Consider the following 113,782-nt stretch of genomic DNA (forward strand, 5'->3'; position numbering starts at 1 on the left):
CGTTAACCTTGTCTGATAAACAGTTTGCCAACGGTCAGTACATCTAGCTGCTGAATGGCGATAACGTATGCCATGGTCGATAGTGAACCGTTAATTAAGTGAGCCCGCCATGAGTACAGATGAACACGAACATGTCGCGGAGGAGCTGGAAACGCTGATTCGCGATACTGGACAACGCGATCAAACAGCAGCGGGAGCAGACACGCTTGATGCTGCTGGAATAAAACAGTTGTAGTCTTCTCCTCGCACACAGGCCTTTTGTATGGATAAGCACAGGGCGAGTAACTTGGTATATGATTTTTTCTGATGTATGCCTGCTGGTCGCGCAGTTCAGACGGCTCACAAGGCAGTGCTCACATACTAACCAGAAGAGAAACGGCGGTGGATTCCACAGAATTGATACTCATGATCGCCATTTTGTCGATCTGGTTCAGCCTTACCTGTGGCTTGGTGGTGTTATATTTGCTGTTGAACGGGAAATCACTGGAAGTAAATTTCCGTTCGGCTAAGTGCTCTGAATCCTTGCCTGTGACCCCATCTAGTTCAACAGCGCCAGATAATACCCCAGTGCTGGTGGATGAAAGCGCCAGTGCCTGGGGGCTGTTTGTGATGTTTGATGAGCCGACGATGGCTAGCAACGAACGCTTAAGCGTCGTGCTTTTATCTTCTGGCGCGGTGTATGAAAGCAGCACTAAGTCTTTCACCCTGGCGGGAGACTCACCCCGCAACCCGATTCATATTGCTAACGCCTACCCACCCGCCTCACTGCCTTCCTTCAACCAGGATAACGGTCAATTCCCTGTGAAGGGCGTGGCGTTGAAAATGATCAAGAAATCGCGTAGTGCCACGCCCAACAAACTTCAGCTGGTGCGCTTGGTAAAGTTAGCCAAAGAACTCGCACGGATTGGCGGAAAGGTCGTGGATGCCGACAAGCAACCAGTGACCCCCAGCGGTTTTCAAGCAGTGATCGACGGGAAGGCGAAAGTGTAGGTGTTTCTCAGAAGTGGAGCAGTTGCTTAGAGTAGAGAGACAGCGCCTTATTTACCTGATTTTGTATGCGCTGTATGCCCCAAAAGCTCAATGGAAAAAGAGGGCAGGGCTCACGCCAAAGCGTTTGGCGAGCGCCTCGATATGGCGGCGGGTAAGGTCGCGTCCCTTGCGGTTGAGTATTCTGGAAACCAGCGACTTGCTGCCTATTTCGGGTAGGTCTGCGACACCAAGCCCGTGCTGGTCCATCAGGGACCTGAGCATATCCACCGCATCCTGAGACTGAACACCGGCATTGAACTCGGTAAATTCTTTGGAGGCATTTTCCCACTCCTCAATGGCATCGGTAAGGCGCTCAATAAGGGCGATATTGTTATCGACGTCGTCAATCAGCTCGCCGACCATGGTCAGCGCCTCTTGATACTCCGCCTCAGAGTGGATATGAGACAAGAACGGTACGGCGTGGAAAACAGCCTTGGCCTCTTCGAGGTAGGGGGTGGCATTCATTTATCGGCCTCCTTGGCATACCGACGACAAAGCTTGGCGTATTCGGAATGCGTAGTAATGTGCTTCACGTACAGAATCTGTTGCTCGAACGAGATAAACGCAATTAGTCTCAGGCCTGAGAAGATTGCCAAGCCACTAGCTTTCACGCGACCACTGAGCGAGCCGCCAGCTTTTATTGTATGCAATATTACTCGCCCCTGTGCCTCAAGCCCTTCCCCCCGCAGCCGATACTATAAAAGATAGGATGCATCTTAATCCCGCCAGGGTCGGCTTCACCATTATAAGTATTACAATCAGCAGGTGATGCAATGCTGGAGAAACTCCACAAGATCAATGTGAAATACACCCTGGCGTTTATCCTGGTGGCCTTGTCGCTGCTGGGCGTTGTGGTGGTCGATAGCCTGCTAGTCCAATCCATACGTGAACGCATGACGGCATTCAGCGGCTCGTTTAATCCGGCGGTGTCAGCGGTGCTCAATGCGGACCGTGATTTGTATCAGTCGCGGGTAGCAGAGCTTGAAGTGCTGCGCGAAGAACCGGGTAGTCAGGCGGCTAGCGCCCAGTACGATGATTACCTTGAAAATGCCGAGCAGGCGTATGACCGGATGCATGACTTCCTCACGCTGCTGGACGCGTATCCGCAGGTGAGCGAGGGGCTTGAGCCGTTCGAGGATCGCTTTACGGCCTGGGAGGCGGCGTCCCTGCGTGTCTTTGAGCTTCATGCGGACGGCGAAGTTGATGCCGCTGAGGAGCAACTGGAAGGCGACTCTTTAGCGGCCTTTAACTCTTTACGTGAGCTATACAACATCGCCGGTGAAAGCGCTGATGCGCGTGGCTTGGCCCTTGAGGAAGAAACGTTGGCCCAAGTCGCCGTGCAGCAGCGCTGGGTGATGGGCTTCACCGCCTTGGTGCTCCTTGCCACATTGGTCATTGCCTTGATGGGGCCGAACCTGATGTCTCGGGCGCTTCGTCAAGTCAGCGGGCGCATTCGCGATATTACCCAGGGCGAGGGCGACCTGACGGCGCGCATTAATAGCCAGCGTCGCGACGAGATCGGCGAGCTGGCCCGCGAGTTTGATGGCTTCATTGCCCGTATGGATGTCAGCTTCCAGGCGGTGCGAGATGGCGCCCGCAATGTCAATGTGGCATCGAATGAGATTGCCTCAGGCAGTGAGGATCTCGCGTCGCGAACGGAAGAACAGGCTTCGGCGCTGCAAGAGACGGCGTCCAGCATGGAGGAAATGTCCTCTATCGTCCGCCAGAACAGCGAGTCGGCCAGCAATGCCGATACGCTTTCCAGTCAAGCCTCCGAAAAAGCCGAGAAGGGTGTTAAAGAGGTCCAGCACTCGGTGGCCTTGATGCGCGAGCTTGAAACCAGTTCGCGCCAAGTGGGTGAAATTGTCGAAGTCATTGACTCGATTGCCTTCCAGACTAATATCTTGGCGCTTAACGCCTCGGTCGAGGCGGCGCGTGCGGGCGAGCATGGCCGTGGCTTTGCGGTGGTGGCCAGCGAAGTGCGCAACCTCGCCAGCCGCAGCGCGGACTCATCCAAAAAGATTCGTGAGATGATTACGGATATCAGTCAGCGCATCGCCAGCGGGGCCGAGCAAGCGGTACGTAGCGGCGAGGGCATTCAGGATACGGTAGAAGCCATCCGCCAAGTCTCGGGACTAATGAACGAGATTTCGCTGGCCGTACGCGAGCAGGAATCCGGTATCCAGCAGGTGGGCACGGCGCTAACACAGATGGATTCCGCCACGCAGCAGAACGTCACGCTGGTATCGCAAACCAGCGGCTCGGCGGCGTCACTCCAGCAGGAGGCCAACCGTCTCACGCGCTTAGTGGATGCGTTCAAGCTCAGTGGCGATGGCTCAGAGACTACTTCTTCAGCGTTACCCAAGCCGGCTTCCCAGCAGGCAGCTCAACGTAACCCGATGAAAAACGAACCTGAGTGGGAAGCTTTTTAGATGAGTTGTCAGTGCTCGACCCGTCACGGTCTGGGCTAAAATTGATTTTCCTGGTTTTTGTTCGATAATGAGAGGCTTTACATGGCGCCCCTGGGGGATGGGGCGCTCAGTTCCTCTTTCAGCAGGGAATCAACGCATGGACCCGCATAAACTGGCGGTAGCCTTGGCCATTGCAGCAGGTTGGCTAAGTTTTAACAGTCTTATTCTCTCAATGTATTTCATACTAAGTAAAAGAGGGATATTGGAAGTCGACGGTTGGAAAATGGGCGAGTGGCTGAAGCTTGGGCGACGATTATCACCTGTTGCCGAGCGGGGCGTATTGCCATCCCGGTCGCCTGTCGCGGATATAAAGGTGAACACCTCCTCTACGCTACCTAGCCATGAAGATAGTGTAGAGGAGGTGGCTCCTGAAAAGGACAAGGCTGGCGAATACAACGCTGTGCATGTCCTTTTTGTCATGTATAGCCAGCCCAATATCGCAATCAATAAAAAACTCCAGCTGTGCTTGCAAAACTGGGAGGCCCACTACGATGCCGATCTTAAGGTTTACATCGTGCCTGGGGTTACCCCACAGAACCCGTTACGCATTGCCAACGCTTACCCGCCTGGGGAAATGCCTTCCCTGGAGGCTTTTCAGCAGACGGAGAACCTGATTAGCGGCGTGAGCGTGATTCTCGAAAAGCCGAAGCGTAAGCGTGGTTTTGATAAGGTCCAGTTGGAAAAGCTTATTATCTTTACGCAACAATTAGCCGCCTTAGGCGGCGAGATACTCGATGCCCAGCGCCAAGTCGCTACGCTTAAAACGTTCAACGCTATACGGTACAAATAGTCCACCAACGAGGCTGGCTGTATATTCAATAAAAGAATAAAAAGTGGTTTTAATATTCTTTTGTTCGCTTTTGTGATGCGTTTAAAATAGCCATCATTAACGCCACATGGCTTTCTGTGCGGCTATTTGAATCGTCGGAATATCGACCTAACGAGGTAACAGATTCATGCGACTAACACGCACGCTGAATATGACCCTGGGCGCGTTTGCATTAAGCATCGCCAGCGGGTTATTTGCCGCCACTGCCCAAGCCGATACGCTGAAGGTTGGCATGTCGGGCGGTTATTTCCCCTTTACCTTTGTGGAGCAGGACGAACTCAAAGGGTTTGAAGTCGATGTCATGAACGCCGTAGGTGAGATAACCGGCGATGACATCGAGTTCGTGACGGCAAGCTTTTCTGGCTTGGCCGGTATGCTGGAATCTGGACGGATCGATACGATTGCCAACCAGATTACGATAACCGAAGAGCGCCAAGCGAAGTATGCATTCACCTCACCGTATGTTTACGATGGTGCGCAGATAGTGGTTCGGGCAGGTAACGACACCATTCAAGGCGTAGAGGACTTATCCGGTAAAAGCGTCGCCGTGAACCTCGGGTCTAATTTCGAGCAACTGCTACGTGAACTGCCCAATGCTGATGAAATCGATATCCGTACCTACGAGTCTAACGTCGAGCAGGACGTGGCGGTTGGCCGGGTGGATGCCTTTGTGATGGACCGAGTGAGTGCCAGCCAGGTCATTAGCGAGCGCAATTTGCCGCTTGAGTTGTCGGGGCAGCCATTCAATACCATCGAAAATGCGCTACCGTTCCGTGATGATGAAGAAGGCCGTGCCCAGCGCGACCGTGTCGACGCAGCGCTCGAAGAACTACGCGATAACGGAACGCTAGCGGATATATCGCAGAAATGGTTCGATACTGACATCACCCAACCATAATCGAGGCTCTCGCCTGTTGATGGCGGCCGTGGCAATGCCACGGCCGTTTTGCTTATAAGCGACGTAACTATGCTGAATGTGGAGTATATGTGGGGCCTGCTACCGGTCCTGTTGAGTTATTTACCGTTAACGCTGCAGATGGCAACTATCGCCATGCTGTTTGCGCTGATCATCGCCTGTCTGTTAGCGGTAGTTCGGGTCTCGCGGATACCGGTGCTGAATGGTGGGGCACTGCTGTTTATTTCGTTCTTCCGTGGAACGCCGCTGCTGGTGCAGCTATTTCTATTTTACTACGGCCTACCGCAACTGATTGATGCGCTCATTTCCATTAATGGCGTGACCGCCGCCGTGCTGGGCCTAACGCTGCATTTCGCGGCGTATATGGCGGAATCCATTCGTGCGGCCATTGTGGGAATCGACCGGAGCCAGACCGAGGCGGCGCTTTCCATCGGCATGACCCAGTCGCAATTGATGCGCCGTATTATCCTGCCCCAGGCGACCCGTGTGGCAACGCCGACGCTGATGAATTATTTCATCGATATGATTAAGGCCACCTCGCTGGCGTTTACCCTGGGTGTCACCGAGCTAATGGGCGCTACCCAAAAAGAGGCCTCAGGAAGCTTTCTCTATTTGGAGGCGTTCCTGCTAGTGGCGATTATTTACTGGGTGGTGGTGGAGGTGCTCTCATGGGGCCAGCGCCGTCTGGAAACGTATCTGAATAAGGCGTATCAGCGATGATCACTCTGGAATCTGTCAGCAAGCGATTTGGTCAGCAGCCAGTGTTTACAGACATCAATTTGCATTTAGACCAGGGTGAAATCATTGTCATTATTGGCCCGTCGGGGACCGGTAAATCGACCCTGCTGCGCTGTATTAACTTTCTTGAACGCCCGGAAGCGGGGCATATCACGGTAGGCAACTTACGCGTCGATGCACGCCAAGTAAGCCGCGCCGATATTCTGGCACTGCGGCGAAGAACCGCCTTTGTGTTTCAGAACTATGGTCTGTTTGCGAACAAAACGGCGCTGGAAAACATTAGCGAAGGCATGATTGTGGTAGACAAGCTGCCCAAGGCTCAAGCCGACGCGCGGGCGAGGGATATTTTGGCGCGGATTGGCTTGGCGGATAAAGCGGATGCCTACCCGGCATCGCTTTCCGGTGGCCAGCAGCAACGGGTTGGTATTGGTCGGGCAATGGCGGCCAATGCCGATGTGATTCTGTTTGATGAGCCTACGTCGTCGCTTGACCCTCAGTGGGTCGAGGAGGTGCTGAGCCTGATGAAGCAGCTGGCGGTTGAGCGCCAGACGATGATCGTGGTCACCCATGAAATGCAGTTCGCCCGGGAAGTAGCGGACCGGGTTGTCTTCATGGACGAAGGCGGCATCGTCGAGCAGGGCCCGCCGGAGGAACTGTTTACGGCACCCAAGGATGAGCGCACGCGCCACTTTTTGCGCAAGATTTTGGCGCCCATGGGGCAGACAGTGCCGTGATTGTCGATAGCATTATGGTTTGCGAAAATTTCGAATAATGCTACTCTGAAGGGTAAGTCCCTTGTGTTTTTAGGAGGAGAGGCAATGGTCTCGCTTACCGCCATGCTGCCCAGCCAAGAAGAGGCAGCGCTTGCTAAGCTATCAAGCCGGGAATTAGCTGCGTTTGTGGAAACAAAAGCCTCCACGCAGCAGGTAATGCTTTCCGGCAAGGATGGTCATGCGCATCACGTTGAAGTGCCCGTAAGCGCACTTCGTTTGTTGGTAGATATTCTGACGGAGCTAGGTGAAGGTAATACCGTAAAGCTGATCCCTGTTCATGCAGAGATGACCACCCAGGAAGCGGCCGATTTGATGAATATGTCGCGTCCGACGTTTATTAAGTTATTGGACGAAGGAAATATTCCTTACCATCGAGTCGGGAATCGTCGCAAAGTTAAGTACACGGATGTGATGGCTTATAAGCAAGAGGTTGATCAGCAGCGGCTTGAAGCCCTTGATGAGCTGTCATCGCTGGATCAGTCACTTGGTCTGGGCTATTGATGAGTTCGTATTACACAGTGGTTTACGATGCCTGTGTCCTTTATCCGGCACCGTTAAGAAGCTTTCTCATTCATTTGACAATAACCGATTTGTATCGTGCTCGTTGGTCGCGTCAAATACATGAGGAATGGATGCGAAACCTGCTGGCTCAGCGTGATGACCTGTCATGGGAAAAGCTTGAGCGCGTTCGTGAGCTAATGGATAGGCACACACGCGATGCAGTCGTGGAAGGTTTTGAGTCATTGATTGATGGGTTGACGTTGCCAGACCCAAATGACCGCCATGTGCTTGCTTGCGCTATTCATAGCGGGGCTGAGGCGATCATTACCTTTAATCTCAAAGACTTTCCAGACGCTGTCCTGGCTCAGTACGATATTAGATCGATACATCCTGATGAGTTTTTATCGGACATGTTGGCGTTAAGTCCAGGTGATGTTATCCAGGCAGCTCAGCGCCATAGACAAAGCTTGAAGAGTCCACCCTTTAATGCCGAAGAATATCTTGATTTGCTATTAAATCAGCGGCTTCCTGAAACGGTCAGTGAGCTTAGGCGCTATCGTCTAATGCTTTGATGCTTAGCGTGGTGTGTTGGTGGCGGACTTTTTACGCTGTTGAAACACGCTAGCAAGCCCGCATTCTGCGTGATAGACTATGCCATCCTCTCAGACAAGACCCGTGAGCGGGCAGCTGAAATGAACTGCTCGCTACACTAATTTGGCCGGGCTATTGCACAAAAATAGCCGCCAAATCAATTGGTTGTTACGGAAGCGTCGTATTGTCCGAGTCGGCGTGCGACGAACACATAGTTAATCCGTTGCCCTTTAAGCGGCAACCTTATTCTCCAAGGAGATACCCAGTGGCGAACAGCAAGCAAGCTCGCAAGCGCGCCCGTCAGGCCGAGAACCGTCGCGTCCTGAAAGCTAGCCAACGCAGCATGGTCCGCACCTACATCAAGCGTGTGATCAAAGCGATCAACACCGGTGACCATGGCAAGGCGATGGAAGAGTTCAAGGCAGCGCAGCCGGTCATCGACCGCATTGCGGATAAAGACGTGCTTTCCAAGAAGAAAGCCGCGCGTCTGAAAAGCCGCATGAACAAGCGCATTAAAGCACTGGCGGCGTAAGCCGGCAGGCGCCTTAAAAAACCGGCTGCGGCCGGTTTTTTTGTGTCTGTGGATTGCCAATGGAAGGGTGACGAGGGCGATGACCACGAATTCGCAGCCGGAAGTCCACGAGCAGCCCCCCCGGCGTGGGTTGATGCGCTCGGGGTTGATTGTCAGCGCCATGACCATGCTCTCGCGGGTTATGGGTTTGGTGCGCGATGTGGTAGTGGCCGCATTGCTGGGCGCGGGTGACGGGGCCGATGCGTTTTTTGTGGCCTTCAAAATCCCCAATTTTCTGCGTCGCTTGTTCGCCGAGGGTGCGTTCAACCAGGCGTTTGTGCCGGTGCTTTCCGAGTACTCGACCCAGCGCAATAAGCAGGAGATCCGTGAACTGCTCAACGCCGTGGCGGGCAGTTTAACGGCCATTCTGGCACTGATTACGGCGCTTGCCATGCTGGGAGCACCCTGGCTGATTTGGCTGTTTGCGCCCGGGTTTGGCCGCGATCCCGAAAAACTCGCCATGACGGCGGACATGCTGCGGTTAACCTTTCCCTATTTATTGCTGATCTCGCTCACCGCCTTTGCCGGTAGCGTGCTGAACACCTGGAACCGCTTTGCGGTGCCAGCGTTCACCCCGGTATTGCTCAATATATCGCTGATTGGCGCGGCCGTGCTGCTAACGCCGTTGATGCAAGAGCCCGCCATGGCGCTGGCCTGGGGGGTATTAATCGCCGGTGTCGCCCAGTTAGTGTTCCAGGTGCCGTTTTTGCTGCGCCTGGGGTTGATGCCGACCCCATGGCCCAACTTGGCCCACGAGGGCGTGCGGCGGATTTTGAAGCTGATGGGCCCGGCGCTGTTTGGCGTGTCGGTGTCGCAGATCAATCTGCTGCTGGACACCGTATTGGCTTCCTTGCTGGCCGCAGGCAGTGTCTCGTGGCTGTACTACTCGGATCGTCTGGTTGAACTGCCGCTGGGGGTATTCGGCGTGGCGATTGGCACGGTGATCTTGCCAGCGCTTTCCAAACGGCATGCTGACCAGTCAAACGTGCACTTTGCTGCCATGCTCGACTGGGCGATCCGCATGGTGCTGTTGCTGGGGTTGCCCGCCGCCCTGGCGCTGGTGGTGCTGGCCGAGCCGCTGTTGATCACGCTGTTTCACTATGGCGCGATGACCGACACCGATATCCAGATGGCGGCGATGAGCCTGCGTGCCTACGCCGTGGGACTGGTGGCCTTTATGCTGATCAAGGTGCTTGCGCCGGGCTTTTTTGCCCGCCAAAACACTAAAACGCCAGTCAAGGTGGCCATTTTTGCCATGGTCGCCAATATGCTGTTCAACCTGATACTGGTTTGGCCGCTGGCCCATGCAGGGTTGGCATTAGCCACGGCGCTGTCGGCGTTTTTGAATGCTGGGCTGCTGGGTTACCTGCTTTATAAAGAGGGCGTGCTGGTGTTTCAGCCGGGCTGGGGGCGCTTTGCGGTGCAACTGGTGGGCGGCTGTGCCCTGATGAGCCTCGCGCTGTATTTTGTCGCGCCCGAATGGACGGCATGGCTTGCCATGAGCCTATGGCAGCGGGTCGCCTGGGTGTCAGGGCTGGTGGCGCTGGGCGCGGGGCTGTACTTTACCTGGCTGGGGGCGTTGGGTTTACGAATACGGCATTTGAAAATGCGTGCCTAACGCTGCACGGCAGCGGCTAGGTTCGTTATAATCAAGGGCTTTGCTGCCTGCTTCTTGGGCGGGTAAGCGGGCTAGCAACGGCTGAGGTGCCATGCGGGTCATTCGAGGTTTGCACAATTTAACGGCGTCTTCGCGGGGCTGCGTGGCGACCATCGGCAATTTTGATGGTGTGCACCGTGGTCATCAGGCGATTTTGCAGCAGTGCCGCGAGCACGCTGCCCGCCTGGGGGCGCCGTTAACCGTGGTGGTGTTTGAACCCCAACCGCGTGAGTTTTTTGCCGGCGACCAGGCGCCGCCAAGGCTTACGCGGCTGCGCGAAAAGGTCCGCCTGTTGGGCCAGCACGGCGCCGAGCAGGTGCTGTGCCTGCCGTTTAACGATGCGCTGCGTAGCCTCACCGGCCGTGAGTTTATCGATCAGGTGCTGATCGACGGGCTCAACGTAAAGCATCTGGTGGTCGGCGACGACTTCCGCTTTGGCTGCGACCGGCGTGGCGATTTTACCCTGCTGGAAGCCGTGGGCCGGGAGTACGGTTTTGGCGTTGAGCATACCCGTACCTTTACCGTCGACGACGAGCGCGTGTCCAGCTCGCGGGTGCGCACGCTGTTGGCCAGCGGCAATTTTACCGCCGCCGAGCGCCAGTTGGGGCGGCCCTATTCAGTCGATGGCCGGGTGGTGCGCGACCAGCAACTGGGGCGTACCATCGGCGTGCCCACTGCTAATTTGCCGATGCTGCCCCAGCCGCTCACGCTACGCGGCGTGTACGCAGTGGTTAGTGAGCTGGAAAACGGCGAGCGCTACTTCGGCGTGGCCAACGTTGGGTTTCGCCCCACGGTAGGCGCCAAGCGGCCGACCCTGGAGGTGCACCTGTTCGATTTTTCAGGCGACCTTTACGGCCAACGCATGACGGTAGTGCCTTGCGCACGGCTGCGGGGCGAGGTGAAGTTTGACGATATTGAGGCACTGAAAGCGCAGATTGAGCGCGATCAGCGTCAGGCGCGGCGCTATTTTGCGGCCGCCGCCGCTGGCAAAAGCGCAGCATTACCGCTGGCCTCGGCCCCCCTCGGGCGAGAGACCGCTTCTTCTGATTCCTCCTTGGCGGGCGATTCCGCCGATGATAACGACGGCTGACCGGACTATGGATTATAAGCACACGCTAAACTTGCCAGAAACCGACTTTCCCATGCGCGGTATGCTGCCTAAGCAGGAGCCAGGGCGCGTGTCTGCATGGCAGGATATGAACCTTTACCAGCGCCTACGCGAAGCGCGCGCGGGGGCACCGCTGTTCGTGCTGCACGATGGCCCTCCGTACGCCAACGGCAGCATTCATATCGGTCACGCCGTTAACAAAATTCTTAAAGATATTATCGTCAAATCGAAGAACCTGGCGGGTTTTGATGCGCCCTACGTGCCCGGTTGGGACTGCCACGGCCTGCCGATTGAGCACAAGGTGGAAACTACCCACGGCAAGCACCTGGCGCCAGATACTGCCCGCGAGCTATGCCGCGAGTACGCCGCCGCACAGATTGAAACCCAACTGGCTGACTTTGTGCGACTGGGTGTAATTGGCGATTGGGACCACCCCTACCGCTCGATGGATTTCGCCAACGAAGCGGGCGAGATCCGCGCGCTGGCGGAGATGGTCGATGCGGGCTACGTATTCAAGGGCTTGAAGCCGGTCAACTGGTGTTTCGACTGCGGCTCGGCGCTGGCCGAGGCCGAGGTCGAGTACGCTGATAAAAAATCCGACGCTATCGACGTGGCCTTCCCGGTGGAAGACGCCGACAAACTAGCCGCGGCGTTTGGCTTGAGCGCGCTGCCCAAGCCCGCCGCCGTGGTGATCTGGACCACCACGCCCTGGACCATCCCGGCCAACCAGGCGTTAAACGTTCATCCTGAGTTCACCTATGCGCTGGTCGATACTGGTGAGCGTCTGTTGCTGCTGGTGGAAGACCTGGTCGAAAGCTGTCTGGAGCGCTACGAGCTGACCGGTGAGGTGATCGCCACCGCGAAGGGCGAGGCGCTGGATTTAATCAACTTCCGCCACCCGTTCTACGACCGTCTGTCGCCGGTATACCTGGCCGATTACGTCGAGTCCGAAGTGGGCAGCACCGGTATCGTGCACTCTGCGCCGTCCTACGGTATGGACGACTTCATTACCTGCCGCGAGCATGGCATGGAGTTCGATGACATGCTCAACCCGGTGCAGGGCAACGGCGTGTATGCGGACGACCTGCCGTTCTTCGGCGGCCAGATGATCTGGAAGGCCAACCCGCATATCGTCGAGAAGCTGCGTGAAGTGAACGCCTTGATGGCCCACACGCCGATCAAACACAGCTACATGCACTGCTGGCGGCATAAAACGCCGGTGATTTACCGTGCCACCGCCCAGTGGTTTGTGGGCATGGATATCCAAGGTAAGGACGGCAAAACCCTGCGCGAACGTGCGCTGGAAGGCATCGAGGCGACGCAATTTACCCCTGCCTGGGGCCAGGCGCGCCTGCACAGTATGATCGCCAATCGCCCGGACTGGTGTATTTCCCGCCAGCGCAACTGGGGCGTGCCAATCCCGTTCTTCCTGCACAAGCAGACCGGCGAGCTGCACCTGCGCACCGTGGAATTGATGGGGGAGGCTGCCAAACGCGTCGAGCAGCAAGGCATCGACGCCTGGTTTAAACTCGACCCGGCGGAGCTGCTAGGCGCGGAAGCCGACGAGTACGACAAAGTCACCGATACGCTGGATGTGTGGTTCGACTCCGGCACCACTCACCGCCACGTGCTGCGCGGCTCGCACCCGCATGGCCACGAGAGCGGCCCGAGGGCGGACCTGTACCTGGAAGGCTCCGACCAGCACCGCGGCTGGTTCCATTCGTCACTGTTGACCGGCTCGGCCATCGACGGCCACGCGCCGTATCGCCAGCTGTTGACCCATGGCTTCACCGTGGACGCCCAGGGTCGCAAGATGTCCAAGTCGATCGGCAACGTGGTTGTGCCGCAAACGGTGATGGATAAGCTGGGCGCCGACATTTTGCGCCTGTGGGTGGCGTCCACCGATTACTCTGGTGAAATGGCGGTCTCCGATGAGATTTTGAAGCGCACTGCGGATGTTTACCGGCGTATCCGTAACACCGCGCGCTTCCTGCTCTCTAACCTTAACGGCTTTGATCCCGCGAAGGACCAGGTGGCGTTTGGCGACATGCTGGCGCTGGATCAATGGGTGGTCGACCGCGCCGCGCAGTTGCAGGGGCGTATCGACACCGCTTATGACGAATACCGCTTCCTGGATGTTTACCAGCAGGTGCACGGCTTCTGCGCCCGTGAACTGGGCGGCTTCTACCTGGATGTGATCAAGGACCGCCAATACACTACACAAGCCGATTCGCTTGCCCGGCGCAGCGCGCAAACGGCGCTGTACCATGTGGTGGAAGCGCTGAGCCGCTGGGTGGCGCCGATTCTGTCGTTCACCGCCGAGGAGATTTATGAGCATATCCCCGGTGAGCGCGGCGACAGTGTCCTGCTGGAAACCTATTACACCGGCCTTAATACCCTGGATGATAACGCCAAGATGGGTCGTGATTTCTGGGAGCAGGTGCTTGAGGTCAAGCACGCGGTTAACAAGTGTCTGGAAGATGCCCGCAACGCCAAGGTGATCAAGGGCAGCCTGGCGGCCGAGGTGACGCTTTTCGTGAGTGACGAGCTCAACATGACGCTGACCAAACTGGGCGATGAGCTGCGCTTTGTGATGCTGACCAGCGAGGTGCACTTGAAACCGCTGGCCGAGGCCGAAGATGCCGAAGCCACCGAGCTTGAAAGCCTGAAGGTCGTGGTCTCTCAAAGTGAGCACACCAAGTGCGAGCGCTGCTGGCACCATCGTCCGGATGTGGGCACCCATGCGGCGCATCCCGATTTATGCGGCCGCTGTATCAGCAACTTGCCCGAAGGCAGCGGAGAGATTCGTTACTATGCCTAATGATACAAGCCCAGCAAACGCCCACCCCTTACAGCGGCCGCCGATGCACCGGCCGCTGCGCTGGTTGTGGTTGGCGGCGGCGGTGATCGTGCTCGACCTGGCCACCAAGTACCTGGCGACGAGCATGTTGAACTACGCCCAGCCGGTCGAGGTGCTGCCGTTTTTCAATCTCACGCTTTTACACAACACGGGAGCGGCGTTCAGCTTTTTATCAGAGCACCCGGGCTGGCAGCGTTGGTTCTTTGCGATTGTTGCGATTGGGGCGAGTATTGGTCTGAGCATTTGGCTGTCGCGTATCAGGGCCGATGAAAAGCTGCTGGCTGTCGCGCTACCACTGATTATCGGCGGCGCGCTGGGCAATCTTTATGATCGGCTTGTTCACGGCTACGTGGTCGATTTTCTGTCTTTTCATGCGGCGGGCTGGTACTACCCTGCATTTAATGTGGCAGATATAGGCATTACCCTAGGGGCGGTCGGGCTAATTTGGGAATCGGTAATGGGCGAGCGGCGGCGCAAAAAAGCCCAGCGGACTTCGTCTACCTCCAACAGCGAGTAACGCAATGAGCGACTATTTAATTGATGACGGCATGGAAGTGACTCTGCACTTCACGCTCAAGCTGGAAGACGGCACCGTGGTGGACTCGACCAAAGAGAAAGTGCCCGCTACCTTCCAGTATGGAGATGGCAACTTGCCACCCGGTTTTGAGCATCCGATTAAAGGCATGGCGGCGGGTCAAGAGGGCAGCTTCGAGATTACCCCCGAACATGCCTTTGGTCAGCATAATCCGCAGAACATTCAAACGCTGAAGCGTGATGACTTCGGCGATGAAGTGCCGGAGATTGGTATGGTCATGTCATTTGCCGATAAAGCGGGAACGGAATTGCCAGGTGTGGTCAAAACCATTGAAGGTGATCGGATTGAGGTCGACTTTAATCATCCCTTGGCGGGGCGTACCCTTACGTTTGAGGTTGAAGTGCTCGACGTGAAGCCGGTCACGACGCACTGAGAGATCACTTACTGACAGGCGGCTGAATTCATCCAACGGTGCTCTGTACCAAGGCGCGAGACTCATGTTGTCAAAACCGCAATCACAGCAGCAAACACACCCCATCGAAATCAAGCTGGCCAACCCGCGTGGCTTTTGCGCAGGGGTCGACCGGGCAATCGATATTGTTAACCGGGCGCTGGATGTGTTTGGGCCGCCGATCTATGTCCGTCATGAAGTGGTGCATAATCGCTTCGTGGTTGAAACCCTGCGTGAGCGCGGCGCGGTATTCGTCGAGGAACTGCACGAAGTGCCCGACGATGTGATTGTGATTTTCTCGGCCCATGGGGTTTCCCGTGCAGTCCAGCAAGAAGCCGAGCAGCGCGGCCTGAAAGTGTTTGACGCTACCTGCCCGTTGGTCACCAAGGTGCACATTGAAGTGCTGCGATATGCCAAGCGCGGCCAGGAGTGCATCTTGATCGGCCATCAGGGCCATCCGGAAGTTGAAGGCACCATGGGGCGTTACGATACTTCCCACGGTGGCCGTATTTACTTGGTGGAAGACGAGCACGATGCCGCCAACCTGGACGTCAAGGACCCTTCGCAACTGGCCTTTGTGACGCAAACCACGCTGTCGATGGACGACACCGCCAAGGTGATCGACGCGCTGCGCGATAAATTCCCCGCGATTCAAGGCCCGCGCAAAGACGACATCTGCTACGCCACGCAAAACCGTCAGGATGCAGTGCGTGAACTCGCCGCCGACAGCGATCTGCTGTTGGTGGTGGGTAGTCCTAATAGCTCCAACTCGAATCGTCTACGCGAGCTTTCCGAGCGCATGGGCACGCCCGCTTATCTGATCGATAACGCCGAGCAGATCGTTCCCGAGTGGCTGGACGGCGTCAGCTGCGTAGGCGTTACCGCCGGTGCCAGTGCCCCGGAAGTACTGGTCAAAGGTGTGATCGAGCGCCTTCAATCCATGGGCGCGACCGTGCCACAAGAGCTTCAAGGGCGTGAAGAAACGATTACCTTTTCGATGCCCCGTGAACTGCGTGAACGGGTGATTGCCAGCGGCTAAACAAAGACTTCGTGATGCAAAGCGTATGGGTTTACGACATACTGAAATAGTATGAGTTAACCAATACAGGAGCAGAGCCGCGTGTCTTATGTTTCTCATCCTTCCTCCGGCCGCATTTCATCAGGCGGCCAACGCGGCTTTACCCTAATTGAACTGATGATTGTGTTGGCCATCATCGGCATCGTGGCGGCCATTGCCTACCCCAGCTATACCCGCTACGCACAAAAATCGCTGCGAACGGATGCCCATGCGGGGCTCATGCAAGCGGCATCTGCGCTTGAGCGCTGTAACACTCAGTCCTATACCTACGACAATTGCGATGACGTACCGGCCACCTCGCCAGAAGGGCACTACACCATTGAAGTGTCGACCGGCAGTCAGAATGGCGGCTATACGCTAACGGCCGAGACCGACCGAGACGATGGCTGCGGCGAGCCGTTGATCCTGGATGCCAGGGGCAGACAATCACCCGATGGATGCTGGTAGCCTATGCGTCAACGCGGTTTTACCCTTATTGAATTGATGCTGGTACTGGTTATCGCGGCGTTGTTAATGCTAATCGCCGTGCCCTCCTTTTCTACGTTTATGGCCCGCCAGCAACTGGCCGGTGATGTTAACCAACTTCAATCGGTGATGACCTTTGCGCGCAGCGAAGCCATCAAGCAACGCCAGCCGATCACCGTGAAATTTTCTCCGCCCAACGAACTCAACGCTACTCGCCGCCCCGAAGCGTGCAGCGATGCCTCTTGGTGCTTTTGGGCCGAAAGTTCTCAAGATGACGGTGAGGCGAGCGTTATGCGCGCAGGGCAAACTGCCAAAATTACCCAGCCCAAAGACAACTTCTCTATAGTGTTTGAAAGCCTGGGTGATGCACATTTCAGCGACTGTGATGACGGTAATGGTCAGTGCGTGATTGCACTCGCGCCAACCGATTCAGGAGACGATAGCGACCCGGTGACGATCACCGTTCGCGAAACCGGCAGCCTGCATAAGGATACCGCTCAATGACGCAGCGCGGCTTCAGTCTGGTCGAGGCGCTTATTGCGCTGCTGATTCTATCGCTTGGCCTGGTGGGTGTCGCGGCCATGCAGTTGAAAGCACTGCAAAGTGCGACGCAGGGTTACCAGCGCTCGGTCGCCAGCATCGCCTCCGTCGACGCCCAGGAGCGAATGTGGGGGCAGTTGGCAAGAGACGATGTAGATGGCTGCGCAGATATTGATATTGAGGCCGAGTGGAAGGCCCAGTGGTTTGCCGATAGCGATTCCAATCCTTTGCGCAATGCAAACGCGCAGGAAAGCAACGTTATACCAAATGGTTGTGAATTTACAATTGAGATAGACCTGGGTAGTCGAGCGGGTGATGCCGGATCAGACATATTTACCTATACCCTTCGTCTTCCTGATATAGAGGGAGAGAAGTGATGGCAAGTGAGCAAAAAGGTTTTACGCTCGTTGAACTGATGGTCGCGATGGTTATCGGCACGGTGATTATCTTAGGTGCTGGCCAGCTATTTCTGACTACTTTTCAAACGTTTAGAAAAGTGGATGAGGTAAGTCGGAAACAAGAAAGTCTTATCTTCATTGCCCAGCGAGTGACCAGCGAGATTCGCAAGATGGACCCAGACCCGGGGCAACCTATTAAGCATCGTTATTCCCTTGAGTGCGAAGTGGATGATAAGAACCAGTGTGGCTGTACCGTATATGATACTGAATACGGCGATAATGGAAACAAGCAGCCCTTGGCCAGCTTTTTCAAGGATCTCTCTCCTGATGACGTGGCCAATGGCTGCACAGAAGGTGCGGATCAATTTATTCAAGACGTCGAAGTGGATGGTGAGACCGGGCATCTCTACCAGGTGTCGTTGCCGCTTGAGAGAAATGGGGGAAATATTGAATTTCATGTAGCGGTGAGGTCATCAATCTTCGATACCATTTCTGGCAACGACAACGACAACGACAACGACAACGACAACGACAACGACAACGACAACGACAACGACAACGACAACGACAACGACAACGACAACGACAACGACAACGACAACGACGATTGTCCCGGTAATAGCGGAAATGCACCTCCAGCAGGAGATGGTTGTCCGGGTAATAGTGGAAGCTCAAATGCGGGTGGACGTGGCAACGCTAATAATTAGGTAAATGCATATGAAACAACAAGGCGCGGCGTTAGTAATCGTGATGGCGTTACTCTCAGGCGCTATGATACTGGGCCTTTCCAGCATGCAAACAGCGCTGGTAGATGAGCGCCTAGCGGGTAATTTCCGCGCTTCAATACAAGCGAAGATGAACTCTGACAGTATGGTTGCGGAGTTTAGAAAATATTCATCACCAAATCAATTGGATGAAATTTATAATAAAGAATGTGATGGAATAGAGAGTTGTTATCAAGAGTATGAAAATGATTTTTTAAATCATTTGGACAGCCTTGAAAGTTTTGATTCTGTTGAGAAAATAGTTGATATACTTGTAAATAAGGAAGATGAAAGTATTACTATTATAACTAGAGATCAAGGTACAAACCATAACGCTGAACGGGAAACGGTTGCAACCTATCAAAGGGGACGTGAACGCAGTGGTACTGGTGATGATGGAAATGATGGCGATAGTGGTGATAGCGGCGGTAATGAAGGTATCGGATCGCCTCCATTTGAATCTCCGGTAGTCGGTTGTGAAGGTGTTCAAGTTAGTCGAGGTTCTACCATTAGTAGTTATCGTTCTAGCGAGGGCGACTGGAGTGGGGAGCCAGGCAGTTTTTCTGAGAATAATATTCCACTTATACGTACCACTACTGATAACGCCAACGTATTTCTTGATCGCAGTGAGACGATTCATGGTGGTATAGAAGCTCTTGGCACCGTTACACTCAATGGTTCTTCACAGGTTTTTGGAAGTATTTTAGCTAATCGTAAGATATCTCTGAATGGAGGAGGTGTACGGGTACGTGTTAATGCTGAGAGCGTTTCAGATGTAATATTCGATAGTAGTGCAAGGGTTGATGGCATCGTAAGAGCCATGGGCGAGGTGCGTTTGAATAATTGGTCAGCCAGTGTTGGGGAAGGTATTTATTCTGGTGGTGATATCATTTCTAATCGAAATCCTCCTTCTAGCCATATAGACCAAAATAATAGAGCTAATTTTTTTCCAAGTAGCGATGTTTCACTCAATGAAGTTGAGAGCCAGCCCTGCGATACTGTCGATTTTGCGGGGAACTCGCTGATTGAGGAAATTACCCGCTATCAAGAAGAGCTAATTACAGTTGGTAATATTGCAGTAGGCTCTTACCCTAACGTTGAATGGCGCGTTACTCCGGAGCGGTTGGAACGTTTTGACCAAACATGGGACGTTAACCGCTGGGTTACGCATGCATCATCTGAGCTAAATACTCTATTTGGTGAGCAAACATCTGTTTATCGAGTAAATGATCTTAAGCTGACAAACTCTCCATCTTTTAAGGTCAGTGGTGGTGATGTAGTTATTGTGGTGGACGGAGACTTTACGATGGGGGGAGGTGGCGACGGTCTAGTGATTGATAACGACTCGAGTTTAACTGTCTTTGTATCAGGTGAAGTCGATTTTGGTAGCGTTCTAAAGATGCCGGAGTCTCACTCAATCAACCTTAACGGGGACCCAACATTTTCTCTCTATTCAGGTTACAGCAGTTCAGGTACGGGAGTTAACTTCAGTTCAAGCAATCGTGTAGTAGCTAACGTTTACGCGCCGTTCACAAACGTTTCAGTGAATTCGGGCGCTAGCTTTTTTGGCAGTGTGAAAGGGCGCAGTGTCAGCGTGAGTGGCGGCAGCAGTGTCGTTTACGATGAGTTGCTGGTCGACGCTTTTGGAAATTCTCAAAATGGCACGCCAGAAGATGAAAACAGTGGTGGTTGGCGCTTAGTTGGTTGGCAATAACGCCATTAGCCTCTGACACAAGGCCGCGTTATCATAGCGCTATTTGCCCAAGAGCTTGAATATCCTATGAGTCAGTCACCCAAAACCCGTGTCCTCACCGGCATCACCACGTCCGGCACACCCCACCTGGGCAACTACGTGGGGGCGATCAAACCCGCCATTGAGGCGAGCCAGGATCCCAGCGTTCAGTCGTTCTACTTTCTGGCCGATTACCACGCGCTGATCAAGTGCCAGGATCCCGAGCGCGTTCAGCAGTCGCGCCTGGAAATCGCCGCGACCTGGCTGGCCCTTGGGCTGGATACCGATAACGCCATTTTTTACCGTCAGTCGGATATTCCAGAAATCCCCGAGCTAACCTGGATGCTTTCCTGCGTATGCGCCAAGGGGCTGATGAACCGCGCCCACGCCTATAAAGCCGCTGTGGCTGAGAACGAGGAAGCAGGTAATCAGGATCCGGATAAAGGCATCACCATGGGGTTATTCGGCTACCCCGTGCTGATGGCGGCGGATATTCTGATGTTTAACGCCAACAAGGTGCCTGTGGGCCGCGACCAGATTCAGCATATCGAGATGGCGCGGGATATCGCCGGGCGCTTCAATCACCTATATAAAGGCGAGTATTTCATCCTGCCTAACGCGGTGGTGGATGAAAAGAGCCAGGTGCTTGGCGGGCTGGACGGGCGCAAAATGTCCAAGAGCTACAACAACACGATTCCGTTATTCGCGGCTGAGAAAAAGCTGCAAAAGCTGGTGCGTAAAATCAAAACCAACTCGCTGGAGCCCGGCGAGCCAAAAGACCCTGATACCTGCACGCTGTTTCAGATTTATGCGGCCTTTGCCTCGGCCGAGGAAACCGCGACCATGCGCCAGCAGTACGCCGAGGGCATTGGCTGGGGTGATGCGAAAAATCAGGTGTTTGAGTATCTCAACGCCCATCTTGAAAAACCCCGCGAGCGTTACAACGCGCTAATGGAAGACCCTGGGCATATTGAAACGGTACTCCAGCGCGGGGCAGAGCGCGCACGCGAGGAAGCCGCGGTGACGATGGATAAGTTGCGTACCGCTGTGGGTCTGGGGCGCTTTATTTAAGCTCTCATCTTCGCCCCTTTCGTGGTATTGCTACTAAAACGCCCCGCTTTATTTAAAAGCAGGGCGTTTGTTTTTTAACGCTATCCGTTATGGCCTGAGTGGTTAAGCACCCGGATTTTGCTCGATGCCTTGCAGGTACCAGGGGGCATCGTCGCGCATCGCCCGGGTTAAGTGCCAGGTCTCGTTGAACTCGGTTTGTTCTCCGTTTTCTTCCAGTAGGCCGTGGAAAATGACCGTCGCTTCGGCCTGGTCGCCCACTTCGGCAACATTACCCAACTCGGCGAATAAGCGCACAATCTCGGTACGGTTATTGGCGGGCTGCTGGGCGCGTTCTTCGCGCAGCACGTTGTAATATGCGGGCGTTACGTACTCCTGAATGCGGCTGAAGTCGTTATTGTCCCAGGCGCGCTGCAGGGTCATGAAATGCTCTTTGGCGCCACTCAAGAAGCGTTCTTTATCAAACCACTCAGGCGTTGTTGCGCCTGAGTGGCTGTCGGTTGCAGCGCTGCTGCCTTCTTGCGCGTCGAAACGTGGTGCAGAGGTGGGGCCGCTCGACCGTGCATGACCCGAAGACGAGGGTGCGGGCGCTCGCTGCTGGCGCATTGCCCGGAAGGCCATGACTGCCAGCAGAGCGACGCCTGCCATGACCAGCAGATCCATCAAGCGCAACTCATCAAAGGCGCCGCCAAAGAACAGCGCGGCCAAAAGTCCGCCGGCCAATAAGCCTCCGAACATGCCGCCCATTCCGCCGCGACGGGCCGCTGCTGAACCTGCTTGGCCCTGGTCGTTGCGCTGTGCCTGCTGTTGCTGGGTAGCCGCCGGACGATCTGCCGAGCGCGACATGCTGCCGCTGCTGGCGCCGCCACCGAAGCGTCGTGCGTCGGCGGACTCGACCGCCAGGCCAAAGCCCATTGCGCCTACCAATAAGATGACGAAAAACTGTCGCAACATTGTGTGTCTCCGGATTAACAAGCGCCGCTGGGGCGCGAAGGTGATGCAATGAACCAAGTTTAACGCCTATACGCATCGTGCGTCGTCTGTTTCAATCTGTCTTTGTATAAAGACAATAATGAGGTGGCATCGTGCGCTTGCAACGCGATAAAAGTTTACTGCTGATGGTCGATTTCCAAGCGGGCTTACTGCCAGCGATTGACGGCGGTGAGGCCGCTATAAGCGAGGCTCATTGGCTGTTTGGCGTAGCCGATGCGCTGGCAGTGCCCGTATGGCTAACTGAACAAATGCCCGAGAAACTTGGGGGCACGGCACTAGCGTTACTGGAAGCCCGACAAGCGCCCACGATATGGCAAAAGCAGCACTTCGGGATTATGGAGGAAGCCGTGTTTCGTGAGGCGCTGCATGCGTCGGGCAGGCATCAGGTGGTGTTGTGCGGCACCGAGGCGCATATTTGCGTACTGCAAACGGCACTCGGGCTATTAGCCGAAGGCTATGCGGTCTATTGGCTCAGCGAGGCGACGGCAAGCCGCCGGGCCGAGGAAGCGATGCTGGCGCGCGAGAGGGCCTGTGCCTTGGGGGCGCAGGCGGTCTCGGCGGATATGGTGGCCTACGAGTGGCTTCACCGCTGTGATACAGCGTCTTTCAGCGCGGTCCACCAGCAGTTTTTGAAGCCTCGTGCGGCGAAAGCAGTGCGTTTTTTCTAGGCGTGTGTTTAACGCTCGGCTTCGCGCCGGGTGAAGACAAAGGTATCGCCTTGTGACGCGGCGGCATCGAAGCGGTAACCGGCAACATCAAATGCTTTTAGCGCCTCGGGGTCGTTAATGTTCTGACGAATTATCCAGGCGCTCATCAGGCCGCGCGCCTTTTTGGCGTAGAAGCTGATGATCTTGAAGGTGCCATTTTTTTCATCTTTAAATACCGGCGTGATGATCCGGGCATCCAGTTTCTTGGCATCAACGGCTTTGAAATACTCGTTGGAAGCCAGGTTAACCAGCACCTTTGAACCGCTTTCGGCAATAGCTGCGTCCAGCGCTTTGGTTAGCGTGGGCTTCCAGTAGGCATAGAGATCCTTGCCTGCCGAGTTAGCTAGTTTGGTGCCCATCTCAAGCCGGTAGGGCTGGATCAGATCCAGCGGGCGCAACAGGCCATAAAGCCCTGAGAGAATACGCAGGTGTTGTTGAGCAAAGCGATTCTCACTGTCGCTGAACGTGTCGGCTTCAAGCCCAGTGTACACATCACCCTGAAAGGCCTGGGCGGCGGGCTTGGCGTTTTCCAGCGAAAACGGCGGCTGCCATTCGGCAAAGCGGGCCGCGTTCAAGCCTGCCAATTTGTCGCTAATGCCCATTAAGTCGCTGATCTGCTGCGGTGAATAGTCGCGCAGGATATCGATAAGTGCTTGGCTATCAGCCAGAAAATTCGGTTGACTGACGTCTTGGGTGGTCGACGGGGTTTCAAAGTCCAGCGTTTTGGCTGGTGAGATGACGCTCAACATGGCAGCTTCCTCGAGACATCGTAAATGTAATGGGGCGTATTATACCAAGCCTCGGCGATTGCCGAGGCTATGAGGTCGATAGCATCCACAAGGACCGATGAGCGGTTAAGGGCAGGGGTTGGGCATGCGGCGATGGATATCGTCGATGGCTTCCAGCAGGTCGTCATCCAGTTTAAGGCTTTCACTGGCCAGGTTGCTTTCCAACTGATCCATGGTCGTGGCGCCGATGATATTGCTGGTCAGGAAGCTGCGCGAATTGACAAACGCCAGCGCCATTTGGGCTGGGTCGAGGCCATAGTCGCGCGCCAGGGCCACATAGGCATGGGTGGCGGCTTCGGCTTCCGGCGAGGTGTAACGCTTGAAACGCTCATAAAGCGTCAGGCGGGCGTTGGGCGGCTGCGCGCCTTTCAGGTATTTACCCGAGAGAACCCCAAAACCGAGCGGTGAGTATGCCAAAAGCCCGACGTCTTCGCGGTGAGCGATTTCCGCCAGACCCACTTCGAACGAGCGGTTAAGCAGGTTGTAGGGGTTTTGAATCGAGGCGACCCGTGGCACATCGAGCTGATCGGCGAGCTGTAGCGCACGCATGGTGCCCCAGGGGGTATCGTTTGACAGGCCGATGGCGCGGATTTTGCCGGCGTCGACCAGTTCTTTCAACGCGCTTAAGGTTTCTTCCAGCGGCGTGGCGTCTTCTTCTTCGTTATGCGTGTAGCCGAGCTTGCCGAAAAAGTTGGTGCTGCGGTCGGGCCAGTGTAGCTGGTAAAGATCCACGTAGTCGGTTTGCAGGCGCTCAAGGCTTGCGTCGATCGCCTTGAAGAGGTGTTCGCGGGTTAGGCGCGGCCCACCGCGTATATGGTCAAGTCCGGGGCCGGCAGCCTTGGTGGCGATAATGACGTCGTCGCGTTCGCCGCGCTGCTTGAGCCAGCTACCGATATAGTGTTCGGTTAACCCCTGGGTATCGGCCTTGGGCGGCACTGGGTACATTTCGGCAGTATCAATAAAGTTGATGCCAAAGGCGACGGCGCGATCAAGCTGTTCGTGGGCCTCGGCTTCGCTGTTTTGTTCGCCAAACGTCATGGTGCCCAGGCAAAGACGGCTGACGTCCATCCCGGTTCTGCCCAATGGTCGCGTTTGCATGATGGTCTCCTTGTATGAATACGATTACCAGCGGGATGCACACCGATTTCAGTGCATCGCGACGGGGGTTGTGTGGCATGTTAGCGAGGCGTTCGCCAAGCAGCAAATCAGAGGGGTTGAGTCGTTGCCACGGCAGGCGTATGCTTGCCAGCCCATTGACCGGCCAAGGGCCGGTTTATCGCGTGGTTGGTTGTCTCATAGGGAATGACGGCTAGCCCAATGTTTCAACAAACAGGCAGAGTCGTTTGCCATGACACAGGCATCATCTTTGTTTACTCGGCTGGAGTTTCGGCTAGCTGAGCGGCTGTTTCAAAATCGTTGGTTATTGCCACGCTCGCCGCGTACCCAGCGGCTAACGCTGCGCTTGTTTAAGCGCTGCGCCGAGGCGGGCCATCCCGATGCACTTTCCGTTTACGGCCACATGCTGTTTCAGCGGAGCTTATCGCCACACGATAAAGCGCGTGGTGCACGCTATGTGCTGGAAGCTGCCCATGCAGGCGATGTAAAGTCTCAGTATCAGGCAGCGAAAATTTACGAGCACGGCTGCGTGCAGTATCCGCGCCGTGATGACTATGCGGTCACCTGGTATGCCCGTGCGGCGCAATCCGGCCACTCGTTAGCGGCTGAGCGTCTTGCGCATGCTTACCGGGTCGGTGAGCTGGGCTTAACGGCCGATGCCGACCAGGCCGCTTACTGGCAAAGTCTGGTGCATCAGCCGTCTGACCCAGTCGCGGCATGATGTGCCGTTGCCTTTTTCGCAAGTGAGGCCGTCCGTGTCCGAGACGCTACCTACCGTGTTGGATATTGAAGCGTCCGGTTTCGGGCGCGGTAGCTACCCGATTGAGGTGGGGATTGCCCGTGCCGACGGCACCAGCTGCGCGTTTCTGATTCAGCCGCTTGAAGAGTGGACGCACTGGGACCCCAAAGCTGAGTTGCTACACGGCATTGCGCGCGAGCGCTTAATGCGTGAAGGCTATCCGGTGCGCCAAGTAGCGCGCTGGCTTAACGACGAGCTAAGTGGCGAGGGTAAGGCGTATAGCGATAGCTGGGGTTACGATAACACCTGGCTTTCGCTGCTGTTTCATCACGCGGGGATGCTGCCGGGTTTTCGTCTGGAAGCGTTGAGAATCTTGCTTAGCGAAGACCAGCAGGCGCTGTGGAGCGATACCAAGGAAGCCGTCATTGCCGAGCGTGGCATTCACCGCCACCGCGCCGGTGAGGATGCGCGGCTACTGCAGTTGACCTACCAGCGAACCCGCCAGCTTTGCCAGTAGATGGCTCGCCGCGTCCCTCTAACCTTGTGCTTCTAGCGCCTCAAGCAGCGCGTCGGGCGTCTCGGCATCAAGTAGCATGTCACGGGTTGCTTGTGCCATGAACCCTTGCTCGACGGTACTATTCAAAAATGTCAGTAGCGGCGTATAGAAACCCTCAATATTGAGCAGCCCCAGCGGTTTTTCATGTAAGCCCAGATAGCCCCAGGTCCACGTCTCGAATAGTTCTTCAAAGGTGCCAATGCCGCCGGGCAAGGCGATGAAACCATCGGCGTTAGCGGCCATGGTGGCCTTGCGTTCGTGCATATTGGGTACGCGGATTAACTCGCTGAGGCCAAAGTGGGCCTGCTCGCGCTCTACCAGATGGTCCGGCATCACGCCGATAACCTCGCCGCCTGCCTCCAGTGCCGCATTGGCTAGCACGCCCATCAAACCAACCCGTGCGCCCCCGTAGACCAGCGTGTGTCCGCGAGCCGCCAGGGTTTGTCCAAGTGTTTGGGCGGCATGACGGAAGGCGGGGCTATTGCCTTCCCGCGAGCCAAGGTAAACGCAAATTCGAGACATCTCACTTCCTTTTAAGCTAGGCAGGTGTTGACGTGATGGTGGGTATCCAGCCATTGACCAATGACATTATTGCCGCACAGGTGGTGCGCGTACTGGGTGTGTAAACAACGTACCTGATGCCAGTTGCTAATGCCGCCGATGCCGCGTTTGGTGAGCACGTCCGTGTAACCGCGCTCAGCGACCTCGGCGCGCTGTGCCTCACTCATCAACGCCCAGCGCGTCTCAACATAGTCACGGTGGCTTTGCTGGTAGGCGGCCAGGAAGTCAGGCTCGTCCTGTAACTGCTGTTCCAGTGACTTGATGACGCCCACGGCTTCGATGCGCGAAATCTCGACTTTAAGTACATCGGAGCATAGCCAGTAAAGCGTCGGGAAAGGTTTGCCTTCGACAATCGGTGCCATACGCAGCACCAGCGGCGTGTTGTTGCTATCCACGGCGGCCACGGCTTCAATGCCTTTTGGTGGGCGGCCAAGCTGTTGGGTAATAATCGCCAGTTGGCGCTCGTCTGGGGCATGATCGGTGCGAATCACCATGGGCGGGTCTCTTACTGGCAGTATTGTTGTGCAGGATTATTCCCGAACAAACTTGGTGGAGCGGCCAACGGCGCGAAAAAAGCAGCGGTTGAGCTGTTCTGGAGACGCGACATAATGCCAGGTACGTTCACAGTATTCAGCCGCTCGCGCCATTAGCACATCGTAAAGTCGGTTGAACGGCGCATCATAATCGTAGGGGTCGGCACCGAACAAGCGGATATGCGGATAGTCTGCAAAGCGCTCCATAAAATAGCGCTCAAGGTCCGCCTCAACGGCGCGGTGTTGGGCAGTGTTGTCCGGGTCTAGCCATAGATTGTAGCGGATCGCCATGGGGCACTCCTGGCCGCCCCATTATCGGGGCGTAGCGGTTCAGGCGGGGGCGGGCGCTTCTTGCAAATGGGCTTCGAGCGCTTCCCGCAAATCGCCTTCAATGGGCACGGTGCATTTGGCCTGATGATCGTATTGCACCAGGATCGTATGCCCAACATTGGTTAACTTTCCGTGCTGGCGCGCCTCCTGGGTGACGGTAAATGAGCTGTTGCCCAGGCGCGTCAGGTACGTACGTAATTCGATATCGTGACCGTAAAACAGTTCAGCACGGTAGTCGACTTCCATCCGCGCCATGATCAGCCGCCACGCTTTAGGGTTCAGATCGGGGGTGAATAACCTGAACAGGTCGTTGCGGGCTAGCTCAAACCAGGCGGGAAGACGGGTGTTATTGATATGGCCAAGGGCATCGGTGTCATAAAACGCCGGTTCGATAATACGGGTAAACATGGGCGCCATCCTTTAATCTTATTCGCAGCGTAGGGGATAAACCAGAAGGTTGGTTAAGCGCTCAAGGATTACCCCAAGCAAGCGCTTGGTCAAGTCTAGGCGGTGCGCATTACACTAAACGAAGCCCTTGCTGGTCACGCCAGGCAGCTGCCAGCGCGCTTTTTAGGGGTGCCTGCAAGTGCGCGGGCAGCGCCCGTTGGGCATCTTCCAAGTGGTCAAAATGGCGGTTGCGCAGCCAGCAGTAGGCCCAGGCGCAGGCTTCAGAGTCGCTGTCTGGTAGCGGCTTGGCCGGCATCTGGTTTAGCAAGAACACCGCCGTGCGCGGTGCCCAGAGAGGGATATCGACGTTCTTGGCCTGGCTCCAGGCATCCAGTGTGGCCCCGGTGGGCGTCTCGCTGGGTTCGCCGATTTTAGCGACCCGCGCCGTCTCGGCAAGAATCAGCGCGAGGCCGTCGGCATCGGCCTGTCCGAGCGCTCGCCATTGGCGCAACAGCGCCGGACATCCCTCGCGCACCTTGGTATAAAAGTCATCTTGCGGCATGCTCTATAGCACCCCCGTATTAGATAAGTGAGAGCAATAATGGCATTTGATTTTGCCACGCCCATTGAGCGACGCCACCCCGCTGAGGGTTGGGCATCGCAAAAATGGCACCGCTATGGTGACGACGTGCTGCCCTTGTGGGTCGCAGATATGGACTTTCGATCGCCGCCTGCGGTGATTGACGCCCTGCACGCTAGGGTGGCGCACGGCGTTTACGGCTACGGTGAAGTGCCTGCCACGTTAACAGAAACCCTATGCCAGTGGAGCGCTAACCACTACCAGTGGCCGATCCAGGCTGAGTGGCAGCAGTGGCTGCCGGGCGTGGTGCCAGCGTTGCATCTGGCGTCCTTGGCGCTGACCGCACCAGGGGACGGCGTACTAACCGTCACGCCGATCTATCCGCCGTTTCTGGCCGTGGCCGAGCGCACCGGCCGGTTGCCCCAGCAGGCGGCATTGGCCACACCGGTCAGCTCAGACGATAGCTGGCGGCTGGATATCGGTGCGCTGGAGGCCGCCGTCACCCCGCAAACCCGTTTGCTACTCTGGTGTCACCCGCATAACCCCACCGGCCGCGTGTGGTCGCATGGTGAGTTGGCCGCGCTTGCTGCGTTTGTCGAGCGTCACGATCTATGGGTCGTGTCGGATGAGCTGCATTGCGATTTGCTGCTTGACGAAGGGGCGCGTCACCAGCCGCTGGTGGCGGCTTTCCCTGAGTTGGTCAAGCGCACCATTACCCTCTGGGCGCCATCGAAGACGTTTAATCTGGCGGGCCTTACCACTGCCTGCGCGGTGGTCCCCGACCCGAGCCTGCGTAAGCGTTTCGCCCAGGCGACCAAAGGCCTGCTGCCCGATGGCAACGTGCTTGGGTTGGTGGCAGCGGAGGCCGCCTACCGCGATGGCGAGCCATGGCGTCAAGCCTTGTTGCAGGTGCTGCGAGAGCATCGAGCAACGCTTAAGGCACATGTCGCTACTTGGCCTGGGGTCGACATGAGCCCGCCGTCGTCGACCTACCTAGCGTGGTTGGATATGCGCCAAGCCAGCCTTGGTGAATCGCCGCAGGCGGCGCTGCTTGAACAGGCGGGCGTTGCTCTGTCAGACGGCGCGGCCTTCGGTCATCCTGGATTTGTGCGGCTCAATTTTGGCACTACCGCCCCGCAGTTGGAGGCGGCGCTAGCCCGGATGGATGCGTTACTGGCTTGCTGAGCAATTAGTAAAGCAGGGCGAATAGCTTGCGGCGATAGGCGACGGTGAGCGGGTGGTCGGCGCCCAGCGCGTCGAATGCCTGCAACAACGTCTTGCGCGCGGCATCGTCGTTATAGGCACGGTCCTGCTTCATCAGCGCAAGCAGGGCATCGAGTCCGGCTTCGTAGTGGCCATCTGCTACTTGGCGTAGGGCGCGCTGGTATTGTGCTTCGCTATCAGTGCGATCGCCAAACGCGGCAATTTCTTCGCCGGAAAGTGCTTGTTCGCCAAACTCGATGCTGGCCCGAACGCCGCGAGCGGGGGCTGCATCGCGTTCTTCCGGCGGCAGGTTATCCAGCAGGCTGCGGGCTTCGTCGCGGCGCCCTTCGGCGACCAGCGCACGGGCGAGGCTGACCTGATAGGGGTAGTGGTCCGGGTATTGGCTGATCAGCGTTTGATAAATTTCCCGTGCCCCGGCTGGGTCGCCAGCGTTGAGTGCCGCTTCGGCCTGTTCTTCGGGGCTGGGGGGTGCGTCTTCGGGAGCAGGGAAATAGCGGTTTAGCCACTCACGGATCTGTTTTTCAGGCAGCGCGCCTTGGAAGCCGTCTACCAAGCCGCCCTGGCTGATCAGTTTGACGTCAGGAACCGATTTCACTCCCAACTGACTGGCGATTTCCGGATTGGCCTGAGTATCCAGTTTGGCGAGCAAGAACGCCCCACCGTACTCGACCACCAGCCTCTCCAATACCGCCATGAGCTGCCTGCACGGCTCGGAGTCTGGTGTCCAGCAATCCATCAATACCGGGACTTTCATTGAGGCTTCAAGAACTTGCTGGATATTGCCCGCATTAAGATCAATGATGACCTCTTCGGGGCGAACCGGTGGACGGTCAGCGTTGGCTTGCCCGTCGTTACCAGCATCAGGGGGGGTTAATGCTTCACCGGTGCGAGGATCAATAATGGACGACATAAACGTGCTCATGAATGAGGAAATTTAGCTATTGATATGCAGCCGAACGCGCGAGGATTCAAGGTGACCTGGCTAAAAAAGCGGTTATGCCGCGCCGTAAGTTTCTTATATATGCCATAATGATATAAAAGGCGATGAATAAAGCATTTCACGCTATCTTTTGCCAGCGGTAGGCTTACCGCTGTTGTCCATATCGTCCAAAAGCGCCTGTTGCCCCGACAGGCGTTTTTGGTGTTGCTGAAGGTGAGTGTATGTCTACAACGACTGTAACCCCGTCCGCTAGCAATCGCGTGCCACTCATTGTGGCGGCGGCAATTGTACTGGGTGCGCTGGTCATCGGCGTGGTATTTGAAGCCAATACCGGCCTGCTAATGATCGTCGGTGGGCTGTTTGGCATGGTGCTTTATCACGCCGCGTTTGGCTTTACCTCCGCCTGGCGTGTCTTTATTAAAGAGCGGCGTGGGCGTGGCCTTCGAGCACAAATGATCATGCTGGCGCTGGCCGTCATATTGTTTTTCCCGGCGCTTGGCGCCGGCACGCTATTCGGCCGAGAGGTGGCTGGGTTTGTATCGCCAATTGGTATCTCAGTGCTGGTTGGCGCGTTTCTGTTCGGCGTTGGCATGCAGTTAGGCGGCGGCTGTGCTTCGGGCACTTTATTTACTGCCGGGGGCGGGAATGCGCGCATGGTCATTACCCTGGTGTTTTTCATTGTCGGGTCGGTAATTGGTACCGCGCACTTTGCCTGGTGGCAAAGCCTGCCTGCTTTCCAGCCGGTGTCTCTGGTGAATGTGGCGGGCGCCGGTGGTGGTATCGCCATCAGCTTGGTGCTATTTGCGGCGATTGCAGCGTTTACTGTGGTGATGGAAAAAGGCCGTCATGGCAAGTTGGAAAAAGCGCCTTTGGTTGAGAAGCACGGGTATCAACGCTGGTTAACCGGTCCGTGGCCGCTGGTAGCCGGGGCGGTAGCGCTGGCGGTGTTGAACTTTGCCACCTTGGCGCTGGCAGGTCGACCTTGGGGTATTACCTCGGCATTTGCGCTGTGGGGCGCTAAAGGCTTCGAATTGGTCGGCGGCGATGTTTCCCAGTGGGGCTATTGGCAGTCTGCAGGCAACGAGGCGGCTCTGGCATCCAGCGTGTGGGGCGATGTGACCACGGTGATGAACGTGGGCATCATGCTAGGAGCGTTAGCGGCTGCCAGCCTGGCAGGGCGGTTTGCGCCAAACTTCAAGATCCCGCTGCGCTCGGTGCTGGCGGCAATTATCGGCGGCCTATTACTTGGTTATGGCGCGCGGTTAGCGTTTGGCTGCAATATTGGCGCGTATTTCAGTGGGATCGCCTCGGGCAGCCTCCACGGTTGGGTGTGGCTAGTTGCGGCGTTTGCGGGCAACATGGTGGGCGTTAAACTACGTCCGTTATTTTTTACCGGTGAGGCGGCTAAGCAGCCCACTGCTAAAACCTGCTAATTAACCTCGCTTTTAGGTTATTTTACTCTTTGCGCCTCAACTTCGGTTGGGGCGTTTTTGTCGCTTTAAAACGCCTGTTTGCTACCTTTGTCGAACGAGCATGTTACATTACGCCCAATGACTGCAGACGCGCTATGTTGCTGCATTGCAATAGAAATTTGCGAAAAAAGAGAGTGCTTATGACCACCGCGAGCAAACGCCCCTTATACCTTCCTTATGCCGGTCCTTCCCTTCTTGAAATGCCGCTATTGAATAAAGGCAGTGCGTTTACTCAGCAGGAGCGGCTAGCGTTCAACTTGATCGGCCTATTGCCCCAAAAGGTCGAGACCATCGAGGACCAACTCGAACGCGCCTATCGCCAGTACCAGCAGTGTCATAGTGACTTGGAGCGCCACATTCACCTGCGCGCCATTCAGGATGATAACGAAACGCTGTATTTCCGCCTTGTGTCGCAGCATCTAGAAGAAATGCTGCCGATTATCTACACGCCTACGGTGGGCAAGGCGTGTCAGGAATTTTCCAATATCTATCGTAACCACCGCGGGCTGTTTATCAGCTACCCCGACCGCGAGCACATGGATGACATTCTGCGCAGTGCCACCAAGGATAACGTCAAGGTGATCGTGGTGACCGACGGCGAGCGGATTCTGGGCCTGGGTGACCAAGGCATCGGCGGAATGGGTATTCCCATCGGCAAACTAGCGTTATATACGGCCTGCGGCGGCATTAGCCCAGCGTACACGCTGCCCATCATGCTTGATGTGGGTACTAACAATAAGGCTTTGTTGGATGACCCTATGTATATGGGTTGGCGGCATGAACGGGTCAGCCAGGACGAATACAATGAGTTCATGGCGACGTTTATCGCTGCGGTCAAGCGTCGCTGGCCCAATGTATTGCTGCAGTTTGAGGATTTTGCTCAGGCCAACGCAATGCCGCTTTTAGAGCAGTACCGCGATCAGCTGTGCTGTTTTAACGACGATGTACAGGGGACCGCCTCGGTGGTTGTCGGTACGCTCATGGCGGCGTGTCAGGCCCGCGAGCAAACGATTGCCGATCAGCGGGTGGTGTTTGTGGGTGGCGGGTCTGCCGGTTGCGGCATTGCCGAGCAGGTCGTGGTGGCGATGCAGGCCGAGGGCTTGACCGAAAGCGAAGCCCGCACGCGCATTTATATGGTGGATCGCGAGGGCCTGATGACTACCGACCAGCCCTGGCAACGTGATTTTCAACGTCGCTTGGCCCACGATGCTGCCTTGGTAGCCAACTGGAACGGACAAGGGCTCGAGGAGACCATCGCGCAAATCAGTCCGACGGTATTGATTGGGGTGTGCGGCCAGCGGGGGATTTTCACCGAGCAGGTGGTGCGCACCATGCACGCGAGTTGTGAGCACCCGGTGATTATGCCGCTTTCCAACCCGACGTCTCAGGCGGAAGCGGTACCGGAAGATGTCATCCGCTGGACGGAAGGCCAGGCATTAGTGGCAACCGGCAGTCCGTTTGCACCTGTGGTGTTCAACGGCCGCACCTATCCCATCGCGCAGTGTAATAACGCCTATATCTTCCCAGGTATTGGCTTGGGCGTGGTGGCGGCTAAAGCCACCCGGGTGACCGATGAAATGCTGATGAGTGCCTCGCGGGCGCTGGCGCGGGAAGCGCCGCTGGTAAAAGAAGGCAAAGGCGCATTGCTGCCGCCGCTATCGCGTATCCGCGATATTAGCAAGTCGATTGCCTTTGAAGTGGCGGCTCAGGCGCAACAGAATGGTGTGGCGCTTAAAACCGGTGGTACTGAGTTGCGCGATGCTATCGAGCGCGCTTGCTGGGCTCCAGATTACCGTGTCTACCGGCGTCGTGCCTTTTAGTAACGCCGACCGTCCGCGCAAAAAAAACCCCCACCAAGTGGGGGCTAGCAAGCATTGGTCGGTTTCCCGATTAGGCTGCGCCAATCATATTACGCAGCACGTAATGAAGGATACCACCATGACGGAAGTACGCCAGTTCATTTACCGTGTCAATTCGGCACTTGGCATCAACGGTTCTTTCGCCATCGGCATTTTTAATGATCACTTTGACGTTGCCGCCCGGCGTTAAATCACTCAGTCCGGCAATGGATACCTCTTCATCACCCGTGAGTCCCAGTGTCTTACGGCTCTCACCTTCGGGGAACTGCAACGGCACCACCCCCATGCCGATCAGGTTGGAACGGTGGATGCGCTCGAAGGACTCGGCGATTACCGCGCGCACGCCGAGCAGGCGCGTGCCCTTGGCGGCCCAGTCCCGCGAGGAGCCCGTGCCGTACTCTTTACCGGCGATTACCACCAGCGGCTTGTCTTCCTCTTTATATTTCATTGCCGCGTCATAGATGGCCATTTGCTCGCCGCTGGGCACGTGGCGAGTCTCGCCGCCGACCACGCCGTCGAGCATTTCGTTCTTGATCCGCACGTTGGCAAAGGTGCCGCGCATCATCACTTCGTGGTTACCGCGACGCGAGCCGTAGGAGTTGAAGTCGACCGGTTTAACGCCGTGCTCTTGAAGGTAACGTCCAGCGGGGCTATCGGGCTTAATAGCACCGGCCGGGGAGATGTGGTCGGTGGTTACCGAGTCGCCCAGCATGGCCAGCACGCGGGCGCTGTGCACATCCTCAATGGCGTCCGGCTCACGGCCCATGCCCTCAAAAAACGGCGGATGCTGGATATAGGTCGATTCGGGCCATTGGTAAACCTTGCTTTCCGGCACCTTGATGGCCTTCCAGATATCGTCGCCTTCAAAGACGGCACCGTACTCCTTGTGGAACATCGCGGTATTGACCTGCTCAACGGCGGTGGCAATCTCCGCTTGGCTTGGCCAGATATCCTTGAGGTAGACCGGGTTGCCGTTGTCGTCCTCACCGAGCGGGTCGTTGCTCAGGTCGCACTGAACATTGCCGGCCAGGGCGTAGGCCACCACCAGCGGGGGGGACGCCAGCCAGTTGGTTTTCACCAGCGGATGCACGCGCCCTTCAAAGTTACGGTTACCCGACAGCACCGAGGCGACGGCCATGTCGCCGTCGGCGATGGCCTTTTCGATCTCGTCGGGGAGCGGGCCGGAGTTGCCGATACAGGTGGTGCAGCCATAACCGACCAGGTTGAAGCCCAAGGCGTCCAGGTCGTTGTTCAACTCGGCGGCCTCCAGGTAATCGGTGACTACCTTGGAACCCGGCGCAAGGGAGGTTTTTACCCAGGGTTTGGTGGTGAGGCCTTTTTCGCGTGCTTTACGGGCGAGCAGGCCGGCCGCCATCATCACGCTGGGGTTAGACGTGTTGGTACACGAGGTAATAGCCGCAATCACCACCGCGCCTGGGTCGAGACTGAAGTCGTGGTCATCAAGCTTCACGGCCTGGCTGGTGTCATGTTGAAAGCTGCGCGCAATCCCCACAGCGGTTTGGCCGCCCTCAGAAGACAGTTTTCCCTTGGCGGTCGGGTCCGCTTTGGTATCTTCCTGCAGGAACTTATCAAAGGCGGCGGCCATATCCTTGAGGGCAACACGATCCTGGGGACGCTTGGGTCCTGCCAGGCTGGCTTCTACCTCGGTCATGTCGAGGTGCAGCATGTCGGTGAAGACTGGCTCGTCGCCCGGCTCGCGCCACAGGCCCTGAGTCTTCGAATACGCCTCGACGAGGTCGATTTGCTCGTCGTCCCGGCCGGTTAGGCGCATGTAGGTAAGTGTTTCATCATCAACTGGGAAGAACCCACAGGTGGCGCCGTATTCGGGGGCCATGTTGGCGATGGTCGCGCGGTCGGCCAGCGGCAGGTCCTTCAGGCCGTCGCCGTAGAACTCGACAAACTTGCCGACCACGCCTTTCTTGCGCAGCATTTCGGTGACGGTCAGCACCAGGTCGGTGGCCGTGATGCCTTCGCGCAGCTTGCCGGTCAGCTTGAAGCCGATGACCTCGGGAATTAGCATGGAAACCGGCTGGCCCAGCATGGCCGCTTCGGCTTCGATGCCGCCGACGCCCCAGCCGAGGACGCCCAGGCCGTTGATCATGGTGGTGTGGGAGTCGGTGCCCACCAGGGTGTCCGGATAGGCCAGGGTGCGCCCGTTTTCTTCCTTGGTCCACACGGCTTTGCCCAGGTATTCCAGGTTGACCTGGTGGCAAATGCCGGTGCCCGGCGGCACCACACGGAAGTTGTCGAACGCCTGCTGGCCCCAGCGCAGGAACTCATAGCGCTCGCGGTTGCGCTGCATTTCAATGTCGACGTTTTCCTGAAATGCGGCGGCGTTGCCGAACTTGTCGACCATCACCGAGTGGTCGATGACCAAGTCCACCGGCGATAGCGGGTTGATTTTGGCGGGGTCCTCGCCGAGTTTTTCAACGGCGGCGCGCATGGAGGCAAGATCGACCACGCCGGGTACGCCAGTGAAATCCTGCATCAGTACGCGGGCAGGGCGGTAGCCAATCTCACGGCTGGATTTGCCTTCTTTTTGCCAGTCGACCAGCGCTTGCATGTCATCCTGTGAAACGCTTTCATCGTCGGCAAAACGTAACTGGTTTTCGAGCAGAATTTTGAGCGTCTTGGGTAGCCGGTCGATGGTGCCGAGGGTCTGGGCAGCGTCAGGCAGGCTGAAGTAGTGGTACTGCTTGTTGCCAACCGTTAAGGTCCTTTCCGTATCGGGAAGCTTGCTCATGCGATTCTCCTCTATTGCTTGGCATTGCGCGTTGCGCGCCGGTCACGGTCTTTTTTTCGTATAGCTAATATTAGTATGGCTCATCTGAGTCGCTACACCCGAACATCATGACCTCCAACTATTACGAGAGATGGGTATGTGAGGGCGGTGTTTCAAGTTAGGCCCGTCTTTTTGCGCCAAGTTGACCTTGCAATCCCTTGTACTTGACGCCATTTCAGGCAGACTCTGTGCAAAATTATCAGCCGACTCTTTACAAGGTGGTGTCATGCAAACACGTCACGAGCGCTTAATCATCCTGGGATCTGGCCCGGCGGGCTACACGGCAGCCGTTTATGCGGCGCGGGCCAATTTGAAGCCCTTACTGATTACCGGGATGCAAGCGGGTGGGCAGTTAACCACCACCACCGACGTGGATAACTGGCCCGGTGATGCGCAAGGCGTGCAGGGGCCCGAGCTTATGGAGCGCATGAAACAGCACGCCGAGCGTTTCAATACCGAAGTGCTTTTTGACCATATTCACGAGGTTAGCGTAGGCGATAAACCCTTTACCTTGAAAGGCGACAATGGTGTATATACCTGTGACGCCTTGATCGTTGCCACCGGCGCCAGCGCTCGCTATCTCGGTTTGCCTAGCGAACAGCAGTTTATGGGCCAGGGGGTGTCGGCCTGTGCGACCTGCGATGGGTTCTTCTACCGTAATCAAGAGGTTGTGGTCGTCGGCGGTGGCAATACGGCGGTCGAAGAAGCGCTTTACCTGTCGAATATTGCTTCCAAAGTAACCCTGGTGCATCGCCGCGACACGCTGCGGGCCGAGAAAATTCTGCAAGATAAGCTGTTTGAAAAAGTTGAGGCAGGCAAGATCGCGCTGGAATGGTTCCAGCAGGTAGAGGAAGTGCTGGGTGACAACACCGGCGTGACCGGCGTGCGGGTCAAATCAACCAAGGACGGCTCGGTTAAAGATATCCATGCGCCGGGTTTGTTTATTGCCATCGGCCACAGCCCCAACACCGGGATCTTTGACGGCCAGTTGGATATGAACGGCGGCTATATCAAGGTGAAGTCCGGCTTGGAAGGTAACGCTACGGCGACCAGCGTGCCCGGCGTCTTTGCCTGCGGCGATGTGATGGACCATATCTATCGCCAGGCGATTACCTCCGCGGGAAGTGGGTGTATGGCTGCGTTGGATGCTGAACGTTATCTGGACGGCATCGCGGGCTGAGCGGCAATGCCAATCAGCTTCTCAGCTTAGTGTGGGCATTCGGCGGGTGCGTTAGCCATCCGCCAGCGCCCAAGCTGGCTGAGCACCAAGGTGCTGCCCTTAGCGCGAGACGTATCGCTTGGTGGGCAGAGAGTGAAACGCCCGTTGAAGCCGCTGGTGTGGCCTAGCGCATCGTAGCGTATCCGCCGCCATCCCCTGCTGTAGTTAACGTCGACGCGTTCAGTGGCTGGGAAGCTGCGTAGCACGTCGGCCGATGAGATACCCTCCGTTTGATCCCCACGAATCACCATCAGCGTCTGGTTCCATTGGTCGCCGCAGCGCGTGGTATCTTGTGGACCGTGGCTTGGGCAAAGCGTGATGGGGTGGCGCTGGCTAATTGCCGTTTGTCGAGCGAAACCCAAAGCTGTTTGCAGACGGCTGGCTTCCCCGGTGCGTGCGCTACGCTCGCCCAGCGCCTGAAAGCTGGGTATGCCCCAGGCAGCGATGATCCCCATGATGAGTAGCGTGACCAATAGTTCTAAAAGGGTAAATCCCTGTGCCTTAGCGCCGCTCACGCAGCGTGTTGACTGATGCATCTTGCCTCCTTGCGCTTGACCCCTTCGCTCCCACCGTTATGCTCATTGCGTGCTTGGCATGCGTTTGAGTGTCTTTATCCTAGGCGCTGCTGATATTTTTTGATGTAAGCCATAGTGGACAAAACGTGTGAGCGATTTCTTAATTGTGGGGGGCGGTGTTATCGGCATGATGACCGCGCTCCAGCTAGCCGACGCCGGGCAGCGAGTCAGTCTGGTCGAGCGTGGAAACTGTGGCCAAGAGGCTTCATGGGCGGGGGGCGGCATCGTTTCGCCACTGTATCCGTGGCGCTATGCCCCGCCGATTTCTCAGCTATCGCGCTGGTCGGAAGGCGCTTACCCCAGCTTGTCGCTACGTTTGTTGGAAGAGACAGGTATTGACCCTGAGTACCGTCAAAAAGGGCTTTTGTACTTAAGCGTGGATGACCCAGAGGCGGCGCTTACCTGGGCGCGGCAAATGGGCAAGCCGCTTGAGCGAGTGAGCGCCGATATGGTGCGCGCTAAAGAGCGTTCCCTGCCACCCGCCGATGGAGCGCTTTGGATGCCGACGCTTGGGAGTGTGCGTAATCCTCGCCTCGGCAAAGCGTTGCGCGCCAGGCTGTCCGCGATGCCTCAGGTGACACTGCATGAGCAATGTGAGGTGAATGGGTTTATCCGCCATGGCGAGCACATTCAGGGCGTACACACTCCCCAGCGGACGATCACCGCGGGGCATACGATTATTTGTGGTGGGGCGTGGGCGGGGACGTTACTTGAAACGCTGAATGTTTCGCTGCCGGTGCGGCCGGTAAAAGGTCAGATGATTGCCTATCAAACGCCGCCTGACTTGGTGCGGCGGGTAGTGCTCAAGGCAGGCCGTTACGTGATTCCTAGGGCCGATGGTGTGTTACTAGTGGGGTCGACGCTTGAGGAGTGCGGCTTCAACAAAACCACCGATCAAGAGGCCTTGGCGTCACTACGGCAAAGCGCGGAGGATATTGTGCCAGCGCTTGCCAACTATCCGGTGGCGTACCACTGGGCGGGCTTGAGACCAGGCTCACCGGATGGTGTGCCGTTCATCGGCGAGCTGCCCGGCTGGCAGAATATATCGGTAAACGCGGGCCATTACCGTAATGGGTTGGTACTTGCACCGGCGTCAACCCATCTGCTGGTGGATCAGTTGCTTGGGCGCCCGCCGTTGATCGACCCGACACCTTATCAAATGACGCCGGAGCGGCTCGGCTAGATTAGGCTAGGCATCCTTATCATTGTCGCGCGGGTCTTGTTTTTGTTCCTGAAGGAAACGATCGCGATGTGCGCTGGAGCAAAACCACTGCTCCGCATCGCGTAGCGCTTCGTCTTCCGGTAGGTGCACCTCGCACCAGCGACAGCGCACCATATGGCCGCCGTTTTGTTGTTGCTCTTGGCGTTCTTGAGTCAGACGGTCACGTTGCCGCTGTCGGTACATGCCGTAAAGCTTGAGCCCTGCATAAAGCAATACCGCGAAAATGAGTAGCCGAATAATCAAAAGTTTCATCCTGTTGTCGCCCCCATGCAATATGCAAGCGCAGCCTTTGCCTGCGAGCGGCCCTTGCGGGACAATGCGGGTTGATGGTGTGCATCTATTCTAAAAGATTCTCAAGAGATTTTATCGCCCATGCAAGATTTAACCCTGGTCATGGCCCAACTCGACCCCTTGGTCGGGGATATTCCCGGCAATGCCGCGCGCGCTATTGAAGCCGTGCGCGAAGCGCGCATCGAGCACGGTGCTGACATTGTGGTATTTCCTGAGTTGTTTTTATCGGGCTATCCACCGGAAGATCTGCTGCTGCGCCCTTCCATGGAAACGCGCCTGCGTGAAGCACGCGCCACTATGGCCGAGAAAATGGTACGGGACGTCTTGGTGATCATCGGCTATCCCGGCATGCGTGAAGGACAATGCTACAACCTGGCCGGTGTGCTGTATAACGGCCAGTGGGAGGCCGAGTACGCCAAGCAGGCGCTACCCAATTATCAAGTATTCGACGAGCAGCGTTATTTCGCGCCGGGCACCGAACCGCTGGTGTATGAGCACAAGGGCGCTAAGCTGGGCCTGTTAATTTGTGAGGACTTATGGGAAGGCGCACCGGTGCAAGCGGCGACCGCGGCGGGTGCCGAAGTGCTGATCAGCCTGAATGCCTCACCTTACCACCAGGACAAACCCAGTGAGCGGCTGCGCTTGCTCGAACAGCGCGCTCAGGATGTCGAGCGGCCGATCTTTTACGTCAATACCATTGGCGGCCAGGATGAACTGGTGTTTGACGGCGGCTCATGCTGCGTTAATGCCCAGGGGCAATTACAGGTATTGGCGCCTTATTGGCAGGTCGGCTTGATGCCGGTGCAGTTACTGCAAACCAGCGCCGCCACCTGGGAGCCTCAAGCCGGGGAAATCGAACCAGAGGTTGAGCCCGAGGAGAGTCTCTATTGCGCCTTGGTCACCGGCGTGCGTGATTACGTCAATAAAAGCGGCTTTGACGGTGTCGTGTTGGGGCTTTCCGGCGGTATTGATTCAGCACTTTCGTTAGCGATTGCCGTGGACGCGCTGGGGCCGCAGCGCGTTCAGGCGGTGATGATGCCCTATCACTACACCGCCGATATCTCCAAACAGGACGCCGCCGAGCAGGCCAAATTATTGGGCGTGCATTACGACATCATGCCCATTGAGCCGATGGTGGAGGCGTTTATGGGTACGCTTTCGGAAAGCTTTGCGGGTACTGAGCGCGATACTACCGAAGAAAATTTGCAGTCCCGCTGCCGTGGCGTGCTGCTGATGGCAATCTCCAATAAAAAAGGCCTAATGGTGTTAACCACGGGCAATAAAAGCGAAATGGCGGTGGGCTATGCCACGCTATACGGCGATATGGTGGGCGGCTACAACGCCATCAAGGACGTTTATAAAACCTGGGTGTACCGACTGGCCCGCTGGCGTAATACGCAATCAGCGGCTATTCCAGAACGCGTGATTGAGCGTCCGCCCAGCGCCGAGCTGGCACCCGATCAGCAGGATAGCGACTCATTGCCTGACTATGATGTACTTGACGCCATCCTGGCGCGCTATATCGAAGGCGATATGAGTGCCGAGGCGATCATTGCCGCAGGCTTTGCCCGTGAGGATGTTTATCAGGTGGTTAAGCTTGTTGACCGCTGCGAATACAAACGCCGTCAGGCACCCGTAGGTGTGCGGGTCACGCCACGCGGCTTTGGTCGCGACCGTCGCTATCCAATTGTTAACGGCTGGCAGCCCGGCGAATAGCCGGGCACTGCGAGGCCTAGGTCAGCATCGGTGGCGGCGTCAGGCTACGCTTTACCATCTCGACTGCGGATAACGGTTTGCAGAAATAATAGCCCTGGTAAGCGTGGCACTGGTGATCATTGAGATAACGCCAGTGCTCGAGGGTTTCGACTCCCTCCGCTATTACGTTTAACCCCAGCGCCCGCCCCATGGCAATAATGGTCTGCACAATGGCCATATCATCTGGGTTTTGATGAAGATCGCGCACAAAGGACTGATCAATTTTGATTTGATCTAGAGGAAGCCGCTTAAGGTACTGCAGGGACGAGTAGCCGGTGCCAAAATCATCCATCGCGAAACTGATGCCAAGGGCCTTGAGTTGATGCATGCGAGCAATGGTATCGTCTACGCTGCCGATCACGGTACTTTCGGTCAGCTCCAGCTTCAATCGTTGCGCAGATGCGCCGCTATTGGCCAAAGCGCCGCGGACGGTGTCGACAAAATCGGGTTGTTGGAACTGTTTGGCGCTGACGTTTACTGCCAGTACAAGATGGTCAGTGCTGGTGTCGTTGGCCCAGGCAACCAGCTGCGCGCAGGCCGCTTCAAGTACCCACTGGCCAATTGGTACGATTAGCCCAGTTTCTTCCGCCAAGGGGATAAACGTACCTGGCGAGATAAAGCCTTGTTGAGGATGCTGCCAGCGAATCAATGCTTCCGCGCCAATCGCCCGTCCTTTGCTGTCTACCTGTGTTTGGTAAACCAGTACAAACTCCTGTCGCTCGATGGCCAGGCGCAGGTCACGCTCTAACTCGGTTTTGGCTTCAAGTTCAGCCTGCACCGCCGGGTCGTAAAACCGGAGGCCGTTGGGGGCTGACTGCTTGGCAAGGTTGGCGGCGGCGCTGGCGTATTGAAATAGGTTGTCAACGTTATGTTCAGAGTCCCCGAACAACGCAATGCCGATGCTGGCGCTAAGATAATGTTCCTTTTGTCCCCATTGGTAAGGTTGGCCGAGGGAGTGTTGTAGTTGTTCAGTCAGCCGTTCGGTTTTCTCGGCCGCTTTTAGCAGGTCTGCTGGCAAGCCCTCGACAATCATCACAAACTCATCCCCGCCCACGCGACCTAACGTTGCGCCGTCGATGTTAAGGGCTGATAGCCGCTCGGAGAGTTCCTGAAGCAGGCAATCACCCGCTCGGTGGCCGCAGCTGTCGTTGATGCGTTTGAAGTTGTCTATATCTAAGTATACGAGAGCGCCAAACGTATCGGTTTGCTGATTGGTGTCAATGGAAAGCTGTAGGTGTTCTTTCATCAGGCGCCAGTTGGGCAACTGGGTCAGCGTATCGTAGTAAGCTAGTCGATGTACCTTACGCTCGGCCTCGCGGCGCTTTTGCTCGGTTTTCCGAAACGAAAGCAGAGCGGTGGCAATATGTTTTAAAGGACCACTATGGCGCTGGCTTATGCGCTGGATATCGTCAAAGTCAGGAATAGTCTGGTGGGAGGTGGATAAGTCGAGGATGGCATCGCCGATTATCATTAGCCGTCGATTGATACGCCAAGATGCAAAGGCGGCACCGCCGATGAGGACGCATACTAATCCCAGCCCAAACCATACCAAGGTGCCGATGGACCGGCTTAAGGCTTGAAAGGTTTGTTGATGGCGCTCGTTAGCTCGTTCGGTGAGCGCTTCAAAGGTGCGCTGGGTAAATATGATGAACCGGTTGAAGTTGGCCTCCGCTTCTTGCATGAAGTCACCGACGTTGTTCTGGTTCAACGTTGCCGCCTCGTTTGCCATGTCAATAAAGCGCCGGTATTCCTGGAAGGATAAGAGCAACGTTTCAGCGTTGTCGGCATGTAAATCGTCAATCAGGCCGGATCCGGCTAAATGTTCAATACGCTCGCCCATTTCGTCCAGCTGTAGGTCGATATAACTGTATTCGCTGTAGCGATCCAATTTGCTGGGGTGGTTGTTTTTTGACTCATTAAGCGCTTGGGTCAGGCTTTCATGTAGGTTGCCGAGGCGGCGCTCAAAATTGGCCATTTCAACTAGCGTCGCAAGGTCGGCTGACTGTATGCGGTAACTGTCGAGTGCTTTTTCCCTGGCAATGGTTAGCGCGAAGGCGCCGAGTATTAGCGCAGGGACAATGATCATTAGAACAGGCAACAGAAAAACCATGAGTAGGCTTTGGGTGGGCTTCATAATCGCCTCAATACAGAGGGGCTAAAGTAGTGGCTCCCTTCCACTCGGGAGCCTACCTTTTGGTGAGCGCTTATCATGTGGCAATGAAGAGTAGCGTTGTGTGCTTAGAAGCTTTCCCACTCGGGTTCTGGCTGCTGTTGTGTTGTGGCAGGTCGAGGTTTTGTGAGGGAGCTAGAGGTGGTGGCAGATAAGCCTGCCAAGGTGAGGGCATGTTCACGGCCGCTGCTGGGCAGTTTGAAGACCGACATTGAATTGATTAGCTTATGTGCATTGTCGCGCAGGTTATTGGCCGAGCGAGCGCTTTCCTGCACCAAACCGGCATTTTGTTGGGTAACTTGATCCATCTCGGTGACTGCTTTGCCAACTTCTTGAACCCCCTTGCTTTGCTCAGCGCTGGCATAGCTGATTTCTTTCATGATGTCGGTGACTCGGCTGATAGCTGCCACAATCTCTTCGGTTGATTTACTGGCCTCAGCAGCGCGCTCGTTACCATGATTGACACGCTCCAGGTTGCTGGAAATCAGGTTGTTGATTTCGCGTGCGGCATCGGCGCTGCGTTGGGCAAGTTTGCGGACTTCTTCGGCTACCACAGCGAAGCCGCGGCCATGCTCCCCAGCGCGTGCGGCTTCCACCGAAGCATTCAGCGCCAAAATATTGGTCTGGAAGGCGATGGAGTCGATGGTCGAGATGATGCCAGCAATTTCCTGAGAGCTTTTGTTGAGATCGTTCATAGTGGCGACCACCTGGTGAACCGCTTCGCCCCCTTGTGTGGCGGTAGTGGATGCGCTGGAGGCTTCCTGGCTGGCCTGTTCGGAATTGTCGGCGTTGAGCTTGACCGTGCTGTTTAGCTGTTCCATTGCCGAGGCGGTTTCCGCCAGTGCGCTGGCCTGTTGTTCGGTACGCGACGATAGGTCGTTGTTACCTTCGGCAATTTGCTCACTATTGCTGGCGACGGCCTCGGCTGACGCGCGTACCTCGGCAACGATACCTTGTAGCTGGCGTGCCATTTCCACCTGAGACGCCATGATGCTGCGCTTATCACCCTTCTTTAAGCGTCCTTGGCTGTCCAGTTCGCCACGGCCGATGGCTTCCGCGAAAGCCTTGACTTCATGGGGCTCAGCGCCGAGCTCACGCAGGAGTTGACGGGTAAGGAACACGGCAATGATCCCGCCAACGACTAAGGCGAAAAGGGTTAAACCAAGCATCTGTATTTGGAAGCCGGAAGCTGTGTCGCGCGCGGCAGCTGTCACCGCGTTGTTTTGCTGTTCTTGAAGATCGATAAACTGGTTAATGCGGTTAAGCCACTCAGCATAGGCAGGCCCGGCTTCAGCCAGCAGTAACTCTTGAGCCGATTGATAATTTCCTTGTGCATGGGCGCTTAATACCTCGTCGGTGAGCGCTCGAGTCGAATCTGCTTGCTCTTCAATACGGCTGAGTATTGATTGTTCGTCGTTAACGTTTTGGCTTTGACTATTGTCTGCATTATCCGCAATAACCGTCTGCATACCTTCTGAGGCGCTTGCGTAGTTATCCTGCAATTGCTGCATGGTGTCTTGGAGAGGGGTAATGTCGCCTTCGCCTGTCATCACGATGTCGCGTAACGCAATGGCTCGATCGTGGACGCTGCCGCGCCAGTCAATCGCGTGGCGCTGTTTTTCGCCGTTAACATCGTTGATGGTGGTAAGGCCACGATCGATTTGGTTGACCTGATAGATACCGATGCCCGTCAATATCACCAGAAGGGCGAGCAGTGCCGAAAAGCCAAGGGTAAGGCGCGTACTTATCTTGGTTCCCGAGAACCGTGCGCTAGACAAGAACATTATATTTCTCCTTAGGCACCGTTCAGGTGCTTTATTATGTCGATATTAGGATTCTAATCATCGGTATAGTTTTTGTACAACTTTATTTTGGTTCAAGGGGCGTGCGATTATTCATAAACAAGCATGAATATCCCGTAAGAATCTGATATAAAATAAAAAAGCCACGCTCGGGCGTGGCTTGAAGAAAAATCTTCTTTTGTGAAACTTGTACAAGCTAGGCGCTATGCTTAACGCTCATTTAGCGAAGTCCCAGCGTTAGTCGAGATGTTTTGGTGCAAATCGATTGCCATCAAGTTGGTCATGGTCGGGAGCATTTTCACGCAGCACGGCGAGTACTTCCTCTGCGCGGTCATCCATTTCCAGTCCCTGGTAGCCCTCAACCATAGTGGCAAGCGCGTCGTGACTGGCATTGGATTCGGGATAGTTCTCGACTACCCAGCGTCCGCGTTCAACGGCGGCGAGGTAAGCGCCACGCCGCAGGTAGTAATCAGCAACGTGTAGTTCGTGGCGAGCAAGCAATTCGCGCAGATACACAATCCGCTGCTGCGCGTCGGGGGCGTACTCGCTTTCCGGGTAGCGTTGAATCAGCTCGCGGAAATCGCTGTAAGCGTCTCGTGTTGCGCCAAGATCGCGCTTGGAGATATCAATCAAGCGAAGACGCTCAAGGCTGAAACGCCCTGCCTGCCATGCTGATAAACCGCGCAGGTAATAGGCATAATCGACCTGTGGGTGGTCGGGGTGCAGGCGAATAAAGCGGCTGGCTGCGGCGCGAGCCTCTTCCCAATCGCTATTTTCGTAGTAGGCGTAGATGATCTCTAACTGAGCTTGCTCAGCGTGTTCGCCAAACGGGTAGCGTGTATCCAACGCTTCTAACCGTTCGATCGCAATGTTAAAGCGATTATCATCTAGGGCGTCGCGAGCTCGGTCGTATAGCTCACGTTCATCGACGCCAGCGTATTCATCCTCCTCTTCGGAGGTCGTATCGTTGCTGGCACAGCCGGCCAGCAAGGCAAAGCTTAAAGCTAACACGCCAAAGCGATTGGCAGCGGAAAAAACGCGCATCATCATCCTCGTTGCAAACAAGCCTCAATCATCGAAAAGCGACGATGGCCATAAGTAGAAATGGTAGAATAGGTCGCAGTTCGTCCACTATAAATCACCTCGGCGCAAAACGCAGGCTTCGCATTACGTTGTCGAGGTGTCGTCAAAGGAAATTATCCCATGCCTCGCAGTGTTGAAGCTACGCAACGCGTGCCGACATCATTGGCAGGTGCCCGCTTGGACCAAGCGGCGGCCGAGTTGTTCAGTGATTACTCCCGTGAACGTTTAAAAGCGTGGATCAATACCGGCGAATTGACCGTAGACGGCAAACCAGCCAAGCCGAAAGTCAAGCTCCACGGGCATGAAATGCTGGTGTTGCAAGCGACACTCGAAGAGGATACCCGTTTTGAGCCGCAGGCCATACCATTGGATATCGTATTTGAGGATGATGCGGTGATGGTGGTCAACAAGCCGGCCGGTATGGTGGTTCATCCGGCGGCGGGCAACCCAGATGGCACCTTATTGAATGCGCTCTTGCATCATCACCCTGCGTTGGCTGAAGTGCCACGAGCTGGCATTGTGCATCGGCTTGATAAAGACACCACCGGGTTAATGATGGTGGCAAAAACGCTGCCTGCGCAAACCACTCTGGTCGAGCAATTGCAGGCGCGCAGTGTTTCCCGTCAATACGATGCAGTGGTGATTGGCAAGCCGATCGCCGGTAGCACTATCGATGCGCCGATTGGACGCCACCCCAAAGACCGTAAGCGGCAAGCAGTCAACGCTTCGGGAAAGCCAGCGGTGACCCATTTTCGTGTGGTGGAGCGTTTCCGGGCCCATACGCACGTTCGCTGCCAGTTGGAAACCGGGCGTACCCACCAAATTCGTGTGCATATGGCGCATGCCCGCTACCCGCTAATTGGCGACCCCTTGTACGGTGGCCGGGCCAAGCTACCGCCGGGAGCTGCTGGGCCCTTGAAAGAAATTCTGCGTGAATTTCCCCGTCAGGCGCTACATGCGCGCAAGCTGCGTTTCGTTCATCCCGTTAGCGGCGAAACGCTTACTTTCCACGCTGGTCTACCCGATGATCTACTACTGTTATTGGACTACCTGCGTGACGATAGCGAGACCATGCAATGAGCGATGCCATCGACCTGAGGCCCACGTTGCTGCTACCCGACTGGCCGGCGCCGAGCAATGTGCGGGCGTTTGTCACCACGCGTGAAACAGGGCCAAGCCAAGATAATTTTGCTGCTTTTAACCCAGCGTCTCATGTGGGCGATAACGCTGATCACGTGGCGCTGTGTCGGCGGCTTATGGGAAAAGAAATTGGCGATGAGCGCCCGTTTTTGTGGCTTAAGCAAACCCATGGCGCGCGGGTGCAACAGGCCTTCCAGGCCGATGTTCCGGAAGCAGATGCGTCGATTGCTAACGGTAATGACTATGCTTGCGTGGTGCTAACCGCCGACTGTTTGCCGGTATTGTTTTGTAATCGCCAGGGCTCCCAAGTGGCTGTTGCCCACGCGGGTTGGCGTGGTTTAGCAACCGGTGTGCTGGAAGCCACCGTGGCGGCGATGAATAGCGACCCGGATGATATTCTGGTTTGGTTGGGGCCTGCGATTTCCAATGCTCAGTTCGAAGTAGGGCCGGAAGTGTATGGCGCGTTTGTCGCCGTTCAGCCTGAAACGGCTGAAGCGTTCGATCACAGCCCTTACCGCTTAGGTCATTACATGGCTGATCTTTACCGGTTGGCTCGCTTTCGCCTTGAGGCGTTGGGAATTCATCAGATCAGCGGTGGCCATTTCTGTACTGCCTGTGAATCACGTTTTTATTCCTATCGTCGTGATGTTGGCAATACCGGAAGGATGGCGAGCGTGATCTGGATCAAATAAACCGGCTGGCTGCTACCACGTCCCCTTGAAACCTCCTGGAATTGACGCCATTTAACTTGTCAAGCTAATCGTGATTAGCACGTTTAACAGACAGGTTGTCGGGATACGCCGCGCGTCCAAACGCGCGGTCACCCCCAGGAGGAACTGCATGAGATTCGATAAATTTACCGCCAAGCTCCAGGCCGGCATTGCCGAAGCGCAGTCGCTTGCGGTAGGCCGTGGGCATAATCAGCTTGAGCCTGCTCACCTGCTGCTGGCGCTGCTGGACACTAAAGATACTGGCATCAAAGCGCTGATTGAAAAAGCCGAGGGTAGCAGCTCACGTCTGCGCGATGGTTTAGTGCAACAGTTGGATGATTTGCCCAAGGTGGGCCAGTTTGATGGCGAAGTGCAGCCATCGCGAGAGTTCATCAAGCTATTTAACTTAACTGACCGCGAAGCGCAGAAGCGCGGCGACCAGTTCATCGCCAGTGAATTGGTGCTGTTGGCAGCATTGGAGATGAATTCGGCGGTCACCAAGCTGCTTAAAGCAGCAGGGATTGATCGAAAGTCACTTGAGGCTGCGATTAACAGCTTGCGTGGTGGAGAAACCGTCGATGATCCTAATGCGGAAGATCAGCGTGAAGCGCTTAATAAGTACACACTGGATCTGACCCAGCGCGCCCTGGACGGCAAGCTTGATCCGGTAATAGGCCGTGACGACGAAATTCGCCGTACCATCCAAGTGCTGCAGCGGCGTACCAAAAACAACCCTGTTTTAATTGGGGAACCCGGTGTTGGTAAAACCGCCATCGTTGAAGGTCTGGCGCAGCGGATTGTTGATGGCGAGGTACCCGAAGGCCTTAAAGACAAACGCGTGCTGTCGCTGGACATGGGCTCGCTGTTGGCGGGCGCTAAATTCCGTGGGGAATTTGAAGAGCGCCTAAAAGCGGTGCTTAAAGAGCTTTCCCAGGAAGAAGGTCGGGTCATCCTGTTCATTGATGAGCTCCATACCATGGTGGGCGCCGGTAAGGCGGACGGTGCCATGGATGCGGGTAATATGCTCAAGCCGGCGCTAGCGCGGGGCGAATTGCACTGCGTCGGTGCCACCACGCTGGATGAATACCGCAAATATATTGAGAAGGATGCCGCGCTTGAGCGCCGCTTCCAAAAGGTGCTGGTCGATGAGCCCACGGAAGAAGATACCGTAGCGATTTTACGCGGTTTGAAAGAGCGCTACGAAGTGCACCATGGCGTGGATATCACCGACTCGGCGATTATTGCCGCAGCGAAGCTCTCTACGCGCTATATCACTGATCGCCAACTGCCCGACAAAGCCATCGACCTGATCGACGAGGCGGCTTCTCGTATCCGCATGGAGCTGGATTCCAAGCCCGAAGAGATGGACAAGCTCGATCGCCGCTTGATTCAGCTCAAAATGGAGCGCGAAGCGCTTAAAAAAGAGACGGACGAGGCGACCAAAAAGCGCTTGGAAGCACTCAATAACCAGATCCATGAATTGGAGCGCGAGTACGCGGATCTGGATGAAATATGGAAAGCCGAAAAGGCCAGCATTCAAGGCGCTGCGCAGTTCAAAGCCGAGCTGGAGCAAGCCCGGATTGATCTTGAGCAGGCCCGCCGCCAGGGCGACTTAGGCCGCATGTCGGAAATCCAGTACGGCAAGATTCCCGAGCTAGAGAAGAAAATTGCCGAAAGCGGCGAAGGCGAAGCAGATACCTCAAGCCATCAATTGCTGCGCTCCAACGTGACAGAAGAAGAAATCGCTGAGGTTGTCTCCCGCTGGACCGGTATTCCCGTCTCCAAAATGCTGGAAGGCGAGCGCGATAAGCTGTTGCGCATGGAAGAGGCATTGCACGAGCGGGTGATTGGGCAAGATGAAGCGGTCGGGGCGGTAGCCAATGCGGTACGTCGCTCTCGGGCAGGCCTTGCCGACCCCAATCGTCCCAACGGTTCATTCCTGTTCCTAGGCCCCACCGGCGTAGGTAAAACCGAGCTATGTAAGTCACTGGCTAACTTCCTGTTCGATACCGAAGAGGCCATGGTACGTATCGATATGTCCGAGTTTATGGAGAAGCACTCCGTGGCTCGCTTGATTGGTGCGCCCCCTGGCTACGTCGGCTATGAAGAGGGAGGTTATTTAACCGAAGCCGTGCGCCGTAAACCCTATTCGGTGATGTTGCTGGATGAGGTAGAGAAAGCCCACCCGGATGTGTTCAATATCCTGCTACAGGTGTTGGAAGATGGCCGCCTAACCGACGGCCAGGGCCGTACGGTGGACTTCCGCAATACTGTGATCGTCATGACCTCGAACATGGGCTCGGATATTATCCAGCGCATGGGCGGTGACGTCAGTGCTGATAAGGATAGCGACTATGAGTCGATGAAGAGCATGGTCATGGAGGTGGTGGGTAACCACTTCCGACCTGAGCTGATCAACCGCATCGATGAAGTGGTGGTCTTTCACGCGCTTGGTCAGGAGCAAATTCAAGCGATTGCCGGCATCCAACTGGAACGCCTTAAAGCGCGCCTGGCTGAGCACGAGCTAAGCCTGGAGGTGAGCGACGACGCCATGGCGCAGTTGGCCGTGGTAGGCTTCGACCCTGTCTATGGCGCAAGGCCACTCAAGCGGGCCATTCAAAGCCGTATTGAGAACCCCTTGGCGCAGGATTTGCTAGCCGGTAAGTTCTCGCCGGGTGACACTATCCATATCAGTGCACAAGACGGCAAGTTAGTGTTCAGTTAATACCACCGCCGTGTTGTTAAGCTCCGTTGGGCGTTGCCAGCGGGGCTTTTTTTATGCAAGTACTAGCCGTTTATGGCCTTTAACCTGATCGGAGGTTGACAGGCTGAGGATGCTAATGGAATCTTGTGGGTTCCTGATTTGCGGGCGCGGAACCAACGGGTAACCCCCAATCCCCGCGCGAAGGGTAGGCGAAGACCTTTACCCGCCGAAGGATTTCCGGGCTTGGGCTAACCGCCCGAACCTGGCCAACGCCCCGACACGGCAAACCGCCGTGAAAGGGGATCGCTGATTTGTGCTCGCATAAATCAGGGTTCCCGATGAGAGTGCAGGCCCTAACCGGGCCATATGCCAGGGTTTGGCATCAGGTGCCGGCATGGACCGGCAGCGGCATACCGCCGCACTCGACACCGCAGAATCGTCTGCGGATCGCACTCGAGACCTCCAGGGGAGAAATACAGTGGAATTGCTTTCCGGCGCAGATATGATCGCCCGCTTCTTGCAAGATGAGGGCATCGAATATATTTATGGTTACCCCGGCGGTGCAGCGCTGCATATTTATGATGCGCTCTTCCGTCAGGACAAAGTGAAGCACATTCTGGTGCGTCACGAACAAGCGGCAACCCACGCTGCCGATGGTTACGCCCGTGCCTCGGGTAAGCCCGGCTGCGTGCTGGTCACCTCTGGCCCTGGTGCGACTAACGCCGTGACCGGCATAGCCACCGCCTACATGGACTCGATACCCATGGTGGTGCTATGTGGTCAGGTGGCTAGCCACCTGATCGGTGAAGACGCTTTCCAGGAGACTGATATCGTCGGTGTGACGCGGCCTATCGTGAAGCACAGCTTCTCGATACGTCACCCGTCTGAAATTCCTGAAGTGCTGAAAAAAGCCTTCTATTTAGCCGCAACGGGTCGGCCTGGCCCGGTAGTGGTCGATATTCCAAAAGATATGACCGCGCCCACCGAGCGCTACGAGTACGTCTACCCGAAAAAGGTCAAGATGCGCTCGTATAACCCGGTCACCCGGGGGCATACCGGCCAGATCAAAAAAGCCGTTGAGATGATGCTCAAGGCCAAGCGTCCGGTGTTTTACACCGGCGGTGGTGTGGTGACAGGCAGGGCAAGCGAGGGCTTGACCGATCTGGTCAAACAGCTGGGTTTTCCGATCACGACCACGCTGATGGGGATCGGCGCCTATCCCCAGAGCGACCGGCAATGCCTGGGATGGTTGGGTATGCACGGCTCGTATGAGTCAAACATGGCTATGCACCATGCGGATTTGATTATTGCCGTTGGCGCGCGCTTTGATGATCGTGTGACTAATAATACATCGAAGTTTTGCCCTACGGCGAAGATTATCCATGTGGATGTCGACCCGAGCTCGATATCCAAAACCGTGCGTGCCGACGTGCCGATCGTTGGGCCTGCTTCGAGCGTTATTAACGAAATGATTAGTCTGGTGCAGGGGCAAAGCATTGCTAACCCTGAAGCGCTGACCGACTGGTGGCAGAAAATTGACGGCTGGCGCGCCGACCGTGAAGGCAAGCTTTACGAGCCAGCCAAGCCCGGTGAGCCTCTCAAGCCCCAGGAAGTGGTAGAGGCACTGTGTCGCGTGACGCGTGGTGAAGCCTACGTCACTACCGACGTTGGTCAGCACCAGATGTTCGCAGCGCAGTACTACAAGTTTGAGAAGCCCAACCGGCTGATTACCTCGGGTGGCTTGGGCACCATGGGTTTTGGCTTTCCTGCCGCCATGGGTATCAAGCAGAACTTTTCGGATGATGATGTGGTGTGCGTCACCGGTGAAGGCAGTTTCCAGATGATGATGCAGGAGCTCTCAACCTGTAAGCAGTATGGTATCGGCGTCAAGATCGTCAACCTTAACAATGCCTCACTTGGTATGGTGCGCCAGTGGCAGGACTTGAACTACAAGTCTCGCCACGCCCACTCCTACATGGAGTCGCTGCCTGACTTCCATATGTTGATCGAGGCCTATGGATTTACCGCGATCACCGTTAATACCTTGGATGAGTTAGAGCCAGCGCTAGAACGGGCGTTTGCCGACAAGCATGAGCTGGTATTTCTTGACGTGAAGGTCGACCCTTTTGAGCACGTCTATCCGATGCAGGTGCCGCTGGGTGCCATGCGCGACATGCTGCTGTCTAAAACGGAGCGTACCTGATGCGTCATATCATCTCGATTCTGATGGAAAACGAACCGGGTGCGCTGTCGCGTGTGGTCGGGCTGTTTTCCCAGCGAAATTTCAACATCGAAACGCTTAACGTGGCACCCACAGAAGACCCGTCGCTCTCGCGTCTGACGGTGACCACCGTGGGCGACGACCGGGTGATTGAGCAAATTACCAAGCATCTTAATAAGCTGATTGATGTGGTCAAGCTGGTGGATCTCACCGAAGGCAACCATATTGAACGTGAGCTCATGCTGGTGAAGGTAAAAGCGCTAGGTGCTGCCCGCGACGAGGTGAAGCGCACGGTGGATATTTTCCGCGCGCAAATCGTCGACGTTACGCCGAGCCTCTACACCGTGCAGATCACCGGTGATGCCTCGAAGCTGGATGCTTTCCTGCAGGCGATGGCGCCGGTGGGCATCCTTGAGGTCGCCCGTACCGGGGTCTCTGGCATTGCTCGTGGCGATAAAGTGCTATCTCTGTAAGTCGTTGACTTAATCTAAGAAGGCCGCCCTTACCCAGGGCGGCTTTTTTATATGCGAAGGCTTTTCTAGCGCGCTAACGGTTGCCAAAAAAACACTAACGGTGAGCGCTTGAGCGATTTAAAGGCCAGCGCACTTGGCGGTATACGCGATACGCGGGCGAGGTTATTGCCATATCGTCAGCGCCATCCAGTACGCGGGTCATGACATCGGCGGGGTCGCCGGTGTGTAGCTATAGTAATTACCCATCGATGACCGCACGCCGCCGCCTCAACGCAGAGCATGAAATCGGGCAGGTAGGTGCTAAGCTGCGCGGCATAATGCCTTGGATTGCGGCCAACCAGCTGGTTGATAAATCTAAGAACTAAGTGGTCACTTAGTTTAACGGGGCGCGCCTCGTTGCGTTTGGTAGGTACGTCGGTAATTGACTGGCTGAGTGCGTCACACCGTGTAGAATGAAATAGACGCTTTGCATGTCACTTCATATTCAACGGATGACTTCTATGACTCAGGATGCTCGTGATCAAGAGCACGAATCTACCTCGCGGCCAGATGGCCAAGAGGGCCGCAAAGGCGAAAGCAGTGAGGCGGTTGGTAATGAAGATTTGGCCGCTGCTTTTCTGCGAGAAACCGAAGTGGTTGAAGAGGCGGTAGAGGATGGTAAGAAAGTCCGCCGCAAGGGAATTTATCTACTGCCTAATTTATTCACCACTTCAGCACTGTTTTCAGGGTTCTTTGCTGTGGTGGCGGGTATCAATGGCGACTTTACGGCGGCGGCTGTTGCCATTTTTATTGCCATGGTGCTCGACGGTTTGGACGGCCGAGTTGCGCGAATGACCAATACGCAAAGTGCTTTCGGTGCCGAATACGACAGCCTGGCCGATATGATCTCCTTTGGCATGGCGCCGGCCCTGGTGGCCTTTACTTGGATTTTACAAGATATCGGTAAAACCGGCTGGGTCGTGGCGTTTCTCTATGTTGCCTGTGCGGCCCTGCGCTTGGCGCGTTTTAACGTGCAGATTGGTAGTGTGGACAAAAAATGGTTTATCGGCTTGCCCAGTCCTTCTGCGGCAGCCTTAGTGGCAGCCAGTGTATGGACATTTCACAGCTTTGACGCGGATGCCTTCGGCTTCAAATTGTTGATGCTGGTCGTGGTGGCGGCGGCAGGCGTCCTTATGGTGAGTAATATCCGCTACTACAGCTTTAAAGATCTCGACTTTAAAAAGCCGGTGCCTTTCGTTGTATTGTTGGCGGTGGTGCTAGGCTTTGTGATGATCTCCGTTGAACCATCTGTCATGCTGCTTTTGCTGTTCGGCGCCTATGTGCTCTCGGGGCCTGTACTGGCTGTTATGCGCAAGGCAAAGCCGAAAAGTTAGAATTTTATTGCCGAGGTTCTTGCTAACCTGTCTTTAAAACCGTAAAGTACGCATCCGCTGCCGGGGACGCCAAGCGTTGCTGGCGGTGGAAGGGGTTAAAAACCCTCGGTTTGTCAGTGAGTTAGGTTGCTGATGGTGACAGTGGGTTTGCATCACCTCGCGCCAATTAGTCATTGACAACCACCTGGAAGTACGTAGAATACGCCTTCCTCGCTGAGGCCAAACCGTTCACCGGTTGGCCGGTTTTGTAAAGCGAAACGCTCTTTAATAATTTGATCAGGTAATTCATGTGGGCGCTTGCCGATGAGGGTGATAAATCACCTATTATCAAGGCAAGCGACTCAAGCACTACGGCTTTTCGAAGCCGATATTGAATGAATTCGTTTGACCCTTGAGCCAAGTTTGGTTCGCTTTTGCTGCCCTTCGGGGTAGTGAGTAAGAATCACAATGATTTTAAACTGAAGAGTTTGATCATGGCTCAGATTGAACGCTGGCGGCAGGCCTAACACATGCAAGTCGAGCGGTAACAGATCCAGCTTGCTGGATGCTGACGAGCGGCGGACGGGTGAGTAATGCATAGGAATCTACCCGGTAGTGGGGGATAACCTGGGGAAACCCAGGCTAATACCGCATACGTCCTACGGGAGAAAGGGGGCTTTGGCTCCCGCTATCGGATGAGCCTATGCCGGATTAGCTGGTTGGTGAGGTAACGGCTCACCAAGGCGACGATCCGTAGCTGGTCTGAGAGGATGATCAGCCACATCGGGACTGAGACACGGCCCGAACTCCTACGGGAGGCAGCAGTGGGGAATATTGGACAATGGGGGCAACCCTGATCCAGCCATGCCGCGTGTGTGAAGAAGGCCCTCGGGTTGTAAAGCACTTTCAGCGAGGAAGAACGCCTGGTGGTTAATACCCGCCAGGAAAGACATCACTCGCAGAAGAAGCACCGGCTAACTCCGTGCCAGCAGCCGCGGTAATACGGAGGGTGCAAGCGTTAATCGGAATTACTGGGCGTAAAGCGCGCGTAGGTGGCTTGATAAGCCGGTTGTGAAAGCCCCGGGCTCAACCTGGGAACGGCATCCGGAACTATCAGGCTAGAGTGCAGGAGAGGAAGGTAGAATTCCCGGTGTAGCGGTGAAATGCGTAGAGATCGGGAGGAATACCAGTGGCGAAGGCGGCCTTCTGGACTGACACTGACACTGAGGTGCGAAAGCGTGGGTAGCAAACAGGATTAGATACCCTGGTAGTCCACGCCGTAAACGATGTCGACCAGCCGTTGGGTGCCTAGCGCACTTTGTGGCGAAGTTAACGCGATAAGTCGACCGCCTGGGGAGTACGGCCGCAAGGTTAAAACTCAAATGAATTGACGGGGGCCCGCACAAGCGGTGGAGCATGTGGTTTAATTCGATGCAACGCGAAGAACCTTACCTACCCTTGACATCCTGCGAACTTGGTAGAGATACCTTGGTGCCTTCGGGAGCGCAGAGACAGGTGCTGCATGGCTGTCGTCAGCTCGTGTTGTGAAATGTTGGGTTAAGTCCCGTAACGAGCGCAACCCTTGTCCTTATTTGCCAGCGGGTAATGCCGGGAACTCTAAGGAGACTGCCGGTGACAAACCGGAGGAAGGTGGGGACGACGTCAAGTCATCATGGCCCTTACGGGTAGGGCTACACACGTGCTACAATGGCCGGTACAGAGGGCTGCGAGCTCGCGAGAGTCAGCGAATCCCTTAAAGCCGGTCTCAGTCCGGATCGGAGTCTGCAACTCGACTCCGTGAAGTCGGAATCGCTAGTAATCGTGAATCAGAATGTCACGGTGAATACGTTCCCGGGCCTTGTACACACCGCCCGTCACACCATGGGAGTGGACTGCACCAGAAGTGGTTAGCCTAACTTTGGAGGGCGATCACCACGGTGTGGTTCATGACTGGGGTGAAGTCGTAACAAGGTAGCCGTAGGGGAACCTGCGGCTGGATCACCTCCTTAAACGATGCATTATCCTCGCGGTAAGCGCTCACAATGAATTACCTGATCAAGAAACTGCCGATACGCAGTGATAAGCGTTGTCTTCACATTGAAAAAAGAAAAAAGACCTTTTTTTAAAGACCTTTCTTTTTCTTTTAAAGTGAAAAAAGCATCCGCTTATCACTGCGCATAGCAGTCGCTCTTTAACAATGTATATCATGCTGACAGGAACGTGTTTTGAACACGTTCCTACGTAATTGTTTTGTGATACGTCTCAAGCGTATCCGGCAATCGTTATCATTGCGAGATACCAGACTCCTTCGGGTTATAGGGTCAAGCAATGAAGCGCACACGGTGGATGCCTAGGCAGCCAGAGGCGATGAAAGACGTGGAAGCCTGCGATAAGGCTCGGCGAGGTGGCAAACAACCTGTGACCCGGGCATTTCTGAATGGGGAAACCCACCGATCACAAGATCGGTATCCTGTCCTGAATCTATAGGGCCAGGAGGCGAACCAGGGGAACTGAAACATCTAAGTACCCTGAGGAAAAGAAATCAACCGAGATTCCCCCAGTAGCGGCGAGCGAACGGGGACCAGCCCTTAAGCATGTGACTGATTAGGCGAATGCGTTGGGAAGCGCGGCCGTAGCGGGTGATAGCCCCGTAGTCGAAAATCTGATCATGTGAAATCGAGTAGGTCGGGGCACGAGAAACCTTGACTGAAGACGGGGGGACCATCCTCCAAGGCTAAATACTCCTGGCTGACCGATAGTGAACCAGTACCGTGAGGGAAAGGCGAAAAGAACCCCGGAGAGGGGAGTGAAATAGATCCTGAAACCGTGTGCGTACAAGCAGTAGGAGCCCCATCACTAAGCTTCTTCGTGATGTGGAACACCATCAGCCCCCGCTTGACGGTTAACGTTGCTTGCAACGTTCAACCCACCCAAACAAGCAGAGGTGGCTTAGTGATGGGGTGACTGCGTACCTTTTGTATAATGGGTCAGCGACTTATATTCAGTGGCGAGGTTAACCGTATAGGGGAGCCGTAGGGAAACCGAGTCTTAACTGGGCGACACAGTCGCTGGATATAGACCCGAAACCGAGCGATCTATCCATGAGCAGGGTGAAGATTGAGTAACATCAATTGGAGGCCCGAACCAGGATCTGTTGAAAAAGATTTGGATGACTTGTGGATCGGAGTGAAAGGCTAATCAAGCTCGGAGATAGCTGGTTCTCCTCGAAAGCTATTTAGGTAGCGCCTCACGTATCACCGCCGGGGGTAGAGCACTGTTTCGGCTAGGGGGTCATCCCGACTTACCAACCCGAGGCAAACTCCGAATACCGGTGAGTGCGAGCGTGGGAGACACACAGCGGGTGCTAACGTCCGTTGTGAAAAGGGAAACAACCCAGACCGTCAGCTAAGGTCCCGAAATCCTGGTTAAGTGGGAAACGATGTGGGAAGGCTCAGACAGCTAGGAGGTTGGCTTAGAAGCAGCCATCCTTTAAAGAAAGCGTAATAGCTCACTAGTCGAGTCGGCCTGCGCGGAAGATGTAACGGGGCTAAACCAGGTACCGAAGCTACGGGTGCGTTCTTAGGAATGCGCGGTAGAGGAGCGTCGTGTACGCCGATGAAGGTGGATTGAGAAGTCTGCTGGAGGTATCACGAGTGCGAATGCTGACATGAGTAACGATAAAGGGAGTGAAAAACTCCCTCGCCGGAAGACCAAGGGTTTCTGTTCGACGCTAATCGGAGCAGAGTGAGTCGGCCCCTAAGGCGAGGCCGAAAGGCGTAGTCGATGGGAAACGGGTCAATATTCCCGTACCGGACATGGTTGCGATGGGGGGACGAAGAAGGCTAGATGAGCCAGGCGTTGGTAGTCCTGGTGAAAGTCCGTAGGCTGAGGGTTTAGGTAAATCCGGACCCTTAAGGCCGAGAGACGAGACGAAGACACTAAGGTGTTGAAGTCATCGATGCCACGCTTCCAGGAAAAGCCTCTAAGCTTCAGATCATGTGCGACCGTACCCCAAACCGACACAGGTGGTCAGGGTGAGAATCCCAAGGCGCTTGAGAGAACTCGGGTGAAGGAACTAGGCAAAATGGTGCCGTAACTTCGGGAGAAGGCACGCCGGCGTATTGTGAGAGCCCTCGCGGCTTAAGCGAGAACCGGTCGAAGATACCAGGTGGCTGCAACTGTTTATTAAAAACACAGCACTCTGCTAACGCGCAAGCGGACGTATAGGGTGTGACGCCTGCCCGGTGCCGGAAGGTTAAATGATGGTGTTAGGATTCGTCCGAAGCTCTTGATTGAAGCCCCGGTAAACGGCGGCCGTAACTATAACGGTCCTAAGGTAGCGAAATTCCTTGTCGGGTAAGTTCCGACCTGCACGAATGGCGTAATGATGGCCACGCTGTCTCCACCCGAGACTCAGTGAAATTGAAATCGCCGTGAAGATGCGGTGTACCCGCGGCTAGACGGAAAGACCCCGTGAACCTTTACTATAGCTTCACACTGGACGCTGATGTTGCCTGTGTAGGATAGCTGGGAGGCTTTGAACTTTGGACGCCAGTTCGAAGGGAGCCAACCTTGAAATACCAGCCTGGCATCATTGGCGTTCTCACTCAGGTCCGTTATCCGGATCGAGGACAGTGTGTGGTGGGTAGTTTGACTGGGGCGGTCTCCTCCCAAAGCGTAACGGAGGAGCACGAAGGTACCCTCAGCACGGTCGGACATCGTGCAATGAGTGCAAGAGCATAAGGGTGCTTGACTGCGAGACAGACACGTCGAGCAGGTGCGAAAGCAGGTTCTAGTGATCCGGTGGTTCTGTATGGAAGGGCCATCGCTCAACGGATAAAAGGTACTCCGGGGATAACAGGCTGATACCGCCCAAGAGTTCACATCGACGGCGGTGTTTGGCACCTCGATGTCGGCTCATCACATCCTGGGGCTGAAGTCGGTCCCAAGGGTATGGCTGTTCGCCATTTAAAGTGGTACGCGAGCTGGGTTTAGAACGTCGTGAGACAGTTCGGTCCCTATCTGCCGTGGGCGTTGGATGTTTGAGAAGGGCTGCTCCTAGTACGAGAGGACCGGAGTGGACGCACCTCTGGTGTTCCGGTTGTCACGCCAGTGGCATTGCCGGGTAGCTATGTGCGGACGGGATAACCGCTGAAAGCATCTAAGCGGGAAGCCCCCTTCAAGATGAGACATCCCTGAGGCCACGAGCCTCCTGAAGGGCCCAGCGAGACCAGCTGGTTGATAGGCACGGTGTGGAAGCGCTGCAAGGTGTTGAGCTAACGTGTACTAATGGCCCGTGAGGCTTGACCCTATAACACCCAAGGGGTCTGGTCGTGATGATAACGAGAGAACCGGATACGCGCACTGAGCCGACTGTTGACGACACAGGGCTTGGTAAGAGAGACGCCACAAAACACCGTACAGCATGATAGACATTTAAAGTTACGCCTGACGACCATAGCAAGCGTGAACCACCTGATCCCATGCCGAACTCAGCAGTGAAACCGCTTCGCGCCGATGGTAGTGTGGGGTCTCCCCATGCGAGAGTAGGTCATCGTCAGGCACTTATTTAGCGAAGCCCCGGCCGTTTGGTCGGGGCTTTGTGTTTAGGGGTCTCCCCATGAAGAGTATCGGAGCGCCGACCGGGTAACCGTCAGGTACTTATTTAGAAAAGCCCCGAGCACAGTGTGTTCGGGGCTTTTTGTTGCGCGGAAGAAAAACAGGGTCTCTCCCCATGGAGCGTCGCGGAGTGCCGGCCGACGGAAGGCCGCTCTGGTCGTCAGGTGCCTATATCACCGCAGAAACCCAGGCCAATAGGCTGGGGTTTTTACGTTATAAGTGATTTGTTACTGGCGGTGTGTATGTATGGCATCTAATATTAAGCAGCAATTGATTTTTTTATTACTGTGATAAAAGGAGCTTGATTATGTATAAAGGACTGAAAACGATTGGAGTTGCTATCTTGTTAGCTTTTCTGGCAGTTGGGTTAGCCGCCTGTGAAGATGAGCAAGGGCCAGCAGAAGAGGCTGGTGAAAATGTTGATGAGAGTATGGACGATGCCGGTGAAGAAATGGAAGAAACCGGAGAAGAGATGGAAGAAGCTGCTGAGGAAGAGTAAGCCTCTTATCTAACCTTATAAATACTGAAAGCCCTACTGCGTATACAGTAGGGCTTTTACGTTGTTAAACGCTAAAAATTAACGCCAGTCGACCCGATCAAAAATGCGGATGGCTTCTGGGTTGTTTTCTCCCAAGGCGTTAATATTCACGTCGTCTTTCTTAAAGTTGCCCCATGACTCAAGGACGGGATCACGCTTAACGCTATCCACGACGGGGAACTCATTGTTACCCGAGGCGAAAATCTCCTGGGCGGTATCGGATGCTAAAAACTCAAGGAATTGAACAGCATTTTCTTGGTTTGGAGCACCATCAACGACACCGGCACCACCAACGTTGACATGGGTGCCTCTTTCATCCTGATTGGGGAAGATAATGCCAACTTTGCGGGCAGCTTCGCGATCCGACTCATCATCTGATTTAAGCAGGCGAACATAATAATAATGATTAGCTACCGCGAGATCGCATTCCCCGCTGGCAACGCCCAGGATCTGGTCGGTATCACCGCCTTCTGGATCGCGTGCCATATTATCGACAATGCCCTGAGCCCACTCTTCGGCTCCTTCTTCGCCGTGATGCTCGATCATCGAAGCGAGCAGCGACTGGTTGTAGATATTGTTGGAGGAGCGAATGCATACGCTGTAATCAAGATCGTCGCTGGCCAGGTCTTCGTAACTGCTGATCTCGCTGGGGTCGACATTTTCACGATTGTAATAGATCGCCCGTGCACGCTGGCTAAAGCCGAACCAACGACCTTCGGGGTGGCGCATTGATTCGGGCAGGCGTTCATCAAGCACGTCTGACTCAATGCCTTGGAAAATACCATCCTGCTCTGCACGCCAGAGCCTGCCAGCATCGACCGTCAGCATAATATCGGCGGGGCTTGCAGCACCTTCGCGCTGGATGCGCTCGATCAACTGATCGGAATCGCCTTCCAAGATATTGACTTCAATACCGGTTTCTTCAGTAAATGCATCATACAGGCGCTCATCGGAATCGTAGTGACGAGCAGAGTAGACATTGAGCTCATCAGCTAACGCATGGCTAGCAAAAGCAGAGCTTGCGATAGCAACCGCGATAGGCGCGGTAAGGCGTGCAGTCTTCATGGGTGATCTTCCTGTTGTATGAATGATAATAAGTTGCATTATTAACGTGATGATTGAAGCGTTTCGTGCCGTTAACGTCAAGCCTATTAGCGTTGAAGCGTGCATATAGGACAAATAAAAAATAGAATGTTAATTACTTTCAAACGTATTCAGTGGTTCGCATTTCGTACAGGCGGCCCTCCAATAGAATGGTGGCGCAATGACGGCAACGATGACAGCTAAGCAAAAGGCGCTTAATGAGACCGCGCTTACGATGCATCAGGTTCAGCACGCTTTTGACCATCATATCGTTGTGGAAGGTGTGGATTTGACGGTAGCACCTGGAGAAGTGGTGTGCCTACTGGGCCCCTCAGGCTGCGGTAAAACCACATTGCTGCGTATCGCAGCGGGTTTAGAAACATTACAAGAGGGTAGCGTCAGCCTGCAAGATGAACAAATTGCAGCCCCAGGGTTGCGCCACGTACCGCCAGAGAAGCGTAACGTTGGGTTAGCGTTTCAAGACTCTGCGCTATTTCCCCATTTATCCGTGTTGGAAAACGTCACCTTTGGGCTCAAGCACCTATCCGCCAGCGATAGGCGAGAGCGTGCCGAGGAACTGCTATCGCAGTTAGGAATGGCGGACTATGCATCGAGCTACCCCCATATGCTCTCAGGCGGGCAACAGCAGCGTGTGGCGCTTGCTCGGGCTTTAGCCCCGGAACCACGTCTGATGCTTTTAGATGAGCCATTTTCAAGCCTTGATGCTCGACTACGAGACCGTATACGCGATGATACATTGCACGTCTTAAAAAAGGTCGGGGCCGCGACCTTGCTTGTTACCCACGACCCTGAAGAAGCGATGTTCATGGCTGATCGAATTGCGCTTATGCGCGATGGGCGTATTGTCCAGACAGGCACTCCGAGAGAGTTATATTGCTCACCCAACGACCCTTTTGTGGTGACGTTTTTTGGTGAGGTCAATGAGATTGAGGGAGTAGTGGAAGATGGGCACGTTGCAACGCCTGTTGGTTGGGTACCGGCTGAGGGGTTTGCCAACGGCACTGGCGTTAGGGTGATGATTCGCCCTGAAGCCTTGCGTGTCATTGAGCGTGACTTACCCACTAATATTCATACGCATAGTCATATTGTGATGGCCAAGTTGCTAGGTCGCAGCAGCTTGCTGCATTTATGCGCACATGCAGAGAATGGCCAGGAAGCTCACCTGCACGCACGGGTGCCGGGGGTCTTCCTTCCAGCCGAAGGGCAACCTATCGATATTCATTTGGATTTGTCGCAGGTATTTGTGTTTCCCCGTTCAGCCGAGGATAGCTTGCCACACTAAAATAGTGTTTAGGTGTTACGGCGACGCCCCTGGGCGTGAGCGCCGCATAGCCATACTAAGCAGTATCACCGGCAGGATGCCGACCACAACGATGGCCAGTGATGAGGTGGAGGCCTCAGCTAGGCGCTCATCAGACGCTAGATTATGCGCTCTCACCGCTAACGTATCGAAATTGAACGGTCGCAGAATGACGGTGGCGGGAAGCTCTTTCATGACATCGACAAACACCAAAATGCCTGCTGCGAGTAAGCTGCTGCGCATTATAGGGGTATGTACATAACGCAGCGTGCCGCCGGCGGTTTGGCCCAGGGTGCGAGACGCGGCATCCATGCTCGGGGTGACTTTGCCGAGACTGGCTTCAACGGCATTAAAAGAAACCGCAAGGAAGCGCACTAGGTAAGCGTAGAGTAAAATAAATGCTGAGCCGCTAAAGATTAGGCCGACGATCTGACCGTTATAAGCCTGCAAGCCTGTATTGATGACGTTATCCAACCACGCAAATGGAATTAAAATGCCTACCGCGACCACCGAGCCGGGAATCGCATAGCCCATTGCAGCAATACGGGTGGTAAATCGCGCGAGCGGGGTATCGTGTACCCGAACGCCATAGCTGAGTAGCACCGCTATGCCGACTGCTATCAAGGCTGCTATAGCCGACAAACTGAGGCTATTCCACGCAAAACCAATAAAGCGTGGCCCCCATAGCGTATCCCCTTCAGTAAGCGCTAAGTTAAGCAGGATGCCACTAGGCAGCAGAAATCCAATGGTGATTGGTATGGCACAAGCTACGGTAGCGGCTATCGCCCGCCATCCGTGAAGCGCGTATTCGGGCAATTGCTGGTACCGGTTGGTGGTGTGGAAGTAGCGCCGTTTGCCGCGTGACCAGCGTTCCAGTAACACCAAAACAATGACGAAGCTGAGTAAGCACGCAGCCAGCTGGGCAGCTGCCACGGGCTCGCCCATACCAAACCATGTGCGGTAGATACCGGTAGTGAAGGTATCTACCCCGAAAAACTGTACCGCACCAAACTCATTGAGTGTCTCCATAAGTACCAGCGATACGCCGCCTACCAATGCCGGGCGTGCTAACGGTACTGCAATGCTGAAAAATAGCCGCCACGGGCCGCGCCCTAAGGTGCGGCCGACATCGAGCACACATACCGATTGTTCTAAAAAGGAAGCGCGGGCTAATAGATAAACATATGGATACAGAACGACAGTGATAAGCGTAGCGGCGCCGCCTAACGAACGGACATTGGGAAAATAGTAATCGCCGTGTTGCCAGCCAAATATTTCGCGCAAAAAGCTCTGAAACGGGCCTGCAAACTGAAGAAAATCGGTATAAGCGTAAGCGATTACATAAGTGGGGACCGCTAAGGGGAGTAGCAATGCCCATTCAAATAATCGCTTGCCTGGGAAACGGCACATAACAACGAGCCAAGCGGTACCCGTGCCGATAATCAGGGTTCCGATACCCACCACCAGAACAAGCCAAAAGGTGTTGTTCAAATATCGCGTTAAGACAGTGCTGGCGAGATGCTGCCAGACGCCATCGGTAGGCAGCGCGATATGAGTGAACACGACAATGACGGGTAGCGCGACCACGAGTGCGACACCGGTTAACACCATGGTCCAGAGGTTCCAGTTTTGCTGAGGCCTGCGCCGCTTTGCGGCTAACTCACCAGGAGTAGAGCGGGACAAGAGAAGGCTCCTTGCAAAAGCAAACGGACATCGCAGCGATATGCGGCGCACACGGCGTGGAATAGTACCATTGGCAGCCGCAAGCTGCAGCCGCTTAGGAAGCACCGGAGGGCACAAAAAAGCCCGGTAAAGTACCGGGCTGAACTTAGCTTAGCGACGTCTGGTTAGTAGCCGACCATTAAGCTTGGCAGGCCGGTAATCAACCAGGGGAATATGGCCATTAGCACACAGGCCAGTAAGATCAGGGCAACGAATGGTACCACTGCTTTGTAAAGGTCAAGCGTCTCAACGCCGGGCGGAGCCACGCCTTTTAAATAGAACAGCGCGTAACCGAACGGTGGTGTCAAAAATGAGGTCTGTAACACCACAGCTACCATGACCACAAACCACAGCATGTCGACTCCCATGGTTTCCACGATCGGAAGCATGATCGGAAAGCTCAGCAGCACGATGCCGGTCCAGTCCAGAAACATGCCCAGGATAAACACCAGGAAAAGCATCAGAATTAACGCGCCAATGGTGCCTCCAGGCATTGCTAGCACCAACTCGCTGATAACATCCATGCCACCGCCGCGTGAGAAGACACCGGTGAAAGCGGTAGCGCCCACCAGCACCAGCATTACCATGGTAGTGGTTTTGCTTGCTTCAATAAGGGTGTTGAAACACGTTTTAAGCTGGCGATCACCAAAAATCATAAACAGCATGAAGGCGATAAAAACACCAATTGCCGAGGCTTCGGTGGCTGTGGCAATGCCGGTGAAGAGTGCACCAAGTACCCCTAGGATCAGCGACATGGGTGGCAGTACATATTTCGCTAGCATGATGAGCAGCTCGCGAGTGCTAACACCTGCCCGTTCCTCAGCGGGTACAACAGGCCCATATGATGGCTTTAGATGACAAATAATCAGCACGTAGAGCGCATACATGGCCCCCAGCATTAACCCGGGCACCAGGGCGCCAGCAAACAACGCGCCCACGGAAACCGGCGAATAGCTTGCCATCAAGATCAGCATAATGCTGGGCGGAATCAATATGCCCAAACAACCACTCGCCATGATAACGCCGGTACTTAATCCTTTGTGGTAGCCATATTTGAGCATGGGGACCAGGGCAATCATGCCCATCACCGCAATGGAAGCGCCCACGATGCCTGTCGTCGCAGCAAGCAGCACCGAAACCACTACGACTGTCAGTGCTAACCCACCACGTAGGTTGGCGAGCAACAGGCGCATGGCGTCAAACATTTTTTCGGTAACGCCTGAGTCGTTCAAAAAGCGTGCCATGAGGATAAAGAGTGGGATGGCGACAAGAACGTAATTATCCATGGCGTTGCCATAAACGTTATTGATCAACGTCCCCATAACTTGTGTGCCTGGACCTAAAAATGCGCCAACTACTGCGACACCACCCAGTACAAATGCCAATGGGTGGCCCATGAAAAGGCCAATCATCAAGCCACCAAACATTACTAACGTCAGCATTTCGGGGCTGATGTTCATGTCGTGGCCTCCTCGCGTAATTGGATAATGGCGCGTAGCACAATCGCGATCGCTTGAAGTAAAATTAGCACTGCTGCGACCAAGATAACTCCCTTAACGGGATACACTGGAATTGACACCATGCCGTAAGTGGTTTCACCGCGACTGAAAGAGCGTATGAAGAAGCTCCAGCCCTGATTGATAAACATCCAGATGAAGGGCACGAAAAACAGCGCGTAACCCACAAGTGTCAAGACCGCCTGTTTGCGGTTGGATAACAGCCTTTTCAGCACATCGACTTCAACATGCACATGGTGGCGCAATCCATAAGCAGCCATCAGCATGAAATGGGCACCAAACAACATTTTGGTGACATCGAAAGCCCAGTCGCTGGGGCGCCCGAGAAAAAAGCGCATCGCCACGTCGTACAGCACGATCAGCGTTATCAGCGCAATTAACGGTGCCACGATACGTCCAAACAGCTCATTAAACGTATCGATGGCTTTAGCAATCGCATACATGGAGGTTCTCCAAGTTCCGCACTTAAGATCGCCTCAGCGCACTGCGCTGAGGCGATCTTTTAACCAGGGTTTAGAGGCAGGCTTCGATTTCTTCGAGGTCGGGAAGGTTGCTGATAGAGCGACTCATGTTGAAGGGCACCGTGAGATCACGCCAAGTGGCGTAGTGCTCCATGTAGCTCACCATTGAATGGTAGATCTTGGCGTGCATGGGGTCTTCGCAAGCGCCTTCGACAATCACCCGGTTGGTGATGTTTTGAATTTCTTCAAGGTCTTCGGCGGGCAGCGGGTGGATTTCCATGCCGTCTTCGATGAATTTTTCGGTAGCTTCGGTGGACTCACGCTCAGACCAGGCAAGTGACCAGGCCATGGTGGCTTCTGCGGCGATTTTTAGCGCTTCTTGGGTATCTTCCGACAGCTCATCCCAGGCGTCTTTGTTGATCATTACACCGAAAACACTGGCAGACTGGTGCCAGCCTGGCACTGACCAATGCTCAGCAACTTCGCCAAACCCAGCCTTATAGTCGACCCCCGGCGTTGAGAATTCGCCAGCGTCAATCACGCCGCGCTCCAGCGCTTGGTATACTTCACCACCCGCGAGGGTGACTTGTGAACCGCCGAGTTCTTCAAGCACCCGACCCTGGTCGCGGCCAGACAAGCGCAGCCGTTTGCCGTCGAGGTCGGCAATGCTTTCAATAGGCGTGCCACCCATGAAGCCTGATTCGTTATTGGTAATGCCGTAAGGCAAATACACCATGTTGTAGTCGCCATAGACTTCTTGATAAAGGTCCCAGCCGCCCCACTGCAGGATCCAGTTCATGTAGTCCACGCCGTTAAACAAGCTTGACGTAGTGGCTAGGGGTGAGAATGCCGGGCTGCGGCCTGCCCAGTAGCCGGGCCAATCGCCAGCGGCTTCAATGCTGCCGGTTTCTGTGGCATCAAATACTTCGGTACCAGGCATCAGTGTGCCGCCTGAGCGGAAGTTGATTTCAAGCTCATCACCGACCAGGCGATTAACCAGATCAACCCAGTGCTCATCAATTTTGATCAAATCCAGGTTGTCAGGCCACGTGGATGTCATGGTCCATTCTTGTTGGGCGTGAGCGGTCGAGGAGATTGCCGCCAGTGCAACACCGGCCGCTAGGCTTGTAATGGCAAACTTGGCAGTTTTTTTCATGTTGTAGGTCCTGTTGGTTGCCGTTTTGATTTATTTAGAGTTTTTGGATGCAGTTAGTGCAGTTGGCATGCGTTACGTTTACGTAAAGGGGTATGTTGCCCTGCATGGTTAAATTAGCACACTCAGGCCATTGCAATGCAATATCAGTGATTGGCTAAATCGAGGGTCAAAAAATGCTTGTTGAAACATTATTTTTCTCATAAAAAACATTTTGTTAGCGTTTTTTATAGCGCCGGTGGCGAAGGCTTCTAAGTGTGAAAAACGTTGAAAGGGGCGCTTAAGTGCAACCAAAGTTGTAAGCTGTTTGCCTATTGAGGAGACTTTATGCCGCCTTTATTTAATGACACTGAAGTGGTGTCACGATCAATCGCGCTGCTGGTTCGGCATGCAGAGCGATTAGCGAGGCGGCGCTGGCGTCAGCTTGTCTGGCTACAGGGCGATACAGAGCGTTGCCAAGCGCTTGCTGTCGCACTGTGGCAGGCGCAATCTTGGTGCTCGCCCTTGTGGGTGGCCGAAGGTGCCCCTGTCACTCCTGCGCTCAAAGCTGGTCGGTCCACTACCCGGTTAGGCTCTGAGCATCAGCTTGTGGTTGTTGATGCTCACTCTGCCGCTGGTGGCTTCAATCCTGATGCGCTGGGTGCAATAGGGGGAACGTTGGCAGCAGGCGGGCTATTGGTGCTGATAACACCCCAAGGCTGGGGGCAGCAGCCTGATCCTGACTACGCTCGTATTGCTGATTACCCCTGGCAGTGGTCAGCGCTTTCGTCTCATTACCTAGCACGCCTTGCCAATCAACTGGCCACATCGGCGGATATTATTCACTGGGCCCCCGATACCTTCCCAAGGCTTGGTCGGCTTCGCGCCGCTCCGCAAGCCTTTGAAACTCCTTTAGATACAGAGTGCATTACCAGGGATCAAGCGGCCGCCGTTAGCGCCTTGGTGAGTCTTAAACGTCGTCGGCCTTTGGTGATGACAGCCGATCGGGGGCGAGGTAAAAGCGCAGCGTTGGGCATAGCCTGTGCCCGATTATTGCAGACGAAAACATCGCGGGTGGTTGTCACCGCGCCGGGCCTAGCCGCAGTGGACAGCATGTTTGCGCGAGTAGCGGCCCTGTGTCCAGACGGGCAACGTATCGCCACTGATCGATTTGTTCTCGCCAACGGAGCAGAGCTTCTGTTCATGAAGCCCGATGCGCTTAGCGAGCAGGTAAAAGCCGGCATCTTAGGCGGCGATGGCAGCTATTTAATGGTCGATGAAGCCGCTGCGCTTCCGCCGGCGTTATTGACGCAGTGGTTGGCGGCCTTTCCAAGAATTGCCTTTGCGACCACCGTGCACGGCTACGAAGGTTCGGGGCGGGGGTTCGCATTGCGCTTTCGTCACGTGCTGGATGCTCAGACGCCGGATTGGAAGGCGATAACGCTTAACACGCCGGTACGTTGGCAGGCAGAGGACCCCCTAGAAGCAACGCTTAATCAACTATTGTTGTTGAAAGCCCCGTTGCCAGCAGCAAGTACAGTGTTACCGGCATTGCCTTCATCGCAGGAAGTGAGCAGGGAGATGCTGGCCCAGCACGAGGGAGAGCTTGCTCAACTGTTTGGTCTTTTAGTGCAGTCTCATTATCGCACTACCCCAAGCGACTTACGCCAGTTGCTGGATGGCCCCGACATGGGATTGCGCGTTGTTGGTCAACGCTCTCAACCACAGGCGGTGCTGGTGACCCGGGAAGAGGGCGGTTTTGCGCCAGCGCTTGCCGAACAGGTTGCGCGCGGTGAGCGTCGGCCCCAAGGGCATTTGATGGCGCAGTCGCTGGCGGCGCATTCAGGCTGCCGTGAGGCATTGACGGCACGCTGGCGGCGTGTAGCGCGGATTGCCTGCCACCCAAGCCATCGTCGTCAAGGATTAGGACGAGCGCTACTGCGCGATGATCAACGCCAAGCCGCCCATCAGGGCATTATGCTGTATGGCGCGACCTTTGGTGCCGATGCCGGGCTGGTACGTTTTTGGCGCGCCCTAGGGTTCGTCACAGTACGTCTAGGGGTGACACGTGAAGCGTCAAGCGGCGAGTTTGCGGTCATGGTGGCATGCGCCTTGAATCAGGAGGGAGAGAAGGTGCTGAATACTCTGCGCGAGCGGTTTGCCGCCTTGCTGCCTAGCTTACTCGCCTTTGAGCTGTCGCGTTTACCCGCAGCGGTTGTGAGCTTGGTGATTAACGAACTGCCTGAAAAGCCGTTAACCGAGGTCGAGTGGCAGGATATTGATGATGTGGCGACAGCATACCGGGCGCCGGCACTGGCTCGGGCGTCCTTGCAGGCTTTGGCGCGCGAAGCGAGTCGCTGGCCGCTAACGGATGCGGGTCAACTAGCACACCAGCAACTCGCCACCTGGGCCTTCCAGAATCAACCGCTAGCCGATGCGCCGGGCGACTCCGTACGAGCTCTGCGGGAGGTTGTAAAAACGTTAAGGGCCCAACGGCCGCTTTCCCCCACCGCCGTGGACCGTTAAAGTAAATGGGTTATCCATGATAAAGAGTTCCCATGAACGAACATCTTGACTCGCTTAGCCCTGTGCTTGTGTGGCGGCACTTTCGTACGCTGTGTAATACTCCCCGTCCATCCGGGCATGAGGCGCACCTTGTCGCCGTGCTGGAGAAATGGGCCGAGTCGCAGGGCATTGCCCATGATCGTGACGCCTTTGGTAATTTACGCCTGTGTAAGGCGGCTACTCCAGGGTATGGTCATATCCCAGGGCTTATTTTGCAGGGCCATCTGGATATGGTGGCCCAAGCCAATGCCGGGCACGCGCATGACTTTCAACGGGATCCGATTGCGACCTATGTCGCCGATGGCTGGCTGCATGCCCAGGGCACAACGCTCGGGGCTGATAATGGCTTGGGGGTAGCCGCGATTTTAGCGCTGCTTGAAGACCCTGAACTCACACATGGTCCCCTGGAAGCTTTATTTACGCTTGAGGAAGAAAGTTCAATGGGCGGTGCGCTGCACTTGGCCGATGATTGGCTCGAAGGAAAGCAACTGCTGAATCTGGACAGCGAGGATCATGGCGAGGTGTTTATTGGCTGTGCGGGTGGGGCCGATGTGGTCGTGAATGCACAGTTGCCCACCGCCGAACTGAGGACTGACGAGTGTGTGCTAAAACTGTCGCTAACGGGGTTGAAGGGCGGCCATTCAGGCATGGATATTCATCAGCCGCTGGGTAATGCTAATCGGCTGTTGGTGCGCGTACTGCGGGCGCTGGAGCAAGTCGATGCCAGGCTGCTCAATTATCAGGGCGGTACATTACGCAACGCGATACCCCGGGAAGCCTTTGCCGACATCGCGCTGCCCGCTGACGAGCAGCAGGAGGCAGTGGGGATTGTCAGTCAACTAGCGCAAACCTTGCAGCGTGAGTTGGGCAGTGGCGATGCAGGTCTGCAGCTCGTCGCTGAGCCGGTTAGCCCTGCAAACGCCGAGCCGCTTACGTTGGACGCCAGCACCATGCTGGTCGCGGCGTTGCATGCCGCTCCGTGCGGTGTCGAGCGGATGAGCGCCGACGTGCCCGGTGTGGTCGAGACGTCTAATAATCTTGGGGTCGTAAGCCTTGAAGCGGGGCGTTTTCATCTCTGTGCGCTGGTGCGTTCGCTACACGACAGCGCCGTGGCGGCTATGGCAGACCGCTTTAAAGCACTGTTTGGACTGATTGGCGCGCGGGTCAACGTTGAAAATGCCTATCCCGGCTGGGCGCCCAATCCGGATGGCGCGCTGCTCAAGCGCTTTAAAGTCTGCCACCAGGCGCTCTTGGGGCAAGCCCCCGCGGTGAAAGTCATCCATGCAGGGCTTGAGTGCGGTATTCTAGGCAGTAAGTACCCGCATCTCGATATGATTTCGTTTGGTCCGACGATTCGCGGCGCGCACTCCCCGGACGAGCGGGTTGAGTTGGCAACAGTGGATGAGTTTTGGTGCTTGTTGCGTGCGCTGGTGGAAGATCTAGCGAATAAACCCTAACTCAAAACGGCACCCTCTGGGTGCCGTTGGCGTATTGATGCAGTGATTTCCCACACTTGGTTACTGGAACAGGCTTATTTGCTGAGATAAGCGTTGAGCATCCAGACGGTTTTTTCCTGCTCGCGAATGTAGTCACTTGCTTGCGATGCGGTGCCCTCGTCGTCGGCGTCTGACGCGATGGATAGCAGTTCGCGCTGGAGTTCGATCAGCGCTTGATAGCCGCGTAATACGCCGTTGACGCAGGCAGTGCCGTCGTGAACATCCTTATCTTCCTGGATACGAGAGAGCTTCACGTAGTCGCTGTAGGCATGAACCGGATTATGGCCCAGGGTGAGGATACGCTCGGCAACTTCATCAACCTTGGTGAGTAGGTCGGTGTAAAACTCCTCGAATTTGGCATGCAGTTCGAAAAAATCGTTACCCCTTACATTCCAGTGATAACCGCGAACGTTCATGTAAAAAATTTGATAGTTGGCTAGCAGGTGGTTGAGTTTTTCTGCCAACTGGCTGGCACTGCCTTCGTGAAGGCCGATGCTGTTAGTATCGGACATATCCTGCCTCCTTAATGGGCGTCGCTAAGCGGCGACTAATGTTAGTCATTAGGGTAAGGGGTGACGGTATCGCTGCAAAGCAAGCTTTTTGCATGGCAGCCATAGCGCCAGCCCATTACCCATCAACCGATACTTATTCAATGCTGGCGAGGCCGCTGCTTTTCAAGGGTAGGACGCCTGCCATAGTCGAATCAGGCTTTCACAGCGTGCTTCAAGCAGCTCTGCTGTGCGCGGCAACGCCTCGGTTAACGTCATGGGGCCGTCGACAAGCGCAAAAGCGGCGGTGACGCCTTCCTGCAAGCAGGCTTCCCAGCCATCGCCCAGACTGCCCGCTAATACAATCACCGGTGTTTGTTGCTGCGCGGCCGCCCGCGCAACGCCGATAGGGGTTTTGCCAGCGAGGCTTTGGCCGTCCAGGCGACCCTCACCGGTAATCACCAAGTCCGCCCGGTCGAGCAAGGTGGCAAAGCCGGCTTGCTGCATCAGCATCTCAATGCCTGGCCTTAATCTGGCGTTAAGAAACGCCCGCGCGGCAAAGCCCATGCCGCCCGCAGCGCCCGCGCCGGGAAGCTCGCGGTGATCATCACCTAACACCTGGGCGGTTATGTCGGCAAAGTGACTCAGCGCTTGATCAAGCTGTTTCACTTGGGCGGGCGTCGCGCCCTTTTGCGGGCCAAAAACAGCGCTTGCCCCACGATCGCCTAATAGCGGGTTATCGACATCCACCGCGGCTTCAACGTCCAACTGTCGGAGCCTTGAATCCAGCCCCTCTAACGATAGTGACGCCAAGTCGGCGAGTGCCGCTCCGCCGGGCGACAGCGGTTGTCCATGGGTGTCGAGCAAGCGAGCGCCAAGCGCTTGAAGCATGCCAGCGCCACCATCGTTGGTGGCGCTGCCACCTAACAGCAGCAGTGCTTTTTCTGCGCCTTGATCGAGTGCCGCAAGGAACAGTTGGCCTACGCCATAAGTAGAGGTATAACGGGCATCGCGTTCGTTATCGGCAAGCGGTTGCAAGCCGCTGGCTTCTGCCAGTTCAATAAACGCGGTACGCTGGTCAGCAAGCCAGCCCCACGAAGCTAAGCGTGGGCGCCCCAGGGCATCCTGTACCGTTTGTTGGCGGCGTTCTGCACCCGTCGCTGCGATCAGTGCGTCAAGGCTGCCCTCTCCACCATCTGCCAGCGGGCAGATGAGCGGCTGAAGGTGAGGGGCGGCCCGTGCTGCGCCTCGGGCCATAGCGAGTGCTGCGTTTTCGGCGCTCAGTGCATCTTTAAAGCTATCGGGACAAAATAGGATATGCATGGGCACCCTCTTCGTCGAACATGGTCTATAGGTTGAGCTTAGCGCGCAGTGCTTTGGCAAACCAGCATCATCCTTCAATCCAAGGAGCGGTCATGAAGTTAACTCCTATTAGTTTCATATGCATGCTCGCCCTTGGCGGATGCCAGGCCATTCCGTCATCGCTGCCCAGTGCCGAGCCACCGCCGGCTGAGTCGTGCTACTTCCCAATCGAAGATCCTTCAACCTTAACTGCCAGTGTCGATGTGCTGACGGAGTGGGGCTTCAGCTTGGACGCGAGCGATACTCAGTTAGGCCTATTGAGCGCCAGCCGTGAGAAAGAGTTGTATGGCTACTCTGAACTTTACGCCTCGCCGCATTATCGTTCGCGCTCTTCAATGAGTGTGTTTGGTGGTGTGGGCGGTGGCGGTGGAACGCGGCTCGGGGTCGGCTTGAGTGGTGGCTTTGGCCAATCTCCTACCGAGATAGAGCGGGTATCGTTGCTATGGGATCGCGAGCATATGCGGGTGTCGCGCGATATCCGCCGGTTTGATCAATACGGCAGTTTACGCGAGGGGCGTAGCGCGAGTACTGAGGCGTTCTGCCAGCGTTTACAGCATGCCCTCGACGCGCATGCGGCCACAGGAGAGCGTTCACCATGAGATGGATTCACTGGATCGCGCTGGGTGCGCTAATAATGCTTAGCGGTTGCGCGGTGACGCCGACCCCGGAGCCACGCGAGCTGGTCTATCAGGCCCCTCCTGAAAAAACCTTTCGCGCGGCGGTTGGCCTAATGTTGGAGCAAGGCTATGTCGTGCGTCATGCTGATTTATCGCTAAGGCGCGCCGAAGGCGTATTGGCACGCTGGCCGGGCTACCGGCTAGTGCTCGACGTGAGTGAGGTGGGCAGTGAAAGCTACGTAAGCGTCTCGGCATGGCGCGGCGGGCAGCCGTTGCCGCCGAACCGATTAGACCCCTGGTTAGTGGCCCTTCAAGGTCGGCTGGGGTTGGCGCCGTGAGGTTCGTTTACCATTGGTTGACTCCTAAGTGGGCCAGCATCTTCGGTGCGTTGAGCTTGCTGGCAAGCGCGAGCGTCATGGCTCACCCCCATGGCTGGATTGATATCAGCGTTCGTATCCTTACCGATGATGAGGGCCGGGTAACCGGCCTGCACCAAACCTGGCAGATGGATCCTTTTTACAGTCTAGTTGTATTTGACGAGCTGCAGCGTGTCGAAGGAGCAACGCTGGACGAGGGACTCGACCAGTTGGGCGGTGAAATACGTAATAATCTCGCAAGCCAGGGGTACTTTACCGAAGTGCGAGTGGAAGGAGAGCGTCTGCCGCTGGGAGAGGTGAGGGAATACACCGCTATGCAACGCGATGACCGTCTGACGTTTATTTTTATCCTGCCGTTTTCATCCACGCCAGCGTTAAGTGGTAGCACTCTAACGTATCAAGTATATGACCCGACGTATTACCTTGAGGTGGTGCATGAAGCAGAAGGCGACGAGCCTAGCGACGATGCCCTTGTGCTACGTAAGATGCCGCAGTGTGAGCTAAGCGTGCTGCCCGCAGACCCCGACCCTGAAAGGGTCATGGCGGCGTCACGTTTGGACGCGGATGAGAGCGGCGAGCCTGGTTTAGGGCGTTATTTCGCCGAAACAGGTCGAGTGGTTTGCCCATGACATCTCGGCGTATACCGTGGGGTCTGGCGGGCCTCATAATGCTTGCGGTCGCCGTACTCGGCTACGTGGTGTGGCAGGGTGGCCTAACGTCGATAAGCTATACCCTGCTTGGCTGGCAGCGTGAGCTACACCGCGAGCTTACCCTGACACTCACAGCACTGTCTGAACAGTCGGCGATAGCAACTTGGACGGCACTGCTCGGCGTGAGCTTTGGTTACGGCGTGTTTCATGCGGCGGGTCCTGGGCATGGTAAAGCGGTGCTGGCGACGTTTTTGATGTCTCACGGCGGTGCCGTAGGGCGTGCACTGGGTCTCTCGTTTGCCGCGGCGCTGCTTCAAGGGGTAACCGCCATCGCGTTAGTCGCCATACTGGTTTACGGCCTTGGCTGGGTGACACGTCAAGCGATGGGCAGCGTCGTGTGGGTGGAATACGCCAGCTTTTTGCTTGTGGCTGCACTGGGGGCATGGTTGTGCTGGCGAGCCATCGGCCAATTGCGGCGAGCTTATGCTGTGAACGACCACGACCACGACCACGACCACGACCACGACCACGACCACGACCACGACCACGACCACGCATGCTGCGGTGGGCACCATATAAGCCCTCAGCAGTCGCTGGATTGGCGCACGGCGCTGATGACCGTCGGTGCCATCGGCATGCGGCCATGCAGTGGGGCCGTGCTTATGCTCGGCGCGGCGGGCTTATTAGGTAAGTTTGCCGTGGGCGTGGCCGCCGTCGCGGCGATGTCGCTGGGCACAGGACTAACGGTATCGATGCTTGCACTGGCCAGCGTCGTTGCACGAGGGTGGGCGCAGCGGCGTTTAGCACGGCAGGGTGCGACGCAGCGGCGTGCTCAGCGGGCGGCCGGCTGGGCCGCGCTCGCCGGCGGGTTGATTATTGTTGTGCTAGGTATATCGCTGTGGGCAGCGGGAGCCGCTCAACCCTTGGGCGACCCCATGTTGGGCGAACCGCCCGCTCAGTCAGGCAATCCTCTTACGGGCGATTAGTGGACTAGCTAAGCGCTTCCAGCAGTTCTAAAAGATGCGCTTGCACAGCTCTCTGATGGCTGGGTGAATAAGGCTCTGCAGCGCCATTGCCCCACACGGGGGCGGGCCAAACATCGTCATCTTGACGGCGAACGACCACGTGCACATGTAGCTGGCTCACTACATTACCCAGGGTGGCGATATTGAGTTTGTCCCCGTTAAAGGCGGTTTTCATCGCCTCGCCTAACTGGCTTGCTTCCTTCCAAAGTTGTTGCTGCTCGTCAGCAGTAAGCTCAAATATCTCGCTTAGTGCTTCACGGCGCGGGACTAAAATCACCCAAGGATAGCGCGCGTCGAGCATCAATAGCGCCCGGCAAAGCGGCAAGTCTGCCAGCAACTGTGTATCGTTAGCCAAGCGTTCGTCGAGTACAAACGTCGTCATTGCAGCGTCCTTTGTTGTGGGTGCCTAGCGTTCGGCTCAAAGTAGGCACTATCTTAAAAAGCCTGTTACGCTAAAAGTGCTATTCGCTCAAACATGCTGAGTGGCAGCATCTCGATAGTGAATGTATATGTTAAGGAGAACACGGATGAAAAAACTACTGGCAATGAGCTTTATTCTTTTGATGTCGGCTGGCGCGCTGGCAGGTTGTAATACCATCGGTGGTGCAGGTCAGGATGTAGAAGAGGGCGGTGAAGCCGTCCAAGACGCCGCAAGCTAAGCAAAGCGGCACTTAGCGGGCCGACCATTAGCGTCGGCCCGCTGCGTTATAATTACTTTTTCATCGGTTTTAGGGGAGTTTCAAGGATGATGTGGCGTCTTTTCTATCGGCTTATTGCTGTTGCAGTTTTGCCATTATTTGTGGTGGCGTGCGCGCAAACACCAGGCGCTGGTGGCGAAGCCCCGAGCGCACCCCCGCCGCCGGAGGTTGATGATACTCAGGCCGCAGATGATGGCGGTAATTCCTGCCGTTTGGATGATATTCAGTCTGCGGTGGGCTCGCCTCTCAGCGAGACCTCAAGAGAAGCGCTTAAGCGTCAAAGTGGTGCTGAAAAAGTTCGCGTATTGCGCCCAGGTGATGCCGCCACACTCGACCACCGGCCAGAACGGCTCAATATCCATCTAAATGATAACGATGCGATCGAGGAGGTTAGCTGCGGCTAGCCGAGAATAAGCACCACACAGGCTGCCGTGAGAAGCCCCATCGTGATATTAAACGCGCGCCAAGCGCCATCGCTTTTAATCCATTGGCCTATTGCGGTGCCAAAGGCGGCCCATAGGGCTATACAAGGCAGTGCCACCATTTCGGCAAAGCTCGCCAGCACCAGCGCGTTAATCACCGGTTGACCGCTTTCAGGTAAAAAGCCGGCCATTAGCGCCAGCCCCATCACCCACGCTTTGGGGTTGGCGAACTGAAACATGGCCGCTTGCCAGAATGTTAATGGTTTGCCCTGTGCTGTGCCGTGAAGATCCGGCGGCGGGGCGCTGGCAATTTTCCATGCCAAGTAGAGCAGATAGGCGCTGCCGATCCAACGTAGGGCTGTTTGAACTGCCGGGTAGCGCTCAAACAGCACGCCCAAGCCTAAAGCTATGCCCGCAAACAGCAAAAAGCAGCCGCCTAAAATCCCCCACATATGCGGCATGGTGCGCTTGAAGCCAAAGTTAGCACCCGAGGCGGTGAGCATAACGTTATTCGGCCCAGGGGTAAGCGTCATCGACATCATATAGAGCGCAGCCGGACCGAGGATTACCCATTCGCTGTTCATTTATTGTATCCATACAATTAAGGGTGAAAGATTGCGTTTAAGGCACTATTGTTAGCATAATGGGGTTTAAATTAACGTCAAAGGTTTTATTGTCACCATGACAATCTGGGTGCCTTCACTGGCTGAGTTTTCTGGTTCACGCTACCGTGCTATTGCCAGCGCCATTGAGGCTGCTGTTCAGACAGGAGAGCTACTGCCTGGGGAGCGTTTGCCGCCCCAGCGCCGTTTAGCGGATGCGCTAGGTGTGACCATCGGCACGGTTACCCGGGGGTACGCTGAGGCTGAACGCAATGGCTGGGTGTCGGCACGGGTGGGTAGCGGCACCTATGTAAAGAGCCAAACCCAAGACAGTGCTTTTAGCCTGACATTTCCTGCCGATGACTCGGCAGGTGTGATCGATTTAAGCCTTAGCCTGCCGCCTCCCCATCCGCTACGCCAGGCGCTTTTAAGTGAAGCGCTGCTCGCCTTAAGCCAGTCCGGAGCGGCATTAGCGCGCGGCGTTACCTACCAAGGAGCCCAGGGGCGCCGTGAGCATCGCGAGGTGCTCGCTCGCTGGTTAAATACCTTAGGTATGCCATTGATGGCCGATGAACTGCTTATCACCCAGGGCGGCCAGCACGGCATTAGCCTGGCACTCAGCACTCTGCTGCGGCCGGGCGAGCTGCTGGCCGCCGATGCCTTGACCTACCCCGGTGCGATCAGCGCAGCGCAGCAGGGCCATCTTAAGTTGGTAGGCATTGGTCAAGACAGCGAGGGTATGCGTATGGATCTGCTTGAGGCGCAGTGTGCCCGGCAGCCGCCCAGAGCGATTTACCTGACCCCGGAACAGAACAACCCTACCGGTGCGTGTTTAAGCGAATCGCGTCGCGAACGTTTAGTAGCGCTGGCGAGGCGCTACGATATTTGGCTGCTTGAAGATGGCGTGCAGTATCTGCCCGCTGAGCAGCGTGGTACGCCTCTTTATAAACTTGCGCCGGAGCGCACGCTATTTGTGTTTAGTACCGCTAAAGTACTGGCGGGTGGGCTGCGAATTGGCGTGCTGCGTGCACCTAAACCTTTGCACGAGCGGCTCGCGACAGGCCTACGTGCCCAAAGTTGGATGGTGCCGCCGCTAATGGTTGACGTAGTTTGCCACTGGATTAACCAGTCCGAGGCTGAAAAGCTACTCGCCTGGCAAACCCAAGAGCTGGTAGAGCGTCAGCGGTTGGCTGCCGAATGGCTGCAAGGGTTTACCCTCAGCGGTCGTTCACATAGCAGTAATGTCTGGTTGACGCTGCCAGAGGGGAGTCGAGCCGTAGAGCTATGCGACCGGCTACTGCAGCGGGGCGTTAAGGTAAGCAGCGCAGAGCCCTTTTGTGTAGGCAGCACGCCAGCGCCTCAAGCGATTCGTCTCTGCATTGGGGCCGCCGCGGATCGCAGCGAGCTCGTTCAGGCATTGAGTATCGTTGCTGCCTCCCTAACCGAGCGGCCGTTAGCCCCCGCGACGTTGTGAATTATTCATAGCGATCCTTCCAGCGTTGGCGGTTGACCTGTTCTTTGAGTAATTCCAAGACGTCGTAAAGCACCTGCTCGGTGACCCGGTCACTGCCTTCATCAGGCGTCAGCCAGCTATCAAAGCCATTCTCCGCCGCGCCTTCAACAAGCCGTTGAAACTCGGGTGAATGAATCGACAGGGCGACTTCATCCACTAGCCGTTGGGCAACGCCGCTTAATGAGGCTTCCATGGCGCTGGCAGCAGGGTCGCCCATGGGCAGGCGTCGCAGCCGTTGAATTTCGGGGCTTTCACGCAGCGTACGGCTGACCAAATCGCTAATCGCCGCCATGATGGCGTGTCGGTTGTGTTGGTAGGCAGTGCCCACCGAGGTCTCCAATCGCTGGGCAATTTCCTGAATAAGTTGCTGTTTGCGGGGCATGACGACGCGGTCAATCACCCTTTCGGTCAACGAATCGCTGGAACGGATCTGCTGCTGAACGTTGCCCAACAGGCGCAGGGCGATACGGTCGGAGAGCTCTTCCAATAGGATATCGTAATATTTGCCCAAAAACTGGTATGCCGACCAGCGTTTGACGTTGATAAGGCGTAAGCGATGAAGGCGATGCAGCAATGATATGACCCGCAGAATGCGTAGCCAGCGAAGTCCACTTAGCGGAATGCAGCCCAGTACGTCGTACCAATGCACAAAGGGGTAGAAAAACCAGCGATGGTAGCGACGCTCGGCGACCGCCACGGCCCATCCCAGCAACACATCGGCGATAAAAATGCCGACAAAATACAGATCAATGGTAATAAAGCGGCTGTGAATGGTTGTATCGTAGGCGCTATGAAAGCCCGGTGATATCGCCTCAATTCCCTGGTTGACGGGCGCCAGTAAAAACAGCGAATCAAACAATAACAAACCAAGGTTGATGACCACGGCGGCCAGAATGAAAAAGTCCCAGCCGATATGCGCGTACTCAACGCCTTTGGGAAGGTTGTGGTGACGCTCCCTGACCGGCATGGCAACTCCTTTGGCTTTAGTGTGGCGGTGTCGCGCGAGACAGGATCAAGGCGGTGTTTGTGATTGATGCTGCTGTTGGGTCAACAGCTCTTCATGCTCGGCTTGCTTACGCATTTTTTTGCGTAAGGCGGCTTTCTCAAAGCGTAGCTGTTGCAATGGCGTTGCCAAGGAAAGCGGCGGAACGCTGGCGGGGTTTCCTTCGGCATCCACAGCGACCATGGTGAGGTAGCAGCTATTGGTGTGGCGAATCAGTTTATCGCGGATATCTTCAGCGACAACCTTGATGCCAATTTCCATCGACGAACGGCCCACGTGATTGACGCTGGCCAAAAAAGTTACCAGTTCGCCAACGTGAATGGGCTGTTTGAAGAGCACTTGGTCGACCGACAGTGTCACTACGTAATGGCCAGAATAGCGACTGGCGCAGGCGTAGGCGACCTCGTCGAGTTTTTTAAGAATCGCACCGCCGTGGACTTTTCCACTGAAATTTGCCATGTCAGGCGTCATTAAGACGGTCATGGACAGTTCGTGCTGACCGGGCAGCGCGGTTATAGAGGTATCCGACATGGGCTCTGTGCCTTTAGGTCGTTACGTTATACGGACCGCGCCTGCCACGGAGGCAGGCGCTGACATCTTCCTAGGGTTTAAAACCACACTAAGCCAACCGAAATGATGACGCCGGTAATAAACAGCTGAATCAAACAAAAGCCCATAATGTCCTTGGCTTTTAAGCCAGCAATGGCCAGTACGGGCAGTGCCCAGAACGGCTGTAGCAGATTGGTCCAGGCATCGCCCCAGGCAACGGCCATGGCAACGCGTGAAATATCCGCCCCCAGTGCTTCCGCCGCGGGTAGCATGACCGGCGCTTGAACGGCCCACTGGCCACCACCTGAAGGCACAAACAGGTTGACGATCCCGGCGCTGATGAACGACCAGAAAGGCAGCGACGTCTCGGTAGCAAACGATATCAGCCACTCTGACATGCTCTGCGCTAGGCCCGACTCGACCATGATCGCCATAATGCCGGCATAAAATGGGAACTGGATAACGATGCCAGCGCCACCTTTGATGGCTTCTTGCAAGCTAGTGAGCAGATTTCGCGGGGTGCGGTGAAGCACAATGGCGAGGAATAGGAACAAGAAGTTAACGATGTTCAGGTTCAAGCTGCCGCCACGCAGCAGGAAATGATCAGCCAGAAATAGCAGCCCTGGAATGCCCACCAGCCATGCCAGCGAGGTGCTGTTTTCTAGTTTCTCAGCGGGGCGGGTAATGCGGCCTTTGGCCTCTGGCTCATCGTCCAGCAGCTTGGTGTCGACATAAACGCTGTCTTTTTCGTCCGGCATCATTAGCCGGTTAACCAGCGGAGTGGAGATAAACAAGCACGCGACGATCGCTAGGTTAAAAAACGCAAATACCGTCGAACCGGTACCGATAACGCCTATATCATCGGCAGCAAAGTGGCCTTCGGTAGCAATGGTAAGCGGAATCGAGCCCGCAAGCCCCCCGTGCCAGACGACAAAGCCGGAGTAGGCACTGGCGACCAGCAGGCGGTAATCGACCCGCACTAAGCGCGCCAGCTCCTTGGCAAATAGTGCGCCGACCACCAGGCCGAAGCCCCAGTTGATCCAGCTCGCCGTTAGCGACACCAGGGTCACCAGTATGATCGCGCCGCCGGGGCTTTTTGCGGTACTGGCGAGCCGTTGCAACAGACGTTTGACCGGTGGCGAGCTGGCCAGCATAAAGCCGGTCACCAGTACCAACAGCATCTGCATGGAGAAGGTGAGTAATCCCCAAAAACCGTCGCCCCAAAAGCGCAGCACTGCCAGCGGTGTTTGGCGCTCGATGGCAATCGCTGCGGCAGCCGCAATGAGGGTAAGCAACAGTACAAAAATATACGGGTCGGGAAGATAGCGTTCGACCATCTTCACTGCCGGTTTGGATATCATTTTCAGCATGGCAGGCTCACATTTTCATTATTAGGAAGTGCACCGCTAATATACGGGGCCAGAGGATCTTTTTCACTTTAATAAGTGGATTTGACATGCGCTTGATTAACGCCAGCGGGTATGGCGATAGTGACGATAATAACCTATTAAAACTGCTGAACGGACGCAGGTAAATGCTGTAAAGGCGAGCCACAAGCCGTGGTTGCCAAGCCCCTGAGTTAGCCACCAGGTGGGCAAATAAACCGCCAGGCCAATAAAGATGCTGTTTCGCATGGCGGTAATGGATGTCGTACCGATAAACACGCCGTCCAGCAAATAGCTCCATACGGCAATTAGCGGCATTGCCACCATCCAGGGTAAGTAAGTCGCCGCGGTGGCTCGCACCTCTTCAAGGCCAGTGAGTAGCGCAATTAGCACATTGCCACCCAGTGCAAACAATAATGCAGCGCTAGCGGCGGTCCACCATGAAAAGCGTGCTGCCGCTCGCACCGTGGCAGCGAACGCTTGCCAGTCGTGACGCCCATAGGCACGCCCCACCAAGGACTCCGCGGCATGGGCAAAACCGTCCAGGGCATAGCTGGTCAGCATGATAAATTGCAGTAGTACGGCGTTGGCCGCGAGCGCTGTATCACCCTGGCGTGCGCCCTGTGCGGTAAAAAACGCCATGGCAAATAGCAGCCCGAGCGTGCGAATAAACAGGTTAGCGTTAACGTTAAATAACGCCTTATAGGCGGAAAGTACCCACAGCCGGCTACGCAGGAAATGGCCCTTAAGCGTGCCTAACTGGCGCAATACAAGATAGCCACCAAACCCCAGGGCGCAATAGTCGGCAATCACACTGGCCCACGCCACTCCATCGCTCGTCAGGCCCAGGCCCATTACGAACCAGACATCCAGTACGATATTGACGCTATTGGTCAGTACCAGAATCATCAACGTGACGCGGGCGTTTTGTTGGCCGAGGAACCAGCCCAAAATAGTGTAATTGGCCAAAACGGCGGGGGCTGACCAAAGACGTATTTCGGCGTAGCTCCTCGCCAGCAAGGTGGCGGCCTCGCTGCCGTCGAGTAGCCATAGCCCGAGGGAGATAATGGGTGATGCGAAGATAATTAACAGACTGCCGATAACGACAGCCATGATTAGCGATTGGCCGAGTAGATTGCGCACGTCGCTGTCGCTTTCTCGGCCTACTGCCTGGGCGACTAAACCGGTGGTGCCCATGCGTAGAAAACCGAACCCCCAATAAAGGAAGCTAAACAGCGTTGCACCGAGAGTCACGGCGGCTAGATAGCGGGAGTCAGGTAGATGACCCACCACGGCTGTATCCACCAGTCCAAGTAGCGGAACAGTGATGTTGGAGATGATGATGGGCCAGGCGAGCTGCCATATACGCACTTAGGTAGCCTATGCGGCTGTGATGATACGGTACTTCTTCATCAATTGGTCGTGCGTTTCAGGCCGTTCTGGGTCGAGCGGAATGCAGTCGACTGGGCAAACCTGTTGGCATTGGGGTTCGTCAAAGTGGCCGACACATTCGGTGCATAGGTTTGGGTCGATCACATAAATTTCTTCGCCCGGCGAGATGGCGTCGTTGGGGCATTCGGGTTCGCAGACGTCACAGTTAATGCACTCGTCGGTAATCATTAAGGCCATGGGGAGTACCTCGCGAATAACGGGTCGATTGGATGCCGCAATGCGCCAGCCAATCAACCGCGTGTCAGGGTCTAGGTTTCAGGAGGCGTCTTAGGGGGCGTAGTGTAGTGCTTACGCAACGTCTCTGCGACCTTAGGGTGGACCAACGGTGATACATCGCCGCCAAGCTTGGCAATCTCCCGCACGATCGTGGAGGAAATGTAGGAGTTTTCCACCGCTGGGGTAAGAAAAACACTCTCAAGCTCCGGGTTCTGAGCGCGGTTCATATTGGCCAACTGGAGCTCATATTCAAAATCGGAGACCGCCCGCAAACCGCGCAAAATAATGGTGGCGCCCTGTTCGTGCATCATGGTGGTGAGTAGGGTAGCAAAGCCAATCACTTTTACATTGGGTAGCGAGGCGCAGACCGCTTGGGCCAGCTCAATACGAGTGGGTAAGTCCAGGCTCGGGCGTTTGCCGGGACTTGCGGCGACGGCGATCACAACCTTGTCGAACATGCGGGCGCCGCGTTCAATAAGATCGAAATGCCCGTTGGTGATTGGGTCGAAGGTACCCGGATAGACAGCAATATTGACGCGTTGGCCCTGCATCACGTTGGTTCCTCGTCGTCCAGACGGCCGAAAGGATTATCGCTTTCAAGAGAAACGGCGTGGGTGTAGCCCGGAATATGGATGCGGTCCGCCTGAATATCCAGCTCCGGGCCTTCAAGCACCGCTTCGCCAAATTGATAGCGGGGCGCGTAGTGGCCTTGGTCAGCGTCGTTGAGATACGCGGCGGCGTTTTCGCGCACGCTTTCGCGGCGTATTTTCCAAGCCCGGATGGCCTCAACACCGTGGCGCTGCGTCAGTAAGCGCTCGGTCACAGCAGGTGATAGCACAACCCCGGTAGCATTGTTGCCACCGAATCCCTTGGCGTTGATGAAGGCCGCGTCGACGTTAAACGGCTGCGCAATTGACGAAAACCGTAGACGGTCGGCGTAAACATCGTCGGCCACGGCGTCCAATGTCGGAATGCCCGGCAATAATTGATGGGCAAAGCTGCCTAGCGCGCTGACCAATTGGTCGCCCGCCGCGCTACCCTGGGAATGGCCGATAAAGGCCTTAATCGCGACTACCGGCCAATCATTAATGCCATTGGCACGGGCAATCTCATCGAATACGTGGGATTCGGTGATGCGGTTTTTGGGCGTGCTGGTGCCATGGGCGTGCAAAAAGCTGCGCGAGCGCAATGCATTGTCGCCCAGCATGTTGCGCACCAGCGATGCTGCCTTTCCTAAGGTAATGTAGTTGCCGATGCCGGGGGCCGAAATAGACCGCTTGTAGCCGTCGGCGTTGACGAATACCTCTGGCACAGCACCTAAAATATCGGCACCAACCTCAAGAGCGAGGGCGTCGTCCATTAGCAGCACGAATTGGCTGGCCTCGGCCATTGTAAAGCCGCAGTTGCGCGCAAACGGGCGACAAGCGCGCTGGTAGTCTGTGTCAGTGAGAAGTTCTAAAGCATCCAGGGCCTTTAAACTGGCGTCATCGGCCAGTGCGCCCATGGCCCGGAAGCCTTCGATAATCTCCGGAGTGATTGGCGCATCGGCGGTACCGACCATCACTACGCGGCGCCGGCCAGCGCGAATGTCATCAATGCCCAGCCGTAGATTGTAAAGAAAACTCGCGCAGGCGCCTAACGCGGCGCCGGTACCACCAACGCTGCCTAGCACGTAAGCATTCAAGAAATCGGCGGGCATTTGGCCGTAGCCTAACGGCATCTGTTTCGAGGTGGCACGCTGGCCGCTCACCAGGCTTTTCAGCAAGCCCCCCCAGCCCTGGTCGTCAAGTTGGCCAATCGAATTACCCGCGTAAACGGCGATATGGTCCGGGTTTAACTGTTGACGCAGGTGCTCCCACGAGAGGCCGCTAGCGCCCAGGCAGTCACTGGCTCCAAAAACCGTCATCGCCAAACCGCGCGGGTGATGCACGCTGCGGTATAGGCTGGTGGGGTCGAAGCCAGTGGGTAGCTGGGCTGCCGCGCGCACCTTCGGGGACTGCGCATCGGGCAGCAGTGCGTCCATTTCGCCTGCCGGTACGGTTATTTCCACTGTGCGAGGGTCGATATCCTGTACCTGCCAATGGCTGGGCAGGTGCTCAGGCAATTGCCGGCGACGGAGCCTAAATCGTAGTGGTTCGGCGAGCTCCATGCTCACTTGGCGATTGGCCGGCAGCCCAGGCGCACTAAAGCGTGGGTCTTCGTTGCGGCGAATCAGCGTGTGCTTGAGAATGTGTTCGCGTAACGTATCAGCTGGGGACGCCATGGGCTGCCCTGTGCTGTCGTTCCACCCCTGTGGAGACGGCGAAGCCAAGCGCATCAATGTCGCTAGGCCTTCTATTGTCTGGCGTTGCTGATCAGCGGTGAGCGCATCAAGCACGGTGCGGCGGAAGGCCTGATGGCCAGAGGTTCTGCCGGCGGGATTGATGCCGCCCATGCCGACAATCACCGGTAAGTGTGACAAGCCGGGTTCCTCGTGGTGCGGTGGTTTAAATAACAGTTATCGGTAATGCTAGCAGGTTATATAAAGCATGATGCTGATAAGCAAAACGTCTTACCTGCCGCGTTACACTTAATAAATATGACAAAATGCGTATTACTGCCAATGATCATATCACCGGGCGAGCCGCGGCGTCATGCCGCAACCACACTGGACTGGTAGAATCACATTTTTTGCGTAGTTTCTTGCGCGATGGCATCAATGAGATTGCCAAGAAACGAGAGTCTTAAGAGAGTAAATATGCAGCAGCCTTCGCGTCCGGTGATATCTAACCAGCCGGGGCCCCACCATGATTTAGCGCGCCGGGTCAGCCGTGGGCTAACGCACCCGTTGCGCAAGCCTATTGCAGCGCATACCCAGCAGGCGTTTGAGTTGGCGGCTGAATGGCGAGAAACTCAATCGGGCCCTCTGATATTGGATGCGGGCTGCGGTGTGGGGCTATCGACCCGTCGGCTGGCCGAGCAGTTTTCTGATCATATGGTGATCGGAATCGACCGCAGTGAGAGTCGGCTAACGCGGGTTCATGGAGAGCTGCCAGCCAATGCAAAATTGGTGCGTGCCGATCTTGTCGATTTTTGGCGGCTAGCGCATCAAGCTGGCTGGGCGCCCGAACGCCATTATTTACTTTATCCTAATCCTTACCCTAAGGCGTCTCACTTGAAAATGCGCTGGCATGGGCATCCGGTATTCCCCACACTGTTGGCGATTGGCGGCTTGCTCGAGGTTCGCTCTAACTGGCAGCTTTACGTTGAAGAGTTCGCCCTGGCGGTTTCTCAGGTAACTGGCCGGCAGGCTGAGGTGGGCGCATGGGCCCCTGACGGCGATTATTTAACGCCCTTCGAGGCCAAGTACCATCAAAGCGGCCAAGCATTATGGCGTTTACGCGTTGCTTTGGAGCCTACATGACCTTTGTTTATTTGGTGCTGGCAATCATTGCCGAGGTGGTTGCCACCAGCGCGCTAAAAGCTTCCATGGGGTTTACGCGGCCGTTGCCAAGCCTGCTGGTGGTTGGTGGGTATGCAGTGGCCTTCTATCTGCTGAGCCTAGTACTGCGTAGCCTGCCCGTGGGGCTCACCTATGCTATTTGGGCGGGGCTGGGCATCGTACTGGTCACGCTGGTGGGCGTGGTGGTTTTCGGTGAAAAACCGGATGCGCCGGCTGTGGTAGGGATTGGCTTGATTGTAGCCGGCGTTGTCATGCTGCAAGTATTTTCGAAAATGAGCGTGCACTGAGGAGAAGCGGATGTTCCGCATTGGCTGGCGGCGTTGTATTGGCAGGCACTGGGCATGGCGGTCGGCCGTGGGGATAGTGAGCGTATTGGTGAGTTGTCCGCTATGGGCCGACTTTACCCGCGTGGGGCAACTGCAGAGCAAAGGCTTTGCCGTTAGCGCCGAGGCACGCTTGCTCAATGATGACGCTAACACAGCACCGCTGGCGAGTATTGAGCCGACGAGACAGCTCTCTCCCGCATCGGTTAGCAAGGCGTACTTGGCCGCCGCTGCGTTACAGCGCTTTGGGCCCCAACATCGCTTTACCAGTCGACTGGTAAGTGCTGGGCGTCTTGACGATGGCGTTCTGCGCGGTGATTTAGTGTTTGAGGGAGGCGGCGACCCGGGGCTGACCACCGAAGACATGTGGCGCTTGGTGCAGCGGTTGCAGCAGGCGGGTGTTCGTGAGGTTGAGGGTGCATTAGTGGTTAACCAGTGGCGCTTTGGCCCTGTGGAGTGTATTACCACTGACCGCTGCGATGCGTTATCGCGTGTAGCAAATGCTTACAGCGCTCCACTATCGTCGGCAGGTGTTAATTTCGGTAGCTGGTGTGCCAACGTGGCTCCCGCCTTGGTGCCCGATACGCCGGCGCGTATATCGCTATGTGACGGCCAGTTATTGCAGATGACGATTGAAAACCGGGTAGTGACTAAGCCCGATAACAGCGGCACTGAGATCAACGCCGAACGGATTACCACCGAAAACGGGGATGTGCTGCGCTTGAGTGGTCAAATATCAACCAATGCTCAGGCGCGGGATGTCTATCGTGGCGCGGGCGACGCGGCTGAGGCCACCGCTGAGGTGCTGATGGGAATGCTCCGTCAGGCAGGCATTAACGTTCGCGATACGTGGCGACTGACATCAGAGCGACCGCCCAGTAATGCCCAGCGGCTTGCCGAAGTAGATAGCAAGCCCCTGCAAGAGTTGCTGTTGCGCATCATGAATTACTCAAATAACTATATGGCCGATGTGTTGACCCTCAATCTGATAGAACCCCCTCAGGCACAGCTTCGCCAAGCAGGAGGAGCGCTTGAACGTTATGCTCAGAGCCTGCCAGGGCACGGCCCTGTGACCTTGCACAGTGGCAGCGGCTTGACCACTGAGAATCGCACGTCGGCGCATGGCATTAATGTGATGCTGGCCGAGATGTACCATGAAAGCCCGCTCTTCCCGAGCTTTATTGCGACCTTTCAATCCCCCGCTAACGGCGTGATGCGTTTTATCAGAAGAGGCTCCGATACCTTTCAACACAACGTCATGCTAAAAACCGGTACGTTAAACCAGCCGTTTGCTGTGCGCGCTGCCGCCGGTTACTTTCGTACCGCGCAGGGGCGCTGGGGGGTATTCAGTGTGCTGGTTAACGGTAATGCCAGCACGCCCTATTTAAACTGGTCACAAGTGCTGGATCCGCTGTCGAAAGATCTTGATGCGATGATACTCGCGAATTGACGACTTTATTTTGAGGCAACTGCCATGAAACCAGGGCATACCGGCTTGACGCATTTGGCGCACTCCACGCGCTATTCTTTGAAAGGATTGAAAGCGGCGTTTCACAACGAAGCCGCATTTCGTCAAGAGGTTGCTATTACCGCCATTTTGCTACCGCTAGCCTGGTGGATTGGCGATGGGCCAGTGAGTTGGCTGCTGTTGGTTGGCAGTTGCTTTATCGTATTGATCGTTGAGTTGCTCAACAGTGCGATTGAAAACGTCGTGGATCGCATTGGTACTGAGCACCACGAACTCTCTGGACGGGCTAAAGATATTGGTTCAGCCGCAGTGATGCTGTCATTGATGCTCGCGGGGCTCACCTGGGGGCTGCTAGGCTGGCAAAAATTCATCGGCTAGCCTCTAGGGCAGCGAGGTCATTATGCAACTCAATGAAGCGTTTTTACCGTTTGACACCTTACCCAAAGCGCTTCAACCGGTGACCGAGAAAGCGTGGCAGCGGTTATGTGAGGCGCTTTCACAGGCGGATAACGTGGCCGAAATGAGCGATCAGCCGCTGCCATCCGCTGACTGGTCAGCCCTTTCAGCCGAGCGTCGTAGGTCGTTGGCGCGTGTATTAGCCATCTCTCGCTTTGCGCTGGATACGTTGATCCGTTATCCCCACTGGCTGGCGACGCTAGACAGCGGCGGCGAGCTGGATGCCACGCCCACTCGAGAAGACCAGGCCCGATTACTCTCTGATGCGTTAGACGAGGCCGACGATGAGGACGCCATGCAGCGCGCCATTCGGCGCTTTAGACGTGCGCGTATGCTGGCTATCGTATGGCGCGACCTCAACCGGCCGGCGGGTTACACCATGTGGGATACTGCCCGTGCGGTTTCCCAGCTGGCAGAAATTTGTCTTGAGGCGGCGCTTGCCTGGCTCGAGCAGTTTTATGCCCCGCGCTGGGGATTGCCAGCGCTAACCTGTGATGGTGAACCCCAGCGTCTGGTAGTGCTTGGCATGGGCAAGCTAGGCGCCGGGGAGCTTAATTTATCCTCGGATATCGATCTTATTTTTGCGTTTGCTGAAAACGGTGAAACCCAGGGCGGCCGCAAATCATTGGAGCACCAAGAATATTTCACCAAATTAGGCCAGAAATTAATCGCTGCTTTGGATGCCATGACCGCTGATGGTTTTGTCTTCCGTGTCGACATGCGCTTACGTCCGTTAGGTGACGGTGGGCCACTGGTGGGCAGTTTTGCGATGCTGTCCAGCTACTATCAGGATCAGGGCCGCGAGTGGGAGCGCTATGCCATGCTCAAGGCGCGTCCGGTAGCAGGGGATACCTCGGCAGGTGCAGAGCTACTCGCGAGCCTGCGGCCCTTTGTTTACCGCCGGTACCTGGATTTTGGAGCGATTGAATCGCTGCGTGAACTAAAGGCGATGATCAATCGTGAAGTAAAGCGCAAGGGTATGCAGCACAACATCAAACTGGGGCCTGGCGGTATTCGTGAGGTCGAGTTTGTGGTTCAGGCGTTTCAACTGATTCGCGGCGGGCGTGACACCGAGCTTCAGGTGGCCTCGTTATACGTAGCGTTAACGCGCTTGCCGGCACTTGGGCTTCTGCCTCAAACGGTGGTAGACGACCTGCTACCTGATTACGCATTTCTGCGTGATATCGAGCACGCGCTGCAAGCTCTGGAAGACCGTCAAACACAAACGCTGCCCGACGAGGAAGCCGACCGTGAACGGGTGGCGTTTGCCATGGGGCACGATGATTGGCCAAGTCTGGTTCACCAGTTAGAAGAAGTGCGCGAGCGCGTCCGCCAGCATTTCGATGCGGTGATTGCCGAGCCCGAGGAGGAAGTAGAAAACGCCAGCGACGAACAAACGCTTGGGCTTGACCAGTGGCGGTTGCTATGGCGCGGTGAGTTGGAGCAAGAAGATGCTTTGGCCCAGCTGGAGCAAGCCGGCTTTAAGGCGCCAGACAAGATACTCACTCGGCTGTCTCGTCTGTATCAATCGCGCCAAGTGCAAAGCATGCAGCGGATTGGCTTTGAGCGTTTGGATGCGTTAATGCCACTTCTGTTGGATGCCGTTGCCGACAATGACACCCCCGATACCGCGCTTTCGCGCGTTCAACCGCTTATTGAAGCCGTTCTGCGGCGTACGGCATATTTGGCCCTGTTGCGCGAGAATCCTCACGCGCTTGAGCACTTGATGCGGCTATGCGCTGCTAGCCCGTGGATTGCCGAGCAGCTGGCCCGTTACCCAATTCTGTTGGATGAATTGCTGACCCCCGACACCTTGTATACGCCAGCCGACAAAGGCCGCTTGGCGGATGAGCTGCGCCAAACGCTGAACCGGCTTCCCGAGGATGATGAAGAAGCACAGCTAGAGGCGTTACGAGTCTTTAAACATGCTCAAATGCTGCACGTGGCAGCCTCTGATATCGCGGGCACCCGGCATCTGATGAAAGTAAGTGATTACTTAACTTACATCGCCGAGGTCATTCTGGATGCTGTCTTGGCGATGGCCTGGAAGCACCTTGCCACTAAGCATGGCGTGCCGAGTGGCTATAGTACGCGGGAACCCGCGTTTTTGATTATCGGCTACGGCAAGCTAGGAGGTATTGAACTGGGCTATGGATCTGATCTGGACTTGGTCTTCCTCCACGACAGCGATGGCAAGGGAGCAACCGATGGGCCACGGCCTATCGATACGCCGGTATTTTTTACCCGGCTAGGCCAGCGGATTATTCATTTGCTGACGGCTATCACCCCAACAGGCAGCCTCTACGAAGTTGATATGCGCCTTAGACCCTCGGGTAATTCCGGCTTGCTGGTCACCTCGCTTTCGGCCTTTGCCGAGTATCAGCGTCAGCAAGCCTGGACCTGGGAACATCAGGCACTGGTTCGCGCGCGGGTGGTTGCGGGTAATGAGACGCTGGCGGATAAGTTTGACCAACTGCGTGGGGACATTTTAGGGCGCGAGCGGGATACTAACGCGCTGCGCGATGATGTGGTCAACATGCGCCACAAAATGCGCGAACACCTTGCCACCAAAACTGAGGACGGCAGCTTCAACCTGAAGCACGATGCCGGTGGCATGGTGGATATTGAATTCCTCTGTCAATACGCGGTGTTAGCACTTGCTAACCAGACACCTGCGCTGCTGACATATCGTGACAATATCCGCATTTTAGAGACCTTGGCTGAGAGTGAGCACTTACCGCAGGAAGAGGCAGAGCGGCTGCGCGAAGCGTATTTAGCGTACCGTAGTGCCACCCATCGGGCCGCGTTAACCGGTGATAAAGCGGTTGGCCGGGCCGCTGATTATGAGGCTCACCGCGAGGTGGTGACCTCGCTATGGCAGCGTTTTCTGGAGCCTTAACGGCACGCAAGGATATTCGATGAACGGCAGGTTACAGGGAAAGAGGGCGCGATGATTGGCAACATTCTCGCTACGTTGCTGCCCGTGTTTTTAATTGCTGGGGCAGGTGCAGCATATGGGCGTTTTCGCACCCCGGACATTCGCAGCTTAAACACGCTGAACATGGAATTGTTTGTACCGCTTTTGGTGTTTGCGGTACTGGCCGACCGACAGGCACCATTGGCTGATTACGCCTGGCTGGCAGGCGCTGCCGTGATGGTGGTATTGGGGTCTGGCGTGCTGTTGTGGCCGCTCGCCCGCTGGCTGCATCTGGATGTTAAAACCTTTCTGCCGCCGATGATGTTCAATAACGCCGGCAATATGGGCGTTCCTTTGCTAGTGCTGGCTTTCGGTGAACAGGCACTTCCGGCGGCGGTGGTGGTGTTTATCGTCGAAATGTTGTTGCATTTTTCGGTGGGGCTTTACATGCTCAATCCACGTACTTCACTGTGGCGTTTGCTACGCATGCCGATTGTGGCAGCGAGTCTGGCGGGGCTGGCTATCAATATAAGCGGGCTGCCCCTGCCAGTGTGGCTATTAGACGCCATGAATATGCTAGGCGGGGTATGTATCCCGTTAATGCTGTTTGCCCTTGGGGTGCGATTACTCGATATTGACTTCAGCGATTGGCGTACCGGTCTACTCGGTGCGTTGCTTTGCCCGTTATCGGGACTCGTCATTGCACTACCGTTAATTGTACTGTTGCCGCTTAATAGCTTACAGGCGGCTGTGCTGCTGGTATTTGCTGCATTACCGCCTGCCGTGTTGAATTACTTAGTGGCCGAGCAATATCGTTTAGCCCCCCAGAAAGTGGCTTCCATCGTATTGATCGGCAACCTGGGTAGTTTAATCGTGATGCCACTGACGCTTGCAGCCGCGTTCATTTGGCTTCACGCGCCTCAATAGTCAGTTCTAGCCGCGATATCATAGGGCGAGTATCAACCGTCGGCGTTATTTTGTGTCATTGCCCGCTTTCTCTGCCGCGTCGTTTTTAATTTCGTACTGTCCTTCCAAAACGTCATGGCGGCCAGTGCCTGATGAGGGCCCAGAGCGGTTTCCACCGATATCCTGGGCTTGTTGGGCGCGCATCTGCTCCATACGTTTTTTCATCTTATGGCGGACAAACGGCATCATTGCCCAGCCGATGAGTAGGAAAAACAAACCCAATACGACGCCGACAATCATCAGCGCGCCAAACGCCAGCCAAGTGAATAAAAGCTTTAGGCTGCCCATGACGCCATTTGGCTGGGTCTTTGCAGCTCGGGCGCGCCACTGATGAGCGGCCTGCCAAGCGGCGTTACGTTGATCTCGATTCATTTGTGGCATTGATGCCTCCTCAATCGGTACAGCCTTTGGAACGCGTCCGTTGGGGAGAGTTCAGGCAACGCGTTAAATCGCCGTTACATGCAGTGCGGCCATGCAGGTGTTACGATTTTCATCAGGCGCAAGTAATTGGCGCCCCATGTTTATCTGACAGGGTGTTTATATGGCGAATCATGGAGGAAAGTCGGTATTTATCGCCTCGACGGTAATTATCTTTGGCTTGGTGGTTATAGGGGCGTCCTTTCCCGAAAGCTTTGGCAGTGCTGCCGAAGCCGCATTAACCACCATTACCGAGCTATTTGGCTGGTTTTATCTATTTTCTGTTTTTGGCTTTGTGGTGTTTTTGTTTGGCCTGGCGCTTAGCAAGTACGGCAAGGTGCGCTTGGGGCCGCAGGATAGTCGGCCTAGCTACAGCTTTTTTTCCTGGATCAGCATGCTGTTGGCCGCCGGGTTTGGTGTTGGGCTTGTGTTCTACGGTATGGCCGAACCCATGCTGCATTATATCGACCCTCCTTATGGAGATATGTCGGCAGAAACCGAAGCCTCAGCGCGCTATGCCATCCAATACAGCTACTTTAACTGGGGCATTCATCAGTGGGCCGCGTTCTCTGTGGTGGGGCTGATCATTGCCTACTTTCAGTTTCGCAAGGGCCAAGCGGGGCTGGTGTCGTCAGTGCTTTCCTCGGTAACGGCGAAGTATCCCAACGTCCGCCCCTATGCCTCATGGCTCGATGTGTTTGCCGTTGTTGCTACGGTCATGGGGGTGGCGACTTCTTTAGGCCTTGGCGTTTTGCAAATGAACGGCGGGTTGAATGCCGTCTTTGGGTTGCCGGAAAACGGCTTTTGGCAGTTTGTTATCCTGTTTGTGATGTTTTGCGCCTACATGCTCTCTACGTGGTCGGGGCTCGATAAAGGCATTAAGCGTTTGTCGAACCTTAACATGATCCTGTGTATCGGCTTGATGCTCTATGTGCTGGTTACCGGACCGACCATCGCCATCCTTGAAACCATCACAGTAGGCATTGGAGACTATCTGCAAAACTTTATTGGTATGAGCTTGCGCACCGCACCCTATAGCGATGAGACCTGGGCCAGCAGTTGGACCATTTTCTACTGGGCATGGGTAATTGCCTGGTCGCCGTTTGTGGGTACGTTTGTGGCTCGCGTATCGCGGGGGCGTACGATCAAGGAATATGTGTTTGGCGTGCTACTGGTGCCACCGATGCTCGCTTGTTTGTGGATCGGGGTGTTTGGCGGTGCTGCGCTTAACATGGAAATTGTCGGCAACGACATTGGTTTGGCAGCGGCTACCCAGGACAATATCACTGTGGCGCTGTTCGAAATGTTTGATCTGATGCCGTTTTCCGGGGTGCTGTCAGTCATCGCTATCATGCTGATTTTTATCTTCCTGGTGACGTCCGCTGATTCGGCGTCTTATATCGTGGCGCAAATGACCGATAATGGCTCTATCAATCCACCGCTGTATAAGCGCGTGATATGGGGTGTCCTGATCGCTGCGATCTGCTTTACGCTGATTGTGGCGGGAGGGCTCACCGGGTTGCAGTCGGCGTCGGTGCTCTCGGCGCTGCCCTTCACTTTTATTCTTTATATGATGGTAATTGTACTGGTGCGTGAGCTACGAGCTGACCGCAAAGCGATGCTTACTCAGCTATACCGTCGTTACGGTGAAACCCCCGTGGGTGCCGACGCCTTTGAAGCAGAAGAGCTGGGCGAAGAAGAACGCTTACGCCGTGCACCGAACGTTGTTAACCGGCGCATAAATCATTAGAGGACATCCCATGAAGGGTAACGATTGATGGCCAAGCAAGCGCGGCACGGCGCGACGCGGAGGAAGTCCAAAGGGGCCGTGTTTGATCGCTGGCTAGACCGTGCCGTGTGTGTCGCTGTTATTACGGCGCTGGTCGTTGGGCTTGCCGCTGTGATTGCCCATTGGTGGCTTTGATTCACTTATATTGGCGTTGACCGGCGCGTTATGCCCCGTTTGTGTATCGCCCTTTACGCGATACGCGGGCGGGCTTCTATGCGGTTTCGCCCCAGGTGCTTGGCGTGATACAGATGCTGGTCAGCTTGAGCCAACAGTGCCGTTGCACTAATAGTGGCGTGGGTCGATGTGCTGGCGACGCCCATGCTGGCGGTTAAGTGCGTGTGCGTACTCGAGTAAGCATGAGGGATGGATAGTGACAGCACCCCTTGGCGTAAACGCTGAGCAACTCCCAGCGCTGCCTTTTCATCTTTGTTGGGTAATACGCACACAAACTCTTCCCCGCCATAGCGCGCCAGCAGGTCAGTTGCCGGATCGATGCAGTGATTAAGCACCTGCGCTACTGCGCGCAGAGTGTCATCGCCCATGGCATGGCCGTAATGGTCGTTAAATTCTTTAAAATTGTCGATATCGATAAAGATAATCGCTAACGGCTGCGCGTGCTGTTGAGCGTGTTGCCATTGCTGCTGATAAAACAGGTCGAAATGACGCCGGTTGGCAACACCGGTGAGTCCATCAATATGGGATAAATGATGGAGCTGGTCGCGTTGGTGTAACCCCTGCTGAAATGCCTGCAATAAATCGTCGAGACTATCGACCAAATGGCCCAGCTCATCATGGCGATGACCCGGCAGTTGCGGTTTAGCCCACTGACCAGGGCGCTCAGGGTCGGTATGCGTGATGGCATCATGCACCTTGAGCAGCGGGCGGGTAATGAAGTAATGGAAAAAGGCAATAATTAGCAGGCTTAAAATAAACGCTTCCATCACGCTCGACCCTACCACCGAGATGCTGCGCTCCAGGAATTGTTGAGTCAGGCTCTGTTCATCGAGCCGAAGCTCGACCTCACCCACCACGGCGTCTGGCAAATCGGCGCCTACAAAATAATTGAGCGGAACACGGTAGTCCAGCATATCGCCAAACAGCCGTTGGCTGAGCCAGCTCGACTCAACCGGCGTGCTGGGCGAAAACTCGGCAAGTGTGCTGCCGAAATCATCGCGGATCGCCACTTCGGCGATTTCGTTATCGCTGAATAATCCATAGGCGATTTGGTGGGCCAAGTCCGGGTTCAATTGAAAAGCGGCTTCGGCGGCGGCCCCATTGATGATGGCGAGCTGTTGCTCAACGCGCTGAGCCACATCCTGGCGCATCGAGGACACGTGATTAAAAAGCTCCGTACCGCCCGCTATGGCGCTGATTAAGATAGCCAGCAGCAAAGTGAGTATCGCTTGCTTGGACGTTAGGCTGCCCAAGCGAATTGGCATGCGTGTTTTATTCATGGCGAGGAGGCCTCGCTAAGAGCAGGAAGATGATGCTGTAGTCGCGTGATCACATGCTTGGGCACGCTGGGGTGGCAGGCAAGGTACAGCGGAGCGCGATAAAACGTAAACAAATGCGTTAATGCGACGTCTTGAGCATTGGCCAAATATTCGCCAGTCGCTTTGCCCGTTACGATGATATCCACCAGGCCAGCGCTTAAGCGTGCTAGGTTCTCGCGTTCATTACGAGCGCGCAGAACCTTGATGCCTTGAGCGGCAATGTAATTACCCACGGCGTCTTCGCGGAAACTACCTACGCGAAAGTTAGCTAATTCGTCCGTTGAGCTTACCTTAATGTCGCGGCCAGTAAGACGGAACGCCGCCCACTCGTTCACTGCCAGGGGGCCTGCCCAGCGGAAAAGAGGCTCGCGTTCAGCGGTTCGAGTCGTGGAGTAAACGCAGTGCTGCTCGCGCAAGCGTGCAGCGGTATAGGCTCTTGCCCATGGCAGCAGTCGAAACTCAGCGTCGATATCCGCCGAGCGTAACGCCGTGCGTAATACCTTGGTGGCGCTGCCAATAATCTGTCCTTGCTCGCTTGCATAGTTAAAGGGTGGGTAATCTTCAGTATTGATGACCAGTGACGCAGCGCTGAGCGGCAGGCTCACGGCCAATAGCAGCGGCCCACATAGCGCTACCCAGCTTCTAATGACGCGGTTGCGAGGTAACCGGCTAGTCTCCATGGTGGGTAACCTCGCGATCTGTTGGCCCCGCACGAACAGCGTCAAATGCTTGCTGCAGCCGATCAACCAACGCTTGGTCAGTGGCCGGGTTAATAGCAAAGTATAAGTCTGATTCGCTTAACGTATGCACGGCGTTTAACTGCTTGGCGTCAAGGCCCTCCTGGCTGGCAATCCAGCGCGCTACTTCAGCGCTGTAGGCCCATAAATCGACCCGACCACGTTGCAACATGTGAAGTGCGCTGCGGTTATCGATGGCCGGGCGGAGTAATTCGGCGGGGTAACCGGCCTCGCTCAATGCGTGGGCGCCGATGTCTTCGCGGATGATGGCAACGCTTAACTGTTGGCGAATTGCGTCGTCCAGCGAGGTGAGGCGTGCTACCTCGTCTTGCCATGCCAACAGCACTACACGGTCGCGGGCGATGGGGCCAATCCAATTGAAGTGTGATTCTCGAGAGGGGGTGCGGGTGGTTGAAAAGAGCACAGTGTTGGGTTCGCTTTGCGCTAACTCGTAGCCACGTACCCAGGGATAGTAAAGGATATCCCGACGCTTAAACGGCGAGCCTGCGTGTTCAAACATTGTCTCAAGCAGCGTTACCGCACGGCCTTTTAACTGGCCGGTCTGTTCGTCGAGATAATTGTAAGGGGGGTACTCTTCAGTCACAAAGGTGAGCGATGTGAGGGCAGCAGGAGCGCCATTAGCGAGCGCTAACGGCGCAAAGAAGCACAGCAGCCCAACTAGCCACTGCCCCTTTACGGACTTTCGAAGACAACTCAGCACCCCTGCTCTCTGCATGTGTCCACGTCCCTGTTATTATCTAGTCAATCAAACTTAGAGCAAGCGGCAGTAACTGTCATCTCTATTCTTCCAACGTTAGATGTGTCGCTTTTACACGCCAACCTGATACGCTAAGTGCCTTGCTAGCTGGTGAGAGAAACCAACGTGCGCGCTCAACCTAATATTGCTGCTTCTGGCTTTGCTTCGCGCCGTGAAATTTTCGGCTGGGCGATGTTCGATTTTGCCAATCAAGCCTATACGTTGCTGATCATTACCGTGGTGTTCGGCGAATTGTTTACCACAGTGATCGTCGGAGACCGTGGTGATGATTTTCGTCTTGCTAATCTGTTGTGGAGCCTCGCTCTCGCCATTAGTTACCTCTTGGTGGTAGTGACTGCACCACTATGCGGCGCAGTTATGGATGCGCGTGCCGAAAAAAAACGTTTTCTATTTTTTAGCTATTTAGCCACCGTTGGCGCCACCGCCATGCTGTATTTCGTTGCGCCAGGTTATGTGGTGCTGGGGCTTGCGCTCATCATCATTTCGAATTATGCCTATTCAATGGGTGAGTCGTTTATTGCGGCTTTTTTGCCTGAGCTGGGCCCGCCCAATGCGTTGGGTAAGATTTCTGGGTTTGGCTGGGCGCTAGGGTATATTGGTGGGCTGTTTGCGGCAGGCTTTACGCTTGTAGTGCTGGGGGAGGCGAATGAAGAAAACTTCGAACGCATTCGCTGGGTAGGGCCCTTCGCAGCAGGCTTTTTCCTGATAGCGGCGATCCCGACCTTTATTTGGTTGAAAGAACGTTCGACCCCGCAGCCCCATACGGACGCTTATTGGCAGATGGCGTATCGGCGTGTGGCCACTACCTTTCACGAACTAAAACACTTCAGAGACTTATCGGTCTTTCTGGTGTCGCTGCTATTTTCCATGGCGGGGGTCTATATCATCATTGCCTTCGCCTTTATTTATGGGGCGCAGGTGATTGGTTGGGAGGCCAGCGTGCGCAATATTATGTTCATTATTGTGCAAATCACTGCAGCAGCGGGTGCATTGGGGTTTGGCTGGATTCAGGACCGTCTCGGTGCCAAGCACACCTATCAAATTACCCTGGCGCTATGGGTATGCGCCATTGTCGCTATCTGGTTGACACCACAGTTTACCGATTGGGTGAACCAGGCCACCGATTGGCAATGGCAAGCCCAGTACGTCTTTTTGTTCGTTGGGTGCTTGGCAGGGCTAAGCCTGGGTTCCAGCCAGTCGGCAAGCCGAACATTAGTGGGCCTATTCTCGCCCACCACCAAGTCAGCGGAGTTCTTTGGTTTTTGGGGACTGGCCAACAAGTTGGCGGGTGTTATCGGTATTATATTGTTGGGAGGGCTGCAGGCATTGGTAGGCCTCCAGGCGTCTATTTTACTGTGTGCGGTATTGTTCGGCGTGGCGATGCTGATTTGTGCGAAGGTTAATGAAGCTCGCGGCCGTCAAGCGGCGCTTAATTGGCAGCCGTCTCTCTAGCGGCTTGTGTCGGATGTATCGATATGCTTAGCTGCATAGCACAGATCCCAACATAAGGAGTTGATATGGGCATTGAAGTCGGTGGACTATTAGGGCTTATCTGGCTTGTAATTATCGTTTGGGCCATCGTTAAGGTGGCGAAAAGTTCAGCGGGGGGCTTAGCCAAGTTACTGTGGATATTGGCATTGCTATTCTTTCCGCTGGTCGGGCTGATAGTGTGGTTTTTGCTAGGCCCTAAGGGGTAGCGCCACATTTTTGGCGAGGTAGATATGAATAAGGCAGGCCTGAGGCCTGCCTTATTAAGTAAATTAACACGTTAATCGCGGTTAGCTTTGCTCTTCACCAGGAGGCGCTTTGTAATGCCCAGGGATTTTAAGTTTCTCTCCGTTAGGCAGGTCGCGCACTTGGGTAGGAACGTATACGCGTTTAATAACACTTTTTGGCTTGCCACTTCCCATGGCGGTTTCCTCCTGTCAGATTGTCGACAGTTTGCAACACTACATTAGCTGTCGTTGTGACAAGAATCAAGCCATGGCCACTGGGCTAAATAGATAAGAATAGGCAGATTGCGTCGCTTAGCAGGCGCTGGGGCACTTTTGAGGTATCCTGGGAACAAACACAAGCAGCCTGCTTTTGTGTGGGGGAGGCAGGCGATAAGACATATAGCTTAAGCGGAGTTGACAACTAGGATGGTGGACCACTTAGAAGAACAGTTTCAGGCGCTTGGAAGCCAAGAATCACAAAAGCCTGACTACCCTGACCAGGATCACGTGCTCATTATTGAGGATGACCAGCGCTTGGCAGAGTTGACGCGTGATTACTTAGAAGCCAACGGCTTTCAGGTCACATTGGAGGCTGATGGGGCAAAGGGTGTCGATCGCATCTTGACCCTGCAGCCGGATCTAGTGATTCTTGATTTAATGTTACCGGGGGAAGACGGCCTAGCCATTTGTCGTCGCGTGCGGCCCAATTTCTCGGGGCCAATTATGATGCTGACGGCGCGCACGGACGATTTGGATCAGGTGTTAGGTCTAGAAATGGGCGCTGATGACTATGTGCCTAAACCCGTTCAGCCGCGGGTGCTTTTAGCCCGGATGCGGGCACTATTGCGTCGCGCCGATGGGCCTGCCCCCGGGGGGGAAATACGCCTCCGATTTGAGAATCTTGAAATCGATAATGCCACCCGTGAAGCCTGGCTATCGGGAGAGCGAATCGACTTGACCAGTGCCGAGTTTGACCTGCTCTGGTTACTGGCGCGCAATGCTGGCCGAGTGCTCACTCGGGAAGAAATTTTCAATGATCTTCGAGGCATCAAATACGACGGACAGGACCGCTCGATCGATGTTCGCGTGTCGCGTATTCGTCCCAAAATTGGTGATGACCCCAATCAGCCCCACCGTATCAAAACGGTGCGCAGTAAGGGCTATCTGTTTGTAAAAGACAGTTAATTACACAGAAGGACAGCCTCATGCGAGGGGTGCTCAGCCACGGCTCGTTTTTACGTTTTTATTTGCTGCTGGGTGCCGCACTGTTAACGGTGTTTTTAATTGCTTTAGGCGGGCGCGCTTTTATCGAGCAGATCAGCCGCGAAGATTATCGTGAGGCACTAACGGCACTGCCGATGTCGTTAATGGCGCAGCAACTTGTTGATAGTTCGCCGCAAGAACGCCAAACGCAGCTAAACGTTTGGGGTGAGCAACTTGATATGCAGTTAACCTTGGTGCCACTGGAAGACGCCTCGCTGAGCTACTTTGAACGCGCCCGCTTGGAGCAGGGAAAAGTATTGGTAGCAACGTCCCCCTGGCGGCTACAGCGGCGCCTCCCCGACCAACCCTGGCTGTTACAGGCCGATTTTTCTTCCTGGCGCGAGCAACAATGGCACGCCACCATCGTGATGCTCGGCGCCTGGCTTTCGCCGCTTAGCGTTAGTGAACGTCAAGACAAGCTTGGGGGTTTGCAGCAGGGTAGCTGGCCACTGGCGCTTTCAAACCGACCGCCTAGCGGGTTGAGCGAGGCACAGCAGGCTCAGCTCGCTCGTGGTGAAGTGGTAACGCGGTTAAGCGGTGAGCAACTGTCCATAAGCTTTGTTTATCAACTACCTGACGGCTCGCAGTGGATTGAAGCGGGGCCCGAAACGGGGGGCGCCAACCTGCCGTTTAACCTTCAATTGCCATTGCTGATGGCCTTGATGGTCGTACTGGCGCTGATTATCTATCTGGTAATGCGCAGTATCGAGTCGCGCATGGCGCGACTCGAACTCGCCGCCACGCGTATCGCCAGCGGACGCCTGGAAACACGCGTAAAGGTCGAAAGTGGCGATTTCCTGGGGCGCCTGGGCATGGCCTTCAACGGCATGGCCAATCAGGTGCAGTCGCTGCTACGCGGCCAGCAGGAAATGATCCGGGCCGTGTCCCACGAACTGCGCACGCCGGTGGCGCGCATTCGCTTTGCGGTACAAATGGTCGATGACATGACCGACCAGCCTGCCATCAGGCGCCAACTGCAGGGGATCGATGCCGACATCGCCGAGCTTGATGAGCTGGTCGATGAAATTCTCACCTATGCCCGCCTGGGGGGTGAGACGGTCAACGGGGCGGAGCTCGAAATGTCGCTGGTCGAATGTCGGGCGATGGCCGAGCGGGTGGTGGAGGCGCTCTCGCCGCTCCACGAAGGCTTGGCAATCACCCTGGCGCCGGGGCCTGACATCGAGCTGCTCGGCGAACCGCGCTATCTGCAGCGCGCACTGCAAAATCTGGTCAGCAATGCCTGCCGTTACGGCCAGTCCAAGGTGGTCATCGGTCTGTGGGATGAACCCCATCTGGTGCGCATTGACGTGGAAGACGACGGGCCGGGGATTCCTGCCGATGCCCGGGCCGATGTGTTCAAACCCTTTGCCCGCCTGGACGACAGCCGGGCGCGCAGTTCCGGTGGCTATGGGCTTGGGCTGTCCATTGTGCAGAAGATCATGGCCGGCCACGGCGGCAGCGTGACGGTGGATACCAGCCCCTCCCTGGGCGGCGCGCGGTTTACGCTGCTGATTCCGCGTCGCGAGTCGCCGGTTTGATACCACTCAATACGGCAAACGAGGTTTCTTTCGCCGTGCGCAGAAAATCCTGCATCCACGGCGCCTCCAGCGTCTCCTCCCGAACGGCCGCGTAGAGCGTACTCCACACCCCCTGTTCGCCGAGTTTGACCGCGCTGACGTAGTCGCGCTCCAGGTATTCGGTGAGCGCCCAGTTGGGCAGCGCGCAGACACCCCGCCCGCTGGCGACCAGCTGCATCATCATGATCGTAAGCTCGGCCGTGCGGATTTCCCGCGGGCGTACCTCGGCGGGTGTCAAAAACTGGGTGAAAACGTCCAGCCGGGATTGCTCGACCGGGTAGGTGATCAGGGTTTCCTCGGCCAATGCCTCGGGCGTGACGAAGCTATACGCGGCAAATGGATGCTGACGGGCAACCGCCAGTAACCCCTCGTAGCGGAACAGAGGCGCGTAGTGAACGCCGTCCAGGGGCTGTGGGTCGGCGGTGATGACCAGGTCCAACTGCTCGCGTGCCAGGGCGGGTAGCGGGTCGAAATGATGGCCGCTGGGGATGTCGATTTCCACCTCGGGCCAATGGTCGCGAAAGTAATCCACCGTGGGCATCAGCCACTGAAAACAGCTGTGGCATTCGATAGCCATGTGCAGCCGGCCAAGTTCCGTCCCCGCCATGCGTGCCAGGTCACGCTCGGCTTTGCGCACTTCGGGCAGAATCTGGTCGGCGAGTGCCAGCAGCCTTAGCCCGGCGCGGGTAAATTCAACCGGACGGGTCTTGCGTACAAACAGCGGGCTATCCGCACGGTTCTCTAGGTCTTTCAGCTGGTGCGAGAGTGCCGACTGGGTGAGGTGTACCCGCTCAGCGGCCTCAACCAGTGAGCCGGTCTCGCGCAGCGCGAGGAGGGTGCGTAAATGGCGCAATTCAATCATGGTGAAATTTTTTCATGGTTGGTATTAGAATCTTTAGTTTGATTCACCTATCGGTGGTGCCCAGACTGTACGAAATCATTCACGTTGCAAGGTTTCATCATGACAGTTTCTCATATTCTCGGCTATCCCCGTATTGGTGCCCAGCGTGAGCTTAAAAAAGCCACCGAGGCCTACTGGCAGGGCGACTGCTCTCGTCAGACCCTCGAAGCGACCGGCCGTGAGCTGCGGCTACGCCACTGGCGCGACCAGCAGGCCGCCGGGCTTGATCTGGTCAGCGTCGGCGATTTCGCATTTTATGATCAGGTGCTGAATGTTTCCGTACTGCTGGGTGCGGTGCCCGAGCGCTTCAATGCGAGCCGCGAAGTGGCGGCAGGCGACGTTGACCTGGATGCCGCCTTTCGCATGGCACGGGGGCGCGCACCCAGCGGTGAGCCTGCGCCCGCCTGCGAAATGACCAAGTACTTCGATACCAACTATCACTACCTGGTCCCCGAGCTATACGAAGGGCAGCGCTTTGCGCTTTCCTCCAGTCGGCTCTTCGACGAAGTCGATGAAGCCCTGCGCGCCGGGTTTACCCCCAAGGTCACCCTTACCGGACCGCTGACCTGGTTGTGGTTAGGCAAAGCCAAAGGCAGTGAGTTTGATCGCCTGACGCTGCTCGACAGCGTCCTGGACGTTTACAGTGAAGTGCTGGCACGGCTTGCCACCCAGGGCGTTGAGTGGGTGCAGCTGGATGAGCCTGCGCTGGTGCAGGACCTGCCCCCAGCCTGGCAACAGGCCTTCGAGCGCGCCTACCATCGATTGCAGTCCGCACCCTTGAAGCTGATGGTGGCCAGCTACTTTGGCGGCCTGGACGATAACCTGTCGCTGGCAACCCGGCTGCCGGTGGAGGGGCTACACATTGATGCGGTGCGCGCGCCGCAACAGGTCGACCAGGTGATTGACCGTCTGGGGCCTCATCAGGTGCTGTCGGTGGGCGTTATCGACGGGCGCAATATCTGGCGCGCCGACCTTGCGGCGCTGCTTGAGCGCTTGCGCCCGCTCAAGGTACGCCTGGGGAGGCGGCTCTGGCTGGCGCCCAGCTGTTCGCTGCTGCACGTGCCCGTGGACCTGGCCCAGGAAACCGAACTCGATGAATCGCTGGTCAGCTGGCTGGCCTTTGCCCGCCAGAAACTTGATGAGGTGGTGACCCTGGCCCGCCTGCTCGATCACCGGACGACCGACCTGGACAAGCAGCGGTTAGCGGCGGCCACCCAGGCGCTGGATGCCCGGCGTGATTCAGCGCGCATCCACCAGGCAGCGGTGAATCGACGCGTGGCGGCGGTGACGCCCGGCGACAGCCAGCGTCGCTCTGTTTATGCCGAGCGGGCGAAAGTACAGCGCCGGACGCTGGCGCTGCCGCTGTTTCCGACTACCACGATTGGCTCGTTCCCGCAGACCCATGATATCCGTGCGGCGCGGCGGGCGTTCAAAGCCGGCTCCTTGAGCCAGGCCAACTACGAAGCGCAGATGCGTGCAGAGATTGCCTATGCCGTCGAGCGCCAGGAAGCCCTGGGCCTTGACGTGCTGGTGCACGGCGAAGCCGAGCGTAACGACATGGTGGAATACTTTGGCGAACAGCTGGAAGGTTTTGCCTTTACCCGCTTTGGCTGGGTGCAAAGCTACGGCTCCCGGTGCGTCAAACCGCCGATCATCTTCGGCGATGTGACGCGCCCGGCGGCCATGACCGTGCGCTGGAGTGCGTACGCGCAAACGCTCACCGATAAACCCATGAAGGGCATGCTGACCGGCCCGGTGACCATCCTGCAGTGGTCCTTTGTACGCGACGATCAGCCGCGTGAGACCACCTGCCGGCAGATCGCTCTAGCGCTGCGCGACGAAGTCTTGGACCTGGAACGTGCGGGTATCCGGATCATTCAGATCGACGAGCCCGCACTGCGCGAGGGGCTGCCGCTGCGCCAGAGCGCATGGCAGGGCTATCTGGACTGGGCGGTGGAATGCTTCCGGTTAAGCGCCGCCGGCGTTGACGATGCCACCCAAATCCATACGCATATGTGCTATTCGGCGTTCAACGATATTATCGGCGCGATCGCGGCACTGGATGCCGACGTGATCACCATCGAAACGTCGCGCTCGGATATGGAGCTGCTGGAGGTCTTCCAGGACTTTGCCTATCCGAACGACATTGGCCCCGGCGTTTACGACATCCACACGCCGAATATCCCCGACGTGGCCTGGATGGTGGCGCTGATGGAAAAAGCGCTGGACAAGCTTCCCGCCGAGCGGCTGTGGGTCAACCCGGACTGCGGCTTGAAAACCCGTGGCTGGGCGGAAGTGGAGCCTGCGCTGGCCAATATGGTCGAGGCGGCCAGGCAACTGCGCGCGCGTTACGCCTGAGCATAGGGGGCGCGACCCGGTGACGTTAAACCCGGCTCGCGGCCGGGGTTGGTCTGGGACGTGTCAGCTCTTGGTGGCGTAGGCGTAAAGCAGCGTTTCCTGAGCGCTAATGGCATCACCGCCGCCCGGGTCCTGAAGATGGTAGCTGCCGTCGCTCTGGAGCAGCCAGCTTTGGCAGTTATCCACCAGGTAGGTTTCCAGGTCCTTGCGCACCCGGGTGGCGAGCTTCTTATCGAGCAGGGGAAAGCAGGTTTCCACGCGGTGAAACATGTTGCGTGACATAAGGTCAGCGCTCGAGCACCAGATTTCCGGCTTGCCGTCGTTATGAAAATGGAAAACCCGGGTGTGCTCCAGAAAGCGTCCAATGATCGAGCGAACGCGAATGTTGTCCGACACCCCCGGTACGCCGGGCTTCAGGCAGCACATGCCGCGAATGATCAGGTCGCACTCCACGCCTGCCTGGGAAGCACGATAAAGCGCCTTGATCAGCTGCGGCTCGGTCAGCGAGTTGCACTTGATGATGATATGGGCGCGTTTTCCCTTGCTTGCCACCTGGGCTTCACGGTCGATCATTTCCATTAACCGGTCGTGTAGCGTAAACGGCGCGTGGAGCAGCGTATCGATCTTGCGCGCGCGGCCCATTCCCGACAGCTGCTGAAACACCCGATGAACGTCGGCGCACAGCGCCTTGTTGGCGGTCAGCAGACTGTAGTCGGTGTACAGTTTGGCGGTCTTGGAATGGTAGTTGCCGGTGCCCAGGTGCGCGTAGTGGCGCAGTTCGCCCCGCTCGCGGCGCACGATATGCAGCATCTTGGCGTGGATCTTGTAGGCCATGATGCCGTAAATCACGATGGCGCCGGCTTCCTGAAGGCGCGAAGCCAGTTGGAGGTTGTCGGCTTCATCAAAGCGTGCGCGCAGCTCGATGACCACGGTGACTTCCTTGCCCTGGCTAGCGGCATCGACCAGCGCACTGACGATGGGTGAGTCGGCGCCGGTGCGGTAGAGTGTCTGTTTGATGGCCAGAACGTCAGGGTCGCGCGCGGCCTCGCTTAGCAGGTCCTCGATGGGTGAAAACGACTGAAAAGGATGATGCAGCAGCAGGTCCTGTTTGGCGATGGCGTCAAACAGACTGCCGCCTTTCAGCGCCTTGGGCACGCCGGGCGAGTAGGGCCTGTAGAGCAGCTCGGGGCGGTCGACATCGCCCAGCACCGACATCATCCGGGTCAGGTTGACCGGGCCTTGCACGCGGTACAGGTCGCCGTTCTCGAGGCTAAACTGGCGCAGCAGGAAGTTGGTCAGGTCGTCCGGGCAGTTATCGGCGACTTCCAGCCGCACGCCACTGCCGTAGCGCCGAGCCAACAGTTCGCCACGCAGCGCCGAGGCCAGGTCGGAGACCTCTTCCGGATCGACGCTCATGTCGGCATTGCGCGTCAGGCGGAACTGGTAGCAGCCGCGCACCTTCATGCCCGGGAACAGCTCCTCGGCATGGGCGTGAATCATCGAGGAGAGGAATACGTACTCAGTGAAGCCTTCGCTGCACAGGTGCTTGGGCAGGGCCATCAGGCGCGGCAGCGAACGGGGGGCGGGCAGAATCGCCATGCCCCCGGCACGGCCGAAGGCATCCTTGCCTTCAAGCTCGACGATGAAGTTGAGGCTTTTGTTGACCAGGCGCGGGAAGGGATGCGAAGGGTCCAGCCCGATAGGGCTGATCACCGGCATGATGTCGTTGTTGAACAGTTCCTGGACCCAGTCCTTTTGCGCCTTGGTCCACTGATCGCGGCGGCGAAACCGCAGACCTTGGGCTTCCAGGGCGGGCAGCAAGGTATCGTTGAGGATTTCATACTGCCGGACGATTTGCGCGTGGGCGATGTCGGAAATTTCGGCAAGCACCGCCTTGGGAAGCCGCCCATCAGCGCCCGTCGTATCGTCGCCCAGGGCGATTTGGTGCTTAAGCCCGGCGACACGAATTTCGAAGAACTCATCCATGTTGGATGAGAAAATCAGTAAGAACATCAGCCGGTTGAGCAGTGGGTGCGCGTCATCAAGCGCCTGTTCCAATACGCGAATATTGAACTGCAGGTGCGATAGCTCACGGTTGAAATAGAGTTGCGGATCGTCCAGGTCGGTTTCTGGCAGTGCGTCGCGCGCCTGCACACCCGTGGGCGTGCGATTGACGCGCAGCGGGGAGGACTCATTATCACCGCCGCCATGATCATGGAGTGGGTAGGGCGAATTATCAGTGACCTGATCGTCCATGGTGACTGCCTCCGGCGTTAGTCATCTCTGAGCATATCATTGCCTGATACGCGCCTGTTAACGCAGTATGGCGGAGGAAGATGACAAAGACGTGTCACGGCATTGTCATCTACTGTTAGCTTGCCTCAGACACATAGCGTCAACGCTTGGCCGTCAGCAGTCGCGCAGCGTCCAGGGCAAAGTAGCTTAGGATGCCGTCTGCACCGGCGCGCTTGAAGCACATCAGGGACTCCAAAATGACCGTGTCGGCATCAAGCCAGCCGTTGTCGAAAGCGGCGCGATGCATGGCGTATTCACCGCTTACTTGGTATGCGTAGGTAGGAACGCGTAATTCGCTTTTGACCCGCCGCACAACATCCAGGTAGGGCATCCCTGGTTTGACCATCACCATATCGGCCCCTTCGGAAATGTCCATGGCCACCTCATGAAGCGCTTCGTCACTGTTGGCCGGGTCCATCTGATAGGTGCGCTTGTCAGCTTTGCCCAGGTTGGCAGAAGAGCCCACGGCGTCGCGGAAGGGGCCATAATAGTGCGACGCATATTTGGCGCTGTACGCCATGATACGCACGTTATGAAGATGCTCTTGCTCTAGCACCTGGCGAATTGCACCAATACGCCCGTCCATCATGTCCGAGGGAGCGACCACATCAGCACCGGCCTCGGCGTGAGAAAGCGCCTGTTTTAGCAGGGTGTCGACGGTGCGATCATTGATTACGTACCCATGTTCATCGATGATGCCGTCCTGCCCGTGAATGGTATATGGGTCCAGAGCAACATCGGTGATAATGCCCAGCTCAGGTAGTGCCTCTTTAAGTGCGCGTACGCTGCGCTGAACGAGGCCGTTGGCGTTGTAGGCCTCTTCGGCGAGTTCGCTTTTCTGTTCACCGCCGACGACCGGGAACAGCGCGATGGCGGGAATGCCCAATGCATAGGCATCGCGGGCTTGCTCGATCAACAGGTCAATCGACAAGCGCTCTACCCCTGGCATGGAAGCGATGGCCTCGCGCTGCTGGCTGCCTTCCAGCACGAACACCGGCAGAATAAGATCACCAGGCGTCAGCGTTGATTCGCGCATCAAGCGGCGGGAGAAGTCGTCGCGGCGCATGCGTCGCAGACGAGTCGCGGGGAAGTGACGAGGTGTTGGTGTACTCAACGGTATTCTCCACAAAAACTCGCAAATGAGGGTGTCTGTTGGCCTTGGCTGAGTATATCAGCCTTGACCTGCACCGAAAGCCGTCTTGTGGCGCGCCTCAAGACTGACTAAAGTGGCGCAAACGCTGCTGAACGAGCAGGCCCTGCATAAGGAGATAAGCATGACCAAACAGGTGGCAGTGATTCTCGCTGGCTGTGGTGTATTCGACGGGTCAGAAATTTACGAAACGACCCTGACATTGCTGCGCTTGGACCAGTTGGGAATAGGATATCGTTGTTTTGCTCCGGATATCGAGCAACACCATGTGGTAAATCACCTCACCCAGGAGGCCGACGCGGACGAACGGCGTAACGTGCTGGTGGAATCGGCTCGTCTGGCCCGAGGTGAAATAAGTCCGCTGACTGACCTGGCGGCCGATGAGTTTGACGCGGTGATTGTGCCGGGTGGTTTTGGTGTCGCCAAGAATCTGTCGGATTTCGCCACGGCGGGAGACAGCATGCAGGTGCTGGAGTCATTCAAGGAGGTCCTATCGGGCTTTCGCGAAGATGCCAAGCCGATTGGCTTGATCTGCATTGCGCCGGTGTTGGCGACGCGCTTGCTAGGCGATGGTATAGCGGTGACGGTGGGTAATGATCCCAGCATGTCTGGGGCGATCAGCGCCATGGGAGGCCTGCACCGCAGCTGTAGCGTCGAGGATATCGTCGTGGACCTGGAGCATCGCGTGGTTACCACGCCTGCCTATATGCTGGCGACGCGGATTAGCGAAGCGGCAACAGGTATTTTTAAACTGGTTGATCGTATTGATGAAATGATGGACTAGTTTCCAGCCCCATCCTGCCAATCGCGCGAAGTTGCGCGAAGGCTGTCCGTACAAACGTACAAGCCGCTGCTCTATGGCAGCGGCTTGTTGTTGTAAGCGCAGCGCAGGCGGTGATGTTATTCCTCGCTCGGCTCCTCGGCGGCTTTTTCGTTGCGCCGTTTGCGTACCAGGCGACCAAATAACAGGCCAACCTCGTAGAGCAGGTACATGGGAATGGCCAGCAGACTCTGCGAGATAACGTCAGGTGGAGTGAGTACCATGCCAATAATAAAGCACCCTAAAATGATATAGGGACGCTTCTGGGAGAGGCTCTCGACTGTGGTGGCGCCGGACAGAATCAGCAAAAACGTGGCCACCGGAATTTCGAACGCCACGCCAAACGCAAAGAACAACTTGAGCACGAAGTTCAGGTACTGATTGATGTCGGTCATGACCGTGACGTTTTCCGGCCCGGTCTGGGTGAAAAACGCAAACAGCAAGGGGAACACCACGTAATAGGCAAACGCCGCGCCGGCGTAGAACAGCAGGATGCTGGACACCAGTATCGGAATCGCCAGCGCTTTCTCGTTATCGTAAAGTCCCGGCGCGATAAACGACCACGCCTGGTGGAGTACGAAAGGAATAGCGAGAAACAACGCCGTCACCAGGGTCAGTTTAAATGGGGCCAGAAACGGTGATGCCACCTCGGTGGCAATCATTTGCGACCCCGGGGGTAACAGCGCCATCAACGGTTCGGCGACGAAAAGATAGATATCGTTTGAGAACGAATACAGCGCCAGGAAAACAACCAAAATAGCAATAACCGCGCGCATCAGTCGTGAGCGTAACTCAATAAGATGCTCGATTAGCGGCGCTTGCTTCTGTTCATTGTTGGGCTCCTGCGAATCACCAGACGTACTCATGGTTGCTTGCTGTCCTTGGTAGATGACTCGGCGTCGGGCGACGCTGGCGCTTTCTCGTGGACGGTCTCCAGCGCATCATCCAGATGCGAGGCAGCACTGGCGGCACGCTGTTCCGTCGACGTTGACGTATCGCGAGACGGCGCCGTTGGTTTTTCGGGGTCGTCCGCAATCCGCTCCACGTCTTGTTTGGCTTTGCGTAGGCTCTCATCGAGCTTTTTTTGCTGGTCGGTGAGCTTTTGGCGCAGCTCTTCCGCCTCTAGCTGAGCGCTGATTTCACGCTGCATGCCCGAGACGGTGCGTTTTATTTTTCCTATCCACAAGCCTGCCGTGCGTGCGGCGCGCGGCAGGCGTTCAGGGCCCAAAACCAAAAGCCCTACGATGCCAATGACTAGAATTTCAAAAAAGCCAAAGTCGAACATGGCTTATTTGCGCTCGTCGTTGTTATCAGCCGCTTGTTTTGCTTTCTCTTCTGCCTGAACGTCGTAAGTATTGCCTGACTCGTCGTGGCGAACTTTTGCTTGGGGTTGTTCTTCGTCTTGTTTCTCGCTGTCCTTCTCGTCTTCATGAACGGCTTTTTTGAAGCCTTTAACGGCCCCGCCTAAATCCGAACCGACATTGCGAAGCTTTTTGGTGCCGAAAATCAGGATGATGATGCCTAGCACAATCAGCAACTGCCAAATACTGATACCACCTAACATATGCGTGTCCTCGTGATGGGGGTACGTTGCAAAGCCCGTTGATTAGCGCTTGCGCGCCGCTTTTTCATCGTGACCGGAAATACCGAATCGGCGCGCTAACTCGTTGAGTACGTCTTGGTGATCCATGCCCAAATGCGACAGCATCACCAAGCTATGAAAC

General features: G+C 56.0%; 106 protein-coding genes, 3 rRNA genes and 1 pseudogene (1 of these 110 only partly in view). 66 read left to right on the forward strand and 44 right to left on the reverse strand.

All coding sequences use genetic code 11. From position 1 onward, the window contains the following. Nucleotides 1-109 precede the first annotated feature (109 nt). Together CPH17_RS20410 and CPH17_RS15890 are read left to right on the forward strand one after the other, a co-directional pair. Nucleotides 110-235 (forward strand): hypothetical protein, encoded by a 126-nt coding sequence (locus CPH17_RS20410; RefSeq protein ID WP_269457710.1) that lies wholly within the window; start codon nt 110-112, stop codon nt 233-235. 146 nt (nt 236-381) lie between these two features. Next, nucleotides 382-990 carry a hypothetical protein gene (locus CPH17_RS15890; protein WP_157742964.1) on the forward strand — a complete coding sequence of 203 codons (609 nt, stop codon included), beginning with the start codon at nt 382-384 and terminating at the stop codon, nt 988-990. Nucleotides 991-1,077: 87 nt separating this feature from the next. On the opposite strand, the gene CPH17_RS15895 is transcribed toward CPH17_RS15890, so the two are convergent. Beyond that, on the reverse strand, nt 1,078-1,494 hold the full coding sequence (locus CPH17_RS15895) for a helix-turn-helix domain-containing protein (protein ID WP_074395216.1): 417 nt from the start codon (nt 1,492-1,494) through the stop codon (nt 1,078-1,080). After that, nucleotides 1,491-1,640 carry a type II toxin-antitoxin system HigB family toxin gene (locus CPH17_RS20535; protein WP_441316774.1) on the reverse strand — a complete coding sequence of 50 codons (150 nt, stop codon included), beginning with the start codon at nt 1,638-1,640 and terminating at the stop codon, nt 1,491-1,493. The genes CPH17_RS15895 and CPH17_RS20535 overlap by 4 nt, the downstream gene beginning before the upstream one ends. A gap of 162 nt (nt 1,641-1,802) precedes the next feature. Here CPH17_RS20535 and CPH17_RS15905 point away from each other — a divergent pair, with 162 nt between their 5' ends. The 20 genes from CPH17_RS15905 (at nt 1,803) to CPH17_RS16005 (ending at nt 21,078) form a co-directional block, all read left to right on the forward strand. Then, entirely contained in the window at nt 1,803-3,461 is a 1,659-nt protein-coding gene (locus CPH17_RS15905; RefSeq protein WP_096300320.1) for a methyl-accepting chemotaxis protein, read from the forward strand. 163 nt (nt 3,462-3,624) lie between these two features. Beyond that, nucleotides 3,625-4,290 (forward strand): hypothetical protein, encoded by a 666-nt coding sequence (locus CPH17_RS15910; protein WP_157742965.1) that lies wholly within the window; start codon nt 3,625-3,627, stop codon nt 4,288-4,290. Nucleotides 4,291-4,456: 166 nt separating this feature from the next. Next, nucleotides 4,457-5,227 (forward strand): amino acid ABC transporter substrate-binding protein, encoded by a 771-nt coding sequence (locus CPH17_RS15915; protein ID WP_096300324.1) that lies wholly within the window; start codon nt 4,457-4,459, stop codon nt 5,225-5,227. 69 nt (nt 5,228-5,296) lie between these two features. After that, nucleotides 5,297-5,965 carry an amino acid ABC transporter permease gene (locus CPH17_RS15920; protein WP_096300326.1) on the forward strand — a complete coding sequence of 223 codons (669 nt, stop codon included), beginning with the start codon at nt 5,297-5,299 and terminating at the stop codon, nt 5,963-5,965. Beyond that, the gene (locus CPH17_RS15925; protein WP_096300328.1) at nt 5,962-6,717 is read left to right on the forward strand and encodes an amino acid ABC transporter ATP-binding protein; all 756 of its coding nucleotides are present in this window, start codon (nt 5,962-5,964) and stop codon (nt 6,715-6,717) included. Before CPH17_RS15920 ends, CPH17_RS15925 begins: the two co-directional genes overlap by 4 nt. 84 nt (nt 6,718-6,801) lie before the next feature. Then, nucleotides 6,802-7,257 carry a helix-turn-helix domain-containing protein gene (locus tag CPH17_RS15930; RefSeq protein WP_096300331.1) on the forward strand — a complete coding sequence of 152 codons (456 nt, stop codon included), beginning with the start codon at nt 6,802-6,804 and terminating at the stop codon, nt 7,255-7,257. Then, on the forward strand, nt 7,257-7,829 hold the full coding sequence (locus CPH17_RS15935) for a PIN domain-containing protein (protein ID WP_096300333.1): 573 nt from the start codon (nt 7,257-7,259) through the stop codon (nt 7,827-7,829). Before CPH17_RS15930 ends, CPH17_RS15935 begins: the two co-directional genes overlap by 1 nt. Nucleotides 7,830-8,113: 284 nt before the next feature. Continuing rightward, complete coding sequence (rpsT, locus tag CPH17_RS15940) at nt 8,114-8,380, forward strand: 30S ribosomal protein S20 (protein WP_074395224.1); 267 nt, start codon at nt 8,114-8,116, stop codon at nt 8,378-8,380. 79 nt (nt 8,381-8,459) lie between these two features. Continuing rightward, the gene (gene murJ / locus CPH17_RS15945; protein WP_096300335.1) at nt 8,460-10,037 is read left to right on the forward strand and encodes a murein biosynthesis integral membrane protein MurJ; all 1,578 of its coding nucleotides are present in this window, start codon (nt 8,460-8,462) and stop codon (nt 10,035-10,037) included. A gap of 91 nt (nt 10,038-10,128) precedes the next feature. Next, nucleotides 10,129-11,166: a bifunctional riboflavin kinase/FAD synthetase gene (gene ribF / locus CPH17_RS15950; protein WP_096300337.1), complete on the forward strand. Its 1,038-nt coding sequence runs from the start codon at nt 10,129-10,131 to the stop codon at nt 11,164-11,166. 7 nt (nt 11,167-11,173) lie between these two features. Then, nucleotides 11,174-14,005, forward strand: a complete 2,832-nt coding sequence (gene ileS / locus CPH17_RS15955; RefSeq protein WP_172898703.1) for an isoleucine--tRNA ligase — start codon at nt 11,174-11,176, stop codon at nt 14,003-14,005. Then, entirely contained in the window at nt 13,998-14,561 is a 564-nt protein-coding gene (gene lspA / locus CPH17_RS15960) for a signal peptidase II (RefSeq protein WP_074395228.1), read from the forward strand. The genes ileS and lspA overlap by 8 nt, the downstream gene beginning before the upstream one ends. Before the next feature lie 4 nt (nt 14,562-14,565). Beyond that, on the forward strand, nt 14,566-15,012 hold the full coding sequence (gene fkpB / locus CPH17_RS15965; RefSeq protein WP_074395229.1) for an FKBP-type peptidyl-prolyl cis-trans isomerase: 447 nt from the start codon (nt 14,566-14,568) through the stop codon (nt 15,010-15,012). Nucleotides 15,013-15,076: 64 nt separating this feature from the next. Further along, the gene (ispH, locus tag CPH17_RS15970) at nt 15,077-16,069 is read left to right on the forward strand and encodes a 4-hydroxy-3-methylbut-2-enyl diphosphate reductase (protein ID WP_074395230.1); all 993 of its coding nucleotides are present in this window, start codon (nt 15,077-15,079) and stop codon (nt 16,067-16,069) included. A gap of 81 nt (nt 16,070-16,150) precedes the next feature. Beyond that, nucleotides 16,151-16,555, forward strand: coding sequence for a type IV pilin protein (locus CPH17_RS20415; RefSeq protein ID WP_074395231.1), 405 nt, complete (start codon nt 16,151-16,153; stop codon nt 16,553-16,555). Between the two features lie 3 nt (nt 16,556-16,558). Further along, entirely contained in the window at nt 16,559-17,077 is a 519-nt protein-coding gene (locus CPH17_RS15980; RefSeq protein WP_096300971.1) for a GspH/FimT family pseudopilin, read from the forward strand. Beyond that, complete coding sequence (gene pilV, locus CPH17_RS15985) at nt 17,074-17,490, forward strand: type IV pilus modification protein PilV (protein ID WP_096300342.1); 417 nt, start codon at nt 17,074-17,076, stop codon at nt 17,488-17,490. Before CPH17_RS15980 ends, pilV begins: the two co-directional genes overlap by 4 nt. Next, on the forward strand, nt 17,490-18,218 hold the full coding sequence (locus tag CPH17_RS20140; protein WP_096300344.1) for a PilW family protein: 729 nt from the start codon (nt 17,490-17,492) through the stop codon (nt 18,216-18,218). Before pilV ends, CPH17_RS20140 begins: the two co-directional genes overlap by 1 nt. A 10-nt stretch (nt 18,219-18,228) precedes the next feature. After that, nucleotides 18,229-19,989 (forward strand): pilus assembly PilX family protein, encoded by a 1,761-nt coding sequence (locus tag CPH17_RS19990; protein ID WP_157742966.1) that lies wholly within the window; start codon nt 18,229-18,231, stop codon nt 19,987-19,989. A 66-nt stretch (nt 19,990-20,055) separates the two neighbouring features. Further along, nucleotides 20,056-21,078, forward strand: a complete 1,023-nt coding sequence (locus CPH17_RS16005) for a tryptophan--tRNA ligase (RefSeq protein WP_096300350.1) — start codon at nt 20,056-20,058, stop codon at nt 21,076-21,078. A 102-nt stretch (nt 21,079-21,180) separates the two neighbouring features. Here the strand turns inward: CPH17_RS16005 and CPH17_RS16010 are convergent, their stop codons facing one another. After that, the gene (locus CPH17_RS16010; protein WP_074395237.1) at nt 21,181-22,029 is read right to left on the reverse strand and encodes a Tim44 domain-containing protein; all 849 of its coding nucleotides are present in this window, start codon (nt 22,027-22,029) and stop codon (nt 21,181-21,183) included. 131 nt (nt 22,030-22,160) lie between these two features. Here CPH17_RS16010 and CPH17_RS16015 point away from each other — a divergent pair, with 131 nt between their 5' ends. Beyond that, nucleotides 22,161-22,736, forward strand: coding sequence for an isochorismatase family protein (locus CPH17_RS16015; protein ID WP_074395238.1), 576 nt, complete (start codon nt 22,161-22,163; stop codon nt 22,734-22,736). An 8-nt stretch (nt 22,737-22,744) separates the two neighbouring features. Here CPH17_RS16015 and yaaA read toward each other — a convergent pair whose 3' ends face one another. Continuing rightward, nucleotides 22,745-23,524, reverse strand: a complete 780-nt coding sequence (gene yaaA / locus CPH17_RS16020; RefSeq protein WP_096300352.1) for a peroxide stress protein YaaA — start codon at nt 23,522-23,524, stop codon at nt 22,745-22,747. A 105-nt stretch (nt 23,525-23,629) separates the two neighbouring features. Beyond that, nucleotides 23,630-24,661: an NADP(H)-dependent aldo-keto reductase gene (locus tag CPH17_RS16025; protein WP_096300355.1), complete on the reverse strand. Its 1,032-nt coding sequence runs from the start codon at nt 24,659-24,661 to the stop codon at nt 23,630-23,632. A gap of 250 nt (nt 24,662-24,911) precedes the next feature. Between CPH17_RS16025 and CPH17_RS16030 the strand changes: the two genes are divergently transcribed. Together CPH17_RS16030 and CPH17_RS16035 are read left to right on the forward strand one after the other, a co-directional pair. After that, nucleotides 24,912-25,400, forward strand: a complete 489-nt coding sequence (locus tag CPH17_RS16030) for a tetratricopeptide repeat protein (RefSeq protein ID WP_096300357.1) — start codon at nt 24,912-24,914, stop codon at nt 25,398-25,400. A 34-nt stretch (nt 25,401-25,434) separates the two neighbouring features. Continuing rightward, nucleotides 25,435-25,935: a hypothetical protein gene (locus tag CPH17_RS16035; RefSeq protein ID WP_074395242.1), complete on the forward strand. Its 501-nt coding sequence runs from the start codon at nt 25,435-25,437 to the stop codon at nt 25,933-25,935. An 18-nt stretch (nt 25,936-25,953) separates the two neighbouring features. Here CPH17_RS16035 and CPH17_RS16040 read toward each other — a convergent pair whose 3' ends face one another. From CPH17_RS16040 to CPH17_RS16060, 5 genes are all read right to left on the reverse strand, one after another. Next, a complete protein-coding gene (locus CPH17_RS16040) occupies nt 25,954-26,496 on the reverse strand; it encodes a TIGR00730 family Rossman fold protein (RefSeq protein WP_074395243.1) in 543 nt (180 codons plus the stop codon). An 11-nt stretch (nt 26,497-26,507) separates the two neighbouring features. Next, nucleotides 26,508-27,029 (reverse strand): DUF501 domain-containing protein, encoded by a 522-nt coding sequence (locus CPH17_RS16045; protein WP_074395244.1) that lies wholly within the window; start codon nt 27,027-27,029, stop codon nt 26,508-26,510. Nucleotides 27,030-27,065: 36 nt separating this feature from the next. Then, a complete protein-coding gene (locus tag CPH17_RS16050; RefSeq protein WP_066316720.1) occupies nt 27,066-27,359 on the reverse strand; it encodes a hypothetical protein in 294 nt (97 codons plus the stop codon). A gap of 39 nt (nt 27,360-27,398) precedes the next feature. Next, entirely contained in the window at nt 27,399-27,806 is a 408-nt protein-coding gene (locus CPH17_RS16055; protein WP_096300359.1) for an acyl-CoA thioesterase, read from the reverse strand. A gap of 109 nt (nt 27,807-27,915) precedes the next feature. Further along, on the reverse strand, nt 27,916-28,347 hold the full coding sequence (locus CPH17_RS16060; RefSeq protein WP_074395246.1) for a hypothetical protein: 432 nt from the start codon (nt 28,345-28,347) through the stop codon (nt 27,916-27,918). 39 nt (nt 28,348-28,386) lie between these two features. Here CPH17_RS16060 and CPH17_RS16065 point away from each other — a divergent pair, with 39 nt between their 5' ends. Then, nucleotides 28,387-29,550 carry a MalY/PatB family protein gene (locus CPH17_RS16065; RefSeq protein ID WP_096300361.1) on the forward strand — a complete coding sequence of 388 codons (1,164 nt, stop codon included), beginning with the start codon at nt 28,387-28,389 and terminating at the stop codon, nt 29,548-29,550. 4 nt (nt 29,551-29,554) lie between these two features. Here the strand turns inward: CPH17_RS16065 and CPH17_RS16070 are convergent, their stop codons facing one another. Beyond that, nucleotides 29,555-30,499: a co-chaperone YbbN gene (locus CPH17_RS16070; RefSeq protein WP_096300363.1), complete on the reverse strand. Its 945-nt coding sequence runs from the start codon at nt 30,497-30,499 to the stop codon at nt 29,555-29,557. A gap of 251 nt (nt 30,500-30,750) precedes the next feature. On the opposite strand from CPH17_RS16070, the gene CPH17_RS16075 reads away from it, so the two are divergent. Together CPH17_RS16075 and CPH17_RS16080 are read left to right on the forward strand one after the other, a co-directional pair. Next, on the forward strand, nt 30,751-31,962 hold the full coding sequence (locus CPH17_RS16075; protein ID WP_096300366.1) for a YeeE/YedE family protein: 1,212 nt from the start codon (nt 30,751-30,753) through the stop codon (nt 31,960-31,962). A 179-nt stretch (nt 31,963-32,141) separates the two neighbouring features. Then, complete coding sequence (locus tag CPH17_RS16080; RefSeq protein WP_096300369.1) at nt 32,142-33,821, forward strand: NAD-dependent malic enzyme; 1,680 nt, start codon at nt 32,142-32,144, stop codon at nt 33,819-33,821. Between the two features lie 70 nt (nt 33,822-33,891). On the opposite strand, the gene acnA is transcribed toward CPH17_RS16080, so the two are convergent. After that, nucleotides 33,892-36,624, reverse strand: coding sequence for an aconitate hydratase AcnA (gene acnA / locus CPH17_RS16085; protein ID WP_096300371.1), 2,733 nt, complete (start codon nt 36,622-36,624; stop codon nt 33,892-33,894). Between the two features lie 265 nt (nt 36,625-36,889). Between acnA and trxB the strand changes: the two genes are divergently transcribed. Then, a complete protein-coding gene (gene trxB / locus CPH17_RS16090; protein ID WP_096300373.1) occupies nt 36,890-37,843 on the forward strand; it encodes a thioredoxin-disulfide reductase in 954 nt (317 codons plus the stop codon). 26 nt (nt 37,844-37,869) lie between these two features. On the opposite strand, the gene CPH17_RS16095 is transcribed toward trxB, so the two are convergent. Beyond that, entirely contained in the window at nt 37,870-38,418 is a 549-nt protein-coding gene (locus tag CPH17_RS16095) for a GspH/FimT family pseudopilin (RefSeq protein ID WP_096300376.1), read from the reverse strand. 127 nt (nt 38,419-38,545) lie between these two features. Between CPH17_RS16095 and thiO the strand changes: the two genes are divergently transcribed. Further along, nucleotides 38,546-39,640, forward strand: a complete 1,095-nt coding sequence (gene thiO / locus CPH17_RS16100) for a glycine oxidase ThiO (RefSeq protein ID WP_074395254.1) — start codon at nt 38,546-38,548, stop codon at nt 39,638-39,640. A gap of 6 nt (nt 39,641-39,646) precedes the next feature. Here the strand turns inward: thiO and CPH17_RS16105 are convergent, their stop codons facing one another. Continuing rightward, on the reverse strand, nt 39,647-39,931 hold the full coding sequence (locus CPH17_RS16105; RefSeq protein ID WP_096300378.1) for a PP0621 family protein: 285 nt from the start codon (nt 39,929-39,931) through the stop codon (nt 39,647-39,649). Between the two features lie 120 nt (nt 39,932-40,051). Between CPH17_RS16105 and CPH17_RS16110 the strand changes: the two genes are divergently transcribed. Continuing rightward, a complete protein-coding gene (locus CPH17_RS16110) occupies nt 40,052-41,686 on the forward strand; it encodes an NAD+ synthase (protein ID WP_074395256.1) in 1,635 nt (544 codons plus the stop codon). A 16-nt stretch (nt 41,687-41,702) separates the two neighbouring features. On the opposite strand, the gene CPH17_RS16115 is transcribed toward CPH17_RS16110, so the two are convergent. From CPH17_RS16115 to CPH17_RS16125, 3 genes are all read right to left on the reverse strand, one after another. Next, nucleotides 41,703-43,859 carry a putative bifunctional diguanylate cyclase/phosphodiesterase gene (locus tag CPH17_RS16115; protein ID WP_096300380.1) on the reverse strand — a complete coding sequence of 719 codons (2,157 nt, stop codon included), beginning with the start codon at nt 43,857-43,859 and terminating at the stop codon, nt 41,703-41,705. Nucleotides 43,860-43,963: 104 nt separating this feature from the next. Further along, nucleotides 43,964-45,679, reverse strand: a complete 1,716-nt coding sequence (locus tag CPH17_RS16120) for a methyl-accepting chemotaxis protein (protein WP_096300382.1) — start codon at nt 45,677-45,679, stop codon at nt 43,964-43,966. 255 nt (nt 45,680-45,934) lie between these two features. Beyond that, a complete protein-coding gene (locus CPH17_RS16125) occupies nt 45,935-46,741 on the reverse strand; it encodes an outer membrane protein assembly factor BamD (protein ID WP_074395259.1) in 807 nt (268 codons plus the stop codon). A 159-nt stretch (nt 46,742-46,900) separates the two neighbouring features. Between CPH17_RS16125 and rluD the strand changes: the two genes are divergently transcribed. From rluD to CPH17_RS16185, 11 genes and pseudogenes are all read left to right on the forward strand, one after another. Next, entirely contained in the window at nt 46,901-47,860 is a 960-nt protein-coding gene (gene rluD / locus CPH17_RS16130; protein ID WP_074395260.1) for a 23S rRNA pseudouridine(1911/1915/1917) synthase RluD, read from the forward strand. Continuing rightward, a complete protein-coding gene (gene pgeF, locus CPH17_RS16135; RefSeq protein WP_074395261.1) occupies nt 47,857-48,612 on the forward strand; it encodes a peptidoglycan editing factor PgeF in 756 nt (251 codons plus the stop codon). The genes rluD and pgeF overlap by 4 nt, the downstream gene beginning before the upstream one ends. A gap of 148 nt (nt 48,613-48,760) precedes the next feature. Further along, complete coding sequence (clpB, locus tag CPH17_RS16140) at nt 48,761-51,355, forward strand: ATP-dependent chaperone ClpB (protein ID WP_074395262.1); 2,595 nt, start codon at nt 48,761-48,763, stop codon at nt 51,353-51,355. A gap of 457 nt (nt 51,356-51,812) precedes the next feature. Continuing rightward, nucleotides 51,813-53,537, forward strand: a complete 1,725-nt coding sequence (locus CPH17_RS16145; protein WP_096300385.1) for an acetolactate synthase 3 large subunit — start codon at nt 51,813-51,815, stop codon at nt 53,535-53,537. Further along, nucleotides 53,537-54,028, forward strand: coding sequence for an acetolactate synthase small subunit (gene ilvN / locus CPH17_RS16150; protein WP_030074339.1), 492 nt, complete (start codon nt 53,537-53,539; stop codon nt 54,026-54,028). Before CPH17_RS16145 ends, ilvN begins: the two co-directional genes overlap by 1 nt. 233 nt (nt 54,029-54,261) lie before the next feature. Further along, nucleotides 54,262-54,393: pseudogene (locus CPH17_RS16160) on the forward strand (ketol-acid reductoisomerase); the annotation flags it as partial. Between the two features lie 135 nt (nt 54,394-54,528). Next, nucleotides 54,529-55,401, forward strand: a complete 873-nt coding sequence (gene pssA, locus CPH17_RS16165; protein WP_074395264.1) for a CDP-diacylglycerol--serine O-phosphatidyltransferase — start codon at nt 54,529-54,531, stop codon at nt 55,399-55,401. 455 nt (nt 55,402-55,856) lie between these two features. Further along, nucleotides 55,857-57,389: ribosomal RNA gene (locus CPH17_RS16170) — 16S ribosomal RNA — on the forward strand. A gap of 310 nt (nt 57,390-57,699) precedes the next feature. Then, nucleotides 57,700-60,691: ribosomal RNA gene (locus CPH17_RS16175) — 23S ribosomal RNA — on the forward strand. Between the two features lie 136 nt (nt 60,692-60,827). Beyond that, nucleotides 60,828-60,943 (forward strand): 5S ribosomal RNA (gene rrf, locus CPH17_RS16180). The 16S, 23S and 5S rRNA genes sit together here, the layout of an rRNA operon. A 363-nt stretch (nt 60,944-61,306) precedes the next feature. Continuing rightward, nucleotides 61,307-61,498 carry a hypothetical protein gene (locus CPH17_RS16185; protein ID WP_074395265.1) on the forward strand — a complete coding sequence of 64 codons (192 nt, stop codon included), beginning with the start codon at nt 61,307-61,309 and terminating at the stop codon, nt 61,496-61,498. A 78-nt stretch (nt 61,499-61,576) separates the two neighbouring features. Here the strand turns inward: CPH17_RS16185 and CPH17_RS16190 are convergent, their stop codons facing one another. Next, nucleotides 61,577-62,602 (reverse strand): Fe(3+) ABC transporter substrate-binding protein, encoded by a 1,026-nt coding sequence (locus CPH17_RS16190; RefSeq protein WP_074395266.1) that lies wholly within the window; start codon nt 62,600-62,602, stop codon nt 61,577-61,579. 199 nt (nt 62,603-62,801) lie between these two features. Here CPH17_RS16190 and CPH17_RS16195 point away from each other — a divergent pair, with 199 nt between their 5' ends. Next, nucleotides 62,802-63,923, forward strand: coding sequence for an ABC transporter ATP-binding protein (locus CPH17_RS16195; protein WP_074395267.1), 1,122 nt, complete (start codon nt 62,802-62,804; stop codon nt 63,921-63,923). 15 nt (nt 63,924-63,938) lie between these two features. On the opposite strand, the gene CPH17_RS16200 is transcribed toward CPH17_RS16195, so the two are convergent. The 4 genes from CPH17_RS16200 to dctP all read right to left on the reverse strand — a co-directional run bounded on the left by CPH17_RS16200 (nt 63,939) and on the right by dctP (nt 68,797). Further along, complete coding sequence (locus CPH17_RS16200; RefSeq protein WP_082934190.1) at nt 63,939-65,552, reverse strand: ABC transporter permease; 1,614 nt, start codon at nt 65,550-65,552, stop codon at nt 63,939-63,941. Nucleotides 65,553-65,788: 236 nt separating this feature from the next. Further along, nucleotides 65,789-67,123, reverse strand: a complete 1,335-nt coding sequence (locus tag CPH17_RS16205; protein ID WP_074395269.1) for a TRAP transporter large permease — start codon at nt 67,121-67,123, stop codon at nt 65,789-65,791. Next, nucleotides 67,120-67,623, reverse strand: a complete 504-nt coding sequence (locus tag CPH17_RS16210; RefSeq protein ID WP_074395270.1) for a TRAP transporter small permease subunit — start codon at nt 67,621-67,623, stop codon at nt 67,120-67,122. Before CPH17_RS16210 ends, CPH17_RS16205 begins: the two co-directional genes overlap by 4 nt. 70 nt (nt 67,624-67,693) lie before the next feature. Further along, nucleotides 67,694-68,797 carry a TRAP transporter substrate-binding protein DctP gene (gene dctP, locus CPH17_RS16215; RefSeq protein WP_074395271.1) on the reverse strand — a complete coding sequence of 368 codons (1,104 nt, stop codon included), beginning with the start codon at nt 68,795-68,797 and terminating at the stop codon, nt 67,694-67,696. Nucleotides 68,798-69,121: 324 nt separating this feature from the next. Between dctP and CPH17_RS16220 the strand changes: the two genes are divergently transcribed. Both CPH17_RS16220 and CPH17_RS16225 read left to right on the forward strand, forming a co-directional pair. Further along, nucleotides 69,122-71,299 carry a tRNA(Met) cytidine acetyltransferase TmcA gene (locus CPH17_RS16220; protein ID WP_074395272.1) on the forward strand — a complete coding sequence of 726 codons (2,178 nt, stop codon included), beginning with the start codon at nt 69,122-69,124 and terminating at the stop codon, nt 71,297-71,299. 32 nt (nt 71,300-71,331) lie between these two features. Beyond that, nucleotides 71,332-72,795: an aminoacyl-histidine dipeptidase gene (locus CPH17_RS16225; protein ID WP_074395273.1), complete on the forward strand. Its 1,464-nt coding sequence runs from the start codon at nt 71,332-71,334 to the stop codon at nt 72,793-72,795. A 74-nt stretch (nt 72,796-72,869) separates the two neighbouring features. Here the strand turns inward: CPH17_RS16225 and CPH17_RS16230 are convergent, their stop codons facing one another. Beyond that, nucleotides 72,870-73,346 (reverse strand): Dps family protein, encoded by a 477-nt coding sequence (locus CPH17_RS16230; protein ID WP_074395274.1) that lies wholly within the window; start codon nt 73,344-73,346, stop codon nt 72,870-72,872. A 162-nt stretch (nt 73,347-73,508) separates the two neighbouring features. Continuing rightward, nucleotides 73,509-74,645, reverse strand: coding sequence for a glycerate kinase (locus CPH17_RS16235; RefSeq protein ID WP_074395275.1), 1,137 nt, complete (start codon nt 74,643-74,645; stop codon nt 73,509-73,511). 92 nt (nt 74,646-74,737) lie between these two features. Between CPH17_RS16235 and CPH17_RS16240 the strand changes: the two genes are divergently transcribed. From CPH17_RS16240 to CPH17_RS16255, 4 genes are all read left to right on the forward strand, one after another. Continuing rightward, nucleotides 74,738-75,283: a hypothetical protein gene (locus CPH17_RS16240; RefSeq protein WP_074395276.1), complete on the forward strand. Its 546-nt coding sequence runs from the start codon at nt 74,738-74,740 to the stop codon at nt 75,281-75,283. Next, complete coding sequence (locus tag CPH17_RS16245) at nt 75,280-75,639, forward strand: hypothetical protein (RefSeq protein ID WP_074395277.1); 360 nt, start codon at nt 75,280-75,282, stop codon at nt 75,637-75,639. The genes CPH17_RS16240 and CPH17_RS16245 overlap by 4 nt, the downstream gene beginning before the upstream one ends. Before the next feature lie 77 nt (nt 75,640-75,716). Further along, nucleotides 75,717-76,307: a DUF1007 family protein gene (locus tag CPH17_RS16250; RefSeq protein ID WP_231896502.1), complete on the forward strand. Its 591-nt coding sequence runs from the start codon at nt 75,717-75,719 to the stop codon at nt 76,305-76,307. A 38-nt stretch (nt 76,308-76,345) separates the two neighbouring features. After that, nucleotides 76,346-77,314, forward strand: a complete 969-nt coding sequence (locus tag CPH17_RS16255) for a nickel/cobalt transporter (RefSeq protein ID WP_231898043.1) — start codon at nt 76,346-76,348, stop codon at nt 77,312-77,314. A gap of 4 nt (nt 77,315-77,318) precedes the next feature. Here CPH17_RS16255 and CPH17_RS16260 read toward each other — a convergent pair whose 3' ends face one another. After that, nucleotides 77,319-77,735, reverse strand: a complete 417-nt coding sequence (locus CPH17_RS16260) for an HIT family protein (RefSeq protein WP_074395279.1) — start codon at nt 77,733-77,735, stop codon at nt 77,319-77,321. Between the two features lie 145 nt (nt 77,736-77,880). Here CPH17_RS16260 and CPH17_RS16265 point away from each other — a divergent pair, with 145 nt between their 5' ends. Both CPH17_RS16265 and CPH17_RS16270 read left to right on the forward strand, forming a co-directional pair. Next, a complete protein-coding gene (locus CPH17_RS16265; protein ID WP_074395280.1) occupies nt 77,881-78,012 on the forward strand; it encodes an entericidin A/B family lipoprotein in 132 nt (43 codons plus the stop codon). A gap of 86 nt (nt 78,013-78,098) precedes the next feature. Beyond that, entirely contained in the window at nt 78,099-78,455 is a 357-nt protein-coding gene (locus CPH17_RS16270) for an I78 family peptidase inhibitor (RefSeq protein ID WP_074395281.1), read from the forward strand. On the opposite strand, the gene CPH17_RS16275 is transcribed toward CPH17_RS16270, so the two are convergent. After that, the gene (locus CPH17_RS16275; RefSeq protein ID WP_074395282.1) at nt 78,452-79,057 is read right to left on the reverse strand and encodes a LysE family translocator; all 606 of its coding nucleotides are present in this window, start codon (nt 79,055-79,057) and stop codon (nt 78,452-78,454) included. The two genes, CPH17_RS16270 and CPH17_RS16275, sit on opposite strands and share 4 nt — an antisense overlap. Nucleotides 79,058-79,154: 97 nt before the next feature. On the opposite strand from CPH17_RS16275, the gene CPH17_RS16280 reads away from it, so the two are divergent. Continuing rightward, nucleotides 79,155-80,549, forward strand: coding sequence for an aminotransferase-like domain-containing protein (locus CPH17_RS16280; RefSeq protein WP_074395283.1), 1,395 nt, complete (start codon nt 79,155-79,157; stop codon nt 80,547-80,549). Between the two features lies 1 nt (nt 80,550). Here the strand turns inward: CPH17_RS16280 and CPH17_RS16285 are convergent, their stop codons facing one another. From CPH17_RS16285 to CPH17_RS16315, 7 genes are all read right to left on the reverse strand, one after another. Then, entirely contained in the window at nt 80,551-81,555 is a 1,005-nt protein-coding gene (locus CPH17_RS16285) for a hypothetical protein (RefSeq protein WP_074395284.1), read from the reverse strand. A gap of 45 nt (nt 81,556-81,600) precedes the next feature. Then, complete coding sequence (locus CPH17_RS16290; RefSeq protein ID WP_074395285.1) at nt 81,601-82,122, reverse strand: acyl-CoA thioesterase; 522 nt, start codon at nt 82,120-82,122, stop codon at nt 81,601-81,603. Nucleotides 82,123-82,199: 77 nt separating this feature from the next. After that, nucleotides 82,200-83,510 carry a short-chain fatty acid transporter gene (locus CPH17_RS16295; RefSeq protein WP_074395286.1) on the reverse strand — a complete coding sequence of 437 codons (1,311 nt, stop codon included), beginning with the start codon at nt 83,508-83,510 and terminating at the stop codon, nt 82,200-82,202. A gap of 96 nt (nt 83,511-83,606) precedes the next feature. After that, the gene (locus CPH17_RS16300) at nt 83,607-84,896 is read right to left on the reverse strand and encodes an MATE family efflux transporter (protein ID WP_074395287.1); all 1,290 of its coding nucleotides are present in this window, start codon (nt 84,894-84,896) and stop codon (nt 83,607-83,609) included. Nucleotides 84,897-84,905: 9 nt separating this feature from the next. After that, nucleotides 84,906-85,154 carry a YfhL family 4Fe-4S dicluster ferredoxin gene (locus CPH17_RS16305; protein WP_074395288.1) on the reverse strand — a complete coding sequence of 83 codons (249 nt, stop codon included), beginning with the start codon at nt 85,152-85,154 and terminating at the stop codon, nt 84,906-84,908. Between the two features lie 71 nt (nt 85,155-85,225). After that, on the reverse strand, nt 85,226-85,744 hold the full coding sequence (coaD, locus tag CPH17_RS16310) for a pantetheine-phosphate adenylyltransferase (protein WP_074395289.1): 519 nt from the start codon (nt 85,742-85,744) through the stop codon (nt 85,226-85,228). Then, complete coding sequence (locus tag CPH17_RS16315) at nt 85,744-87,627, reverse strand: beta-ketoacyl synthase (protein WP_074398405.1); 1,884 nt, start codon at nt 87,625-87,627, stop codon at nt 85,744-85,746. Before CPH17_RS16315 ends, coaD begins: the two co-directional genes overlap by 1 nt. Nucleotides 87,628-87,930: 303 nt before the next feature. Here CPH17_RS16315 and trmB point away from each other — a divergent pair, with 303 nt between their 5' ends. The 6 genes from trmB to CPH17_RS16345 are packed head-to-tail and all read left to right on the forward strand — an operon-like array spanning nt 87,931 to nt 94,726. Beyond that, the gene (gene trmB / locus CPH17_RS16320; RefSeq protein WP_074395290.1) at nt 87,931-88,596 is read left to right on the forward strand and encodes a tRNA (guanine(46)-N(7))-methyltransferase TrmB; all 666 of its coding nucleotides are present in this window, start codon (nt 87,931-87,933) and stop codon (nt 88,594-88,596) included. Beyond that, nucleotides 88,593-88,922, forward strand: coding sequence for a DMT family transporter (locus CPH17_RS16325; protein ID WP_074395291.1), 330 nt, complete (start codon nt 88,593-88,595; stop codon nt 88,920-88,922). The genes trmB and CPH17_RS16325 overlap by 4 nt, the downstream gene beginning before the upstream one ends. A gap of 10 nt (nt 88,923-88,932) precedes the next feature. Next, entirely contained in the window at nt 88,933-90,408 is a 1,476-nt protein-coding gene (gene dacB / locus CPH17_RS16330; RefSeq protein WP_074395292.1) for a D-alanyl-D-alanine carboxypeptidase/D-alanyl-D-alanine endopeptidase, read from the forward strand. 24 nt (nt 90,409-90,432) lie between these two features. Beyond that, nucleotides 90,433-90,804, forward strand: a complete 372-nt coding sequence (locus CPH17_RS16335; RefSeq protein WP_074395293.1) for a diacylglycerol kinase — start codon at nt 90,433-90,435, stop codon at nt 90,802-90,804. A 22-nt stretch (nt 90,805-90,826) separates the two neighbouring features. After that, on the forward strand, nt 90,827-93,781 hold the full coding sequence (gene glnE, locus CPH17_RS16340; protein ID WP_074395294.1) for a bifunctional [glutamate--ammonia ligase]-adenylyl-L-tyrosine phosphorylase/[glutamate--ammonia-ligase] adenylyltransferase: 2,955 nt from the start codon (nt 90,827-90,829) through the stop codon (nt 93,779-93,781). Between the two features lie 51 nt (nt 93,782-93,832). Continuing rightward, nucleotides 93,833-94,726, forward strand: a complete 894-nt coding sequence (locus tag CPH17_RS16345) for an AEC family transporter (RefSeq protein ID WP_074395295.1) — start codon at nt 93,833-93,835, stop codon at nt 94,724-94,726. A gap of 45 nt (nt 94,727-94,771) precedes the next feature. Here CPH17_RS16345 and CPH17_RS16350 read toward each other — a convergent pair whose 3' ends face one another. Beyond that, nucleotides 94,772-95,146, reverse strand: coding sequence for a hypothetical protein (locus CPH17_RS16350; protein ID WP_074395296.1), 375 nt, complete (start codon nt 95,144-95,146; stop codon nt 94,772-94,774). A gap of 160 nt (nt 95,147-95,306) precedes the next feature. On the opposite strand from CPH17_RS16350, the gene CPH17_RS16355 reads away from it, so the two are divergent. Continuing rightward, entirely contained in the window at nt 95,307-96,932 is a 1,626-nt protein-coding gene (locus CPH17_RS16355) for a BCCT family transporter (protein ID WP_074395297.1), read from the forward strand. 27 nt (nt 96,933-96,959) lie between these two features. Continuing rightward, nucleotides 96,960-97,106: a hypothetical protein gene (locus CPH17_RS20060; protein ID WP_172822082.1), complete on the forward strand. Its 147-nt coding sequence runs from the start codon at nt 96,960-96,962 to the stop codon at nt 97,104-97,106. 53 nt (nt 97,107-97,159) lie between these two features. Here the strand turns inward: CPH17_RS20060 and CPH17_RS16360 are convergent, their stop codons facing one another. From CPH17_RS16360 to CPH17_RS16370, 3 genes are read right to left on the reverse strand one after another with little or no spacing between them, the layout of a single operon-like run. Further along, entirely contained in the window at nt 97,160-98,425 is a 1,266-nt protein-coding gene (locus CPH17_RS16360; protein ID WP_074395298.1) for a GGDEF domain-containing protein, read from the reverse strand. Beyond that, entirely contained in the window at nt 98,422-99,144 is a 723-nt protein-coding gene (locus CPH17_RS16365; RefSeq protein ID WP_082934193.1) for a substrate-binding periplasmic protein, read from the reverse strand. Before CPH17_RS16365 ends, CPH17_RS16360 begins: the two co-directional genes overlap by 4 nt. Continuing rightward, entirely contained in the window at nt 99,134-99,937 is an 804-nt protein-coding gene (locus CPH17_RS16370; protein ID WP_082934194.1) for a substrate-binding periplasmic protein, read from the reverse strand. Before CPH17_RS16370 ends, CPH17_RS16365 begins: the two co-directional genes overlap by 11 nt. Before the next feature lie 213 nt (nt 99,938-100,150). On the opposite strand from CPH17_RS16370, the gene CPH17_RS16375 reads away from it, so the two are divergent. From CPH17_RS16375 to CPH17_RS16390, 4 genes are all read left to right on the forward strand, one after another. Beyond that, a complete protein-coding gene (locus tag CPH17_RS16375; RefSeq protein ID WP_082934310.1) occupies nt 100,151-101,431 on the forward strand; it encodes an MFS transporter in 1,281 nt (426 codons plus the stop codon). A 65-nt stretch (nt 101,432-101,496) separates the two neighbouring features. Beyond that, on the forward strand, nt 101,497-101,676 hold the full coding sequence (locus CPH17_RS16380) for a PLDc N-terminal domain-containing protein (protein ID WP_074395300.1): 180 nt from the start codon (nt 101,497-101,499) through the stop codon (nt 101,674-101,676). Between the two features lie 444 nt (nt 101,677-102,120). Continuing rightward, nucleotides 102,121-102,879 carry a winged helix-turn-helix domain-containing protein gene (locus CPH17_RS16385; protein ID WP_074395301.1) on the forward strand — a complete coding sequence of 253 codons (759 nt, stop codon included), beginning with the start codon at nt 102,121-102,123 and terminating at the stop codon, nt 102,877-102,879. A 20-nt stretch (nt 102,880-102,899) separates the two neighbouring features. Continuing rightward, nucleotides 102,900-104,495, forward strand: coding sequence for an ATP-binding protein (locus CPH17_RS16390; protein WP_074395302.1), 1,596 nt, complete (start codon nt 102,900-102,902; stop codon nt 104,493-104,495). Here the strand turns inward: CPH17_RS16390 and CPH17_RS16395 are convergent. After that, on the reverse strand, nt 104,458-105,396 hold the full coding sequence (locus CPH17_RS16395) for a LysR family transcriptional regulator (protein WP_027336751.1): 939 nt from the start codon (nt 105,394-105,396) through the stop codon (nt 104,458-104,460). The genes CPH17_RS16390 and CPH17_RS16395 overlap by 38 nt on opposite strands. Nucleotides 105,397-105,495: 99 nt before the next feature. On the opposite strand from CPH17_RS16395, the gene metE reads away from it, so the two are divergent. After that, nucleotides 105,496-107,793 carry a 5-methyltetrahydropteroyltriglutamate--homocysteine S-methyltransferase gene (gene metE / locus CPH17_RS16400; RefSeq protein WP_096300390.1) on the forward strand — a complete coding sequence of 766 codons (2,298 nt, stop codon included), beginning with the start codon at nt 105,496-105,498 and terminating at the stop codon, nt 107,791-107,793. Nucleotides 107,794-107,856: 63 nt separating this feature from the next. On the opposite strand, the gene ppk1 is transcribed toward metE, so the two are convergent. Further along, on the reverse strand, nt 107,857-110,049 hold the full coding sequence (ppk1, locus tag CPH17_RS16405) for a polyphosphate kinase 1 (RefSeq protein ID WP_074395304.1): 2,193 nt from the start codon (nt 110,047-110,049) through the stop codon (nt 107,857-107,859). Nucleotides 110,050-110,188: 139 nt separating this feature from the next. Further along, nucleotides 110,189-111,202, reverse strand: a complete 1,014-nt coding sequence (hemB, locus tag CPH17_RS16410) for a porphobilinogen synthase (RefSeq protein ID WP_074395305.1) — start codon at nt 111,200-111,202, stop codon at nt 110,189-110,191. A 160-nt stretch (nt 111,203-111,362) separates the two neighbouring features. Here hemB and elbB point away from each other — a divergent pair, with 160 nt between their 5' ends. After that, complete coding sequence (elbB, locus tag CPH17_RS16415) at nt 111,363-112,022, forward strand: isoprenoid biosynthesis glyoxalase ElbB (protein ID WP_074395306.1); 660 nt, start codon at nt 111,363-111,365, stop codon at nt 112,020-112,022. 116 nt (nt 112,023-112,138) lie between these two features. On the opposite strand, the gene tatC is transcribed toward elbB, so the two are convergent. The 4 genes in view from tatC to CPH17_RS16435 are tightly spaced (at most 42 nt apart) and all read right to left on the reverse strand, a layout consistent with a single transcriptional unit that may run on beyond the window. Then, on the reverse strand, nt 112,139-112,924 hold the full coding sequence (tatC, locus tag CPH17_RS16420; RefSeq protein WP_074395307.1) for a twin-arginine translocase subunit TatC: 786 nt from the start codon (nt 112,922-112,924) through the stop codon (nt 112,139-112,141). Further along, on the reverse strand, nt 112,921-113,343 hold the full coding sequence (gene tatB / locus CPH17_RS16425; protein ID WP_074395308.1) for a Sec-independent protein translocase protein TatB: 423 nt from the start codon (nt 113,341-113,343) through the stop codon (nt 112,921-112,923). The genes tatC and tatB overlap by 4 nt, the downstream gene beginning before the upstream one ends. A 3-nt stretch (nt 113,344-113,346) precedes the next feature. Next, nucleotides 113,347-113,622 (reverse strand): Sec-independent protein translocase subunit TatA, encoded by a 276-nt coding sequence (tatA, locus tag CPH17_RS16430; protein ID WP_074395309.1) that lies wholly within the window; start codon nt 113,620-113,622, stop codon nt 113,347-113,349. Between the two features lie 42 nt (nt 113,623-113,664). Further along, nucleotides 113,665-113,782 carry the end of a phosphoribosyl-ATP diphosphatase gene (locus CPH17_RS16435; protein WP_074395310.1) on the reverse strand. 245 nt of this gene lie beyond the right edge of the window, so the window shows 118 of its 363 coding nt (coding positions 246-363); its start codon lies off the right edge, out of view — the gene reads right to left on this strand; it ends in the stop codon at nt 113,665-113,667.

The sequence above is a fragment of the Halomonas sp. hl-4 genome, from assembly GCF_900215475.1.
Lineage (GTDB): Bacteria > Pseudomonadota > Gammaproteobacteria > Pseudomonadales > Halomonadaceae > Vreelandella.

What these genes read in the sequence shown, in the direction of transcription:
- CPH17_RS20410 (WP_269457710.1), top strand. Translation starts at nt 110, where the DNA reads ATGAGTACAGATGAACACGAACATGTCGCGGAGGAGCTGGAAACGCTG.
- CPH17_RS15895 (WP_074395216.1), bottom strand. Translation starts at nt 1,494, where the DNA reads ATGAATGCCACCCCCTACCTCGAAGAGGCCAAGGCTGTTTTCCACGCC.
- CPH17_RS15905 (WP_096300320.1), top strand. Translation starts at nt 1,803, where the DNA reads ATGCTGGAGAAACTCCACAAGATCAATGTGAAATACACCCTGGCGTTT.
- CPH17_RS15915 (WP_096300324.1), top strand. Translation starts at nt 4,457, where the DNA reads ATGCGACTAACACGCACGCTGAATATGACCCTGGGCGCGTTTGCATTA.
- CPH17_RS15920 (WP_096300326.1), top strand. Translation starts at nt 5,297, where the DNA reads ATGCTGAATGTGGAGTATATGTGGGGCCTGCTACCGGTCCTGTTGAGT.
- CPH17_RS15925 (WP_096300328.1), top strand. Translation starts at nt 5,962, where the DNA reads ATGATCACTCTGGAATCTGTCAGCAAGCGATTTGGTCAGCAGCCAGTG.
- CPH17_RS15930 (WP_096300331.1), top strand. Translation starts at nt 6,802, where the DNA reads ATGGTCTCGCTTACCGCCATGCTGCCCAGCCAAGAAGAGGCAGCGCTT.
- CPH17_RS15935 (WP_096300333.1), top strand. Translation starts at nt 7,257, where the DNA reads ATGAGTTCGTATTACACAGTGGTTTACGATGCCTGTGTCCTTTATCCG.
- murJ (WP_096300335.1), top strand. Translation starts at nt 8,460, where the DNA reads ATGACCACGAATTCGCAGCCGGAAGTCCACGAGCAGCCCCCCCGGCGT.
- ribF (WP_096300337.1), top strand. Translation starts at nt 10,129, where the DNA reads ATGCGGGTCATTCGAGGTTTGCACAATTTAACGGCGTCTTCGCGGGGC.
- ileS (WP_172898703.1), top strand. Translation starts at nt 11,174, where the DNA reads ATGGATTATAAGCACACGCTAAACTTGCCAGAAACCGACTTTCCCATG.
- lspA (WP_074395228.1), top strand. Translation starts at nt 13,998, where the DNA reads ATGCCTAATGATACAAGCCCAGCAAACGCCCACCCCTTACAGCGGCCG.
- fkpB (WP_074395229.1), top strand. Translation starts at nt 14,566, where the DNA reads ATGAGCGACTATTTAATTGATGACGGCATGGAAGTGACTCTGCACTTC.
- ispH (WP_074395230.1), top strand. Translation starts at nt 15,077, where the DNA reads ATGTTGTCAAAACCGCAATCACAGCAGCAAACACACCCCATCGAAATC.
- CPH17_RS15980 (WP_096300971.1), top strand. Translation starts at nt 16,559, where the DNA reads ATGCGTCAACGCGGTTTTACCCTTATTGAATTGATGCTGGTACTGGTT.
- pilV (WP_096300342.1), top strand. Translation starts at nt 17,074, where the DNA reads ATGACGCAGCGCGGCTTCAGTCTGGTCGAGGCGCTTATTGCGCTGCTG.
- CPH17_RS20140 (WP_096300344.1), top strand. Translation starts at nt 17,490, where the DNA reads ATGGCAAGTGAGCAAAAAGGTTTTACGCTCGTTGAACTGATGGTCGCG.
- CPH17_RS19990 (WP_157742966.1), top strand. Translation starts at nt 18,229, where the DNA reads ATGAAACAACAAGGCGCGGCGTTAGTAATCGTGATGGCGTTACTCTCA.
- CPH17_RS16005 (WP_096300350.1), top strand. Translation starts at nt 20,056, where the DNA reads ATGAGTCAGTCACCCAAAACCCGTGTCCTCACCGGCATCACCACGTCC.
- CPH17_RS16010 (WP_074395237.1), bottom strand. Translation starts at nt 22,029, where the DNA reads ATGTTGCGACAGTTTTTCGTCATCTTATTGGTAGGCGCAATGGGCTTT.
- yaaA (WP_096300352.1), bottom strand. Translation starts at nt 23,524, where the DNA reads ATGTTGAGCGTCATCTCACCAGCCAAAACGCTGGACTTTGAAACCCCG.
- CPH17_RS16025 (WP_096300355.1), bottom strand. Translation starts at nt 24,661, where the DNA reads ATGCAAACGCGACCATTGGGCAGAACCGGGATGGACGTCAGCCGTCTT.
- CPH17_RS16030 (WP_096300357.1), top strand. Translation starts at nt 24,912, where the DNA reads ATGACACAGGCATCATCTTTGTTTACTCGGCTGGAGTTTCGGCTAGCT.
- CPH17_RS16040 (WP_074395243.1), bottom strand. Translation starts at nt 26,496, where the DNA reads ATGTCTCGAATTTGCGTTTACCTTGGCTCGCGGGAAGGCAATAGCCCC.
- CPH17_RS16045 (WP_074395244.1), bottom strand. Translation starts at nt 27,029, where the DNA reads ATGGTGATTCGCACCGATCATGCCCCAGACGAGCGCCAACTGGCGATT.
- CPH17_RS16050 (WP_066316720.1), bottom strand. Translation starts at nt 27,359, where the DNA reads ATGGCGATCCGCTACAATCTATGGCTAGACCCGGACAACACTGCCCAA.
- CPH17_RS16055 (WP_096300359.1), bottom strand. Translation starts at nt 27,806, where the DNA reads ATGTTTACCCGTATTATCGAACCGGCGTTTTATGACACCGATGCCCTT.
- CPH17_RS16060 (WP_074395246.1), bottom strand. Translation starts at nt 28,347, where the DNA reads ATGCCGCAAGATGACTTTTATACCAAGGTGCGCGAGGGATGTCCGGCG.
- CPH17_RS16065 (WP_096300361.1), top strand. Translation starts at nt 28,387, where the DNA reads ATGGCATTTGATTTTGCCACGCCCATTGAGCGACGCCACCCCGCTGAG.
- CPH17_RS16070 (WP_096300363.1), bottom strand. Translation starts at nt 30,499, where the DNA reads ATGTCGTCCATTATTGATCCTCGCACCGGTGAAGCATTAACCCCCCCT.
- CPH17_RS16075 (WP_096300366.1), top strand. Translation starts at nt 30,751, where the DNA reads ATGTCTACAACGACTGTAACCCCGTCCGCTAGCAATCGCGTGCCACTC.
- CPH17_RS16080 (WP_096300369.1), top strand. Translation starts at nt 32,142, where the DNA reads ATGACCACCGCGAGCAAACGCCCCTTATACCTTCCTTATGCCGGTCCT.
- acnA (WP_096300371.1), bottom strand. Translation starts at nt 36,624, where the DNA reads ATGAGCAAGCTTCCCGATACGGAAAGGACCTTAACGGTTGGCAACAAG.
- trxB (WP_096300373.1), top strand. Translation starts at nt 36,890, where the DNA reads ATGCAAACACGTCACGAGCGCTTAATCATCCTGGGATCTGGCCCGGCG.
- CPH17_RS16095 (WP_096300376.1), bottom strand. Translation starts at nt 38,418, where the DNA reads ATGCATCAGTCAACACGCTGCGTGAGCGGCGCTAAGGCACAGGGATTT.
- CPH17_RS16105 (WP_096300378.1), bottom strand. Translation starts at nt 39,931, where the DNA reads ATGAAACTTTTGATTATTCGGCTACTCATTTTCGCGGTATTGCTTTAT.
- CPH17_RS16110 (WP_074395256.1), top strand. Translation starts at nt 40,052, where the DNA reads ATGCAAGATTTAACCCTGGTCATGGCCCAACTCGACCCCTTGGTCGGG.
- CPH17_RS16115 (WP_096300380.1), bottom strand. Translation starts at nt 43,859, where the DNA reads ATGAAGCCCACCCAAAGCCTACTCATGGTTTTTCTGTTGCCTGTTCTA.
- CPH17_RS16120 (WP_096300382.1), bottom strand. Translation starts at nt 45,679, where the DNA reads ATGTTCTTGTCTAGCGCACGGTTCTCGGGAACCAAGATAAGTACGCGC.
- CPH17_RS16125 (WP_074395259.1), bottom strand. Translation starts at nt 46,741, where the DNA reads ATGCGCGTTTTTTCCGCTGCCAATCGCTTTGGCGTGTTAGCTTTAAGC.
- rluD (WP_074395260.1), top strand. Translation starts at nt 46,901, where the DNA reads ATGCCTCGCAGTGTTGAAGCTACGCAACGCGTGCCGACATCATTGGCA.
- pgeF (WP_074395261.1), top strand. Translation starts at nt 47,857, where the DNA reads ATGAGCGATGCCATCGACCTGAGGCCCACGTTGCTGCTACCCGACTGG.
- clpB (WP_074395262.1), top strand. Translation starts at nt 48,761, where the DNA reads ATGAGATTCGATAAATTTACCGCCAAGCTCCAGGCCGGCATTGCCGAA.
- ilvN (WP_030074339.1), top strand. Translation starts at nt 53,537, where the DNA reads ATGCGTCATATCATCTCGATTCTGATGGAAAACGAACCGGGTGCGCTG.
- pssA (WP_074395264.1), top strand. Translation starts at nt 54,529, where the DNA reads ATGACTCAGGATGCTCGTGATCAAGAGCACGAATCTACCTCGCGGCCA.
- CPH17_RS16185 (WP_074395265.1), top strand. Translation starts at nt 61,307, where the DNA reads ATGTATAAAGGACTGAAAACGATTGGAGTTGCTATCTTGTTAGCTTTT.
- CPH17_RS16190 (WP_074395266.1), bottom strand. Translation starts at nt 62,602, where the DNA reads ATGAAGACTGCACGCCTTACCGCGCCTATCGCGGTTGCTATCGCAAGC.
- CPH17_RS16195 (WP_074395267.1), top strand. Translation starts at nt 62,802, where the DNA reads ATGACGGCAACGATGACAGCTAAGCAAAAGGCGCTTAATGAGACCGCG.
- CPH17_RS16200 (WP_082934190.1), bottom strand. Translation starts at nt 65,552, where the DNA reads ATGGTGTTAACCGGTGTCGCACTCGTGGTCGCGCTACCCGTCATTGTC.
- CPH17_RS16205 (WP_074395269.1), bottom strand. Translation starts at nt 67,123, where the DNA reads ATGAACATCAGCCCCGAAATGCTGACGTTAGTAATGTTTGGTGGCTTG.
- CPH17_RS16210 (WP_074395270.1), bottom strand. Translation starts at nt 67,623, where the DNA reads ATGTATGCGATTGCTAAAGCCATCGATACGTTTAATGAGCTGTTTGGA.
- dctP (WP_074395271.1), bottom strand. Translation starts at nt 68,797, where the DNA reads ATGAAAAAAACTGCCAAGTTTGCCATTACAAGCCTAGCGGCCGGTGTT.
- CPH17_RS16220 (WP_074395272.1), top strand. Translation starts at nt 69,122, where the DNA reads ATGCCGCCTTTATTTAATGACACTGAAGTGGTGTCACGATCAATCGCG.
- CPH17_RS16225 (WP_074395273.1), top strand. Translation starts at nt 71,332, where the DNA reads ATGAACGAACATCTTGACTCGCTTAGCCCTGTGCTTGTGTGGCGGCAC.
- CPH17_RS16230 (WP_074395274.1), bottom strand. Translation starts at nt 73,346, where the DNA reads ATGTCCGATACTAACAGCATCGGCCTTCACGAAGGCAGTGCCAGCCAG.
- CPH17_RS16235 (WP_074395275.1), bottom strand. Translation starts at nt 74,645, where the DNA reads ATGCATATCCTATTTTGTCCCGATAGCTTTAAAGATGCACTGAGCGCC.
- CPH17_RS16240 (WP_074395276.1), top strand. Translation starts at nt 74,738, where the DNA reads ATGAAGTTAACTCCTATTAGTTTCATATGCATGCTCGCCCTTGGCGGA.
- CPH17_RS16245 (WP_074395277.1), top strand. Translation starts at nt 75,280, where the DNA reads ATGAGATGGATTCACTGGATCGCGCTGGGTGCGCTAATAATGCTTAGC.
- CPH17_RS16250 (WP_231896502.1), top strand. Translation starts at nt 75,717, where the DNA reads ATGGCTCACCCCCATGGCTGGATTGATATCAGCGTTCGTATCCTTACC.
- CPH17_RS16255 (WP_231898043.1), top strand. Translation starts at nt 76,346, where the DNA reads ATGCTTGCGGTCGCCGTACTCGGCTACGTGGTGTGGCAGGGTGGCCTA.
- CPH17_RS16260 (WP_074395279.1), bottom strand. Translation starts at nt 77,735, where the DNA reads ATGACGACGTTTGTACTCGACGAACGCTTGGCTAACGATACACAGTTG.
- CPH17_RS16265 (WP_074395280.1), top strand. Translation starts at nt 77,881, where the DNA reads ATGAAAAAACTACTGGCAATGAGCTTTATTCTTTTGATGTCGGCTGGC.
- CPH17_RS16270 (WP_074395281.1), top strand. Translation starts at nt 78,099, where the DNA reads ATGATGTGGCGTCTTTTCTATCGGCTTATTGCTGTTGCAGTTTTGCCA.
- CPH17_RS16275 (WP_074395282.1), bottom strand. Translation starts at nt 79,057, where the DNA reads ATGAACAGCGAATGGGTAATCCTCGGTCCGGCTGCGCTCTATATGATG.
- CPH17_RS16280 (WP_074395283.1), top strand. Translation starts at nt 79,155, where the DNA reads ATGACAATCTGGGTGCCTTCACTGGCTGAGTTTTCTGGTTCACGCTAC.
- CPH17_RS16285 (WP_074395284.1), bottom strand. Translation starts at nt 81,555, where the DNA reads ATGCCGGTCAGGGAGCGTCACCACAACCTTCCCAAAGGCGTTGAGTAC.
- CPH17_RS16290 (WP_074395285.1), bottom strand. Translation starts at nt 82,122, where the DNA reads ATGTCGGATACCTCTATAACCGCGCTGCCCGGTCAGCACGAACTGTCC.
- CPH17_RS16295 (WP_074395286.1), bottom strand. Translation starts at nt 83,510, where the DNA reads ATGCTGAAAATGATATCCAAACCGGCAGTGAAGATGGTCGAACGCTAT.
- CPH17_RS16305 (WP_074395288.1), bottom strand. Translation starts at nt 85,154, where the DNA reads ATGGCCTTAATGATTACCGACGAGTGCATTAACTGTGACGTCTGCGAA.
- coaD (WP_074395289.1), bottom strand. Translation starts at nt 85,744, where the DNA reads ATGCAGGGCCAACGCGTCAATATTGCTGTCTATCCGGGTACCTTCGAC.
- CPH17_RS16315 (WP_074398405.1), bottom strand. Translation starts at nt 87,627, where the DNA reads ATGGGCGGCATCAATCCCGCCGGCAGAACCTCTGGCCATCAGGCCTTC.
- trmB (WP_074395290.1), top strand. Translation starts at nt 87,931, where the DNA reads ATGCAGCAGCCTTCGCGTCCGGTGATATCTAACCAGCCGGGGCCCCAC.
- CPH17_RS16325 (WP_074395291.1), top strand. Translation starts at nt 88,593, where the DNA reads ATGACCTTTGTTTATTTGGTGCTGGCAATCATTGCCGAGGTGGTTGCC.
- dacB (WP_074395292.1), top strand. Translation starts at nt 88,933, where the DNA reads ATGTTCCGCATTGGCTGGCGGCGTTGTATTGGCAGGCACTGGGCATGG.
- CPH17_RS16335 (WP_074395293.1), top strand. Translation starts at nt 90,433, where the DNA reads ATGAAACCAGGGCATACCGGCTTGACGCATTTGGCGCACTCCACGCGC.
- glnE (WP_074395294.1), top strand. Translation starts at nt 90,827, where the DNA reads ATGCAACTCAATGAAGCGTTTTTACCGTTTGACACCTTACCCAAAGCG.
- CPH17_RS16345 (WP_074395295.1), top strand. Translation starts at nt 93,833, where the DNA reads ATGATTGGCAACATTCTCGCTACGTTGCTGCCCGTGTTTTTAATTGCT.
- CPH17_RS16350 (WP_074395296.1), bottom strand. Translation starts at nt 95,146, where the DNA reads ATGCCACAAATGAATCGAGATCAACGTAACGCCGCTTGGCAGGCCGCT.
- CPH17_RS16355 (WP_074395297.1), top strand. Translation starts at nt 95,307, where the DNA reads ATGGCGAATCATGGAGGAAAGTCGGTATTTATCGCCTCGACGGTAATT.
- CPH17_RS20060 (WP_172822082.1), top strand. Translation starts at nt 96,960, where the DNA reads ATGGCCAAGCAAGCGCGGCACGGCGCGACGCGGAGGAAGTCCAAAGGG.
- CPH17_RS16360 (WP_074395298.1), bottom strand. Translation starts at nt 98,425, where the DNA reads ATGAATAAAACACGCATGCCAATTCGCTTGGGCAGCCTAACGTCCAAG.
- CPH17_RS16365 (WP_082934193.1), bottom strand. Translation starts at nt 99,144, where the DNA reads ATGGAGACTAGCCGGTTACCTCGCAACCGCGTCATTAGAAGCTGGGTA.
- CPH17_RS16370 (WP_082934194.1), bottom strand. Translation starts at nt 99,937, where the DNA reads ATGCAGAGAGCAGGGGTGCTGAGTTGTCTTCGAAAGTCCGTAAAGGGG.
- CPH17_RS16375 (WP_082934310.1), top strand. Translation starts at nt 100,151, where the DNA reads ATGTTCGATTTTGCCAATCAAGCCTATACGTTGCTGATCATTACCGTG.
- CPH17_RS16380 (WP_074395300.1), top strand. Translation starts at nt 101,497, where the DNA reads ATGGGCATTGAAGTCGGTGGACTATTAGGGCTTATCTGGCTTGTAATT.
- CPH17_RS16385 (WP_074395301.1), top strand. Translation starts at nt 102,121, where the DNA reads ATGGTGGACCACTTAGAAGAACAGTTTCAGGCGCTTGGAAGCCAAGAA.
- CPH17_RS16390 (WP_074395302.1), top strand. Translation starts at nt 102,900, where the DNA reads ATGCGAGGGGTGCTCAGCCACGGCTCGTTTTTACGTTTTTATTTGCTG.
- CPH17_RS16395 (WP_027336751.1), bottom strand. Translation starts at nt 105,396, where the DNA reads ATGATTGAATTGCGCCATTTACGCACCCTCCTCGCGCTGCGCGAGACC.
- metE (WP_096300390.1), top strand. Translation starts at nt 105,496, where the DNA reads ATGACAGTTTCTCATATTCTCGGCTATCCCCGTATTGGTGCCCAGCGT.
- ppk1 (WP_074395304.1), bottom strand. Translation starts at nt 110,049, where the DNA reads ATGGACGATCAGGTCACTGATAATTCGCCCTACCCACTCCATGATCAT.
- elbB (WP_074395306.1), top strand. Translation starts at nt 111,363, where the DNA reads ATGACCAAACAGGTGGCAGTGATTCTCGCTGGCTGTGGTGTATTCGAC.
- tatC (WP_074395307.1), bottom strand. Translation starts at nt 112,924, where the DNA reads ATGAGTACGTCTGGTGATTCGCAGGAGCCCAACAATGAACAGAAGCAA.
- tatB (WP_074395308.1), bottom strand. Translation starts at nt 113,343, where the DNA reads ATGTTCGACTTTGGCTTTTTTGAAATTCTAGTCATTGGCATCGTAGGG.
- tatA (WP_074395309.1), bottom strand. Translation starts at nt 113,622, where the DNA reads ATGTTAGGTGGTATCAGTATTTGGCAGTTGCTGATTGTGCTAGGCATC.